General features: G+C 70.3%; 98 protein-coding genes, 3 tRNA genes and 2 pseudogenes (1 of these 103 running past the window's edge). 64 read left to right on the top strand and 39 right to left on the bottom strand.

Translation table 11 applies throughout. The annotated features are described in order from the left end of the window. Positions 1 to 68: 68 nt before the first annotated feature. On the bottom strand, positions 69 to 734 hold the full coding sequence (locus tag AOM01_RS12875) for a potassium channel family protein (protein ID WP_062294233.1): 666 nt from the start codon (positions 732 to 734) through the stop codon (positions 69 to 71). Next, positions 727 to 2,097, bottom strand: a complete 1,371-nt coding sequence (locus AOM01_RS12870; RefSeq protein WP_062294231.1) for a TrkH family potassium uptake protein — start codon at positions 2,095 to 2,097, stop codon at positions 727 to 729. The genes AOM01_RS12875 and AOM01_RS12870 overlap by 8 nt, the downstream gene beginning before the upstream one ends. Before the next feature lie 175 nt (positions 2,098 to 2,272). On the opposite strand from AOM01_RS12870, the gene AOM01_RS12865 reads away from it, so the two are divergent. From AOM01_RS12865 to AOM01_RS12845, 6 genes are all read left to right on the top strand, one after another. Then, positions 2,273 to 2,506 (top strand): helix-turn-helix domain-containing protein, encoded by a 234-nt coding sequence (locus AOM01_RS12865; RefSeq protein ID WP_062294229.1) that lies wholly within the window; start codon positions 2,273 to 2,275, stop codon positions 2,504 to 2,506. Between the two features lie 87 nt (positions 2,507 to 2,593). After that, a complete protein-coding gene (locus AOM01_RS14270) occupies positions 2,594 to 2,692 on the top strand; it encodes a 30S ribosomal protein bS22 (RefSeq protein ID WP_074789180.1) in 99 nt (32 codons plus the stop codon). A 476-nt stretch (positions 2,693 to 3,168) separates the two neighbouring features. Next, a complete protein-coding gene (locus AOM01_RS14505; protein ID WP_156155983.1) occupies positions 3,169 to 3,552 on the top strand; it encodes a hypothetical protein in 384 nt (127 codons plus the stop codon). Positions 3,553 to 3,596: 44 nt separating this feature from the next. After that, positions 3,597 to 4,670, top strand: coding sequence for a winged helix DNA-binding protein (locus AOM01_RS12855; RefSeq protein ID WP_156155982.1), 1,074 nt, complete (start codon positions 3,597 to 3,599; stop codon positions 4,668 to 4,670). 589 nt (positions 4,671 to 5,259) lie between these two features. Further along, complete coding sequence (locus AOM01_RS12850; protein ID WP_156155981.1) at positions 5,260 to 5,805, top strand: hypothetical protein; 546 nt, start codon at positions 5,260 to 5,262, stop codon at positions 5,803 to 5,805. Next, positions 5,760 to 6,224: a CPCC family cysteine-rich protein gene (locus tag AOM01_RS12845; protein ID WP_369401592.1), complete on the top strand. Its 465-nt coding sequence runs from the start codon at positions 5,760 to 5,762 to the stop codon at positions 6,222 to 6,224. The genes AOM01_RS12850 and AOM01_RS12845 overlap by 46 nt, the downstream gene beginning before the upstream one ends. 667 nt (positions 6,225 to 6,891) lie before the next feature. Here AOM01_RS12845 and AOM01_RS12835 read toward each other — a convergent pair. The 4 genes from AOM01_RS12835 to AOM01_RS12820 form a co-directional block, all read right to left on the bottom strand. Continuing rightward, positions 6,892 to 7,086, bottom strand: a complete 195-nt coding sequence (locus AOM01_RS12835) for a hypothetical protein (RefSeq protein ID WP_062294218.1) — start codon at positions 7,084 to 7,086, stop codon at positions 6,892 to 6,894. Continuing rightward, positions 7,083 to 8,045 (bottom strand): hypothetical protein, encoded by a 963-nt coding sequence (locus AOM01_RS12830; RefSeq protein ID WP_062294217.1) that lies wholly within the window; start codon positions 8,043 to 8,045, stop codon positions 7,083 to 7,085. Before AOM01_RS12830 ends, AOM01_RS12835 begins: the two co-directional genes overlap by 4 nt. Before the next feature lie 266 nt (positions 8,046 to 8,311). Beyond that, a complete protein-coding gene (locus tag AOM01_RS14830) occupies positions 8,312 to 8,503 on the bottom strand; it encodes a helix-turn-helix transcriptional regulator (protein ID WP_062294215.1) in 192 nt (63 codons plus the stop codon). Between the two features lie 580 nt (positions 8,504 to 9,083). Beyond that, the gene (locus AOM01_RS12820) at positions 9,084 to 9,680 is read right to left on the bottom strand and encodes a recombinase family protein (protein ID WP_062294213.1); all 597 of its coding nucleotides are present in this window, start codon (positions 9,678 to 9,680) and stop codon (positions 9,084 to 9,086) included. A gap of 349 nt (positions 9,681 to 10,029) precedes the next feature. On the opposite strand from AOM01_RS12820, the gene AOM01_RS12815 reads away from it, so the two are divergent. The 4 genes from AOM01_RS12815 to AOM01_RS12805 are packed head-to-tail and all read left to right on the top strand — an operon-like array spanning position 10,030 to position 18,351. After that, a complete protein-coding gene (locus AOM01_RS12815; RefSeq protein ID WP_156155980.1) occupies positions 10,030 to 16,812 on the top strand; it encodes an RHS repeat-associated core domain-containing protein in 6,783 nt (2,260 codons plus the stop codon). After that, a complete protein-coding gene (locus AOM01_RS14500) occupies positions 16,809 to 17,312 on the top strand; it encodes a hypothetical protein (RefSeq protein WP_156155979.1) in 504 nt (167 codons plus the stop codon). The genes AOM01_RS12815 and AOM01_RS14500 overlap by 4 nt, the downstream gene beginning before the upstream one ends. Next, on the top strand, positions 17,309 to 18,010 hold the full coding sequence (locus AOM01_RS12810) for a hypothetical protein (protein WP_156155978.1): 702 nt from the start codon (positions 17,309 to 17,311) through the stop codon (positions 18,008 to 18,010). The genes AOM01_RS14500 and AOM01_RS12810 overlap by 4 nt, the downstream gene beginning before the upstream one ends. Further along, positions 18,007 to 18,351: a DUF7674 family protein gene (locus AOM01_RS12805; RefSeq protein WP_062294208.1), complete on the top strand. Its 345-nt coding sequence runs from the start codon at positions 18,007 to 18,009 to the stop codon at positions 18,349 to 18,351. The genes AOM01_RS12810 and AOM01_RS12805 overlap by 4 nt, the downstream gene beginning before the upstream one ends. A gap of 13 nt (positions 18,352 to 18,364) precedes the next feature. Here the strand turns inward: AOM01_RS12805 and AOM01_RS12800 are convergent. Then, positions 18,365 to 18,961 (bottom strand): annotated as a pseudogene (locus AOM01_RS12800) (integrase core domain-containing protein); the annotation flags it as partial. Positions 18,962 to 19,022: 61 nt separating this feature from the next. Here AOM01_RS12800 and istA point away from each other — a divergent pair. Further along, positions 19,023 to 20,270: an IS21 family transposase gene (gene istA, locus AOM01_RS12795; protein ID WP_156155977.1), complete on the top strand. Its 1,248-nt coding sequence runs from the start codon at positions 19,023 to 19,025 to the stop codon at positions 20,268 to 20,270. After that, on the top strand, positions 20,270 to 21,055 hold the full coding sequence (gene istB, locus AOM01_RS12790; RefSeq protein WP_062294202.1) for an IS21-like element helper ATPase IstB: 786 nt from the start codon (positions 20,270 to 20,272) through the stop codon (positions 21,053 to 21,055). The genes istA and istB overlap by 1 nt, the downstream gene beginning before the upstream one ends. A gap of 41 nt (positions 21,056 to 21,096) precedes the next feature. Here istB and AOM01_RS12785 read toward each other — a convergent pair whose 3' ends face one another. The 6 genes from AOM01_RS12785 to AOM01_RS12760 all read right to left on the bottom strand — a co-directional run bounded on the left by AOM01_RS12785 (position 21,097) and on the right by AOM01_RS12760 (position 26,303). Further along, entirely contained in the window at positions 21,097 to 21,507 is a 411-nt protein-coding gene (locus AOM01_RS12785; protein ID WP_062294200.1) for a leucine zipper domain-containing protein, read from the bottom strand. 340 nt (positions 21,508 to 21,847) lie between these two features. Next, positions 21,848 to 22,078, bottom strand: a complete 231-nt coding sequence (locus tag AOM01_RS12780) for an integrase core domain-containing protein (RefSeq protein ID WP_082110246.1) — start codon at positions 22,076 to 22,078, stop codon at positions 21,848 to 21,850. 609 nt (positions 22,079 to 22,687) lie between these two features. Continuing rightward, on the bottom strand, positions 22,688 to 23,044 hold the full coding sequence (locus AOM01_RS12775) for a hypothetical protein (RefSeq protein WP_062294196.1): 357 nt from the start codon (positions 23,042 to 23,044) through the stop codon (positions 22,688 to 22,690). Between the two features lie 18 nt (positions 23,045 to 23,062). Continuing rightward, the gene (locus AOM01_RS14645) at positions 23,063 to 23,293 is read right to left on the bottom strand and encodes a helix-turn-helix domain-containing protein (RefSeq protein WP_062294194.1); all 231 of its coding nucleotides are present in this window, start codon (positions 23,291 to 23,293) and stop codon (positions 23,063 to 23,065) included. A gap of 298 nt (positions 23,294 to 23,591) precedes the next feature. Next, positions 23,592 to 24,944, bottom strand: a complete 1,353-nt coding sequence (locus tag AOM01_RS12765; protein ID WP_062294193.1) for a tyrosine-type recombinase/integrase — start codon at positions 24,942 to 24,944, stop codon at positions 23,592 to 23,594. 501 nt (positions 24,945 to 25,445) lie between these two features. Next, entirely contained in the window at positions 25,446 to 26,303 is an 858-nt protein-coding gene (locus tag AOM01_RS12760; RefSeq protein WP_082110244.1) for an HAD family hydrolase, read from the bottom strand. Between the two features lie 56 nt (positions 26,304 to 26,359). On the opposite strand from AOM01_RS12760, the gene AOM01_RS12755 reads away from it, so the two are divergent. Genes AOM01_RS12755 through AOM01_RS12725 form a run of 7 tightly spaced genes read left to right on the top strand, consistent with a single transcriptional unit; the run spans position 26,360 to position 32,285 of the window. Next, positions 26,360 to 26,596, top strand: a complete 237-nt coding sequence (locus tag AOM01_RS12755) for a glutaredoxin family protein (RefSeq protein ID WP_062294191.1) — start codon at positions 26,360 to 26,362, stop codon at positions 26,594 to 26,596. Positions 26,597 to 26,615: 19 nt separating this feature from the next. Continuing rightward, the gene (locus tag AOM01_RS12750) at positions 26,616 to 27,233 is read left to right on the top strand and encodes a histidine phosphatase family protein (protein ID WP_062294188.1); all 618 of its coding nucleotides are present in this window, start codon (positions 26,616 to 26,618) and stop codon (positions 27,231 to 27,233) included. Further along, positions 27,230 to 27,805, top strand: a complete 576-nt coding sequence (locus tag AOM01_RS12745) for a TlpA family protein disulfide reductase (RefSeq protein WP_062294186.1) — start codon at positions 27,230 to 27,232, stop codon at positions 27,803 to 27,805. Before AOM01_RS12750 ends, AOM01_RS12745 begins: the two co-directional genes overlap by 4 nt. Next, positions 27,805 to 28,566 carry a cytochrome c biogenesis CcdA family protein gene (locus AOM01_RS12740; RefSeq protein WP_062294266.1) on the top strand — a complete coding sequence of 254 codons (762 nt, stop codon included), beginning with the start codon at positions 27,805 to 27,807 and terminating at the stop codon, positions 28,564 to 28,566. Before AOM01_RS12745 ends, AOM01_RS12740 begins: the two co-directional genes overlap by 1 nt. Next, positions 28,566 to 30,176: a cytochrome c biogenesis protein ResB gene (gene resB, locus AOM01_RS12735; RefSeq protein WP_062294184.1), complete on the top strand. Its 1,611-nt coding sequence runs from the start codon at positions 28,566 to 28,568 to the stop codon at positions 30,174 to 30,176. The genes AOM01_RS12740 and resB overlap by 1 nt, the downstream gene beginning before the upstream one ends. Next, entirely contained in the window at positions 30,173 to 31,147 is a 975-nt protein-coding gene (ccsB, locus tag AOM01_RS12730; protein ID WP_062294182.1) for a c-type cytochrome biogenesis protein CcsB, read from the top strand. The genes resB and ccsB overlap by 4 nt, the downstream gene beginning before the upstream one ends. A 1-nt stretch (position 31,148) precedes the next feature. Further along, entirely contained in the window at positions 31,149 to 32,285 is a 1,137-nt protein-coding gene (locus AOM01_RS12725; protein WP_062294180.1) for a glycosyltransferase family 4 protein, read from the top strand. Positions 32,286 to 32,386: 101 nt separating this feature from the next. Here AOM01_RS12725 and AOM01_RS12720 read toward each other — a convergent pair whose 3' ends face one another. Then, positions 32,387 to 33,379 carry a LacI family DNA-binding transcriptional regulator gene (locus tag AOM01_RS12720; protein ID WP_062294178.1) on the bottom strand — a complete coding sequence of 331 codons (993 nt, stop codon included), beginning with the start codon at positions 33,377 to 33,379 and terminating at the stop codon, positions 32,387 to 32,389. A 149-nt stretch (positions 33,380 to 33,528) separates the two neighbouring features. Here AOM01_RS12720 and AOM01_RS12715 point away from each other — a divergent pair, with 149 nt between their 5' ends. From AOM01_RS12715 to AOM01_RS12700, 4 genes are read left to right on the top strand one after another with little or no spacing between them, the layout of a single operon-like run. Further along, positions 33,529 to 34,878, top strand: a complete 1,350-nt coding sequence (locus tag AOM01_RS12715) for an ABC transporter substrate-binding protein (RefSeq protein ID WP_062294177.1) — start codon at positions 33,529 to 33,531, stop codon at positions 34,876 to 34,878. 38 nt (positions 34,879 to 34,916) lie between these two features. Further along, complete coding sequence (locus tag AOM01_RS12710) at positions 34,917 to 35,963, top strand: carbohydrate ABC transporter permease (protein ID WP_062294175.1); 1,047 nt, start codon at positions 34,917 to 34,919, stop codon at positions 35,961 to 35,963. A 5-nt stretch (positions 35,964 to 35,968) separates the two neighbouring features. Further along, on the top strand, positions 35,969 to 36,850 hold the full coding sequence (locus AOM01_RS12705; protein WP_174441896.1) for a carbohydrate ABC transporter permease: 882 nt from the start codon (positions 35,969 to 35,971) through the stop codon (positions 36,848 to 36,850). Next, positions 36,847 to 39,135, top strand: coding sequence for a beta-xylosidase/alpha-l-arabinosidase (locus tag AOM01_RS12700; RefSeq protein WP_062294172.1), 2,289 nt, complete (start codon positions 36,847 to 36,849; stop codon positions 39,133 to 39,135). Before AOM01_RS12705 ends, AOM01_RS12700 begins: the two co-directional genes overlap by 4 nt. Positions 39,136 to 39,259: 124 nt before the next feature. Here AOM01_RS12700 and AOM01_RS12695 read toward each other — a convergent pair whose 3' ends face one another. After that, positions 39,260 to 39,553, bottom strand: a complete 294-nt coding sequence (locus tag AOM01_RS12695; protein WP_062294169.1) for a PLD nuclease N-terminal domain-containing protein — start codon at positions 39,551 to 39,553, stop codon at positions 39,260 to 39,262. Positions 39,554 to 39,584: 31 nt separating this feature from the next. Here AOM01_RS12695 and AOM01_RS12690 point away from each other — a divergent pair, with 31 nt between their 5' ends. Then, positions 39,585 to 39,863: a DUF4229 domain-containing protein gene (locus AOM01_RS12690; protein ID WP_062294167.1), complete on the top strand. Its 279-nt coding sequence runs from the start codon at positions 39,585 to 39,587 to the stop codon at positions 39,861 to 39,863. A 1-nt stretch (position 39,864) separates the two neighbouring features. Here AOM01_RS12690 and AOM01_RS12685 read toward each other — a convergent pair whose 3' ends face one another. Together AOM01_RS12685 and AOM01_RS14640 are read right to left on the bottom strand one after the other, a co-directional pair. Continuing rightward, entirely contained in the window at positions 39,865 to 40,734 is an 870-nt protein-coding gene (locus AOM01_RS12685; protein WP_062294165.1) for a 1,4-dihydroxy-2-naphthoate polyprenyltransferase, read from the bottom strand. Further along, positions 40,731 to 41,741, bottom strand: coding sequence for an AMP-binding protein (locus AOM01_RS14640; RefSeq protein WP_062294163.1), 1,011 nt, complete (start codon positions 41,739 to 41,741; stop codon positions 40,731 to 40,733). The genes AOM01_RS12685 and AOM01_RS14640 overlap by 4 nt, the downstream gene beginning before the upstream one ends. A 36-nt stretch (positions 41,742 to 41,777) precedes the next feature. Here AOM01_RS14640 and AOM01_RS12675 point away from each other — a divergent pair, with 36 nt between their 5' ends. After that, a complete protein-coding gene (locus AOM01_RS12675) occupies positions 41,778 to 42,866 on the top strand; it encodes a DUF3048 domain-containing protein (protein WP_062294162.1) in 1,089 nt (362 codons plus the stop codon). A gap of 15 nt (positions 42,867 to 42,881) precedes the next feature. Here the strand turns inward: AOM01_RS12675 and AOM01_RS14475 are convergent, their stop codons facing one another. Further along, positions 42,882 to 44,771, bottom strand: a complete 1,890-nt coding sequence (locus tag AOM01_RS14475) for a zinc metalloprotease (RefSeq protein WP_062294159.1) — start codon at positions 44,769 to 44,771, stop codon at positions 42,882 to 42,884. 94 nt (positions 44,772 to 44,865) lie between these two features. On the opposite strand from AOM01_RS14475, the gene AOM01_RS12665 reads away from it, so the two are divergent. Both AOM01_RS12665 and AOM01_RS14795 read left to right on the top strand, forming a co-directional pair. Further along, entirely contained in the window at positions 44,866 to 45,579 is a 714-nt protein-coding gene (locus tag AOM01_RS12665) for an SIR2 family NAD-dependent protein deacylase (RefSeq protein WP_228374305.1), read from the top strand. Positions 45,580 to 45,606: 27 nt separating this feature from the next. Then, on the top strand, positions 45,607 to 45,729 hold the full coding sequence (locus AOM01_RS14795; protein WP_267127730.1) for a hypothetical protein: 123 nt from the start codon (positions 45,607 to 45,609) through the stop codon (positions 45,727 to 45,729). Between the two features lie 12 nt (positions 45,730 to 45,741). Here AOM01_RS14795 and AOM01_RS12660 read toward each other — a convergent pair whose 3' ends face one another. After that, a complete protein-coding gene (locus tag AOM01_RS12660) occupies positions 45,742 to 46,671 on the bottom strand; it encodes a 1,4-dihydroxy-2-naphthoyl-CoA synthase (protein WP_062294261.1) in 930 nt (309 codons plus the stop codon). Between the two features lie 161 nt (positions 46,672 to 46,832). On the opposite strand from AOM01_RS12660, the gene AOM01_RS12655 reads away from it, so the two are divergent. Both AOM01_RS12655 and menD read left to right on the top strand, forming a co-directional pair. Next, positions 46,833 to 47,720 (top strand): o-succinylbenzoate synthase, encoded by an 888-nt coding sequence (locus tag AOM01_RS12655; RefSeq protein ID WP_062294157.1) that lies wholly within the window; start codon positions 46,833 to 46,835, stop codon positions 47,718 to 47,720. Beyond that, positions 47,717 to 49,369: a 2-succinyl-5-enolpyruvyl-6-hydroxy-3-cyclohexene-1-carboxylic-acid synthase gene (gene menD / locus AOM01_RS12650; protein ID WP_082110242.1), complete on the top strand. Its 1,653-nt coding sequence runs from the start codon at positions 47,717 to 47,719 to the stop codon at positions 49,367 to 49,369. The genes AOM01_RS12655 and menD overlap by 4 nt, the downstream gene beginning before the upstream one ends. 128 nt (positions 49,370 to 49,497) lie before the next feature. On the opposite strand, the gene AOM01_RS12645 is transcribed toward menD, so the two are convergent. The 3 genes from AOM01_RS12645 to AOM01_RS12635 all read right to left on the bottom strand — a co-directional run bounded on the left by AOM01_RS12645 (position 49,498) and on the right by AOM01_RS12635 (position 52,797). Beyond that, positions 49,498 to 50,163, bottom strand: a complete 666-nt coding sequence (locus tag AOM01_RS12645; protein WP_156155972.1) for a class I SAM-dependent methyltransferase — start codon at positions 50,161 to 50,163, stop codon at positions 49,498 to 49,500. A gap of 32 nt (positions 50,164 to 50,195) precedes the next feature. Further along, a complete protein-coding gene (locus tag AOM01_RS12640) occupies positions 50,196 to 51,461 on the bottom strand; it encodes an isochorismate synthase (protein WP_062294156.1) in 1,266 nt (421 codons plus the stop codon). A gap of 61 nt (positions 51,462 to 51,522) precedes the next feature. Beyond that, positions 51,523 to 52,797, bottom strand: coding sequence for a D-arabinono-1,4-lactone oxidase (locus tag AOM01_RS12635; protein ID WP_062294154.1), 1,275 nt, complete (start codon positions 52,795 to 52,797; stop codon positions 51,523 to 51,525). Positions 52,798 to 53,043: 246 nt separating this feature from the next. On the opposite strand from AOM01_RS12635, the gene AOM01_RS12630 reads away from it, so the two are divergent. The 16 genes and pseudogenes from AOM01_RS12630 to AOM01_RS12555 all read left to right on the top strand — a co-directional run bounded on the left by AOM01_RS12630 (position 53,044) and on the right by AOM01_RS12555 (position 70,808). Further along, on the top strand, positions 53,044 to 54,339 hold the full coding sequence (locus tag AOM01_RS12630; RefSeq protein WP_062294152.1) for a geranylgeranyl reductase family protein: 1,296 nt from the start codon (positions 53,044 to 53,046) through the stop codon (positions 54,337 to 54,339). Between the two features lie 40 nt (positions 54,340 to 54,379). Then, positions 54,380 to 54,739 (top strand): NADH-quinone oxidoreductase subunit A, encoded by a 360-nt coding sequence (locus AOM01_RS12625; RefSeq protein WP_082110240.1) that lies wholly within the window; start codon positions 54,380 to 54,382, stop codon positions 54,737 to 54,739. A gap of 3 nt (positions 54,740 to 54,742) precedes the next feature. Beyond that, positions 54,743 to 55,294 carry an NADH-quinone oxidoreductase subunit B gene (locus AOM01_RS12620; protein ID WP_062294151.1) on the top strand — a complete coding sequence of 184 codons (552 nt, stop codon included), beginning with the start codon at positions 54,743 to 54,745 and terminating at the stop codon, positions 55,292 to 55,294. Continuing rightward, positions 55,291 to 56,007, top strand: a complete 717-nt coding sequence (locus AOM01_RS12615) for an NADH-quinone oxidoreductase subunit C (RefSeq protein WP_082110239.1) — start codon at positions 55,291 to 55,293, stop codon at positions 56,005 to 56,007. The genes AOM01_RS12620 and AOM01_RS12615 overlap by 4 nt, the downstream gene beginning before the upstream one ends. Next, the gene (locus AOM01_RS12610; protein ID WP_062294149.1) at positions 56,004 to 57,347 is read left to right on the top strand and encodes an NADH-quinone oxidoreductase subunit D; all 1,344 of its coding nucleotides are present in this window, start codon (positions 56,004 to 56,006) and stop codon (positions 57,345 to 57,347) included. The genes AOM01_RS12615 and AOM01_RS12610 overlap by 4 nt, the downstream gene beginning before the upstream one ends. Next, positions 57,344 to 57,985 (top strand): annotated as a pseudogene (nuoE, locus tag AOM01_RS12605) (NADH-quinone oxidoreductase subunit NuoE); the annotation flags it as partial. The gene AOM01_RS12610 and the pseudogene nuoE, both read left to right, overlap by 4 nt. Before the next feature lie 11 nt (positions 57,986 to 57,996). After that, a complete protein-coding gene (gene nuoF / locus AOM01_RS12600) occupies positions 57,997 to 59,325 on the top strand; it encodes an NADH-quinone oxidoreductase subunit NuoF (protein WP_062294146.1) in 1,329 nt (442 codons plus the stop codon). Next, positions 59,322 to 61,805 carry an NADH-quinone oxidoreductase subunit G gene (locus AOM01_RS12595; RefSeq protein WP_062294144.1) on the top strand — a complete coding sequence of 828 codons (2,484 nt, stop codon included), beginning with the start codon at positions 59,322 to 59,324 and terminating at the stop codon, positions 61,803 to 61,805. Before nuoF ends, AOM01_RS12595 begins: the two co-directional genes overlap by 4 nt. After that, complete coding sequence (gene nuoH / locus AOM01_RS12590; RefSeq protein WP_062294142.1) at positions 61,805 to 63,139, top strand: NADH-quinone oxidoreductase subunit NuoH; 1,335 nt, start codon at positions 61,805 to 61,807, stop codon at positions 63,137 to 63,139. Before AOM01_RS12595 ends, nuoH begins: the two co-directional genes overlap by 1 nt. An 86-nt stretch (positions 63,140 to 63,225) precedes the next feature. Then, positions 63,226 to 63,813, top strand: a complete 588-nt coding sequence (gene nuoI / locus AOM01_RS12585) for an NADH-quinone oxidoreductase subunit NuoI (protein WP_228374307.1) — start codon at positions 63,226 to 63,228, stop codon at positions 63,811 to 63,813. Next, positions 63,813 to 64,550: an NADH-quinone oxidoreductase subunit J gene (locus AOM01_RS12580; RefSeq protein ID WP_062294138.1), complete on the top strand. Its 738-nt coding sequence runs from the start codon at positions 63,813 to 63,815 to the stop codon at positions 64,548 to 64,550. The genes nuoI and AOM01_RS12580 overlap by 1 nt, the downstream gene beginning before the upstream one ends. Then, positions 64,550 to 64,849: an NADH-quinone oxidoreductase subunit NuoK gene (nuoK, locus tag AOM01_RS12575; RefSeq protein ID WP_062294135.1), complete on the top strand. Its 300-nt coding sequence runs from the start codon at positions 64,550 to 64,552 to the stop codon at positions 64,847 to 64,849. Before AOM01_RS12580 ends, nuoK begins: the two co-directional genes overlap by 1 nt. Before the next feature lie 2 nt (positions 64,850 to 64,851). Then, the gene (gene nuoL / locus AOM01_RS12570) at positions 64,852 to 66,732 is read left to right on the top strand and encodes an NADH-quinone oxidoreductase subunit L (protein ID WP_062294132.1); all 1,881 of its coding nucleotides are present in this window, start codon (positions 64,852 to 64,854) and stop codon (positions 66,730 to 66,732) included. A gap of 3 nt (positions 66,733 to 66,735) precedes the next feature. Next, the gene (locus AOM01_RS12565) at positions 66,736 to 68,229 is read left to right on the top strand and encodes an NADH-quinone oxidoreductase subunit M (protein ID WP_062294128.1); all 1,494 of its coding nucleotides are present in this window, start codon (positions 66,736 to 66,738) and stop codon (positions 68,227 to 68,229) included. Beyond that, positions 68,226 to 69,806: an NADH-quinone oxidoreductase subunit NuoN gene (nuoN, locus tag AOM01_RS12560; RefSeq protein WP_062294127.1), complete on the top strand. Its 1,581-nt coding sequence runs from the start codon at positions 68,226 to 68,228 to the stop codon at positions 69,804 to 69,806. The genes AOM01_RS12565 and nuoN overlap by 4 nt, the downstream gene beginning before the upstream one ends. 3 nt (positions 69,807 to 69,809) lie before the next feature. Further along, a complete protein-coding gene (locus tag AOM01_RS12555) occupies positions 69,810 to 70,808 on the top strand; it encodes a polyprenyl synthetase family protein (RefSeq protein WP_062294124.1) in 999 nt (332 codons plus the stop codon). A gap of 172 nt (positions 70,809 to 70,980) precedes the next feature. Here AOM01_RS12555 and rarD read toward each other — a convergent pair whose 3' ends face one another. The 6 genes from rarD to AOM01_RS12525 all read right to left on the bottom strand — a co-directional run bounded on the left by rarD (position 70,981) and on the right by AOM01_RS12525 (position 79,579). Further along, complete coding sequence (gene rarD / locus AOM01_RS12550; protein ID WP_062294255.1) at positions 70,981 to 71,931, bottom strand: EamA family transporter RarD; 951 nt, start codon at positions 71,929 to 71,931, stop codon at positions 70,981 to 70,983. Positions 71,932 to 72,008: 77 nt separating this feature from the next. Next, positions 72,009 to 73,979 (bottom strand): glycosyl hydrolase, encoded by a 1,971-nt coding sequence (locus AOM01_RS12545; protein ID WP_156155971.1) that lies wholly within the window; start codon positions 73,977 to 73,979, stop codon positions 72,009 to 72,011. Further along, positions 73,976 to 74,701: an HlyD family secretion protein gene (locus AOM01_RS12540; RefSeq protein ID WP_062294117.1), complete on the bottom strand. Its 726-nt coding sequence runs from the start codon at positions 74,699 to 74,701 to the stop codon at positions 73,976 to 73,978. Before AOM01_RS12540 ends, AOM01_RS12545 begins: the two co-directional genes overlap by 4 nt. After that, complete coding sequence (locus AOM01_RS12535) at positions 74,698 to 76,863, bottom strand: glycosyltransferase family 2 protein (RefSeq protein ID WP_228374304.1); 2,166 nt, start codon at positions 76,861 to 76,863, stop codon at positions 74,698 to 74,700. The genes AOM01_RS12540 and AOM01_RS12535 overlap by 4 nt, the downstream gene beginning before the upstream one ends. A 203-nt stretch (positions 76,864 to 77,066) precedes the next feature. Next, the gene (locus AOM01_RS12530; RefSeq protein ID WP_082110238.1) at positions 77,067 to 77,795 is read right to left on the bottom strand and encodes a phosphoadenylyl-sulfate reductase; all 729 of its coding nucleotides are present in this window, start codon (positions 77,793 to 77,795) and stop codon (positions 77,067 to 77,069) included. Beyond that, a complete protein-coding gene (locus AOM01_RS12525; RefSeq protein ID WP_304524053.1) occupies positions 77,792 to 79,579 on the bottom strand; it encodes a nitrite/sulfite reductase in 1,788 nt (595 codons plus the stop codon). Before AOM01_RS12525 ends, AOM01_RS12530 begins: the two co-directional genes overlap by 4 nt. A 395-nt stretch (positions 79,580 to 79,974) precedes the next feature. Between AOM01_RS12525 and AOM01_RS12520 the strand changes: the two genes are divergently transcribed. Both AOM01_RS12520 and htpX read left to right on the top strand, forming a co-directional pair. Next, the gene (locus AOM01_RS12520; RefSeq protein WP_062294114.1) at positions 79,975 to 81,369 is read left to right on the top strand and encodes an FAD-dependent oxidoreductase; all 1,395 of its coding nucleotides are present in this window, start codon (positions 79,975 to 79,977) and stop codon (positions 81,367 to 81,369) included. Between the two features lie 370 nt (positions 81,370 to 81,739). Then, complete coding sequence (htpX, locus tag AOM01_RS12515) at positions 81,740 to 82,615, top strand: zinc metalloprotease HtpX (RefSeq protein WP_062294111.1); 876 nt, start codon at positions 81,740 to 81,742, stop codon at positions 82,613 to 82,615. A gap of 15 nt (positions 82,616 to 82,630) precedes the next feature. Here the strand turns inward: htpX and AOM01_RS12510 are convergent, their stop codons facing one another. Further along, positions 82,631 to 83,275: a dihydrofolate reductase family protein gene (locus AOM01_RS12510; protein ID WP_062294108.1), complete on the bottom strand. Its 645-nt coding sequence runs from the start codon at positions 83,273 to 83,275 to the stop codon at positions 82,631 to 82,633. Positions 83,276 to 83,380: 105 nt separating this feature from the next. On the opposite strand from AOM01_RS12510, the gene AOM01_RS12505 reads away from it, so the two are divergent. After that, positions 83,381 to 83,740, top strand: coding sequence for a nuclear transport factor 2 family protein (locus AOM01_RS12505; RefSeq protein ID WP_169746563.1), 360 nt, complete (start codon positions 83,381 to 83,383; stop codon positions 83,738 to 83,740). Between the two features lie 23 nt (positions 83,741 to 83,763). On the opposite strand, the gene AOM01_RS12500 is transcribed toward AOM01_RS12505, so the two are convergent. After that, positions 83,764 to 84,255, bottom strand: a complete 492-nt coding sequence (locus tag AOM01_RS12500) for a YajQ family cyclic di-GMP-binding protein (protein WP_062294102.1) — start codon at positions 84,253 to 84,255, stop codon at positions 83,764 to 83,766. 123 nt (positions 84,256 to 84,378) lie between these two features. Between AOM01_RS12500 and AOM01_RS12495 the strand changes: the two genes are divergently transcribed. Next, positions 84,379 to 84,460 (top strand) — tRNA-Tyr (locus AOM01_RS12495). An 80-nt stretch (positions 84,461 to 84,540) separates the two neighbouring features. Here the strand turns inward: AOM01_RS12495 and AOM01_RS12490 are convergent. From AOM01_RS12490 to AOM01_RS12475, 5 genes are all read right to left on the bottom strand, one after another. Then, entirely contained in the window at positions 84,541 to 85,419 is an 879-nt protein-coding gene (locus tag AOM01_RS12490) for a hyaluronate lyase N-terminal domain-containing protein (protein ID WP_062294100.1), read from the bottom strand. A gap of 30 nt (positions 85,420 to 85,449) precedes the next feature. Next, positions 85,450 to 85,581, bottom strand: a complete 132-nt coding sequence (locus AOM01_RS14790; RefSeq protein ID WP_267127729.1) for a hypothetical protein — start codon at positions 85,579 to 85,581, stop codon at positions 85,450 to 85,452. Further along, positions 85,578 to 85,934: a hypothetical protein gene (locus AOM01_RS12485; RefSeq protein ID WP_156155970.1), complete on the bottom strand. Its 357-nt coding sequence runs from the start codon at positions 85,932 to 85,934 to the stop codon at positions 85,578 to 85,580. Before AOM01_RS12485 ends, AOM01_RS14790 begins: the two co-directional genes overlap by 4 nt. A gap of 102 nt (positions 85,935 to 86,036) precedes the next feature. Then, entirely contained in the window at positions 86,037 to 87,500 is a 1,464-nt protein-coding gene (locus tag AOM01_RS12480) for a sugar porter family MFS transporter (RefSeq protein WP_062294094.1), read from the bottom strand. A gap of 161 nt (positions 87,501 to 87,661) precedes the next feature. Then, positions 87,662 to 89,077: an NAD(P)/FAD-dependent oxidoreductase gene (locus AOM01_RS12475; RefSeq protein ID WP_228374302.1), complete on the bottom strand. Its 1,416-nt coding sequence runs from the start codon at positions 89,075 to 89,077 to the stop codon at positions 87,662 to 87,664. Between the two features lie 203 nt (positions 89,078 to 89,280). On the opposite strand from AOM01_RS12475, the gene AOM01_RS12470 reads away from it, so the two are divergent. Genes AOM01_RS12470 through AOM01_RS12455 form a run of 4 tightly spaced genes read left to right on the top strand, consistent with a single transcriptional unit; the run spans position 89,281 to position 93,265 of the window. Further along, a complete protein-coding gene (locus AOM01_RS12470) occupies positions 89,281 to 90,453 on the top strand; it encodes a polyamine ABC transporter substrate-binding protein (protein ID WP_228374301.1) in 1,173 nt (390 codons plus the stop codon). Then, positions 90,437 to 91,591 (top strand): ABC transporter ATP-binding protein, encoded by a 1,155-nt coding sequence (locus AOM01_RS12465; protein WP_062294091.1) that lies wholly within the window; start codon positions 90,437 to 90,439, stop codon positions 91,589 to 91,591. The genes AOM01_RS12470 and AOM01_RS12465 overlap by 17 nt, the downstream gene beginning before the upstream one ends. Before the next feature lies 1 nt (position 91,592). Further along, positions 91,593 to 92,447 (top strand): ABC transporter permease, encoded by an 855-nt coding sequence (locus tag AOM01_RS12460; RefSeq protein WP_062294089.1) that lies wholly within the window; start codon positions 91,593 to 91,595, stop codon positions 92,445 to 92,447. Further along, positions 92,447 to 93,265, top strand: coding sequence for an ABC transporter permease (locus AOM01_RS12455; RefSeq protein ID WP_062294087.1), 819 nt, complete (start codon positions 92,447 to 92,449; stop codon positions 93,263 to 93,265). Before AOM01_RS12460 ends, AOM01_RS12455 begins: the two co-directional genes overlap by 1 nt. A 213-nt stretch (positions 93,266 to 93,478) precedes the next feature. Here AOM01_RS12455 and AOM01_RS12450 read toward each other — a convergent pair whose 3' ends face one another. Together AOM01_RS12450 and AOM01_RS12445 are read right to left on the bottom strand one after the other, a co-directional pair. Next, complete coding sequence (locus tag AOM01_RS12450; RefSeq protein ID WP_062294085.1) at positions 93,479 to 94,861, bottom strand: aspartate aminotransferase family protein; 1,383 nt, start codon at positions 94,859 to 94,861, stop codon at positions 93,479 to 93,481. A gap of 58 nt (positions 94,862 to 94,919) precedes the next feature. After that, entirely contained in the window at positions 94,920 to 96,191 is a 1,272-nt protein-coding gene (locus AOM01_RS12445; RefSeq protein WP_062294082.1) for a winged helix-turn-helix domain-containing protein, read from the bottom strand. A 94-nt stretch (positions 96,192 to 96,285) separates the two neighbouring features. Here AOM01_RS12445 and AOM01_RS12440 point away from each other — a divergent pair. From AOM01_RS12440 to rpmG, 3 genes are all read left to right on the top strand, one after another. Beyond that, a tRNA-Thr gene (locus AOM01_RS12440) sits at positions 96,286 to 96,361 on the top strand. 45 nt (positions 96,362 to 96,406) lie between these two features. Next, positions 96,407 to 96,480, top strand: a tRNA-Met gene (locus tag AOM01_RS12435). A 69-nt stretch (positions 96,481 to 96,549) separates the two neighbouring features. Continuing rightward, positions 96,550 to 96,714, top strand: coding sequence for a 50S ribosomal protein L33 (rpmG, locus tag AOM01_RS12430; RefSeq protein WP_042213233.1), 165 nt, complete (start codon positions 96,550 to 96,552; stop codon positions 96,712 to 96,714). Between the two features lie 82 nt (positions 96,715 to 96,796). Here the strand turns inward: rpmG and AOM01_RS12425 are convergent, their stop codons facing one another. Next, positions 96,797 to 97,363, bottom strand: coding sequence for a TetR/AcrR family transcriptional regulator (locus tag AOM01_RS12425; RefSeq protein WP_062294246.1), 567 nt, complete (start codon positions 97,361 to 97,363; stop codon positions 96,797 to 96,799). Between the two features lie 145 nt (positions 97,364 to 97,508). On the opposite strand from AOM01_RS12425, the gene AOM01_RS12420 reads away from it, so the two are divergent. The 6 genes from AOM01_RS12420 (at position 97,509) to AOM01_RS12395 (ending at position 103,110) form a co-directional block, all read left to right on the top strand. Then, on the top strand, positions 97,509 to 98,372 hold the full coding sequence (locus tag AOM01_RS12420) for an alpha/beta hydrolase (RefSeq protein ID WP_062294079.1): 864 nt from the start codon (positions 97,509 to 97,511) through the stop codon (positions 98,370 to 98,372). Between the two features lie 107 nt (positions 98,373 to 98,479). After that, a complete protein-coding gene (locus tag AOM01_RS12415; RefSeq protein WP_062294076.1) occupies positions 98,480 to 99,451 on the top strand; it encodes an endonuclease/exonuclease/phosphatase family protein in 972 nt (323 codons plus the stop codon). 41 nt (positions 99,452 to 99,492) lie between these two features. Next, on the top strand, positions 99,493 to 100,524 hold the full coding sequence (locus AOM01_RS12410; RefSeq protein ID WP_062294073.1) for an endonuclease/exonuclease/phosphatase family protein: 1,032 nt from the start codon (positions 99,493 to 99,495) through the stop codon (positions 100,522 to 100,524). Positions 100,525 to 100,591: 67 nt separating this feature from the next. Then, a complete protein-coding gene (locus tag AOM01_RS12405; RefSeq protein ID WP_062294069.1) occupies positions 100,592 to 101,038 on the top strand; it encodes an FAS1-like dehydratase domain-containing protein in 447 nt (148 codons plus the stop codon). Next, on the top strand, positions 101,038 to 101,469 hold the full coding sequence (locus tag AOM01_RS12400; RefSeq protein WP_062294064.1) for a MaoC/PaaZ C-terminal domain-containing protein: 432 nt from the start codon (positions 101,038 to 101,040) through the stop codon (positions 101,467 to 101,469). Before AOM01_RS12405 ends, AOM01_RS12400 begins: the two co-directional genes overlap by 1 nt. 177 nt (positions 101,470 to 101,646) lie before the next feature. After that, positions 101,647 to 103,110 carry an NCS2 family permease gene (locus AOM01_RS12395; RefSeq protein ID WP_062294062.1) on the top strand — a complete coding sequence of 488 codons (1,464 nt, stop codon included), beginning with the start codon at positions 101,647 to 101,649 and terminating at the stop codon, positions 103,108 to 103,110. Positions 103,111 to 103,337: 227 nt separating this feature from the next. On the opposite strand, the gene AOM01_RS12390 is transcribed toward AOM01_RS12395, so the two are convergent. Beyond that, complete coding sequence (locus AOM01_RS12390; protein WP_228374300.1) at positions 103,338 to 104,402, bottom strand: LacI family DNA-binding transcriptional regulator; 1,065 nt, start codon at positions 104,400 to 104,402, stop codon at positions 103,338 to 103,340. A gap of 93 nt (positions 104,403 to 104,495) precedes the next feature. Between AOM01_RS12390 and AOM01_RS12385 the strand changes: the two genes are divergently transcribed. Both AOM01_RS12385 and AOM01_RS12380 read left to right on the top strand, forming a co-directional pair. Beyond that, the gene (locus AOM01_RS12385; protein WP_062294054.1) at positions 104,496 to 105,851 is read left to right on the top strand and encodes an MFS transporter; all 1,356 of its coding nucleotides are present in this window, start codon (positions 104,496 to 104,498) and stop codon (positions 105,849 to 105,851) included. 122 nt (positions 105,852 to 105,973) lie between these two features. Next, positions 105,974 to 106,132, top strand: partial view of an MFS transporter gene (locus AOM01_RS12380; protein WP_062294051.1) — the 5' end (the start) only. 1,047 nt of this gene lie beyond the right edge of the window; 159 of the gene's 1,206 nt are visible here — the first part of the coding sequence; it begins with the start codon at positions 105,974 to 105,976; the stop codon falls past the right edge of the window.

Below are 106,132 nucleotides of genomic sequence, written 5' to 3'. Positions count from 1 at the left end.
GGGCATCGTCCCCTCGCACGCGGCGTGTCGCCGCGGGGACCGTGCGCAGCGAATCGCGCGCGCGGGGGCTACGGGCGCTGGGAGAAGCGCTCGAGCAGCTCGCCCTCGCCGGCGACCACCAGCAGGTCCTCGGGGCCCACCACGGTGTCGGGGCTGGCGTACTCGAACTCCTCGCCCGCGCGCTTGACGCCGATGACGTGGACGCCGTAGTTCGCCTGGAGGTTGAGCTTGTCGAGGGTGAAGTGGTGCGTCTCCTTGGGGGCGCGCATCTTCACGACGGTGAAGCCGTCCTCGACCTCGATGTAGTCGAGCATGTTGCCGCCGACGGAGTGGGCGATGCGGGCGCCGGCCTCGGCCTCGGGCAGGACCACGTGGTGCGCGCCGATGCGCTCGAGGATGCGCTTGTGCTCGGTGGAGGTGGCCTTCGCCCAGATCTCGGGCACGCCCACGTCGACCAGGTTGCCCGTGATGAGCACGGACGCCTCGAGCGAGGTGCCGACGCCCACGACGGCGGCGGCGAAGTCCGCGGCGCCGATCTGCTCGAGCGCGCGCGGGTCCGCGCCGTCGGCTTCGACGCACGGGATGCGCTTGGACCAGCGCTCGACCACGGCGGGGTCGCGCTCGACGCCCAGCACCTCGACATCCATGTTGTCGAGCGTGTCCGCGATCGCGGAGCCGAACCGGCCGAGCCCGAACACCAGGACGCCGGCGCGGGACGAGTCGTTGCTAGCCAATGATCGGCCTTTCTGACGGGTACCGGATGACCCGGCGCTGACGGTTGAGCATGAGGGCGGAGGCCAGCGTGAGCGAGCCCACGCGGCCCAGGTACATGGTGATGATCAACGTCATCTTCGCATCGGTGTCGATGTCGCCCGTGATGCCGGTCGACAGGCCGCACGTGGCATACGCGGACACCACCTCGTACAGCGAGCGGTCGAGCGGGATGTCGGTCTGCCACATGAAGATGCCGGTCGCGACGATCACCACGAACAGGCCCATGAGGGTGATCGAGACCGCGACGCGCAGGACCTCGGTGCCGATGCGCTTGCCGAAGGCCTCCATGTCGCGACGGCCGCGGGCCTCCGCCCACGCCGCGAGGACCAGCACGGCGATGGTGGTGACGCGGATGCCGCCCGCCGTGGACCCCGAGCCTCCGCCGATGAACATGAGGACGTCCTCGAGCAGCCAGGTCTGCTCGCGAGCGAGCCCCACATCGAAGGACGCGAAGCCGCCCGATCTCTGGTTGATCGACTGGAAGAACACGTTGCCGATGGTCGACCCGGCGGAGTGGTCGCCGAGCGTGAGCGGGTTGGTCCACTCGAACACCGCGAGGAAGGACGCGGAGATGAACGCGAGCACCGCGATGGTGACGAGCGTGAGCTTGGTGTGCAGCGTCCACCGGGACGGGCGGCGCTCGCGTAGGAGGTTGAGGTAGACCGGGTAGCCGAGCGCGCCGATGAACACTCCGAGCCCGATGGGCACCAGCATCCACAGGTCCTTCGCATACGGGTAGAGGCCCACGGGGTCGGGGCTGAAGCCGGCGTTGTTGAACGCCGAGACGCCGTAGAACAGCGAGTACCCGACCGACTTGGCCCAGCCGTAGTCGAGGGTGAGGAAGCGCGGGATGAGGATCGCCGCGATGGTGAGCTCGACCGTGGTCGACACGATCACCACCGTCCGCAGCAGCGAGCCGAGGTCGCCCAGCCCCGAGGCCCGCGACTCGCCCGCGGCGAGGATGCGCTGCGTGAGGCCCAGGCGCCGCGACACCGCGAGGCCTGCGAGCGACGCGAGCGTCATGATCCCGAGGCCGCCGACCTTGATCGCGAGGCCGATGATCGCGAGTCCCCACGGCGACCAGTAGGTGCCCGTGTCGACGGTGCTGAGGCCGGTGACGCAGACCGCGGAGGTGGCGATGAACAGCGCGTCGATGAACGGCGCCGACTTGCCGTCCGCGGTCGCGAACGGAAGCTTGAGCAGCCCCGTGAACAGCAGGATCGTGAGGGCGAACGCGCCGAGGGTGAGGCGTGCCGGCGACTCGAGCGCGACGCGGTCGAACCACTCGCCGACAACGTCGCGAGCCGTGCGCAGGCTGGCCATCGATCTCCTCACCGCCGGGGCGTGTCCGCCCTGCTTGATGCCCCGCGCGCGAGCCTATCCCCCACCACCATCTTCGGCAGGTTCCCCACACTTCACAATGGTCACTTCTGCCCCTACAGTTGAGAGAGCATCCGGCCGATGAATGCGCAGGACGCTTCGAGAGGGACGAGACAACATGGCCGAATCGCCACGCACCACCTTTCTCACGGTCGCCGAGGTGGCAGAGATGGTGAGGGTGTCGCGCATGACGGTGTACCGCTGGGTGCACTCGGGCGAGCTGCCCGCCGTGCGCTTCGGGCGGTCGTTCCGCGTCCCCCAGCAGGCGGTCGAGCAGTTCATGGAGCAGGCCGCTCTTGCGGGCGGGTACATCCTCGAAGATGACGACAAGGGCACCGGCACGGTAGGCTAGGTCCTTGTCTGTCGCGTCCAGCGCGGCCTGGACGCTGGCGTGCTACGGCACGCCTCGCACTTAGTGTCAAAGAACGAGGTAGGTTCCGTGGGTTCCATCATCAAGAAGCGCCGCAAGCGTATGTCGAAGAAGAAGCACCGCAAGCTGCTTCGCAAGACGCGCCACCAGCGCCGCAACAAGAAGTAATACCAGGGGTTTTGCTTCTGACCTGAAAGCGCGGCGAACGGCTCATGCAATTCGCGTGCGATTCAGGACAGTCTCAACCTAGCCCCGACGGCTCGCTGAGGCGAGTGCGGACACGCCCCCTCTCCCGCTCCGGTGGGATCGAGGGGGCGTTTTCGTGCGTCAGCGGTGCCTGAGATGCGCGCCGCTCGTCGAAGCCCGGGCCGGTCGCCGCTCGGGGTGCCTCTGGATGTTGGGCGTTCTGGGCCGTGTGGATACCTTCACGGCGGGCAACGTGCCCTTCGGGCCCGTGTGTGGCCCGGCAACCGCTGGAGGTGTCCTTGATGTTGTGGTCGATCGGGTCGAGGTCCACGGACGACGTGGTCGCAACTGGGGGCGCGAGGTCCTCACTCGCGACCGGTGCAGCAGCGCGGCGAGAGCAACCTCGCACGGGCGCGGGCGGCCTGACTGCAGGGGCACTCCTGTCGAGCCGCGCTCATGTGACCTACGCGGAGGCCACAGGCGGCAGTGCCCGCGTTGAGGCGCTTCTTGGTGTCCTTGCCGGCCGACAGAATCATCCATCGCGCTTTGAGGTCAACGTGCTGGGGAGTCACGTGGTGGCGTTCGTCGAGGGTGGGCGGCGGGCTCTTGTTGGCTCGCAGCGTCAGCCCGACGAGCGTCGTCGGACACGCGAGACAATGGTCTTTGCTGTCGAGGAGGTGCTCGCGGGCCGCTTGACTATCGTGGCCGCAGCCGAGGACCTCCAGCTTCACACCAACTCGGTGACACGTTTGAAGAACCAGTACATCCTTGGGGGCCGGCTCGCTCTCGAGCGCGCGCTCGGTGTCCCGGGTACGTCGTCCCCGTCGGGTGAGACCCCGTGAGAACGGCGGTGAGGCCGCTGGCGTCGCCGCTGTTGCCTTCAGAGGTGGCAGTCACATTGTCGGATCCGACCTGGGCCGCGATGAGCGAGGCGTCACGGTCGATTGGCTATCTCGACGGCGTCCACAGGGGCCTTTTCAGTGATGCGGGCACGTGGGCCATCGCGACGCACGAGGCGGTCGCCTCCGCGACGATTGGGTTCGGCGAAGTGAATGTCCGCAAGTTCCGCGATGCGTTCGTTCGGCGCGAGTACGCGTTGGACATGGACGACGCGGCGACGGCCGCCGCTGGCGGTCTCCAGGCGCTAGTCGGACTGACGCCGCAACACGTCGCCCGCTGGGACGACAACGAGTGGGCGGTTGTCGGCAGCGTGGTGAGAGGCCAGAGGTCGGTGTTCCGGCAGACGGGTTCCCCGATCCGGTCGACGGCGTTCGTTCCGGAGATCGTTCGCGCACTCAAGGACCGTCGTGTGCCGCCAATGGTGCAGGCCGCGATCGCGACCATGGTCGTGGCAGCCAGCGCGCCAGAAGACCCCTGCACGGGAATCCTCGCGCGCCACCTCGGCCTGGCGGTGCTCGCCCGGGCTGGGGGCTGCGTTGACCTCCGCTTTCCGCCGGTGTCGATGGGTCTTCTCGCGGCGCCAGGCTCGTGGGACACGATCGCGCACGCGCTTGTCGGCCCCGGCTCGGCCGACGCGGCGCGCCTCGACGCCGCGATGAACGCGTACTTCAAGGCCATCGCGCACGCCACCCACGCCGCGGGCTACTACGTCGAGTCCGCGGCGCGTGTCGTGTCGAGGGAGGGCGGTTCGGCGCGCACCCGAAAGAACGAGCTGACTCGAACTCAGGAACGCGTGCTTGATCTCATTGTCGGCCTGCCGGCCTTGTCGATGCGGCAACTTGTCGCGCTCACCGGTCTGACGCCGAGAACCCTGACAAGAATCGTTGAGGTGCTGGCTGCGCGCGACGCGATCGTCGTGCGCGAGAAGCCCGATCCGGAATGGACCGTGGTGCGGGCACGCAAACCGTTCGGGATCTTCGTCGATAGCGTCAAGTTCTACCCCGTGAGCGTGGGTGCGCCGTGGCCGGAACGCGAGGACTGGCGGGAGGTGTCGACCTAGCGTCCCGCATGTTCTGGCAGTGCTCTGGCGTGCGCTGGTATGCGCGCACGGCCCCGCGCGCTCGCGAGCTGCGAAATGGCGGCCAGTCCCACAGACCGCCGTGCCGCACCGCCCCGAGCCTGCGCGCGAGACGCTTCGCGACTCGGGAACGCGTCGACGCGTGCGAGATGAAGGACCGCGATGCGGTCGAGTTCAGGTTCAATGTGTAGTTCCGGTTCAGCATCTGGGTGCCGAAGCCAGTTCGTCCGGTCGGTCTCCTCGCCGCTGTGCGGCCGCTATGTGTTGGCCTGCGCGAGCCTGTGAACGTGGCGGCTGAGGGAGCCGACGCACGTCATGTGGCAGCTGGCTCACCGCGTGGGAGTTCCATCGCGCGAGGCGGCCTTGGGCGTCGCCGATCCGTCGCGACGCTGTGTGTCGATAGCGCGTGGTGAACGAACAGGTGACGGTCGGAGTTTAGGCTGCGAGTTGCACGGCGGATCTCGTGGTGGTCTCGAACTCGACGGGGGTCAACCCTCCGAGTCGCTCTTGGGGCCGCCGCTGATAGTAGGTCCGTCTGATCCCAGTCACGAAAGACGAGTTGAGTAGGACGATGAGCCAAGCAGTTTCTTATCGCACGGCGCACGTGGGCCTGGAGTTGCGGCGCGCGTCTTGGGGTTTGGTGCTGTTCGGTGCGTTCTGGGTTGGCTCCGCCGTCGTGGCCTGGGTTATCGCGGACTCGTCGAACGGCGGCGATGGGCTGCGGTCGAAGGCCGTGGCCGCGATCGTAATCTTCGGCATTTTGGGGCTCATGTTCCTCGCGATGGCGACCGTGCGCGTGCTTCAAGCCGCGCTCCGCATACCGGTGCTGCGGTTCCGGGAGACTGGCGGCGAGGTCACGATCGCGGCACCAGCCGGCCCGTACCTGTGGAGCACTTGCACGGTGCCTGTTGGCGGGACGCTGACGGTGGCAGACGACCCTCGGTTCGCTCACCGCCGATCGGCGAGTCTGCGTATCGCGCCGGCGCATGGTGGGCGAGGATCAGTCACGGTGGCCGTGCACCGCGAGATGCTCGACTCGGTACTGGACGATCTGACAGCGGCGACAGGCCGATGGTCCGTCACGATCACCCGTTCGAATGCGAGCACGGTGCGATGAAGTGGCCATGGACGCGCGTCGGCGCAGTCCCGCGCACACATGATTTCCCGTGTCCGTGTTGCGGGCACCGAGTCCTGGACGAGCCGGGACTGTACGAGCTGTGCCCTGTGTGCTTCTGGGAGGACGACCCTGACCAGCTGCGCTGGCCGTGGAGTTCCGACGGTGCCAATGGCGTGTCGCTTCTTCACGCGCAGCGATCGTATGTGGAGTGGGGTGCGGTGCACCCGGACTACACGGACAAGGTGCGAGCGGCGCGCCCTTCGGAGCCACTCGATCCCGGCTGGCGACCGATCGACGACCGCATCGACAACTTCGAGACCGCGATCGATCGCACCGCCGCATGGCCCGACGATCTCGCTGAGCTCTACTGGTGGCGGGACACATTCTGGCGGCACTCGCCCCACCTAGGTGGCGGCTGATCCCCACCGGATGTCCCGTGCGCAGTCGCGCGCATCCGCTACGCGACTCCCGCAACTTGGTGACGGCAACTCCCAGTCGCCTGAGGATGGCATCTACTCACTCCGCGAACGCCCTCGGCGATCGACCGTAGCGTCCGGTGAGTGCGCCGTCTCCGCTTGGATGCCATGTCCCGTAGGGTCGGGCACCAAGGCAGAACCCACGCCCGAGACCATCCCTGAGGATGCCTAGATTCATGAGTCAGTCAACTGCGATCATCTCGCTTGTCGCGACCGTGCTGATGTTCGCCGGGTGGTGCTGGGCGGCCATCCTCTTTGCGCGTCGGTGGAACGACTCTCGCTATTGGGCGGGTTACCGGGAGCGGCTTGTCAAGGGCTATGGCGAGAGTGCGGGCGGGCGGATGTCACGCTCGTACCCGCAGGGGGTATTCACGCTCGCGCCCGTGGTGCTGTGCGCGGCAGGCGCGAGTTCCCCGTTGGTTCTTGGCTACGCTCGCGGTGTTACCGATCCCGACATGCCCGATGCTGCTGGCGCGGTGGTCCTTCTATGTCTCGGCCTCATCGCATTGAACCTTGTCCTGTTTTCCGCGCCTTGTCTCTTCGGGAGGCCGCGGGTCCTCGTGCCTCCGGCGCTACGTGACTAGGTGACGCGCCCACGAGTGCGGCTCGGTCACTGGATGGTGAGGTAGGACCCCTCACGGATCGTGAGCCGGTGCTCGATGCAGAAGTCGCGCACGTCGCTCCAGTCGACCGTGTGGTGCGCGAGCGCGATGAGTGCGGCGCGGAGGTCGTCGCGGTCGCCGAGGTCGTGGGTGAAGTTCGTGAACTCGAATGGCGCAGCGGTATCGCGTGTGGTACCGGTCATGCGACCTCGTCTTTGGCTGTGCCTGCCGGCGACTCGCGTACGGCCACAGCGTCTTCGTGGAGGCGTGTCATCAATCTGCGGGGCAGGTGCACGGTTTGGAAGGTGGCGGACTCCATGACCTCGACCCATTCGCGCAACGGTGCGAGTGCGTCCGTGTCGTCGTGGAACGTGGCGTCGTCGAGCATCTGCCATGGCGACCTGTTCTTGCCGCGTTCGAGGCGGCACGTGTAGTAGTCGAGGTTGGGCGCCTTGCGGCCCAGCTCGATCTCTTGGATGCCTTTCGTCAGGTACCTTGCGACACGTTTGAAGTCACCTTCAGTGCGGCCGATGCGGGTGTAGGTCTGCACACCGGGCTCCGCTGCGCAGCCGGCCTTGTCGGCAAGGTCGGCCCATACGGCAGTCTCGACCTGCTTGAGTTTGTCGGCCTCCGTGCCGGTGATGCCTCGGTTGAGGATGTAGAGCAGGTGCAGGTGCACGTGCCATCCGTGCTCGCCGTGGATCGGGTGCACGACCTTGACGAGTCCAATTTTGCCGGCGGCGGCACGCGCCGTGCGGGACCGTTTGCTGGCGCCGAGCTTCGTGTTGAGGTCTCTAAGGATCCCCCACCGCTCAGAGAGGGTCAGTCCAAGCGGGAAGGCGAGGGACAGCGACACCATCACCGAGTCGCCGCCGAGGGTGTCGTTGTCGGCCAGCAGCATCTGGATGGCGTCGCGCTGTTTGCGCAGCCACCGTGGGCTGCAGGTCGGGCAGGTGTACCTGCGCTCGCACATCCACAGGCCTCGAAAGGTCAGCCGGCCGTGTTCGAAGACCAGCCGAACCGAGTTGTGTCCTCGCTTCAGGCTGACTCCACACACGCGGGCTCCGGCGACTCGCAGCGTCGCAAGCAGGCGCGCCATCGGCAGTTTCCGGCTGAGCTGGTGGAGGTGCCTGGCGAGAGCACTGTTGTCGTCGCCGGTCACTGTGCCACCCCAGGACGTCGGCGAGGGCAGGGGGCAGAAAGTGTTCGGCTAGACATAACGAGCCAGGAACGGGTGCGCGGGCGCATCCGCGCGCGCGATGGCCCCGTGTGCGAGGGCGCGCGACAGTGTCAACGGTGCAAGCATGGAAAGTTCCGATCAAGTGGAGGGTGCACGCCATCGCCGACGCACGAGGCACGCACGTCGTGGGCGTGGAGAGTCAAGGCGTCGTGGCGCGACGCACCGGCAGGCGCCGGCAGCGGGTGTATTCAGGCGGTAGGGTCTGGCTCGGACTGCTCGTCCAGCCAAGAATCGACATCGCTACGTCTGAACAAGAGCCGCTTACGATCTGCGCGGATGCTTCGAGGGCCACGCCCGGACGAACGCATGGCGTAGATCGTGGACGGCGTCGTACGCAGCAGCTCCGCGAGTTCGTGGACGGTCAACAGCTCAGGTGTCATCGGGACTCCTCAGGTCAGGCGGGACGCCCCCGTGGCGACCCGCTCACACTTCCAATCGCCCGCAACGTCGCGGATGTGAGGAGAACTGCGAGGAATCTGCCCGGATCTCTCCAGATCGCCTAGGAACCAGGGGTTTTGCTCCCGAAGTCGTCGGGGCTGTCGGCCGCGGCGTGGATCTTGGGCTGTGGGCAAGCCGCGCGCGCAACAGACCCACCGTCTTGCCACCTGCGTCGCTTCCGCGTCGCGTCGCCCGGAACCATGGGCTGTCGAGTACGCCAGCGGGTGCGGGGTCGGCCGACAGCGAGCTGTGGGCCGACGCACGAGCACAGAATGTGAGCACCCATATGGGGAGGGCGCACTCCGCTCGCGGCCCTAGTTTTGATGCAAAACACGCTCAGATCGCGCCGATCCGTGCGCCATCGAGCCGACTGATCTCTCACAACACTCGAGGCCGACCGCAAGGCGCGTCCGGGGGGTGCCAGTCGCACTCGGGACAGCTCATCACGCGGCCACCATTGGGACCAGCGCTCCGCGGCCAAGTGACGGTGCTTGCAGCGAGCACGATTGCGCGGTGCCCTGGTCAGAGCGCCGCGTAGCGGCCTACGCCGTTCAACGCGTTATACAGCGTCTGCCTGCTGACGCCGAGATCGAGCGCGACGCGAGCGACCGGCACACCGCGCGACTCGATTGCCACCCGGGCCGCCTCGATCTGTTCGGCGCTCAACTTCGGGTTCCTGGCGTAGACCCCGCGCGCCTTCGCCAGCGCGATCCCCTCGGCCTGGCGCTCTCGGATCGTCGCGCGCTCCAACTCGGCGACCGCGCCGAGAATCGTCAGCATAAAGGTGCCGTGAGCCGAGGTTGTGCTGAGGCTCGGGTGATCGGTGAACTCGACCTGCACCCCCTTAGCTGCCAGTGCCTCGATCAGCCCGAGCAGATCGGTCGTTGACCGCGCCAGCCGGTCGGCGCTTTTCACGCGAACGACGTCTCCCTCGCGCACGTACGCGAGCATCGCCTGCAATTGCGCGCGCTCGGTGCTCTTGCCGCTCGCGCGGTCGATGAAGACCTTGTTGACCGCGCCCACCGCTGCGAGCTGACGCGCCTCATTCTGATCCGCGGAGCTGACGCGCAGGTATGCGACAACAACCTGTCCGCTCTGTCCATTGGTCTCTAGAGCCATGGACAGAAGTGTCCATGTGGGGTCTGACAGGCCCCGATTGACGCGCGAGCGCGATGTCGCTCGCGGCGTCCAGCTAGGTACACCCCGGGATACAACCCCGCCAAGGTCCGCGGCGACGGGCGTCGGCGCTACAGGGGTTCCACTTCCGTACGCGCGACTTCCTCGGGTCCCCGTCGGACGGTCGCCCCCTCAAGTGTCGCGTCGGGCACGGCGACCCATGCATGCTGTGGAATCTCTCACATTGGCCGCATGGATTTGACGCTCAGTGCAACCCGTCGCTTGCCTGGTGTTTTGGCCGTCGCTACGTTGTGCGCATCGGTCCTGGTGGCCACCTGATGGGGGAGTTGTAGTGCGCGTTCGTTTTGCTGCGGTGCCTGGGGTGTTGGCGGTTCTGGTGGGGTTGGCGGTGCCGACAGCAGGGTCGTCGGCAGCGGCGGCGGCCCCGGAGGCCTCGATCGATATCCTGACCACTGCCGCGGCGACTGCCGCAGCGGACATTGAGGATGTGCCTCAGGGGCCCCCGTTGGGGGCTCCTGAGGTTGTTGATGCGGAGGCGTCGGCGTCGTCGGAGGCGGAGTCGTGGGTGGATCCTGTCGCACCTTCCGAACTGCTCGAGGTTGCGCCCGCGCCCAAGGGTGAGGCACCGCTGCCGGACGAGGTGTTCGACCTCCAGGCGGCTTCGCCGGACGTGCTTGACGATGCGATCAGTGCCGACGCGGTGGCCGAGCTGGACGCCCTTGGCGTGCTGGGTCGTGAGGGCGACGATGTCCCTGTGGCGGAGGTGGGCGACGAGGTGCGGTTGCGCAGTGTCGACGTGGACGGGATGATTCCTGGCGCGTCGGTGGCGTTCACGCTGCGCCACGCGGACGCGATCGCAGACGCGTCGTGGGCGGAGCTGGTGGTCGATCCTGACGCGTTCGCGGGGGCGTACGGGTCCGACTATGCCGACCGGCTCGAACTGTGGGCCTTCCCGTCGTGTGCCCTTGATACGCCTGAGAACCCTGAGTGTTTGAACGGGACGCGCCTGCCTGACGACGTCGAGACCGACTCGGGTGCGCTGGTGGTCGAGGTGCCGATCGACCCCATGGAAGGAGTATCCGGGCCTGCGCTCGCCTACGGGGTCGGCGGAACGCCGCATCTGGGCACCTCGCAGGATCTCCTGGCAACGCTCGCTCCGTCCCGCGGGTTTGTCCAGGCCACCTCATCGGGAGCGACGGTCCTGGCGGCCGTCGCTGGCTCGTCGAGCGACGTGGGCACCTTCACCGCGACGGACCTGCCTGCTGCAGGCACGTGGGGCACCAGCGAAGGGACAGGCGCGTTCACATACTCCATCCCGTTGGAGCTGCCGCCGGCGAGTATCGGGAGCACGCCTGGATTGGCGTTGAACTATTCCAGCGCCGCCGTCGACGGGCGAAGCCTGGCCAGCAACGGTCAGGCGCCCGCCGTGGGAGAGGGCTGGGACTTCTCCACCGGCTACATCGAACGGCTGTACAAGTCGTGCGCCGATGACAACTACACCGCTCGTGCGGGTGATCTGTGCTGGTACTCCCCCGAAAGCGCCGACGCTGAGGGTGCCGCCTACGTCATGAACTTCGGTGGTGCCAGCTACCCGCTGGTGTGGGACGGCGACAACCGGTACCGCACCGCAGACGACACGGGCTGGCGCATCACGCACCACACGGGCGGTAAGGCCACCAACGATGACAACAACAACGAGTACTTCAAGCTTGCCCTGCCCGACGGTTCACGCTACTTCTTCGGTCTGGGCGAACTTGATGACGGCACGGTGACGAACTCGGTGGCGACCGTGCCGGTGTTCGGTGACGACTCCGGCGAGCCCCGCTGCGGCGGAACCGCCGCGTCGAACTATTGCATCCAGGGCTACCGGTGGATGATGGACGAGGCCATCGACCGCAACGAGAACGCGGTGACGTACCGCTACGCGCTCGAGACCAACAAGTACGCCGTCGGCGGGGATGCGTCGACGTCGGTGTCGTACACGTCCGCGGTGTATCTCAGCGAGATCCGTTACGGGCAGCGCTCGTTCGACCTGACCAACTATGAGGTCAAGGTGCTCGTCGATACCCGCTACCGGTGTGTCGAGCGTTCGGGAACGTCGTTCAACAACTTCGATGACAACGCCTCATGCCCGTCCAGGACTGTCGCCAACGCCGGCTCGTTCCCGGACGTCCCCCTTGACCTCAAGTGCACGTCCACGTGCGCGTCCTCGCAGGACTCACCCACGTTCTTCACCGCGCAACGCTATGACGGTGTGCTGGTCAAGGTGAAGAAGACTGGTGGTGGATGGATGTCGGCGTACCGTCACCAGTTCGGGTTCGCCTTCCCCGCCACCGATGACGGTTCGGCACGGTCGCTGTGGTTGGACACCGTCCAGACCCGCTACTACACCGACGGTGACACGACCGACTATTCGCATGGGTACGCGTACGACTTCGATGGCGCCCAGCTGAAGAACCGCGTGGACACCACCTCGACCAGCCGAGCGCTGGACAAGCGGCGCATCACGAAGATCTACACGCCGCTGGGCGCACGCATCGACGTCGACTATGCGAACGCCTACGACCCACAGGATTCCCGCCACTGCCCGATGGGTGGATCGTCCAGCAGCAGCTTCATCGCCTGGTATCCCGACGTCGATGGAGCCTGGGATCAGAACACGTGGGACTGCTACCCGGTCTACTTCGACCCTGACGGTGACGGTGGTTCCCCGCCGGGTTTTGGCGTCTTCCACAGGTATGTCGTCGAGTCCGTCGAGCAGGTCGACCTCGTGGGCGGTGCACCGACCCAGACCGTCAACTACCGGTATATAGGCAACCCGGCATGGGCCTATCAAGACTCGCCGCTGACTGCGCGCGGCAGCGGCACGCAGACGTGGAACGACTACCGCGGCTACACCAGGGTGATCGCCACGCGCGGCTCGGGCGCGGACGAGGTCGAGACCGCGACCCAGTACTTCCGGGGCATGAACGGCGACTGGAACGTCGGCGGCACCACGAAGGACGTGAAGATCGGCAACTTGGTCACCGGCAACGACGTCACCGACGCGCCCGCCAAGCGTGGCCGTGTTCTGTCCGTACAGGTGCGCAGGGCCGACGGCAAGATCATGTCGACCTCGACGACGGCATACAGCACCGACACGACGGCCGACGGCCCCGGTGTCCACGATGCCGTCGCCGTCATGGTCGACCGTGTCGATACCGCCGAACGCGTTTTGGATGCGAACCTCGATGTCACGTCGGACTGGCGCAGTACGCGGGTGTCGACGACATACGACGGCGCGTACCGGCCGATCGAGGTCAAGACCGACTGGGGCGTCGTGGGCTCGGGCGACGTGGTGTGCACCGAGACGTCGTATGCGACCACGGTCGGCAACGACGACAGTTTCACCTCACTGTCCAATGACGGCGCCTGGGGTCAGACCTACTATCAGTGGTTCGTCGAAGAGGTCATCACCCATGACGGGAACTGCAGCGACGGCGTGACGACTGCCCGCACGCTCAACTGGTTCGACGGCGCTGAAACGAAGATCGGGCAACACCCGATCGACGGCAACGTGACCACGCAACACACCTTCACCGACGACACCCACAAGTCGTCCACCACGACGACGTATGACGCGCCCGGGCGTGTGCGCACCCAGGTCTCCGCCAGCCAGTACGACGCGACGAACCCCGCGAAGACCAAGTACGACTACTCGGACCTCGGTGAGTCGCCGCGCACGGTGACGACGACATCGACGTCACCGACCTCGCCCACGTTCACGGCCGAATCCACCTACGAGGTCGTATTCGGCCAGCCCATCCGTGTCGAGAACGAGCAAGGCCAAGCCACGTTCTACCGCTACAACGAACGAGGCCAGCTCGCCGACGGATGGGCGCCACGCCAGTCGCTCAACGCGGACGACTTGGACACCAGCCGGGCACGCACCGTGCACTACAACTACTCGCCCGCCGCCTCGGTGGGCGCCTCCAACGTGGAGCCGGCCTGGGTCGAGGAAGTCGTCGCTCCGGACAACAACACGATGAGCCCCCAGCAGCGCACCCTGACCTATTTCAACGGTGCCGGTCAGCCCATCGAGGTCCACACCCCCACCAAGAACGGTGACACCGGCCGGCTGGTGAGCGTGACCCGCTACGACGAGATCGGTCGCGTCGCCGAGCAGTCCGAGCCCTACGCAGGAAAGATCGCCTACTCCAGGACCGGGTCGCCGGCGAATCCCAACTCGCTGGCCGACGCCCCGGCGCCGTACTCGATCACGACCTACGACTGGGCAGGGCGTGCCATCCAGGTGGCACGCAAGGACGGCGGCACCTACCTGTCGGGCACCACGTCCGTGTACCGCGGGGATCGCACCACGACGATCGCGCTGGGACGAGGACGCGTCGTGTCGTCCGCATCGACCACTCGCTTCGACGAGCGCGGCCGCACCGACCTGGTGCGCCAGCACCAGGGATGGGACACGACCACCGGCGCTTCCACCGGATCCGACATCGTCACCACGTACGCGTACTCGGTCAACAATGCGACCGGCGCGTCCAAGGTGACCATCACCGACGCCGCCGGAGCAGCGACCGTGACCACCACCGACGTCGCCGGCCGCACCATCACCCTCAAGGACCCCAACGCGGGCACGAGCACCTACACCTACGACGACGACGGCAACATCCTCGAGGTGACATCGCCCGCCGGTGAGATCTCCATGAGCTACGACACGTGGGATCGGATGCTCACGCGTGTGGCGAAAACCACGGGCGCCTCGACACCCGACGCCACCACCACCTGGCACTACGACACCTCGACCACAGGCGCGAACCCGCTCGCGGGCATGCTGTTCGAAACCACCCACACCACCACCGCCGGCACCGTCACCTCACGCGTCGACACCGTCGACGATTTCGGAGCCGTCACCGACACCACACAAGAGCTCCCCGCCGACACTGCGCTCGGCGAGCTTGCCGGCGTCAGCTACTCGACGTCGACCACGTACGACCAGTGGGGACGAGTCAAGACCGCTAGCTTGCCCGCCATTGGCGGCTTGGCCGCCGAGACCGTCACCACCACCTACGACGCGTGGAGCCGCCCCGCAACCCTCACCTCAGGTGCCACCGACTTCGTCACGGGCAAGACCTATCTGCCCGACGGCAAAACGGCCACCCGTACCTACGGCAACGGCGCCTCCAGCCTGTTCACCTACGACACCGCAGGACGCGTGGACAGGATCGCGGCACTGCTCAGCGACGACACCACCCTGCAGTCCAACTTCTACAACTACGCCGACACCGGCACCCTCGAATCCATGTGGAACGGCGTGGCACGCCTGCGTCAGTGCTACGAGTACGACGGCTACGTGCGCCTGACCCAGTCATGGACCCAGAAGGGCGACTGCGACACGACCGCCGCCACCACAGAAGCCAGCTGGAACGTCGGCGCGACCGCATACTCCAACACCTGGTCCTACAGCGCCACCGGCCGGATCACCGCCGCCACCACCTCCACCGGAGACGGCACCACCGCAACCACCGACGCCCGAACCTACACGTACGCCAGCAACGCGCATCCGGCAGCCGTCACCGCCACCACCGGCACCAGCAGCAACACGTACACGTACGACGACGCGGGCCGCATGATCACACGCACCGACCCCACCGGCAGCGGCACCGACACCCTCGCATGGGATCCGCTGTCCAACCTCACCTCAGCCGGCGACGAGACCTACCTCTACGACGGCACGGGACAACGCATCGCCCGCATCGTCGGTGATGCTGCAACGGTATGGATCGGATCAGACGAGATCACCGACCCCGACACCACCACCACAGGCACCCTGACCGCCACCCGCACCTACACATCCGGTGGAGCCACCGTCGCCGTACGCCACGCCGGCGACGTCAACCACGACAACATCGACGACACCGGCATCCAGCTCATCTTCAGCGACCTGCAAGGCTCCGCCGAAGTCTCCCTCGACGTCACCCTCGAGGGCGGCGTCATCCAGGAAGCCACCACGACCACGGTCGCGAACCAGCAGGCCTACAGCCCCTACGGCACCACCCGCGGCAGCAGTAACCTCACCCAAAGCCGCGGCTGGCTCGGACAAATCGAAGACACCACCAGCCCTGATGGCACCACCGGCACAGGGCTGACCTACCTCAACGCCCGCTACTACGACGCGGAACTCGGACGATTCATCTCACCCGACCCGATCCTCATCCCCGGCGACCCCCGCACCCTCGACCCCTACATGTACGCCGGCAACAACCCCATCACGTACGTCGACTCCACGGGCCTCGCGATGATGTGCGCCGACGCGGGCACCACTTGTGGCGCTCCAACGGTTCAAGGTTCCACACCCTCGAACTCTGCGTCGAAGTCCGGCGCAACGGCGGTTGATGTCGCATCGTACGCATGGGACGCTGCGGTGGACTACGTATCTGGGTCGCTTTCAACCACTCGAGAGACTCTCACGGGTGTGTTTTACATGTCCGCGGTCGGGCCGGCCGTAGATCCGGCCGGCACCGCGCGGTACTACTACGGCGAATGGATGTCCTTCACGGCCGACCGCGACGAATTCGGGTATGCGATTGCGATCGACCGTCGTCTAAACCCGGTCCATCAACTCCTTGAGGCTGGCGACAGCTACGTGAACGCAGTCTCTCGAGCGGATTCTTACGAGGCCGGGCGGTCAGGACAACAAACTGTCCTCTCATTCGCAAGCCTCCTTGCTGTCGTTGGTCCCGGAGCCAAGGGAATGAGTCCTCGAGGTGTTGCCGCAAACAGCGGTATCGGCTTCGCTGAGGGCCTCGGTAAGACCGCACTGACCCCAGGCCGCCTTCAGCATGGGACCAAAAACCTGACCAAGGCGGGTGTCTTGCCGGCATGGTCGGGAAAGAACAGCCCCGGCGTCATTGAGCGGGCATTCGTGCCGATCCTCGAGCGGCCCGCCGCCACCTTCGATCACACCCTCGGTGGAACGCGCGTACGTGGATTCCTCGGCGACATCGATGGCAATCAGGTTGCGCTGTTCGTCTACAAGGAGGGCCCATTCCAAGGTCAGCTCGCATCGTCGTTCGTCCCGTCGGGGAACCAGCTCAAGATGTGGGGCGTGCCGTGACCACGCCGTTCGCTCGAGACGCGCTAACGATCTTCGTCGCAGGTGACGAGAAGCCAGGGCTCATCGCCTATGGGTTGACCGCACCTAGTGAATGGCGAGACGTCAGCTTCCCCGCTGACGCATGGTTGGCCCATCCAGAGGCGGAGGCCTTTGACCTTCACGGTGACCATTGGCGCGTCCATGGGTGGGAAGTGCCGATCGTCATCTGGCCTACCGGATTCGAATTTCAAGCCGCCGTCAATCGCACACTTGACGCGCTAATTCGCGGTGGCTGTCGAGTAGCTTGGATAGGCGCTGAGGGAGTTCCCTTCTGCGACCCGCCCGGACTCTTTGACCCTGAATGCATGGCTGGCGGCGTGCTCGCCTGGATGACTGACGATGGCCGCTTTGATTGCCCGCTTGACCCCGACCGTGCGCTCGCACCCATAAGCGACGACGAGCTTCTGAGACTGCGGGCGCATTCGCACGGCCTGGCGGACGACTCGGGCGGTGACACGTGATGGCGCTGCTCCGAGTTGTCGCGATGTGTCTCACCTCCCTGCTGCTCTCCTTGGCGGTGCCGACAGGTGTATCAGTGGCCGCGTCGCCAGTTGCTCACGGCCTGGTCTACACCTACGACGGCACCCACATGTCTTCGGTGACAGCCGATGCTGCCGCAGAGCGAGGCCCGCCCGCGTCGCTGGCACGCAACTTCACCTACGACGCCGTCGTCCGTTGGTCGCACGGCGCTGAGGTGCGCCTAGACGAATCGGCACACGTTCCGACCACCATCTATGGCTACCCGGGCGCGGTCGCGCAGGGCAGCAAGCCCATGACTACGACGGGTCGCCCAGTCGAGGACGGTGGTGGGGATCGTTCCGAGTTTCAGCGGACGGGTGTTGCCGCAAAGACCGTTGATGACATCCTTCCCACACCACAGGTAGGAAGCACCAAGCTCCAGAACCTCGTCAACAACCTCTACAAGGGCACAACGAATCCGAACCGAGTCGGGAACGGCACGACGATGGATGCGATCCGAAACGAGATCGCCACGGGTGTCCCGACTGGTGGCCGCATGCACACGATCAAGGGTCAAGAGACTGTCCAGGGGCTGAACAACTGGCTGCGACGCAACCCTGATGCGGCCTACTACGACCGGCTCGTCGCGCAGAGTCTCGCTGATGAACTCTCCCTCGTCCTTCGAGGCAGCATGCCATGAGCGCCAGCACCGAAGCCACGATCAACAGGCTCATCGCTGACTACATAGAGCTCGCGCCACTAGTCGATGAGTCGCTGGAGGACAACGAGGGCGAACTACTGCCCCACCTCGTCCTTGCTGACGTGGTGCGCTGGCTGGCTGAGCATGTTGAGTCGGAGCGCGACATATGCCGCTCGATTCTCGACTGGCTGGAGCGTGAGTACGAGAGTGGTCCGGAAGACGTGCGGGGGCTCATCGCCGTCAGCGGGGTTGAGATGATTCCCGACCCGAACCAGCCGGGATCCTTGCTGCGCGAGTGGCTCGGCCCTGCATTGCGGAGGGTTGATCCGTGGCTCGCCTAGTTGTACCCGGCCATCAGGTTGGTCGCAGTCGGCTGATGGGTGGGAGTCCTGCGAGGGCTTGATGCCGGCGTCGGGTGTTGTAGTGCTCGTTCCAGGGTGCCAGAGCCTCGGTGCGTTCGTCGTTCGAGGTGTATGCCTGCCGGTAGGCCCACTCGGTCGCGAGCGTGCGGTTGTAGCGTTCGGCCTTGCCGTTCTGCCACGGGCAGTGTGGTCGGATGAACTTCTGGACGATGCCGTGGGTGGCGCACACCTCGCGCAGCGACCATCGGTAGGCCCACGCGTTGTCCGTCATCAGCCGTTCGATCCGGTCGATGCCGTGCGCGGCGAAGTAGTCGATGGCGCGCTCGAAGAACGCCGCACAGGTCGTGCCCTTCTCGTCGGCCAGGACCTCGGAGTAGGCAAGCCTGGAGTGGTCGTCGACGACGGAGTGGATGTAGTCATAGCCGACCTTGGCGTGCTTGTCGGTCCTGGACTGATGGTTCGTGACCGTTTCGCCGCGTCCACGCCAGCCGCCGCCGTCGGGGATGCGGCCGAGCTTCTTGACGTCCATGTGGACCAGCTCGCCTGGACGATCCCGCTCGTATCTCACCGCCGTGGCCTTCTGTCGACGCCGTGTGAATACTGACCCCGTGGCGACGGGTGAATGTTGACCCCTCCGACACTCTTGGAGGGTGATTTCAGTGGAGGACTGGGCGGAGATCCGCCGTTTGCATAGGGCCGAGGGGATGGCGATCAAGGCGATCGCTCGACAGCTCGGGGTGGCGCGGAACACGGTGAGGTCGGCGTTGGCGTCGGACGGTCCGCCGGTGTATCGACGGCCGTCGAAGGGGTCTCTGGTCGACGCCGTCGAGCCCGAGATCCGCAAGCTGCTGCGCGTGGATGCGCGGATGCCCGCGACAGTCATCGCGGAGCGCATCGGCTGGGAGCACTCGATGACGATCCTGAAGGACCGGGTCCGGCTGATCCGGCCCGAGTACGCCGGCGTGGATCCTGCGGACCGGATCGTCCACCAGGCGGGTGAGGCCGCACAGATGGACCTGTGGTTCCCGGCCCCGAGGATCCCGGTGGGCTTCGGGCAGGCCGCGATGCTGCCGGTGCTGGTGATGACGTTGACGTTCTCGCGGTACCTAAGCGCGGTGATGCTGCCCTCCCGTCAGGGCGGCGACCTGGTCGCGGGGATGTGGCAGCTGATCAGCCAGGTCGGCGCGGTGTCGAAGACGCTGGTGTGGGACCGTGAGGCCGCGATCGGTGGCAAGGGCAAGGTCACCGCGCTGGCCGCCGCGTTCGCCGGCACCTTGGCGACCAGGGTGGTGCTCGCCCCGCCACGCGATCCGAAGTTCAAGGGCATGACGGAACGCAACAACCAGTACTTCGAGACATCGTTCCTGCCAGGACGGCAGTTCTCATCGCCGACGGACTTCAACATGCAGATGGCGGACTGGCTGCCGCGCGCCAACGCGCGCACGATCCGGTCGCTGGGCGGGCGACCCGTCGATGTGCTGGGTGAGGATCTGGCCGCGATGACGGTGCTGCCACCGCATCCACCAGCGACGGGCTTGACCACCCGGGTGCGGCTCAGCCGGGACTACTACGTGCGGATCGACCGCAACGACTACTCCGTCGACCCGCGCTTCATCGGCCGGCTGGTCGACGTCACCGCGACCTTGTCCCGGGTGGTCGTGGTGTGCGACGGCACGGTCGTGGCCGACCATGCCCGCGCGTGGGCGTCCGCGGCCGTGATCACCGACCCTGCACACGTCGAGATCGCCAAGGGGCTGCGCCGGCAGTTCTCGGACGCGAAGCGCGAGCGTGAACGCGCCGCCGCCGCGGCTGGCCAGCGGCCGACGATGGTGCGTGACATCGCCGACTACGACACGTTGTTCGGCATCGGCTTCGACACCGGGAAGGACGCCGCCTGATGGGGGCCACCACCGACACTGCGGCGACGCTGGACTACCTGGCACGCGCATTGAAGACGCCCACGATCGCACGCGTGTGGGACCAGCTGGCGTCCCTGGCACGGGAGGAGGGCTGGTCGCATGAGGAGTACCTCGCAGCGGTCCTGCAACGTCAGGTCGCGGACCGGGAAGCCAACGGCACTGCGCTGAGGGTCGCGGGCGCGCACTTCCCTGCGGTGAAGACACTGGAGGACTTCAACGTCGACCACCAGCCCGCGCTTCGCCGTGACGTGCTCGCCCACTTGGCGACCACGACGTGGATCCCGAAGGCCGAGAACGTGATCCTGCTGGGCCCGCCCGGGGTCGGCAAGACCCACCTGGCCATCGCGTTGGGCATCAAGGCCTGTCACGCGGGCTATCCGGTCGCGTTCGACACCGCCACCGGCTGGGCGGCACGACTCCAGGGCGCGCACCAGGCCGGACGGCTCGAGCACGAACTACGAAGGCTCAAGCGCTACCGACTGCTGATCGTCGACGAGGTCGGCTACCTGCCCTTCGACGCCGACACCGCGAACCTGTTCTTCCAGCTCATCGCGGCCCGCTACGAGCAAGGCTCGATCCTGATCACGTCGAACATGCCCTTTGGCCGGTGGGGCGAGATCTTCGCCGATGACATCGTCGCGGCCGCGATGATCGACCGCCTGGTCCACCACGCCGAGGTACTCCAACTGGCCGGCGACTCCTACCGGACAAGGGCCCGACGCGAGCTGCTACAGACCCCGCCCACCAGCGGCGGCAACCAATAACAACAACCCCGAGGGGTCAACTTTCAAACGACGAAAAGGGGTCAGAATTCGAGCGCCGTTGACACCTTCGACGCACGGATGACCTCGCCCGTCATCGGGTCGAGCGCGGAGATGTGTGGCACGTGGTGGCGGGCCAGGATGCGCGACACCGTACGGGGAGCAAGACCCAAGTCCGCTGCGACACCATCGCGGCCCTGGCGGGTGGTGCGCCGGTGCTCGAGGACCGCGGCTTCGACATCACTACTGGTCCGGGTGCGGCAGTGGTGTGGCCTGCTGCTGCGATCGACCAGGCCGTCATCGCCTTCGGCTTCGAACCGTGCGATCCACGTGTGGACGCATTTGCGGGATACGCCCATCGCGGCGGCGATGTGGGCTTGAGCCCAGCCCTGGCGGTGGCGTTGGACGATCAGACGCCGGCCGTGCACGGTCAGACGGGCATTAGCGTGGGACACGAGAACCTCCGGGTTGTGCAGACGTCAGACATCTCCACTAAGCCCGGAGGTTCTCCTCTTCACAACCCGAGCGGTGCTACCAACGTGCTGGCCCGGTACACCTAGTTGCGCTGCTGCTGGCCGTCATCGGCGCCTGGCTGGGCGCGCTCGACCACGCATCACCGACGGTCTCCGTCGCCGGTTCGCTTGTCGTCTCCTACACCTACGACAATCACTCACGCGCGGTAGCGGTCGCTAGCGACACGGAGGAGCGCGGACCGCCGCCCGGGGACTACATCGCCACCATGCACAACGCTGTCGGGAGCCTGACCCGGTCTCGTGGACACGGGTGGTGTGTTGATCATGCCGCGATGGCGGCACGGGTGTGAAGGGCTTCGTACTCGACGGGGCTGAGGTGGCCGAGCGAGGTGTGGCGGTGGCGAGGGTTGTAGATGCCCTCGATCCATTCGAACATCGCGGATGCGAGCTCGGTGCGGGAGTTCCAGTCGTGGCGGTTGAGCAGTTCGCGCGGCATGGTCGACCAGAACGACTCGATCGGGGCGTTGTCTACGCTCGAGACCACTCGCCCCATCGATCCCAGGTGCCCTGCCTGGCGTCGCCGGTGGCCGTAGACCCTACTCGAACCGCCACGCGCTGTACGCGGGTGTCTCCGCGTGTGCTGGCACAACCTGGGCTCCCCAAACTGACGGTGCTTGGGTCTCCGCGCTGCGTCGCATGGCGTGGCAGTCGTGCCGGACGCCGGTGTCCCCGCGCGTGCACGAAGATGCCCGGCTGGCGTCCTGGACGATGCATCGGCCGCGTGGAGGCTCGGGTGCCATCCACACCTCCATCCACACGAGCTCGCGAACAACCAGAGACAACAACGGCCAAACGTGGAGAGCTAAGCGCGGCCGAGTCCAACGACCGCGGACAACCACAGACGACCAAAGTGGATCAAAACTAGCCAAATACCAGGTAAAATGATCTCCTAAGGCGGGTTTCGATCGTTCGAGTTTGTCGAACTGGACTCGTCGTTTTCGGCCCGTTCCGCCTGGTGGTGCAGGGGCTCTTGGGGTGCCGCTGCGACGTGCCGGTTGAGGTTCGCTACTGGTAGGGCCCGATGTCGAGGCGGCATCGGCTCCGACATCGGAAGCCGACACCTCCGGCGTTGTCGCATGCGGTCAACGCCCGTTCGACGGGCCTACTCGTGGCCGCGGAGCCGCTGGTCGGATTTCCGGCGCAGCTCTGCGCGGCATTGGAGCAAGTAGGCATACGCACTGATCGCCGAAGTGCCCCATTCGCCGTCGATCGACACTAGGCGGGCGAGCGGGGAGACGACGCCAAGTTCGCCAGCGGGCTCGACGATCGTGCCGGCGTACGGATCGTTGGGTGCGGAGCGGAGCACAAAGGCCTTCGCGCCGTACTCGCGCCGGATGATGGTCGCAGCGGTACGGCCCGTGAACTCTCCGTGAGAGGTGCGGATGGAGGTCAAGGAAGTTCCATTCGAGATTGTCAATGAGGATGGGTCGATCAGCGCGGAGACGCCGATCTCGTTCACGCCTGGCTCGATAGACCGCTATGCAGCGGCTCGAATCGGCACCAGTTGCGCGTCGACGTCCTCGAGCTTGAACCTCAGGCCGCGGACATTCTTGATTCTGTAGGCCTGGAGGTCCCCATCGCGGACCATGTCGTAGATCTTGCGCTTGCTCAGTCTCAGACGGCACTTCACGTCTTCGATCGTGAGCGTCGGAGCCAGGTGGGTGTCGGCGAGATCGCGGCGAGCGGGGAGCGGGGAGATGTTGTCCATGGCCGCTACTTTGCACCAAATCGTACTGGAAGTCTCGCCGAAAGTGTGGTAGTGTACTCCATTCTTCGCTACGGGCGTAACCCTGCAGCCCGGCATGTCCCGTTTTGCGGTAGTTTGCGGCTCCTCGGGGTCTGGCTTGAGACTCCGGGTCGGCTGTTCGAGATCGTTTCGCGGCACTCGCGGGGCGTGCATGTGCGGGCGGCACCCGGTGCCTGTGAGCGTTTCCGTGCGTTGCGATAGCCCCCGACGGTGCCGCGTTCGTGGGGGCTCCCGGCAGTAGGACGCTGTGTGCTGTGTGCTACGCGGCCGCGCCGTCCTCGTCGAGTGCGCGGCGCGACATCTCAGCGGCGATGTCCCGCTGGCGCGCCATTGTTGAGTGCTGGTAGATGAGCGCGGTGCGGGGCGTCCGGTGGCCGAGCCGGTGCATGACCTCGGCGAGCGTCGCGCCGGACTGCGACGCGAGCGACGCCCCCGTGTGGCGCAGGTTGTGGAACGGGATGTCAGGTGCGCCCGCACGCTTGAGAGCGGCTTTCCACGCGTGGAAGAAGGTGGTCGAGGAAAGGTGCTTCGCTCTCTGGGCCTGGAAGACCAGCGCGTCGGACTCTGGCTTGACGAAGAGCTCGACGTGGTCATGGAGCAGCGGAAGGATGTGTGGCGGGATTGTGACTTCTCGGAAGCTGGCGGCCTTGGGATCGCCGGGATCGGTCCAGTGGCCCTTCGTGCCCGCCTTCTTGTTTGCACGCTTGAAGCGGGCCGCGACGTTGACTCTCAGCACGCCGTGCTCGAGGTCCAGATCGGACCGGCGCAAGGCCTGGAGTTCGGCCGTGCGCAGAGCGCAGTAGCACCCGAGCGCGATTAGGGCGATCCACTCGGGCCTTCCGATGCCATGGGCGACGAGCGCCGGCTGCGTCGCGCGGTACCGTGCGGCCCGCGCCTCCTTCTCGCTGCCGCCTGCGGCGCGGGCAGCCGCGACTGCCGCGCGGGTGTCAGCGCGCACACGCGCCACATCGCATGCGGACCCCATCGCCTCGGCGACGTCGGCGAGCTGCTCGATCGTGAGAATCAGGCCGGGCTTATCTGCCTTCGACTGGATGACGTTCTCGAGCGTGCACGGATTCCGCTTGATCAGACCGCGCTTCACGGCCTTGTTCAGCATCGCGCGAAGCACTGAGTATGCCTGCTCTCTCGGCCGTCGGCTCACGGACTTCCTCGCCCACTCGTGCCAGGCCTCGACGTCGACATAGCCGAGCGACTTCAGTGTCCTCGCGCCGAGCATGGGGTAGACGTGCTTGTCGAGCAGGGTGCTGTAGAGGTCGATGGTGGACTCCTCGCGCCCGTCAGCCGCGAGCCAATCGTCGCCGAACTCGCGAAGCGTGAGCTGTGTCGCGACCTTGCGCTGGTCAGGGGCGGTCCATTTGCCCTTCTCGATCAGCTTCCTCTCGCTCTTGAGCCACTGCTGAGCTGATGATTCCCACTGGAAGGTGTGCGGAGCCTTGTGGCGACGGAGATCAGGGCCCGTGTACTCGGCGCGGAAGTTCCCCGACGGGAGCGTCCTGATCGAGCCCCACTTGCGGCGGCCCTCCTTGTAATTTCTCTTCGCGTTCGCGGGCTTGGCCTGCTTGGGTCCGTTCTTGATCTTCGTCTTCGCCATTGATCCTGCCCTCGACTGGGCGGCCTGGTCGGCCGCGATGTGGCCACCGTGGCATCCGTGGGCGAGCGGTCGCGGGAGATCGTGGGTGTGAGTCGGGCCGTGCGATCTGCGTGCGTTCCGAGGTGCACGTTGATGCACTCCTGTGCATCGACGTGCCACGATCACGGTTTGGTAAAGCGCCTGGTGGTGGGTGTTTCGCCTGGCAGTTCCGATGTGGGTTGAGTGGCGGTCAGAAGCACCGCAAGCTGCTTCGCAAGACGCGCCACCAGCGCCGCAACAAGAAGTAAGCGCCTCGCGCTTCGCACGCCCGTTCCACCTCGCGGTGGGGCGGGCGTTTCGCGTTTTCCGGGGGCCTCCCGAGTCACCCCGCCCGACCGCGCTCCACACGCCTACCTCGTTGTGAACGCTCGCCTGATGCAACTCGCGGCGCATCGCCCGACTGGCACGGGTACAGTTGCAGATTCCGTGTGGAGGCGGGCGATCGCGCGGGACGATGCGCGGCTACAGGTCGCGGGCGGCCTCGGCGTGCGCGTCTGTCCCGGGGGAGCGGCGGCCGCGGCGCAGCAGGCCGCGGCACGCGCCCTTGACGCCGCGGCTGACCTGGATGGTCACCCAGGCCGCGCCGGTCACGGAGGACTTCACGATTCCGCGGCGGCCGCTCTTGCGGCGCTTGCGGAACTCTCGCGACGGCCAGCCACGCTGGTTCGCGAGGCGGCGCATCTTCGGGTCGGGGTTGATGGTGCACGGGTGGCCCACCGCCGCGAGCATCGATGCGTCGTTGACCGAGTCGCCGTACGCGAAGCTCGCCTCCAGGTCCAGCCCGCGCTCCGCGGCGAGCGCCCGCACCGCCGTCGCCTTGGCGGGGCCGTGGAGGAAGTCGCTCTCGAGCCGGCCCGTGTAGTGGCCGCCCTCGTGCTCGGCGACGGTCCCGAGCGCCCCGGTCGCGCCGATGCGCCGCGCGATGAGGCGCCCGATCTCGATGGGCGAGGCCGTCACGAACCACACCTCGTGACCCAGCGCGAGATGCTCGTCGATGATCGCCTTGGTGCCGGGGTAGACGCGGCTGGCGAGCAGCTCGTCGTAGACCTCCTCGGCCACGGCGGTCATCTCCGCGACCGACCAGCCCTTGATGATCCCGAGGCCGTGCTCGCGGATCCGGTCCATCTGGTCCTTGGACTCCCCGAACAGCACGTACGTCGACTGCTCGTAGAACAGCGCGAGGATGTCCTTGAGGCTGAAGTAGTCGCGCTGCCAGAGGCCGCGCGCGATGTGGAACGAGCTCGCACCGCGGATCACCGTGTTGTCGACGTCGAAGAACGCGGCGACCCGGGTCTGCGCGCTCTCGTGGTCCGGGGTCACGCCTCAACTGTAGCGAGAGGCGCGGGGCGCGCTCGTGCGCTCCCTATCCTGGACTCATGCCCGCCCGCGTCACCCTGTACACCCGCGAGGGCTGCCACCTGTGCGTGGACGCCCGCAGCATCGTCCATCAGGTGTGCGCGGAGGCCGGCGAGGAGTGGGTCGAGGTCGACATCGACTCCGATCCCGGGCTGCGGGCCCGCTACACCGACGACATCCCGGTCGCCACCGTCGACGGGCAGACCGTGGGATTCTGGCGCATCGACCCCGAGCGACTGCGCAAAGCCCTCGCGTAGCCGGGTGACAATAGGTCGCATGTCCCGCGTGCACGTCCTCCGCCACGGCCATGTCCACAACCCCGACGGGGTGCTGTACGGCCGGCTGCCGGAGTTCCGCCTCTCCGAGGCGGGCGAGCGCATGGCGCAGGCCGTTGCTGACCACCTGGTCGCCACCGGTGCCCAGGTGGGACGCGTGGTCGCCTCGCCGCTGCTGCGTGCGCAGCAGACTGCGGCTCCCGTCGCCGCCGCCTTCGGGCTGGAGATCGCGACCGAGGACCGCATCATCGAGGCCGACAACGCGTTCGCCGGCGGCCCCACCCCGTCGCCCCGCAGCCTGCTCCACCCTCGCAACTGGTGGCTGCTGCGCAACCCGTTCCGGCCCTCCTGGGGAGAGTCGTACAAGGAGCAGTCCGCGCGCATGCGGGCCGCGATCATCGACGCGGCCGCAGCGAACCCCGGCTCGGAGACGGTCATGGTGAGCCACCAGCTGCCCATCTGGGTCGCGCGCTGCTCCGCCGAGGGCCGCTCGTATGTCCACGACCCCCGGTCGCGCGAGTGCGCCCTCGCCTCGCTCACGAGCTTCGACGTCGATGGCGAGGAGATCCGCTTCGCGGGCTACCAGGCGCCGGCCGCCCATATCGAGGTGCCCCGATGAGGCCTGCCGCGCGCATCGCGATCTTCGCGGCGGTGCTGGTCGCGATCGTGCTCACGCTCGTCGGGTGCGCGCCGGGCGACGCCGCGGAGTCCCCGGGGTACGTCTCGGGCGACGGCACGGTCACCGTGATGGACGATGGCCCCGCCGTCGCGCTCGCGGGCACGGACTTCGCCGGAGAGCCCGTCGACGTCGAGGACTATCGCGGCCAGGTGGTGCTGGTGAACGTCTGGTACGCATCCTGCCCGCCGTGCCGGGCGGAGGCGCCGGACCTCGCGGAGCTCGACGCGCGCGACGACGTCCAGGTCCTCGGCGTCAACGGTCGGGACGATGCGCCGACGGTCGAGGCCTTCGACCGCACCTTCGGCATCGAATACCCGTCCATCGACGACACAGACGGCGCCGCCACCGCGACCCTCCAGGGCCTGGTCGCGATGAACGCGGTCCCCACCACGCTCGTGATCGACCCCGACGGGAACCTGCACGCCCGCGTGATCGGCACCGCCGACCCGTCGACGCTGAAGTCCCTCATCGAGGAGGCCGCCGGGACCGCGGCCCCCGAGGGCGACGCGTGATGCCGCTGGCCGCGGACGTGTCCTTCGCGGGCGTGGCGCTCTCGGGGTCGATGCTGCTCGCGGTCCCCGTCGCGGTGCTCGCCGGCCTGGTGAGCTTCGCGTCCCCGTGCGTGGTGCCGCTCGTCCCCGGCTACCTCGGCTACGTGTCCGGCATGGCGGGCGCGGGCGGCACCGGCAAGGCGTCGAAGCCCAAGCTGGTGATCGGGGCGCTGCTGTTCGTGCTCGGCTTCTCGGCGGTGTTCGTGACGTTCGGCTTCCTCGCCTCGTCGCTCGGCGCCGCCCTCGCGCCGTACCTCACGCTCATCACGCGCCTGCTCGGGGTGGTGATCATCCTGCTCGGCTTCGCCTTCATGGGCGCGCTGCCGTTCCTCCAGACGGAGAAGCGCCTCCATGTCAGCCCCACCGCCGGACTCGCCGGCGCCCCCGTGCTCGGGGTGGCGTTCGGGCTCGGCTGGACGCCGTGCATCGGCCCCACGCTCGCGGCCGTGTACACGCTCGGGCTGTCCGAGGCGACCCAGGGTCGCGGCGTCGCGCTCGCGGTCGCGTACTGCGTGGGGCTGGGCCTGCCGTTCGTGCTGCTCGCGGTCCTGTTCGAGCGATCGGGCAAGGTCCTCGGCTGGCTGCGCCGCCACCGCCTCGCGCTCATGCGGGTCGGCGGCGCGATGCTGATCGTGCTCGGCGTGCTGCTGGTGACGGGCCTGTGGGACAGCCTGACCGCGCAGCTGCAGGGCTGGATCGACTCCTTCTGGGTGGCCGTCTGATGGCGCGCGTCAAGCTCGACAACTACGTGGTGCCGGCCGCACCGCGGCTCGGGTTCCGGGGCTGGCTGCGGTGGATCTGGCGGCAGGTCACGTCGATGCGCGTCGCGCTCATCCTGCTCCTCCTCCTCGCGCTCGCGTCGATCCCCGGCTCGGTGCTGCCGCAGTGGCCGCAGGACGCCGCCGCGACGCGCCAGTTCGTCGCCGACAACCCCTTCTGGGGTCCCATGCTCGACGCGACGGGCTTTCTCGACGTGTTCGGCTCAGCCTGGTTCACCGCGATCTACCTGCTGCTCTTCGCGTCACTGATCGGCTGCATCGCCCCGCGCGCGCTCCACCACTGGCGCGAGCTGCGCCGCCCCATCGCGGCCACGCCTCGCTCGCTCGCCCGCTACGAGGGCGCGGGGCCGGAGACCGCCGACGTGACGGTGGACGATGCTCTGGCGAGGGCCCGCGCCGCGCTTCGCCCCCGCACGGGCCGGGCGGGCGCGCTCACCGGGTACCGCGTGCGGATCGACCGGCGCAAGGACGGGTCGGTCGCGCTCGCGGCGGAGACGGGCCACGTGCGCGAGCTGGGCAACCTGGTTTTCCACGCCTCCCTGGTCGCCGTGCTGATCGCGGTCGCGTACGGGACGCTGTTCACGTACCGCGGGCAGGCGATCGTGGTGGAGGGCCGCTCCTTCACCAACGCCGTCGCCGCGTACGACACCTTCTCCTCGGGCTCGCTCTTCGACCCCGCGGACCTCGACCCGTTCACGCTGCGCCTCGACTCGCTCGACGCAGAGTTCTCCGACACCGGCCGGCCGCTGCACTTCCAGGCGAACGTGACGTTCACCGAGCCCGGTCGGGACGCGGCCGCGGAGGAGATCTCGGTCAACCACCCGCTCGAGTCGGGCGACGCGAAGATCTACCTGCAGGGCAACGGCTACGCGCCCGTCATCACCGTGCGCGACGCCGCCGGCGAGGTCGCCTTCTCCGGTCCGGTGGTGTTCCTCGCGCAGGACGCTGCGTACACGTCGACCGGCGTGATCAAGGCTCCCGACGTCACGACCGGCGAGCAGCTGGGCTTCAAGGCGACGCTGTACCCGACGTTCCTCGAGGGGCCGTTCGCCGTGGCGTCGATCCACCCCGACCCCGCCAACCCGGTGATCGAGATGCTCGCGTACACCGGTGACCTGGGCCTCGACGAGGGGGTCCCGCAGAACGTCTATCGGCTCGACGAGTCGCGGCTCAGCCCCGTGCAGGACGAGGACGGCCAGCCCGTGACCCTGCGCCTCGCGCTCGGGGAGACCGTCGAGCTGCCCGACGGGCTCGGCACCGTGAGCTTCGACTCGCTCCCGCGTTACGGCGCGTTCGACCTGCGCGCCGACCCGTCCCTACCGTGGCTGCTCACCGCGGCGGTGCTCACCCTCGCCGGCCTCGCCACCTCGCTGTTCGCGTCGCGGCGCAAGGTCTGGCTGGTCGCGACGTCGGAGGACGGAACTACAGTGGTCACCGGAGCCGCGTACGCCCCCGCGCACGACACGGGGGTCGGCGCGGCCCTCGAACGCGCGATGGCCGCGGCCGTGGGCCGCGCGCCCGCCCCGGGCGCGGAGGAGAGGGAAGACGCATGAACAACCTGAGCGACCTGAGCGTGATGGCGCTCGGCGGCGCCACGGTGCTGTACGCGATCGCCATGGTCGCGCACGCGATCCGGTTGGCGCGCGTCGCCGACGACAAGGCGGCGGCCCGCTCCGCCGCCCGCGAGGCCGTCGCGGTCGGGGCCCCGGCCCCCGCCCACGGGCTGCCGGTCGCCGAGGCGCCCGTCGCATCGTCCCCGGGAGGCCGTGCGGCCAAGGCGGCCGGCATCGCCAAGGCGACCACCTTCATGGGCGCGGTGCTCCACGGCGTGGGCCTGCTCGCGCGCGGGCTCGACGCGGGCCACGTGCCGTGGTCGAACATGTACGAGTACACGATCTCTGGCTCGTTCTTCGCGGTGGTCGCGTACCTGGTCCTGCAGCGCAAGCGCGACGTCGCGTTCCTGGGCGCCGGCGTCACGGGCCTCGCGACGGTGTCGCTCGGCCTCGCTCTCACGGTGCTCTACAAGGACGTCGACACGCTGCCGCCGGCGTTGCAGAGCTACTGGCTGGTCATCCACGTGTCGATCGCGACCATCGTGACGGGCATCTTCGCGGTGTCCTTCATCGCGACCGTGCTCCAACTGATGCGCGACTCGCGCGACCGCGACGTGCGCTGGGGTGGGACGCGCTTCCGTTGGCTCGAGGCCGTCCCCACCGCCGCGAACCTCGAGGCGCTCTCCTTCCGGCTCAACGCCGTCGGGTTCGTGTTGTGGACGTTCACCGTGATGGCCGGCGCGATCTGGGCCGAGCACGCGTGGGGCCGCTACTGGGGCTGGGATCCCAAGGAGGTCTGGTCGTTCGTCATCTGGGTGCTGTACGCGGCGTACCTGCACGCGCGCACCACGCAGGGCTGGGCCGGGCGCCGCAGCGCGTGGTTGGCGATCGCCGGCTTCACCGCGCTCATCATGAACTTCACCGTGGTCAACCTGTTCTTCCAGGGCCTGCACACCTACGCGGGGTCATGAGTTGAAGGTCGCGCTGGTGCTGGACGACTCGATCGACCGGCCCGACGGGGTGCAGCAGTACGTCCTCACGCTCGCGGGGTACCTGACGCGGGCGGGCCACGAGGTCCACGTGCTGTGCTCCTCGGCGTCGCCGCGCGACGACGTGACGGTGCATTCGGTTGCGCGGAACGTGGGCGTGCAGTTCAACGGCAACGGGCTGCGGATCCCGCTGGCGACGTCGCGGCGGGCTCTGCGGGGGCTCCTGGAGCGCGAGCGCTACGACGTCATCCACGTGCAGATCCCGCACTCGCCGCTGTTCGCGGCGCGCGTCGTGGACGAGGCGCGCAGGCTGCAGGCGCGGTCCGTGAGGATCGTGGGCACCTTCCACATCCTTCCCGACGGCAAGGTGTCCTCCGCGGGCACGCACATGCTCGGGCGGTGGCTGCGGGGGAACCTGCGGAGGTTCGACGCCTTCATGGCGGTGTCCGAGCCGGCGCGCGAGTTCGCGGCGTCCGCGTTCGGGATCTCTGCCGTGGTGGTGCCGTGCCCGGTGGACGTGCGCGGGTTCTCGGCGGCGGCTGCCGCTGCGGCCCCCGTGCCCGGCGACGGCGGGCGTCTGGTGGTCGCGTTCCTAGGCCGGCTGGTCGAGCGCAAGGGCGTCCTCGAGCTGATCCGCGCGCTCGACGCGCTCCCGGACGAGGTGCGGGAGCGGCTCGAGGTGCGGATCGGCGGTCGCGGGCCGCTGTGGGGCGATCTCGAGGCGGCGGTCGAGGTGAGCGGGCTGTCGCATGTGTCGCTCGCGGGCTTCGTCGCGGAGGAGGACAAGGCCGCGTTCTACGCGGACGCCGACATCGCGGTGTTCCCGGCGACGGGCGGCGAGAGCTTCGGGATCGTGCTGGTCGAGGCGATGGCCTCGCTGGCCGGTCGCGGCGACGGCGTGGTGCTCGCGGGCGCGAACCCGGGGTACCTGTCCGTGATCGGGGCGCGACCCGACGTGAGCGTGGACGCGCGCGACGCCGACGTGTTCGCGCAGGCGCTGCTGCGGCTCATCGAGGATCCGGCGCTGCGGGCGGAGATCCACGCCGAGCAGGCCGAGCACGTCCAGCAGTTCGATGTCGAGGTGGTGGGCGCGAAGGTGCTCGAGGTCTACGGCGTCTAGGGCGCGACGTCGCTCAGTTCCCCGCAGCGCGCGACGATCTGTCGATTGCGTCGCTGAGTTCCCCATAGCGCGCCTGGGCGTGGGCGGTGCGGGCCGGATGGTCAGCGCGGCGGGGCCGTCGAGGCGCGCACCACCAGCTCGGTGTCCATGCGGACGTGCTGCTCGCACTGCTCGCCGCGCACCAGCAGGAGCAGCATCTCCATCGCCTCCGCGCCCATGGCCTGGAGAGGTTGGCGGACGGTGGTGAGGGGCACGTCCGCCCCGGCGGCCTCGGGGATGTCGTCGAAGCCGACCACCGACAGCTCGTGCGGGACGGAGATCCCCAGGTCCGCCGCGACGTCCATGACGGCGAGCGCCGTGGTGTCGTTGGCCGCGAAGATCGCGGTCGGGGGCTGGGGGACGCTCAGCATCGACTCGGCGGCCGCGGCGGCGAGCTCGGGCTCGTAGCTGGTCTCCACCACCAGGTCCTCGTCGACCTCGACGCCCGCGGCCGCCATCGCGTCGCGGAAGCCGTCCTCGCGGCGGCGCCCCGAGTCGAGGTCGCGGCGGCCTCCCAGGAAGCCGATGCGGCGGTGCCCCAGCGCGATCAGGTGGTCCGTCGCGGCGCGCGCGCCGCCGTAGTTGTCGGAGTCGACGGTCGGGAGCGACGACGGCCCGTAGTGCGGGTCGATCGCGACCACCGGCACGCCGGTCGCGGTGTTGAGCACCGTGGGGGTGACCAGGATCGCGCCGTCGATGAGTGTGCCTCCCAGCCGCGCGAGGGAGCGGCGCTCCCAGCCGTGGCCGTGGCCGCCGGAGTGCGCGAGGAGCTCGTAGCCGCTGCCCTCGGCCCCCGCCCAGGCGCCCTTCATCAGCTCGGCGGAGAACGGCTCGAAGCCGCCCACCAGGATGCCGAGGACGTTGGTGCGCTGCCCGCGCAGCGCGGCCGCGGAGAGGTTGCCGGCGTAGCCGAGCTCGTCGATCACCTCCTGGACGCGGGCGATGGTGTCCTTCGACACCCCGTACCGGCCGTTCACCACCTTGGACACCGTCGCGACCGAGACCCCCGCGCGGCGGGCGACGTCGGCGAGCTTGACGCGGGCGACCGGTTCCATGCCCGCATGCTACCTGGCAGGCGGGGCGGCGGACGCGCCAGGACCACCCGTTGCGAAAACGTTATCGATAACGTTTGACCAACGGTGCGGAGGGGTGCCACACTCGCCACTGTTCGGCCTGAGTCAACGACGACTGAAAAGGGGAGATCATGGCGAACATGCGACGAGCCGCTGCAGGGGCAGCGGTCGCGGCATCCATGGCGCTGCTGGCAGCGTGCAGCTCGAGCGATCCGGAGGGCGGCGACAGCACCGCCGGCGCGACCTCCGGCGGATCGGGCGACGCGCCCGTCACCCTCACGTGGTGGCACAACGGCGTCGCCGGCGACACCGGCGAGAACTCGCTGGGCGACTACTGGGACAAGGTGGCGGCCGACTACACGGCCGAGCACCCCAACGTCACCATCGAGATCGAGCAGATCCAGAACGAGGACCTCCAGCGCACGCGCATCCCCACCGCGCTGCAGTCGGGCGACGCTCCCGACCTGTTCCAGCAGTGGGGCGGCGGCGAGATGGCCGCGCAGGCCGAGGCGGGCTACCTCATGGACCTGTCCGACACCCTGTCCGCGGACATCGAGCGCCTGGGCGGCGGCGTGGCCCCGTGGCAGGTCGACGGCACCACCTACGGCCTGCCGTTCCAGTTCGCCGTCGAGGGCATCTGGTACCGGCCCTCACTGTTCGAGAAGGCCGGCATCACCTCCGAGCCGACCACCATGGCCGAGCTCGAGGACGCGGTCCAGAAGCTCAAGGACGCGGACATCGTGCCCATCGCGGTGGGCGCCTCCGACGGCTGGCCCGCCGCGCACTGGTGGTACAACTTCGCGCTGCGCTCCTGCGCGCAGGACGTGGTCGCGAACGCCGGCACCAGCCTCGACTTCACGGACCCGTGCTGGCTCGACGCCGGCACCCAGCTCGAGGACTTCATCGGCACCGAGCCCTTCCAGCCGCAGTTCACGTCGACGGTCGCGCAGACCGGTGCGACGTCCTCCGCGGGCATGGTCGCGAACGGCAACGCCGCGATGGAGCTCATGGGCCAGTGGAACTACTTCGTCTACGAGGGCTTCACGGACGGCTCGGACGAGGCGATCGCGGCCCTGCACGAGGACCTCGACTGGTTCCCGATGCCCGCCACCGAGGGCGGTGCGGGCGATCCGTCGGCCGCCATGGGTGGCGGTGACGGCTTCTCCTGCTACGTGGACGCCCCGGTCGAGTGCGCGGACTTCCTCGCGTACATCGTCAGCGACGACGTCCAGCGCGGCTACGCCGAGGCCGTCGGCGGCCTCCCCGTGGCGCCTGCCGCCTCGGACGCCATCACCGACCCGGTCCTGCAGAAGATCGCGCAGACCACGTCGAGCGCCGCGTACGTCCAGCTCTGGATGGACACCCTGCTCGGCCCGAACGTCGGCGGCGCCATGAACGACGGCATCGTCAACATCTTCAACGGCACGGGCGACGCCCAGGGCGTTGTCGACGCGATGATCGCCGCCGCGGCCACCGCCTGACCGATCGCTCCCGAGACCCAAGAAAGCGAGGCTCCCTGGTGACCGCACTGGAGGCCTCGGGTCGGAGCGCGAGCCCCGCCGTCGACAGCTCGTCGGCGGCGGGGTCGCGCCCCGTGACCCCCGCATCCGAGCACACCCGTCGCGCGACGGCCCGCAAGTGGGCGGAGATCGCCCTGTTCGTGGGTCCGGCGATGGTGCTGTTCCTCACCTTCGTCGTCTACCCGGTCGTGTCCGCGGCCCGGTTCAGCCTGTACAAGTGGAACGGCGTCTCGCAGTTCTCCGACGCCGAGTTCATCGGCTTCGAGAACTACGCGCGCGCGCTGTTCGGCGGCACCGACCCCGCCACGCAGCAGGCCTTCACCACCGCGTACTCCCAGCCGTTCTGGGAGGCGCTCAGCCACAACGTCGCGATCATCTTCCTGTCGATGGCGGTGCAGCTGCCCATCGCGCTGATCGTCGCGCTCACGCTCAACCGCAGGTTCCGCGGCCGCGCCTTCACGCGCGTGGTGATCTTCGCGCCGTACGTGCTGAGCGAGGTCATCGCCGGCACCATGTGGCTCATCATCTTCGACCCCAACGGCATCGCCACGGACCTCATGCGCGCCGTCGGCCTCGACATGCCCGCGGGCGGCTGGTTCGAGGACCAGACCTGGGGCTTCTGGACCGTCTTCTTCATCATCACGTGGAAGTACGTGGGCCTCGCGATCATCCTGTTCCTCGCCGGCCTGTCCGGCGTGAGCGAGGACCTGCAGGAGGCCGCCGCGATCGACGGTGCCAGCTGGTGGCAGATCCAGTGGCGCATCAACATCCCGCTGATCGGCCCCACCATCCGCATCTGGGCGTTCCTGTCGATCATCGGCTCGATCCAGCTGTTCGACATGGTGTGGGTCCTCAACCGCGGCGGCACCGCCGGCCAGTACTCGACCATCGCGAGCTACATGATGGAGATCGGGTTCTTCCGGTCCGACTGGGGCTACGGCTCCGCGATCGCCGTGATCATGTTCTTCCTGTCGTTCGTCATCGCGCTCGCCTACATGGCCACCATCCTGCGCCGCGACAACGCGCACCCCCGAAAGGCCCGGTGACCACGATGTCCGTCGACACGTCGACCCGCGCGACCACCGCATCGTCCCCCCGCCGTCGCCAGGGGCTGCTGCCCGAGGGCTCCACGTACGTGGCCGTGGGCATCGCGCTCGTGGGCGTCGGGCTCACGCTCGGCCCGATCCTCTACCTGATCCTCGGCGGCTTCCGCACCCAGGGAGACCTCGCGGCCAACCCGACCGGGCTGCCGGACCCGTGGATGTGGCAGAACTACTGGGACATCCTTGCGAAGCCGCTGTTCTGGCGGCAGCTGCTCAACTCGACGCTGGTCGCCGTCGCGACCACCGCGGGCGTGGTGCTGTTCGGCACCATGGCGGCGTACCCGCTCGCGCGGTACTCGTTCAAGGGCCGCGAGCTCGTGTTCGTCATCTTCACCACGGGCCTGATGTTCCCGCTGACGGTCGCCGTGCTGCCGCTGTACCTGCTGCTGCGCGACCTCGGCATCAGCGGGCTCTGGGGGCTGGTGATCCCGCAGATCGCGTTCGGCCTGCCCGTGACCATCATCATCCTGCGGCCGTTCCTCGCCGCATTGCCCAAGGAGCTCGAGGAGGCGTCCTTCATGGACGGCATCACCCGCATCGGGTTCTTCTGGCGCATGCTGCTGCCCCTCGCACGCCCCGCGATGGTGACGGTGGGAGTGCTCGCGTTCATCGGATCGTGGAACGCGTACCTGCTGCCGCTGCTGCTGCTCACCGGCGATCCGTCCGGCATGACCCTGCCGCTGGGCGTCACCACGTTCCAGGGCCAGCACTCGGCCGCGACCACCATGATCATGGCCTACACGTCGCTCGCGATGCTGCCCGCGCTCGCGTTCTTCCTGCTCATGGAGCGTCGCATCGTCGACGGCCTCACCGGGGCGGTGAAGGGATGACGGCCGTCGACGCACCCGTGTCGGGCCGGGTCGCCGCGCTCGTCGCGGACATGACGCTCGAGGAGAAGCTCGCGCAGATCACCGGCTTCTGGGAGGACGAGAAGGGCGACGTGGTCGCGCCCCTCCAGGGCGAGGTGTCCGTCACCGGCGGCCTGGACGATGCGACGGCTCACGGCATCGGCCACTTCACCCGCATCTACGGCACCACCCCGGTCGATGCCGATGCGCGGGCCAGGGTCCTCTGGGAGCGCCAGCGGGCGCTGGTCACCGGCACCCGGCTGGGCATCCCCGCGATCGTGCACGAGGAGATCCTCACCGGCCTGTCCGCGTGGAAGGCCGCCACCTACCCCGGCCCCCTCACCTGGGGTGCGGCGTTCGACCCGGAGCTGGTCGCCCGGATGGGCGCCCTGATCGGCCGCGATTGCCGGGCGCTCGGGATCCATCAGGGCCTCGCGCCCGTGCTCGACGTGGTGCGCGATCCCCGCTGGGGGCGCGTCGAGGAGTGCATCGGCGAGGACCCGTACCTGGTCGGCGAGATCGGCACGGCGTACGTCGAGGGCGTGCAGTCCCAGGGCGTCGACGCGACGCTCAAGCACTTCGTCGGCTACTCCGCGTCGCAGTCCGGGCGCAACTTCGGGCCCGTCGCGATGGGTCCGCGCGAGCTGCGCGACGTCATGATGGTGCCGTTCGAGATGGCCGTCACCGACGGGGGCGTCCGCTCGGTCATGCACGCGTACACCGAGATCGACGGCGTGCCCACGGCCGCCGACGGCTCGCTCCTCACCGGCGTCCTGCGGGACGAGTGGGGCTTCGACGGCGTGGTGGTCGCCGACTACTTCGGCGTCGCGTTCCTCCACCTGCTCCACGGCATCGCGGGCGACCTGGGCGAGGCCGCGGGGCTGGCGCTCGCGGCCGGCGTCGACGTCGAGCTGCCCACCGGCGACGCGTACCTCGCGCCGCTCGCGGCCGCCGTCCGGTCCGGTGCGGTGCCCGAGGAGCTGGTGGACCGCGCCGCGGGCCGGATCCTCGCGCAGAAGGAGCGGCTGGGCCTGCTCGACGCGACCTTCGACGGCCCCGCGCCGTCCGGCGTCGAGCTCGACGGGCCCGAGCACCGCGAGGTCGCACGGCTCCTCGCGGAGCGCGGCATCGTGCTGCTCGCCAACGACGGCACCCTGCCGCTCGAGGCCGACCCGGCCCGCGCATCATCCCCCGCGGGCGCCCCCCGCATCGCGGTGATCGGCCCGAACGCGGACCGTTACCAGGCGATGTTCGGCTGCTACTCGTTCGCCAACCACGTCCTCGACAAGCGCCCGGGCACCGCGCTCGGACTCGACGTGCCCACCGTGCTCGACGCGATCCGCGACGAGCTGGGGCCGGTGCTGGCCGCGCACGGCTGCGACGTCCAGGGCGACTCGCGCGAGGGCTTCGCGGAGGCCGTGTCCGCCGCGAGCGCCGCCGATGTCGCGGTCCTGGTGGTCGGCGACCAGGCGGGACTGTTCGGACGCGGCACCTCGGGCGAGGGCTGCGACACCGACTCGCTCGAGCTGCCCGGCGTGCAGCGCGCCCTGGTCGAGGAGGTGCTCGCCACCGGCACCCCGGTGGTGCTGGTGCTGGTGACGGGGCGCCCCTACGCGATCGGGTGGGCGCTCGAGCGCTGCGCCGCGGTGGTGCAGGCGTTCTTCCCCGGCGAGGAGGGCGGCCGCGCGATCGCCGGCGTCCTGTCCGGGCGCGTCAACCCGTCCGGCCGTCTGCCCGTCTCGATCCCGCGCGACACGGGCGCGCAGCCGCATACCTACCTCCACCCGCGCCTGGGCGAGGACTCGGACGTCACGAACCTGTCCTCGGCGACGCCTCGGACGTTCGGCGAGGGTCTCTCCTACACGACGTTCGGGTACTCGGGGTTCTCGGCGACGGGAGCCGCGTGCGACGGGACGATGCGGGTGTCGGTTCGCGTGGAGAACACGGGTTCGCGCATGGGCGACGAGGTGGTGCAGGTCTACGCACGGGTGCGACGAGGGTCCGTGACCCGGCCGGTCGCTCAGTTGGTCGGCTTCGCGCGCGTGCCCCTCGCGGCCGGCGAGTCGCGCGAGGTGGTGCTCGACATCCCCGCGGCGCGGCTCGCGTTCTCGGGGCGCGACCTGGTGCGCGCCGTCGAGCCGGGCGAGGTCGAGCTGTGGGTCGGCACGCCCCGGGTCCGGGAGGCGGAGGCGGTGGTGACGCTCACCGGGGACCGGACCCCGGTGGGACGCGAGAGCGCGAGGCGGGTGCGCGTCGAGGTCACGTGAAACGCGGCGGACGCCGGGTCGCGCCGCGTGCCGCCGGACCACCGACTCAACGGTCCTGCATACGGGTCGGCGCGACCCGTATGCAGGACTGCCTCGAGGGTGATCCTGCATGCAGGACCGAGGGTTAGCGCCCCTCGCCGCTCTGCCTCTTGCGCCGCGCCTGATCGCGCAGCCACGCGAGGTACTCGGGGTCGTCGTCGGGGGCGACGGGCTGCGAGCGGCGCTCGGGGCCGATGTCCGGGCGCAGCCGGCTGAGCAGGATCCAGCCGATCGCTCCCACATAGGGCAGCAGCACGATGATCGCCGCCCACATCCACTTGGAGACGCCGTACGGGGCCTTCTCGGGGCGCTGCAACGCGTCCGAGAGCGCGTACGTGGTGAGGCCCAGGTAGATCAGGAGGGGGAGGATGCGGCCCATCGATCAAGCGTACGCCGGGTACCGTTGACGCATGAGCGTTCTTGCCTACTGGGGTACCCGTACGGGCATCTTCGCCACCATCGTGTTCGGCCTCTGGCTGGTGGGCTGGTGGGACGTCATCGCGATCATCGCCGCGTTCGTGCTCGCGTGGCTGGTGTCCTACCTGATGCTGCCCGGCCTGCGCGTGCGCGCGGCCCGCCAGATGGACGGCTGGATCTCCCGCGGCGAGAGGGGCCTGCGCGAGGCGGACGCCGAGGAGGACGCGGAGATCGGCGCGGACTCCGACCACGACGCCGACGCGAAGAGCTGATCTACAGCGCGAGCCCGACCGCCAGCAGCAGCCCGTACGCGAGCCCCACGCCGCTGATCCCCTGGAACATCACGCCGAAGTTCCTGCCCGACGCGCCCATCCGCATCCCGAACGCGATGATCACGGACGGCAGCGCGACCACCGTGGAGATCAGCACCCACGGGTGCGCGAACGCGACCACCACGGACAGCACCACGGGCAGCGTCACGGACGCGGCGAACAGCTGGCGCGCGCGCAGCTCGCCCACCTTCACCGCCAGCGTCCGCTTGCCCGCGAGCGCGTCGGTCTCGAGGTCGCGGATGTTGTTGACCAGCAGCAGGGCGACCGCGTAGAGCCCCACGCCCACGGACGCCACCACCGCCCACCACGTGACATGACCCGCCTGGGTCAGCATGGTGCCGAGCACCGCGACCGGCCCGAAGAAGATGAAGACGCTGACCTCGCCCCAGCCCGCGTATCCGTACGGCCGGGAGGACCCGGTGTAGGTCCATGCCGCGACGATCGCCACCGCGCCGACTGCCAGCAGCCACCACATGCTCACGTACACCACGAGCGCGAGCCCCAGCAGGGCGCCTGCCAGGAACGCCAGGTACGCCGCACGCTTGACCGAGGAGGGCAGCGCCTTGCCCGACGCGACCAGGCGCTCGGGCCCGATCCGGTCGATGTCGGTGCCGCGGATCCCGTCCGAGTAGTCGTTCGCGTAGTTCGACCCGATCTGCAGCGCGAGCGCCACGCCGAGCGCGAGCAGCGCCGGGACCAGCCGGAAGCCGTCCTCCGCGATGGCGGCCGCGGAGCCCACGATCACGGGCACGGCGCCGGTCCAGAGCGTCCGCGGGCGGGCGCCCGCGATCCAGTCGGCGGTGGTGGTCATCGGTCCTCCTCGCTCGCCAGCGCACGCGTGGCCGGCCGGTCAATCTTCCCACCCGCGGTGCGGGGCACCGGCGCATGGACGATGCGCTTGGGACGCTCGTACGGGGCGAGGCCTTCCAGCGCGGCGGCGACCGCCGCATCGTCCACCCGCCCCTCGACCACCGCGACCACGGCCTCGCCCCACTCCGCGTCGGGGATGCCCACCACCGCGACCGCGGTCGCGCCGGCACGTTCGAGCGCGAGCTCGATGCGCTGCGGGTGGACCTTCACCCCGCCCGTGTTGATGACGTGGTCCGCGCGGCCGAGCACGGCGAGGCGGCCGTCCGCGCGCCGCTCGCCCACGTCGGACGTGCGGAACCAGCGGACGCCGTCGATCTCGATGAAGGCGGACCCGTCGCCGTCGGCGTACCCGGCGGCGAGCGTGGGACCGGACAGCAGGATCCGGCCGTCGCCGTCGATCCGGACGCCCACGCCGTCGAGCGGGACGCCGTCGTACACGCAGCCGCCCGACGTCTCGCTCATGCCGTACGTGCGCACCAGGTTCGCGGGCGCGCCGCGCTCGGGCAGCGCCGCGCCGCCCACCAGCACGGCGTCATAGGTGGCGAGGGCATCGCGTCCCTCCGCGTCCGCGAGCAGGCGGCGCACCTGGGTGGGGACCAGCGACACGTGCCGGCGGCCCGGGGGCAGGGCGGCGGTGGCGTCCGCGAAGGCCGATGCGGTGAACGGGCCCGCGGGCAGCGTCGCCAGGGGCGTGCCGGCCAGTCGGGCACGTGCCACCACCATCGCGCCGCCGATCCGCGTCGCGGGGATCGCGAGCAGCCAGGCGGCCTCGCCGCCGAGCCGCGCCGCGGTCAGCTCCGCGCTCGCGCGGATCGCGGAGGCGGGCACCAGGACCTCCCGGGGCGCGCCCGTGGACCCGGACGTCGCGGCGGCGACGCCGTCCGCCCGCCCGGCCAGCGCATCGTCCACCGCGGCGAACGGATCGTCGGCGAGGCGCGCGTAGGTCACGCGGAACAGCCTATTGCCGCGCCTACACTCGTCGGCATGAAGACCACCCGCCTCGTCGGCGCGCTCGCGGCGGCGGCCGCCATGGTGACCCTCGCGGCGTGCTCGCCGTCCTCGCAGAGCGGGCCCACCTCGACCGTGTCGATCGACTCGTCGCCCGCGGTCTCCGCGGTCGCGCTGCCGCCCGCGCCCGAGGACCCGCGCCCCGAGGTCGCGTGGCCCCTGACCGGCCTGGATGCGTCGAAGGCGTCCGCGTCCGCGCTGTCGCGACCGGCGCTGTCGATCAAGATCGAGAACACGGCCGAGGCGCGCCCGCAGGAGAACCTCGACCAGGCCGACGTGGTGTTCGAGGAGTACGTCGAGTACGGGATCTCGCGGCTCATCGCGGTGTTCCAGTCGAAGTACCCCGACTCGGTGGGCCCCATCCGCTCGATGCGACCCATGGACCGCAACATCATGGGGTCCCTCGCGGGTCCGCTGGTGTTCTCCGGCGCCCAGGGCCGCTTCATCGCGGACACCGTCAACTCGGGCCAGGTGGTGGTGACCCAGGACCTGGGCGACTACGGGTTCTACCGCACCAGCGACAAGCCCGCGCCGCACAACCTCCACGGCTACCCGGAGGACTTCGCCGCGCAGTCCGAGGGCGCGAAGGCGCCGGAGCAGCAGTGGGAGATCGCCTACCCGGCCTCGGAGGCGACGGCGAAGCAGGACGGTAAGAAGGCCTCGACCATCGACATCACCATGTCCTCGATGGCTCACCCTCAGTGGCGGTGGGACGCGTCCTCGAAGACGTGGAAGCGTTACGAGGCGGGGGCGCCGCACGTCACCACGGACGGCACGCAGCTCTCCGCCACCAACGTGGTGATGCTGTGGGTGACGGTGCAGTACACGTCGGGATCGTCGACGTCGTCGGTGCCGGAGACGCTGGTGGCGGGACGCTCGGGCGAGGGCTACGTCGCGACGGCGAGCTCGTACCTCCCGATCAAGTGGAGCAAGAAGGGCCAGTACGACCCGTTCGTGCTCACGACCAAGAGCGGCGACCCGGTCGAGCTGGCCGCGGGCAAGACCTGGTTCGAGCTGGTGCCCAACGAGGGCGTCTACAACGCGACGTCGATCAACATCTCGTAGGGAGCGAGGTCGGCGTCAGCGGGCGTAGAGGCCGGTCCCGGCCCTCTTCTGCGCGAGGAGCGCGTTGCCGTAGTACTTGATCGCGATCCGTCCTTCGGGAAGCCTCCACGTGCTGAAACGCGCCTTGTAGACCGAGCCGGACCTCACCAGCGTCACCTTGGCGGAGACGGCCTTGCCGCCCACGTAGGCCTGCACCTGGCCGGTCTCGCGTGCGACGTCGCTGGCGACGGTGGCGACGAGGGTCGCGCGGGAGCCCTTCGTGACGGCGGACTTCCGCACGGCGGTGACCTTGGGGGTCGCCTTGGTGACGGTGGCCTTCACCGTGGTCTCCGACGGGTGCGACGCGAGGGAGCCCGCGTAGCTGGCGGTGAGCGTCCGGGTGCCGGGCTTCCAGTTGGTCGGCAGGGTGAACGTGGCCTTGCCCGCGAAGTCGAGCTTCCTGGTCCAGCTCTGCGACCTGTAGGCCAGGGTGACCTTCCCCGTCGAGCGGTACTTGCCGGCGACCGCCACCGTCACCTTGCCGCCGCTGCCGTACGGGGCCTTGGACGCGGTCGCCGTGGTCGCCGACCACTTCCGCGGGCCCGCGGTGATCGCGACGGTCGCCGCGTCGGCGGTCACCGCGGTGACGTCGAGCGTGAAGCGCCCCATGGGGTCCACGAAGGTGTCGCCCGCGCCGAACGAGGTCTGCAGGGCGCCGGAGCCGTCGTCCTCGCCGATGACGTACTGGTCGATGTAGCCCGGCTCGATCGCGGTGATCACGACGCCGGGGGCGTAGTGCGCGGTGTAGCCGCGGGCCGGTGCGAGCCGGGCGTTCGTCGCCGAGAAGAACGCCTCGGAGTCCTCGGCGGTGCCGTCGCGATAGTCGATGAAGTACCGCAGGCCCTGGTCGTCGCGGAAGGTGACGGCGGTGGTGCCTTCCTCCGCCGCGGCAGCACCGATGGTCGCCACCTGGGGTTCCGGGTCGCCCGCGGTCAGCGTGAGCGTCTGCGTCTGCGTGTCCGCACCCGGGAGGTCGAGGAGGTGGCGGTAGCCGGCGTCGAGGTTCGCCGGCGTGAAGCCGTCGAACGCGAACGCCATCGGGCTGTACGCGCCGTAGTACTCGGCGAGGCCGTAGTTGCTCGACGAGTAGCCGTCGCCCCAGAGGAGATTGCTGTGGCCGAGGCCGAGGTGGTGGCCGATCTCGTGCGCGGTCACGGCGAGGCCGCGTTCCGCGATGTGGATGTAGCCGCCCGTCGCCATCGACCCCACGTTGGCCACGCCCGCGTAGGGGAAGTCGCAATCCTCGGGCGTGTACACGATCAGGTGGTCGCGTCCCCTCGCGAAGCTGGCGGTCGGGAACAGCGCCGCGGCCTGGGTCCACAGCACGTCGAGCGCCCTGTCGCACGACCCCTTCAGGGTGAGCGTGTCCGACCCCGCGACGGCGAAGGTCGGGATAGCGCCACGGCTCTCGCGCATCCAGTAGGCGAGCGCCGCCTCCGTGTCGGCGATGGCGTCGGTGAGGGAGACGTCGTCGTCGGAGAGGGGGTCGTTCACCGTGACGACGTAAGCCGCGTGGTTCGCGACCTTCACGGTCGCCTCGAGGGGCTCGATCACCGTAGCGGCGAGCACCTGGGTGCCGTCGACGGTCTCCTCGACCGTGGCGCGCACGCCTGCGCCGGACGCGATGTCCTCGAGCGCGTCGCCCTCGACCTCGGTGACCACGCCCTCGGCGTCCACCAGGACGTGCCCCGTGGTGCTCTGACCCTCGGTCTCGATGATCACCTCGAGCAGATCGCCGCTCACCGTCGCGCGGCCGTCGGCCGCGAAGCTGCCGGCGGAGGCGCTGGCCACCGCGGAGGCGGTCAGCGCGAGCGCGAGCGAGGCGGACAGGAGCGTGCGGGCGGCGGGCCTGGCGGTGCGGGTCACGCGCCGAGGTTATCGGCTTCCCGACCAGGGGAGATGCGGCGTGTGGCGCATCCCTCACCAGGCGTCGCGCGTGCGCGTGCGCCACCATGGAACGGTGATCACCGTCCTCACGGGCGCCGGGCTCTCGACCAGCGCGGGCATCCCCGACTTCCGCGGCCCCGACGGCGTGTGGACGCGGAACCCCGACAAGGCGCGCCTGCTCGAGATCGACGTGTTCACCGGTGACCGCGACGCGCGCATCGAGGGGTGGCGCGACTGGGCCACGCACCCGGCCTGGGGTGCACGCCCGTCTCCCGCGCATCGTGCCCTCACGAGGCTGGTCGAGGCGGGCGCCTGCCGGACCGTGCTCACCCAGAACATCGACGGCCTGCACCAGGCCGCCGGCACGCCGGACGATGCCGTGGTCGAGATGCACGGCGCCCTCGCCTCGACCTCGTGCCTGGGCTGCGGCTTCGCGCTGCCGACGCGCGAGGTGGTGGCTGCGCTCGACGTCGACCCGGATCCGCGGTGCCCGTACTGCGGCGGGATCCTCAAGCCCGACGTCGTGTACTTCGGGGAGGCCCTGCGCGAGGAGGACCTGGACCGCGCTTCGCGCGCGGCCCGCACGTGCGACCTGTTCGTCGCGATCGGCACCACGCTGCAGGTGTACCCGGTGGCGATGTTCGCGGGCTCGGCGCTCGCGGCGGGCGCGTCGCTGGTGATCGTCAACGCCTCGCCCACGGCGTACGACGCGGACGCGTCGCTCGTGGTGCGGGAGCCCATCGAGGAGGCGGTGCCGGCGCTCGTGGAGGAGTGGCTGGGCACGTAGGCGCGGCGCCATGTAGTGATCGAATTCATGGACGACGAGGACGCGCTGGTGGAGCAGTTCACGGAAGCGATGGTCGAATGGGCGGGGTCGGACGATGCCGAAGCGTGGGAGGGCGTCGTGGCCGACGGGCTGGGACCCACAGCCGGGTGACCAGGATGGTCGTCAGTACGCGTACGGGAACCGCGTCCAGTCGGGCTCGCGGCGCTCGAGGAACGCGTCGCGCCCCTCCTGCGCCTCGTCCGTCATGTAGGCCATGCGGGTCGCCTCGCCGGCGAACACCTGCTGGCCGGCGAGGCCGTCGTCGGCGAGGTTGAACGCGAACTTCAGCATGCGGATCGCCTGCGGCGACTTGGTCGCGATGACCTTCGCGTATTCGAGCGCCGTCGACTCCAGGTCCCCGTGCGGCACCGCCTCGTTGACGGCCCCCCAGGCCGCGGCATCGTCCGCCGAGTACTCCCGGGCGAGGAAGAAGATCTCCCGCGCCCGCTTGTCGCCCACCTGGCGTGCCAGCAGCGCGCTGCCGTAGCCGGCGTCGAAGCTGCCGACGTTGGCGTCGGTCTGCTTGAAGCGCGCGTGCTCGCGGCTGGCGATGGAGAGGTCCGCGACCACGTGCAGCGAGTGCCCGCCGCCGGCCGCCCACCCGTTGACCGCCGCGATGGTGACCTTGGGGGAGTTCCGCATGAGCCGCTGCACTTCGAGGATGTGGAGGCGGCCGCCGTACGCGGGCGCGTCCTGCGCGGTGCCCTCGTAGAGGTAGCCGTCCTTGCCGCGGATGCGCTGGTCGCCGCCCGAGCAGAACGCGTGCACGCCGTCCGCGGCGGGGCCGTTGCCGGTGAGGATGATCGCCGCGACGTCGACCGTCTGCCGCGCGTGGTCGAGCGCCCGGTACAGCTGGTCCACCGTCTGCGGCCGGAACGCGTTGCGCACCTCGGGCCGGTTGAACGCGATGCGCACGGCGGGCAGGTCACGCTCGCCGTCGTCGGTCCGCGACACCCACCGGTGGTACGTGATGTCCGCGTCGGGGAAGCCCTCGATCGCGCGCCACTGGGTCGGATCCATGAGGTCGGAGACCTGCGCCGGGATGTCGCTCATGGTCTCCGAGCGTAGTGCGGCGGGCGGTTGGCGCACGTCGGCAGGATCAGCGCGCGCCAGGTCCTGCATACGGGTCGACTCGACCCGCATGCAGGATTGTTGAAGCGGCGATCCTGCATGCGGGGCGGTACGGGAGCCCGGAGCGACCCTAGGCTGAGCCCATGGAGTTCCGCCCCTTCCGCGTCGCGCTGTCGACGCGCTTCCGCGGCGTCACCGAGCGCCACGGCGTCCTCATCCGCGGCGTCGGACCCGACGGCGAGGACGCCTGGGGCGAGTACTCCCCGTTCGACGACTACACGCCTGAGCGTGCCTCGCGCTGGTGGGAGGCCGCGATGGAGGCCGCGCGCGGGCAGTGGCCCGCCCCGGTGCGCGACACGGTGCCCGTCAACAGCATCGTCCCGGAGCTGCCCTCGGGCCGCGCGGCCCAGCTCGCCACGGCGGGCGGCTGCACCACCGCCAAGGTGAAGGTCGCCGGCACGGTGTCGCTGAGGGACGATGCGCGGCGTGTCGAGGCCGTGGCCGTCGCCTTGGGCCCGGAGGGCCGGGTGCGGGTGGACGCGAACGGCGCGTGGGACGTGGACACCGCGGTGAAGGCCCTCAAGGAGCTCGATGCCGCGGCCCGCGCAGGCGGCGGGCCCGGGCTCGAGTACGTCGAGCAGCCGTGCCGCACGGTCGCCGAGCTGGCGGAGGTGCGCCGCCGCACCGACGTCCTGGTGGCCGCCGACGAGTCGGTGCGCCTGCCCGGCGACGCGGACGACGTGATGCGCGCCGCCGCCGCCGACATCCTGGTGCTCAAGGTCGCCCCGATGGGCGGCGTGCGCAGATGCCTCGACGTGGTGGACCGCTACAGCGTGCCCATCGTGGTGTCGAGCGCGATGGAGTCCTCCGTGGGTCTCGCGGCCGGCGTGGCGCTCGCGCGCGCCGTCCCGGAGCTCCCCTACGCCTGCGGACTGGGCACGGGCGAGCTGCTCGCGGAGGACACGGTGCGCGACACGATCGTCCCGCGCGACGGCGTCATCGGAGACTTCACGCTGGACGTGATCGCGTGAGCGAGCACCCGTCCGCCGCGTTCGCGCGGGCCCTGGTGGCCGCGCTCGTCGAACGCGGCGTCGAGGACTACGTGCTCAGCCCCGGGTCCCGGTCGGGCCCGCTCGCCCATGCGCTCGCGGAGGCGGGCGCCCCCAACCCGCCGCTCGGCGCCCCCAAGGTCGACCTGCACGTCCGCATCGACGAGCGCTCCGCGGGCTTCCTCGCCCTCGGCATCGCCCGGGGTCGCGCCGCGACCGGCGATCCGCGCCCGGTCGCGATCGTCACCACCTCCGGCACCGCCGTGGGCAACCTCATGCCGGCCGTGATGGAGGCGCACCACTCGGGCGTCCCGCTGCTGCTGCTCACCGCCGACCGGCCCGCGGAGCTGCGTGGCGTGGGCTCCAACCAGACCACCGACCAGGTGGGGCTGTTCGGCGCGTTCGTGCGCTGGCAGGCGGACGTCCCGGCGGCCGCGCTGGGGGAGCACCCCGACCGTGCGACCGCGCTCGCGGACCGGGCCGTCGCGGCCGCGCTGGGCGACCGTGCGCGCGAGGACATGGCCGCCGCACCCGGACCGGTGCACGTGAATGTCGCCTTCCGGGAGCCGCTCGGCGCCGACGGCGGCGTGTGGGCCGACCCGCCGCGCCTGCCCACGCCCACCGGCGGCATCCCGATCGTGGTCCCCGGCGACGAGCCGGCTCCGCTTCCTCCCGTCGCGCGCGGCGTCGTGATCGCGGGCGACGGCGCCGGCGACGTCGCCCGTGAGGTCGCCGAGGCCCACGGCTGGCCGCTGCTCGCCGAACCCACGTCGCTCGCCCGTTCCGGCTCGCACTGCATCCCCGACTACGTGCGGCTGCTCGAGTCGCCGCAGGGCGAGGACCTCGCCGCGCGCGTGCACCAGGTGCTGGTGATCGGCCGTCCCACGCTGACCCGTCCGGTGCAGGCGCTCATCCGGCGCGCACCCGCGCTCATCGTGGCCCGCTTCGGGGCGCGCTGGCGCGAGGCGCCGCACCACGCGCAGGCGGTCCTGCGCGACGTGCCCGCGACGTGGCTGTGGTCCGCCGCGCCGGACGATGCCGATCCCGCCTGGCTCGCCGAGTGGCGGTCCGGCGGTGGCCGGGTCCACGCCCCCGAGGGCTGGGGCCCACGGGTGGTCGCGGCGGCGTTCGCGGACTCGCTCACGCCCGAGACCTGGGGGTTCGTCGGATCGTCGGGTCCGGTGCGCTCGCTCGACCGGCTCATGCCGGCGGCCCCCGCGGGACGGGCTCCCATGCTCCTCGCCAACCGCGGCCTCGCGGGCATCGACGGGACCCTCTCCACCGCCGCGGGCGTCGCGTTCGGCTCCCGGCGCATCGTCCACGCGCTCATGGGGGACGTGACGTTCCTGCACGAGGCCGGCGGGCTGCTCATCGGGCCCCGCGAGGAGCGGCCACGGCTGCGGATCGTGGTGGTCAACGACGGCGGCGGCACCATCTTCTCGGGGCTGGAGCACTCGGCGGCACCGCCGGAGAACCTCGAGCGGGTCTTCACCACGCCGCACGGGGCGGAGCTGGCCGCGATCTGCGCGGGCTACCGCGTGCCGCACACGCCTGTGCGGAGCCGCACGGAGCTCGCGGCCGCGCTCGCGGCGCCCGTCACGGGCCTCGAGGTGATCGAGGCGCTGGTCTAGAGGCGTCCGTCGGACCAGTCTCCACACCGAATCTGCCACTGCACCCGCGCTGGTCGGGCGATTCGGCGCGAGTTGCAGCGATGGATCGATTCATCCCGGATGGTGTGTGGAGGCCGGCCCGCAGTCGATCAGCCGTGGCGCCGCGCGATCAGCACCGAGTCGCGCCACAGCCGCTCGGGCCCGCCCTCGGGGCGGGTGGTGCGCTCGCGCAGCGTCGCCGAGACCTCCCAGTCCTCGCGTGGGAGCACGTCCGCGACGTCCTCCGCCGCGAAGGCCGCATCCCGCAGGTCCGGATGCTCCGCCGCGTGCGGGTCCGTGGGGTGGTGCCCCACCACCAGCAGCATCCCGCCGGGCGCGACGGCGGGCGCGAGCGTCTCCACCAGCCACCGGCCGCCCTGCTGCGGGTGGGTGTACTGCGAGGTCACCAGGTTCCACGGCTCGTGCGACGCGAGCACGTCCGCGAGCTCCGCGTCGGTGAACTCGATGTGCGCCGCCACGCCGGACGCCTCGGCCTGCGCACGCCCCCGCGCGAGCGCCGTCACCGACAGGTCCACCGCGGTCACCAGCCACCCGAGGTTCGCGAGCCACACCGCGTCGGCGCCCTCGCCGCACCCCACGTCGAGCGCGCGACCCGGCTGCAGCGTCGCGGTCTCGTCGACCAGCTGCGCGTTCGGATGACCCGACCACACCGCATGCCTGGTCCGGTACCGCTCCTCCCACGCCTCGCGCCCGAAGTCGCGCATGGGCGCCGCGGCGCCCGACTCCTCGTGGGTGTGCTGGTGTGCCGCGTGCATGGCGCCTCCCCGGGGCTCGCCTCAGATGACTCTCATTCTGCGCGCATGCCCAGCGCGCGTCGCATCGGCTCGAGCTTCGCCTCCGACTCCGCCCACTCGGACGCGGGTTCGGACGCGGCCACGATCCCGCAGCCGGCGAACAGCCGCAGCTCCCGGGGGTCCTCGCGCGACAGCTCCGCGGAGCGCAGCCCGATGCACCACTCGCCGTCGCCGCCCGCATCGATCCACCCCACCGGTCCGGCATAGCGGCCGCGGTCCATCCCCTCGAGCTCGTCGATCACGCGTGCCGCCCCCAGCGTCGGGGTGCCGCACACCGCGGCGCTGGGATGCAGCTCGCTCACCAGCTCGAGCGCCGCCACGTTGTGCGACAGCACGCCGGTGACGTCCGTCGCAAGGTGCATGACGTTCGGAAGGTGCAGCACGAACGGCTCGTCGGGCACGTTCACCGACCCGCAGTGCGCGGCGAGCGCCTGCGTCACGGACCGCACCGCGTACTCGTGCTCCTCGCGGTCCTTCGAGGATCGCGCGAGGGCGCCCGCGCGCGCGAGATCGCGCATGTCGTCGCCCGTCATGCGGATGGTGCCGGCCAGCACACGCGAGGTCACCAACCCGTGGTCGACGCGCGCCAGCAGCTCGGGCGTGGCGCCCACCAGGCCGTCGACATGGAACGCCCAGCAGGTCGGGTAGTCGGCCGCGAGACGCGACAGCAGCACCCGCACGTCCACCGGGCGCTCGGCGCGTGCGGCCACGGCCCGCGCGAGCACCACCTTCTCCAGCTCGCCGCCGCGGATGCGCGCCACGGCCGCGTCGACCGCGCCGGCCCACGCGGCCTCGTCGCCGGCGGACACCGTCACCTCGCCCGGTTCGTCCGCGGGCGCCCCGGGGGCGAGCGCCTCCTCCAGGGTGACCGGCGCATCGTCCTCACGCGAGACGGTGGTGAACCAGGCGCGCCCGTCGCGCCTCCCCAGCACGAACCTCGGCACCACCAGCGAGCCGCCCGCCGCGGACGAGTCCGCGAACGCGAAGGAGCCGAACGCGACCAGGCCGGTGCCGCGCACCCGGACGTCGTCGTGGACCACGGCGTGGCGGCACAGCAGCCGCCACCAGTGCTGCGCGGCGTCGATGCGGTCCGCGCCCGTGGTGTCGAGGCGCGCGGCCTCGCCCCACGCGACCATGCCCTCGCCGCGACGCACCCACGAGATCCCCGCCTCCGGCAGCGCCGCGATGAGGTCGCCCGGGTCCGGGATGTCGACGGTGCGGACGGTGAGGGGTCCCGGGGAGGCGCTATGGACGGTCACGCCTCCACAGTAGGGCCGTTCTCCGGGGGGACGATGCGCGGGCCGGGCGGCCGCCCCCGCGTCACCTGGCGTCGCGCACGCCGGCGCGCACCAGGTAGTCGTTGACGAACCGCCCATCGGGGTCGAGCGACTCGAACAGCTCCCGCGCGTCGGCGATCCGCGGGTGCACGCGGGCGATGTCCGCGGCGGTGAACGCGTGCCACTTGCCCCAGTGGGGCCGCGCGTCGAACGGCGCGAGCGCGCGCTCGATCTCGGGCAGCACCGCCCGCACCGCGTCCGGCTCGAGCGCCCAGGTGAAGTGGATCGCAAGGGTGTCGCGGCCGTAGGCGCCCGAGAGCCACAGGTCGTCCGCCGCGACCGCGCGCAACTCGGAGACCAGCAGCAGCGGGGTGATGAGGTCGCCGAGCGCGCGCACCGCGGCGAGCGCCTCGCCCGCGACCTCCATGGGCACGAAGTACTCGGTCTGGATCTCCGCCCCGTTCGACGGGGTGTGGGTCAGCCGGAAGTGGGGGAGACGATCGATCCACGGCCCGGGCTCACCGCCCTGCGGCGTGAGCGCGTCGGGGTCGCCGTCCACGAGGCGCGCGTCGGATGCCGGGCTGCGGACCGCGCCGTGCCACTCCTCGGGCGGGGTCTTGTCGAGACCCACGCCGCTCTTGCGCCAGATCTGCTGCACGGTGGGCTCGGTCCACGTGGTGAAGATCGACACCGAGTACGCGTCCGCGAGGATCGCGGGCGTCTCGGACAACAGGTGCTCCCACGGCATGCCCGTGTAGACGTCCTGCCGGATGTCGTACGTGGGCTGGATGCCCAGCGTCACCTCCGTGATGATCCCGTACGCGCCCAGCCCGACCGCGAGCCCCTCGAAGCCGGGCTGACCCGCGCGCGCCGTGTGCTGCTTGCCGTCCGCGCCGACGTACTCGATCCGCGACAGGGCGGTCGACTGGCAGCCGTTGCGCGCCCCCGATCCGTGCGTGCCTGTCGCGGTCGCGCCCGCCACGGAGATGTGGGGGAGCGACCCCGTGTTGTGCAGCGCCCATCCGCGCTGCTGCAGCCAGCGTCCCAGCACGCCGTAGCGCATGCCTGCGGGCGCGTTCACCGTGGGGGTGGAGGGGCTGGTGAGGTCGATCAGCGGCGCGCCCTCGATGCCCGTCACGCTGACGAGCGTGCCGTCGGTGTCCGCGATGTCGTTGAAGCTGTGCCGCGTGCCCAGCGCCTTCACGCGGCCCGGTGCCTGGCGAACCGCCCGCCGCACGTCGTCGACGGTGGTCGCCTCCACCAGCCGTTCCGCCCGGAAGCTGTAGGTCCCCGCCCAGGTGACGCCCGCGTCGCTCATACCGTCACCGTACCCACCAGGGGGGACGATGCGGTGGTCACGCGCGCATCGTGCCCCCGCCGTGACCTTCGCGACGTGTGCCGTCGACCACGTTCCACACGCTTCGCCGCATGAATCGTTCTATCGCTGCATCTGTTTCCGCAAACGTCGACCAGGCCGTCTGCAGTTGCAGCATCCGTGTGGAGCGCGGTCGGCAGGCGAGTTCGTCCGTGCGGAGCACCCCGCGCGTGCACCTACCCTTGTCGGGTGCGTACTGAGGCCGATGTCATCGTGATCGGGGCGGGGCCCGGAGGGGCCGCCGCCGCCCGCTACCTCGCCGTCGAGGGCTTCGACGTGATCGCCCTCGAGAAGTCGAGGTTCCCGCGGGAGAAGGTGTGCGGCGACGGCCTCACGCCCCGCGCGGTGCGCGAGATCGACCTCATCGGGCTGCCCACGCCGCGCGAGGAGGGGTGGATCCCCAACCACGGCCTGCGCATGGTCGGAGGCGGGCACCGCCTCGAGTTCCCGTGGCACGACCTGGAGAGCTTCCCGAACTACGGGCTGTCCCTGCCGCGCGCCGCGTTCGACAAGCGCCTCGCGGACCACGCACGGGCCGGCGGCGCGGACGTCCGCGAGGGCTGGCACGTCGAGTCCGTGCTCCGCGACGAGCGCCAGGCCGGGCACGCTGGCGGTGGCAGGGTGGTCGGCGTGGTCGCCCGCGAGACCGACGAGCGCGGCCGCAAGGTGGGCGACCCCGTCGAGTTCCGCGCCCCCCTGGTCATCGCCGCCGACGGCGTGAGCGCCCGCCTCGCGCTCGGCATGGGGATCGAGCGCAAGGACAACCGGCCGCTCGGCGTCGCCGTCCGCACGTACTTCACCACCCCCCGCCACGACGAGGAGTGGATGGAGGGCCACCTGGAGATCTGGGACGGCGAGCGCGGCGCGTCGAACCTCCTGCCGGGCTACGGCTGGATCTTCCCGCTGGGCGACGGCACCGCCAACGTGGGTCTCGGCACGCTGAGCGCGAAGGGCACGCCGCCCAAGCTCGACCACCGCGCACTGCTGCGCGACTGGCTCGACCACTCGGCCGAGGACTGGGAGCTGGGAGAGCAGGTGGGCGACATCAAGGGCGCCGCCATCCCGATGGCGTTCAACCGGCAGCCCCACTACGTGCCTGGCATGATGCTCGTCGGCGACTCGGGCGGCATGGTCAACCCGTTCAACGGCGAGGGCATCGCGTACGCCATGCAGGCGGCGCGCCGCGCGACCGAGGCAGCCGTGGCATCGCGTGACGCAACCGGCGCGCGGGACCGCGAGGCGGCCCTCGCGGCGTACGCGCGGATGATGAAGGACGACCTGGGCGGGTACTACTCCCTCGGGCGCATCTTCGCCTCGCTGGTCGAGCATCCGACCGTGATGAAGGTGTGCACCCGTTACGGTCTTCCTAGTCCTTTGGTCATGGAATTCACGTCTAGACTGCTGGCAGATGTGTACGAGCCTCGTGGCGGGAACTGGGCTGACAAGCTGCTCGCCGCCCTGACGAGGGTCGCCCCCGCGGCCTGAGGGCGTCCGCGACCTCGATGAAGACGGAAGGAAACTCCCGGTGAATCCGTACGTGCCGATCATCGTGATGATGGTGATCGCGGGGCTGCTCGCAGGCGCCGGCCTGTTCGTCAGCTCCATCCTGGGACCCAAGCGCGCGAACGCCGCCAAGCTCGACCAGTACGAGTCCGGCCTGCAGCCCACCCCGGGCGCCGCCGGCGGCGGACGCGTCCCGATCAAGTACTACCTGGTCGCGATGACCTTCATCATCTTCGACATCGAGGTCGTGTTCCTCTACCCCTGGGCGATCGCGCACGATGCGCTCGGCTGGTTCGGGCTGATCGCGATCATGACCTTCCTCGCCCTCATCACGATCCCCTTCGTGTACGAGTGGCGCCGCGGCGGATTCGAGTGGGACTGACTTATGGGTATTGAAGAGAGCGCACCTCCGTTCATGCTGGGCATGGTCGAGGACTTCGTCGGCTTCATGCGGGCGGGATCCCTCTGGCCGGCCACCTTCGGCCTCGCCTGCTGCGCGATCGAGATGATGGCGACGGGCACCCCGCGCTTCGACATCTCGCGCATGGGCTCCGAGGTCTTCCGCGGCTCGCCGCGCCAGGCCGACATGATGATCGTCGCGGGCCGCGTGTCCAACAAGATGGCGCCCATCGTCCGCCAGGTCTACGACCAGATGGCCGAGCCCAAGTGGGTCCTCTCGATGGGCGTGTGCGCCTCGTCGGGCGGCATGTTCAACAACTACGCGATCGTCCAGGGGGTCGACCACGTGGTCCCCGTGGACATCTACCTGCCGGGCTGCCCGCCGCGCCCCGAGATGCTGCTCAACGCGCTCCTCGAGCTGCAGAAGCAGGTCCGCGAGACCCCCATGGGCCGCAACCGCCGCGAGATCGCCGCCGCCGCCGAGGCCGCCGCGCTCTCCGCGACCCCCACCTCCGACATGAAGGGTCTGCTGCGTTGAGCGAGTCCCAGGACCTCACCGGCACCGGCGACGCCCAGGGCGGCCTCCAGCCCGGCGAGCGCGAGACCATCACGCTGATCAACGTCCGCGAGGGCATGTTCGGCGCACAGGGCGACACCTCCGGCTACGACCTCCTGGTCGAGCCCGTGGAGATGCCCGGCGCCACCGAGCGCCCCTACGGCGAGTGGTTCGACGGCGTCGTGGACGTCCTCGAGGAGCTGCTCGGCGCGGACGCGGACGCGGCCATCGAGCACGTGGTGGTCGACCGCGGCGAGCTCACGCTGTACGTCGCGCGCGAGCACCTGCCCGCCGTCGCCCAGCACCTCCGCGACGACCAGGACCTCCGCTTCGAGATGTGCCTCGGCGTGTCCGGCGTCCACTACCCGGCGGACCAGGGCCGCGAGCTCCACGCCGTCTACCCGATGCAGTCCCTCACGCACAACCGCCGCCTCCGCGTCGAGGTCGCCGTGTCGGAGCAGGACCCGCACATCCCCTCCCTCACCGGCATCTACCCGATGAACAACTGGCACGAGCGCGAGACCTGGGACTTCTTCGGCATCGTGTTCGACGGCCACCCGTCGCTCGCCCGCATCGAGATGCCCGACGACTGGGTAGGCCACCCGCAGCGCAAGGACTACCCGCTCGGCGGCATCCCTGTGGAGTACAAGGGCGCGGAGATCCCCTCGCCCGACAACCGGAGGCAGTACCGATGACCCAGACTGCACCCCACGCGACCGGCGCGTTCGTCGAGGACCCCGACGCCCCCGAGTACAGCGCCTACGGCGGCGACTGGTCCGACATCGCGGACGAGGCCGCCCGCCTCGCGCAGCAGCGCATCGTGGTCAACATGGGCCCCCAGCACCCGTCCACCCACGGCGTGCTGCGCGTCATGCTCGAGCTCGAGGGCGAGGTGGTGACCGAGACCCGCGCCGGCATCGGCTACCTCCACACCGGCATCGAGAAGAACATGGAGTACCGCACCTGGACCCAGGGCGTGACCTTCTGCACCCGCATGGACTATGTCGCGTCCATGTCGCAGGAGGCCGTGTACTGCATGGGCATCGAGAAGCTGCTCGGAATCACGGACGACGTCCCCGAGCGCGCGAACATCCTGCGTGTGCTCATGCTCGAGCTCACCCGCATCGGCTCGCACCTCGTCGCCATCGGCACCGGCGGCAACGAGATGGGCGCGACCACGGTCATGACCACCGCGTTCATCGCGCGCGAGGACACGTTCCGCGTCATCGAGAACATCTCCGGCCTGCGCACCAACAACGCGTACATCCGCCCGGGCGGCGTCGCCCAGGACGCTCCCGAGGACGCCGTCGCGCTCATCCGCAAGGTGATCCCGCAGATCAAGCAGAAGCTCGACGAGCTCGCGGACCTCCAGCTCGAGAACCCGATCTTCAAGGGTCGCCTCAAGGGCGTCGCGAACCTCGACCTCGCGGGCTGCATGGCGCTGGGCATCACCGGCCCGATCCTGCGGTCCGCCGGCCTGCCGTACGACGTCCGCAAGGCGGACCCGTACTTCGGCTACGAGACCTACGACTTCCAGGTCCCCACCTCGACCGACGCCGACGCGTACTCGCGCGTGGTGCTGCGCCTCGAGGAGTGCTACGAGTCGCTCAAGATCGTCGCGCAGTGCGCCGACCGCCTCGAGCAGACCGAGGGCCAGCCCGTCATGGTCGCGGACAAGAAGATCGCGTGGCCCGCGCAGCTGTCCGTCGGCTCCGACGGCCAGGGCAACTCGCTCGACCACATCCGCCACATCATGGGCGAGTCGATGGAGTCGCTCATCCACCACTTCAAGCTCGTGACCGAGGGCTTCAAGGTCCCCGCGGGCCAGGTGTACTCGGCGATCGAGGGCCCCAAGGGCCTGCTCGGCGTCCACCTGGTGTCCGACGGCGGCACCAAGCCCTGGCGCGCGCACTTCCGTGACCCCGGATTCAACAACCTGCAGGCGCTGGGCATCCTCACCGAGGGTGGCCAGGTCGCCGATGTCGTGGTGGCGATCGCCACGATCGACATGGTGCTGGGAGGCGTCGACCGATGACCTATGACGAGACCACCCTCGTATCCCTGACCGAGGACGCGGCCGCGATCATCGCCCGCTACCCCGTCAAGCGCTCCGCGCTGCTGCCGATGCTGCACCTGGTGCAGTCCGTCGACGGCTTCGTGAGCCCCGACGGCATCCAGTTCTGCGCCGAGCAGCTCGAGCTGACCGCCGCCGAGGTGTCCGCCGTCGCGACGTTCTACACGCAGTACAAGCGCCGTCCCAACGGCGAGTACCAGGTGGGCGTCTGCACCAACACGCTGTGCGCCGTCATGGGCGGCGACCGCATCTGGGACGAGCTGTCCGAGCACGTGGGCGTGGGTCACGACGAGACCACCGAGGACGGGAAGATCACCCTCGAGCGTCTCGAGTGCAACGCCGCGTGCGACTACGCGCCCGTGATGATGGTCAACTGGGAGTTCTTCGACAACCAGACCCCCGAATCCGCCAAGCAGGTGGTCGACGACCTCCGCGCGGGCAAGGACGTCGCCCCGAGCCGCGGACCGGCGAAGGTGTGCTCGTTCACGCAGGTCTCGCGCGTGCTCGCGGGCTTCGAGGACGGCCGCGCGGACGAGGACCAGGGCGCCGGCACGGCGACCCTCGCGGGTCTCGAGGCCGCGAAGGGCCAGGGCTGGACGGAGGGCGCCAAGTGACCGCCACGCTGACCCCCGTGCTGAGCGCCACCTGGGGCTCGGACAAGTCGTGGAGCCTCGACACCTACACCGAGGCAGGCGGCTACGCGCCGCTCAAGAAGGCGCTCGGCATGGCACCAGGCGACCTGATCCAGGCCGTCAAGGACTCGGGCCTGCGCGGCCGCGGCGGCGCGGGCTTCCCCACCGGCATGAAGTGGGGCTTCCTGCCCCCGGACGACGGCGGGCCCCGCTACCTGGTGGTCAACGCCGACGAGTCCGAGCCCGGCACCTGCAAGGACATCCCCACGATGATGTCTGCGCCGCACCAGCTCATCGAGGGCGTCGCGATCACCTCCTTCGCGATCGGCTGCAACCACGCGTTCATCTACCTGCGCGGCGAGGTGGTCCACGTGTACCGCCGCCTGCTGCAGGCCGTGCGCGAGGCCTACGAGGCCGGCCACCTGGGCAAGAACATCCACGGCTCCGGCTTCGACCTCGACGTCACCGTGCACGCCGGCGCCGGCGCGTACATCTGCGGCGAGGAGACCGCGCTGCTCGACTCGCTCGAGGGACGCCGCGGCCAGCCGCGCCTCAAGCCCCCGTTCCCCGCGGTCGCCGGCCTCTACGCCCGCCCCACCGTGGTCAACAATGTCGAGTCGGTGGCCTCCGTGCCCGCGATCGTCGACAAGGGCGTGGAGTGGTTCACGGCCATGGGCACCGAGCGTTCGAAGGGCATGGGCCTGTTCTCGCTGTCGGGCCACGTCACCCGCCCCGGGCAGTACGAGGCGCCGCTCGGCATCACGCTGCGCGAGCTCCTCGAGCTCGCCGGCGGCATCCGCGAGGGCCACGAGCTCAAGTTCTGGACGCCCGGCGGCTCGTCGACCCCGATCTTCACGCAGGAGCACCTCGACACCCCGCTCGACTACGAGTCGGTGGGCGCCGCGGGATCCATGCTCGGTACGCGCGCGCTGCAGCTGTTCGACGAGACCACCTGCGTGGTGCGCGCCGTGACCCGATGGACCGAGTTCTACAAGCACGAGTCCTGCGGCAAGTGCACCCCCTGCCGCGAGGGCACCTACTGGCTGACCCAGATCCTCAAGCGCATCGAGGGCGGCCGCGGCACGCAGGCCGACATCCAGCAGCTGCTCGACACGTGCGACTCGATCGCCGGACGCTCGTTCTGCGCGCTCGGCGACGGCGCGACGTCGTCGATCATCAGCTCCGTCACGCTCTTCCGCGAGGAGTACGAGGCCCACGTCGAGCAGGGCGGCTGCCCGTTCGATCACGCGGCATCCGCGCTCTTCGACTACTCCGACACGCCCGCCACCGAGGAGGCGCACGCATGACCGCGACCGCGGACAAGCCGGCAGCGGCGGTGGTCGACACCGTCACCCTGACCATCGACGGCACCGAGGTCTCCGTGCCCAAGGGCACGCTCATCATCCGTGCCGCCGAGCAGGTGGGCATCGAGATCCCGCGCTTCTGCGACCACCCGGCCCTCAAGCCGGCCGGCGCATGCCGCCAGTGCCTGGTCGACGTCGCGTCGCCTGGCCCCGACGGCAACCTGCGTGCGTTCCCCAAGCCGCAGGCCTCGTGCACCATGACGGTCACCGAGGGCATGGTGGTGAACACGCAGCACACCTCCGAGGAAGCCGACCGCGCCCAGAAGGGTGTGATGGAGCTGCTGCTCATCAACCACCCCCTCGACTGCCCGGTGTGCGACAAGGGTGGCGAGTGCCCCCTGCAGAACCAGGCGATGAGCCACGGCCGGCCCGAGTCCCGCTTCGTGGACGTCAAGCGCGTCTTCGAGAAGCCGCTCGCGCTGAGCTCCGAGATCCTGCTCGACCGCGAGCGCTGCGTCCTGTGCCAGCGCTGCACCCGCTTCTCCAAGGAGATCGCGGGCGACGCGTTCATCGACCTGCAGAACCGCGGCGCGCAGCAGCAGATCGGCACGTTCGACGAGGACGTGCTCGACTTCGACGGCTACCGCCCCGTGGGCGCCGCCACGGTCGACGAGGCCGGCAAGGCCTTCTCCTCGTACTACTCCGGCAACACGGTCCAGATCTGCCCCGTGGGCGCCCTGACCTCCGCCGCGTACCGCTTCCGCTCGCGCCCGTTCGACCTCGTGTCCTCGCCGAGCATCTCCGAGCACGACTCGTCGGGCTCCGCCATCCGCATCGACCACCGTCGCGGCAAGATCCTCCGCCGCCTCGCGGACAACGACCCGGTGGTGAACGAGGACTGGATCTCCGACAAGGACCGCTTCGCGTTCGCGTGGCAGAACCTGTCCGACCGCCTCACCCGCCCCCTGGTCCGCAAGGACGGCGACCTGGTCGAGGTGTCGTGGCCCGAGGCGCTCGCCGCCGCGGCGGCCGGCATCAAGGCCGCCACCTCCGGTGAGGGCGACGATGCCCGGGGCGCCGCGGTCCTGACCGGCGGCCGGGTGACGCTCGAGGACGCGTACGCGTTCCAGAAGTTCGCGCGCGTGGTGCTCGGCACCAACGACGTCGACTCGCGTGCCCGCACCGGCAGCGACGAGGAGCAGGCGTTCCTCGGCTCGCAGGTCGCCGGCACCGGCCTGGGCGTCACCTTCGGCGAGCTCGAGAAGGCCCCCGCCGTCCTGCTGGTCGGCTTCGAGGCCGAGGACGAGGGCGGCGTGGTCTTCCTGCGCCTGCGCAAGTCGCTCGGCCGTCAGCAGATCGCCACGGTCGCGCCGTTCCTCACGCGCGGCGCCGAGAAGCTCGGCGCGACGCTCGTGCCGGCGGCCCCCGGCCGCGAGGCCGCGGCGCTGGCCGACCTTCCCGCGGACGTCCGCGAAGCCCTGGCCCAGCCCGGCGCTGTGGTCGTGCTCGGCGAGCGTGCCGCGGAGGCCCCCGGTGCGTTCGTCGCGGCCCTCGAGGTCGCATCGTCCACCGGTGCCCGCCTGGCGTGGATCCCGCGCCGCGCCGGCGAGCGCGGCGCCGTCGAAGCCGGCGCGCTGCCCGGGCTGCTGCCCGGCGGCCGCACCGCGGCCCTCAAGGCTCCCCGTGACGCCGTCGCCAAGGCCTGGGGCGTCGACTCGCTCCCCGCCGCGAAGGGTCGCGACACCGCCGGCATCCTCGCGGCGGCCGCCGAGGGCGCCATCGGCGCGCTCGTGGTCGGCGGCGTGAGCGCCTCCGACCTCACCGGCGACGTCGCCGCCGCGCTCGAGGGCGCCGGCTTCGTGGTGTCGCTCGAGGTGCGCCGTTCCGAGATCGCCGATGCCGCCGACGTGGTCCTGCCCGTCGCGCCGCCGTCGGAGAAGTCCGGCACGTTCGTCAACTGGGAGGGCCGCCTGCGTTCGTTCGCGACGGCGATCCGCACGGATGCGATGTCCGACCACCGCGTGCTCGACCTGCTCGCCCGCGAGTGGGGCGTCGAGCTCGGCACCGGCACCGTCGAGGCCGTCAACGCGGAGATCGCGGCCCTGGGCGCCGCGACCGACGCGGAGCGTCCCGCCGCCCCCAAGGCCAAGGCCGCCCGCAACCCGCGCGCCAAGAAGGGCACCGCGGTCCTCGCGACCTGGCACCAGCTGGTCGACGAGGGCGCGCTGCAGGACGGCGAGCCCTACCTCGCCGGCACCGGCCGCGTCGCCGTCGCCCGCATGTCCGCCGCGACCGCGGCCGCGCTCGGAGACGCCGTGAGCGTCGAGGTCTCCACGGAGGCCGGCGCGATCGAGCTGCCGCTCGTCGTCACCGACATGGTCGACGGCGTGGTGTGGGTGCCCGTGAAGTCCCCCGGCTCCTGGGTGGCGCGCGACCTGCGCGCGTCCGCCGGCGCCGTCGTCTCGGTGAAGGGAGCGGCGTGATGCACGTCCTCGCGTCCACGTCGGACGTCCCCGTCGCGGAGGCCCTGGCCGCCGACCCGCTGTGGCTGGTGATCGTCAAGGCCGTCCTCGTCGTCGTGTTCCTGCTGACGTCCGTGCTGTTCGCGGTGTGGTTCGAGCGCCGCGTGATCGGCCGCCTCCAGGAGCGTCCCGGCCCGAACCGCCTGGGTCCGTTCGGCCTGCTGCAGTCCGTCGCCGACGCGATGAAGCTGCTGTTCAAGGAGGACATCACCGTCCGCCGCTCGGAGAAGGCGCTGTACATCGCGGCGCCCATGATCTCGGTGTTCTGCGCGCTGCTGATCTTCTCCGTGATCCCCTTCGGGCCCGTCACGCACATCCCCGGCACGGACATGTCGACGCCGCTGCAGCTCACCGACTTCTCGGTCGCGGTGCTGTTCATCCTCGCGTGCGCCGCGCTCGGCGTGTACGGCATCGTGCTGGGCGGCTGGGCCTCCGGCTCGACGTACCCGCTCATGGGAGCCATCCGTTCGACCGCGCAGGTGATCTCCTACGAGCTCGCCATGGGCCTGTCGCTGGTGACCGTGTTCATGCTGTCGGGCACCATGAGCACCTCCGGGATCGTGGAGGCGCAGACCGACCGCTGGTGGATCTGGCCGCTGTTCCCGGCGTTCATCCTCTACGTCATCTCCATGGTCGGCGAGACCAACCGCCTGCCCTTCGACCTCCCCGAGGCCGAGGGTGAGCTGGTCGCCGGCTTCATGACCGAGTACTCGTCCATGAAGTTCGCGTGGTTCTTCCTCGCGGAGTACATGAACATGATCAACGTCTCCGCCGTCGCGTCGACGCTGTTCCTGGGCGGCTGGCGTGCGCCGTGGCCCGCGTCCTGGGCCGGTGCCGACTTCCTCAACAGCGGCATCTTCCCGCCCATCTGGCTGATCCTGAAGATCTGGCTGCTGATGTTCGTGTTCGTGTGGATCCGCGGCTCGGTGCTGCGCTTCCGCTACGACCAGTTCATGAAGTTCGGCTGGAAGATCCTCATCCCGGTGGGTCTGGGCTGGCTGGTGTTCTTCGCCGTCGGTCGCGCCACGTTCGACCACTTCGGTCGCGACCTCAACGTCTTCGACGCCGTCGCCGGAGTCATCGCGATCCTGCTGGTGGTCGCGGTGTGGAGCTTCATCTCCGACGCCGCGGCGAAGGACGAGGAGCCGCGCGAGGACGTCGAGCCCGAGGTGCTCGACGCGTTCGCCGGCGGCTACCCCGTGCCGCCGCTGCCGCACCAGGTGCTGCCCCCCTCCCCGCGCTCGGGCCGTACGGTCGAGGCGCATGTCGGTTCACGAGAGGAGGACTCCGAGTGAGCGGGTCCGACGAGGTCTGGAAGGTCAATCGCGAGCGCGATGCGCAGCGCGAGACCTTCGAGTCGAACCTCCCCAAGAAGGGACCGATCGGCGAGGCGCTCGCGCCCGTCGCCGGATTCGGCGTGTCCCTGCGCAACTTCTTCCGCCCCACCGTGACCGAGCAGTACCCCAAGGTCAAGGTGCCCACCATGCCGCGCTACCACGGCCGTCACCAGCTCAACCGTCACCCCGACGGACTTGAGAAGTGCATCGGCTGTGAGCTGTGCGCGTGGGCGTGCCCCGCGGACGCGATCTACGTCGAGGCGGACTCCAACACGCCCGACCACCAGGTCAGCCCCGGCGAGCGGTACGGCCGCGTCTACCAGATCAACTACCTGCGCTGCATCTTCTGCGGGCTGTGCATCGAGGCGTGCCCCACGCGCGCCCTCACGATGACGAACGAGTACGAGCTCGCGGGCCCCACCCGCGAGGGCCTGATCTACGAGAAGCAGGACCTGCTCGCGCCCCTGGGCAAGAACATGCTTGCGGCGCCGCACCCGATGGTGCCCGGCACCACCGACGGCTCGTACTACCGCGGCGAGGTCACCGAGCCCGTCGAGTCGCAGGTCGAGTGGGTGCGCGAGCACCGTCCCGAGGACCCGACGCTTCCCGAGAACAAGGAGGCAGCGGTCTGATGGTCAACGCCGCCATGTTCTGGATCATCGCCGCGATCACCGTGATCCCGGCGTTCTCTCTGCTGTTCGCCCGCAAGGCCGTCCACGTCGCGATGTCCGTGGTCCTCGTGATGGTGGGCCTCGCGGCCGCGTACGTCACGCTCGGCGCCCCGTTCCTCGGGATGGTGCAGATCGTCGTCTACACGGGCGCGGTCATGATGCTCTTCCTGTTCGTCCTCATGCTGGTCGGCGTCGACCAGCGCGAGGAGCTCAAGGAGACCATCAAGGGCCAGCGCTGGATCGGTCTCTTCACCGCGGCCGGCCTCGGCGCGTTCCTCGTGTCGATCGTGGTGCGGACCGTGCTGCCCGTCGCGCCCACGGGCGTGCAGGGCGAGCCCGACGTCATCGCGATCATGCTGTTCGAGAAGTACGTCCTCGTGATCGAGGTGCTCGGCTTCCTGCTCATCACCGCGGCCGTGGGTGCCCTGGTGCTCACGCACACGCCCCGCCTCAAGCCGCGCCGCACCCAGCTCGAGGTCCAGCGTGACCGCGTGCGCGTGGGCGCGGACCCGGTGAACAAGCCCATGCCGGGCGTCTACGCGCGCCACAACGCGCTCGATGTCCCCGCGCTCGACCCCGAGGGCCGACCCATCGAGCACTCGGTGTCCCGCGTGCTCAAGATCCGCAACCAGACGGTCGAGGGCGAGCAGTGGCGAGCCCAGCTCGAGGACCCGTCGCGCAAGGAGGGCGACCGCTGATGGACCCCATCAACTTCGTCATCCTCGCGAGCATCCTGTTCGCGATCGGCTCCGCGGCCGTGCTGCTGCGCCGCAACGCGATCATCGCGTTCATGGGCGTCGAGCTCATGCTCAACGCCGCGAACCTCGCGCTCGTCGCCTTCTCCCGCATCCACGGTGAGATCGACGGTCAGATCATGGCCTTCTTCGTCCTGGTGGTCGCGGCCGCCGAGGTCGTCGTGGGCCTCGCGATCATCATCGCCGTCTTCCGTGCGCGCCAGACCATCTCGCTCGACGAACCCGCTGAGCTGAAGGGCTGACCATGCTTGATCTCACCTGGCTTCTCATCGCCGTGCCCTTGGCGAGCAGCTTCGTGCTGCTCCTCGCGGGCAAGCGCGCCAACCCGTGGGGCCACTGGCTCGGCGTGGCCGCGTCGGGCACCGCGTTCGTGGTCGGCCTCCTCGCGTTCATCCAGATGCTCGGCCTCGACGAGCACGACCGCTCGCACGCGGTCCACCTGTTCTCCTGGATCCCTGGCGGCGAGCTCAACCTCGACGCCGGCCTCCTGGTCGACCCGCTGTCGATGACGTTCGTGCTGCTCGTGACCTTCGTGGGCACGCTCATCCACCTCTACTCGGTGGCGTACATGGAGCACGACCCGGACCGCCGCCGGTTCTTCGCGTACCTCAACCTGTTCGTGGCCGCGATGCTGCTGCTGGTGCTCGCGGACTCGTACCTCCTGCTGTTCGTCGGCTGGGAGGGCGTGGGCCTCGCCTCGTACCTGCTGATCGGCTTCTGGAACCACAAGCCCGAGTACGCGACTGCGGCCAACAAGGCGTTCGTGGTCAACCGCATCGGCGACATCGGCCTGATCCTCGCGATGGGCCTCATGTTCGCCTACCTGGGCGGGCTCGACTTCCAGACCGTGTTCGCGGCCGCACCCGAGGCCACCACCGCGCAGCTCACCGCGATCGGCCTCATGCTGCTCGTCGCCGCGTGCGGAAAGTCCGCGCAGTTCCCGCTGCAGTCCTGGCTGGGCGACGCGATGGCCGGACCGACGCCGGTGTCCGCGCTCATCCACGCCGCCACCATGGTCACCGCCGGCGTCTACCTCATCGTGCGCTCCGCACCCGTGTTCGAGGGCGCCCCCGCCGCGCAGACCACGGTCGCCGCGATCGGCGCGTTCACGCTGATCCTGGGCGCCGTCATCGGCATGGCGAAGGACGACATCAAGAAGGCGCTCGCCGCCTCGACGATGTCGCAGATCGGATACATGATGCTGGCCGCGGGCCTGGGGCCCATCGGCTACGCGTTCGCGATCTTCCACCTCGTCACGCACGGCTTCTTCAAGGCAGGCATGTTCCTCGGCGCCGGTTCCGTCATGCACGGCATGTCGGACCAGGTCGACATGCGCCGCTTCGGTGCGCTGCGCACCGCGATGGTCACCACCTGGGTCACGTTCGGCCTGGGCTGGCTCGCGATCCTGGGCGTCCCGCCGTTCTCCGGCTTCTGGTCGAAGGACAAGATCATCGAGGCCGCGTTCGTGGGCGAGGGCGCGCAGCCCTGGATCCTCGGCGGTGCCGCGCTGATCGGCGCGGGCCTCACGGCGTTCTACATGTCGCGGCTCTTCTTCATGACGTTCCACGGCAAGGCGCGCTGGACCGACGGTCAGCACCCGCACGAGTCGCCCGCGCTCATGACGGTGCCGATGATCATCCTCGCGGTCGGCTCCGCCTTCCTGGGCCTCTTCCTCGCGATGGGCGACCGCTTCAGCACCTGGCTGGAGCCGGTCACCGGCCACGCCGAGCACCACGAGCCCGTCCTGCCGGTGCCGGTCATCATGGTCGCGACGCTGCTGCTGGTCGCCGTCGGTGCGTGGATCGCGTGGCGCAAGTACGGTGCCGCGGACGTGCCGGAGACCGCCCCCGCGGCCTCGCTGGCCACCATCGCCGCGCGCAACGACATGTTCCAGGACTCGGTCAACCGGGGCGTGTTCGAGCGTCCCGGCACCCACCTCACCCGCACGCTCGTGTACGCCGACGCCGCGATCGTCGACGGCGCGGTGGACAAGACCGCCCACGGCTTCGCCCGTACCGGCGAGTCCGTGCGCAAGACGCAGAACGGCCAGGTGCGCTCGTACGCGCTGACCATGCTGGTGGGCCTTGTCATCGTCATCCTCGTCGTGGTGCAGGGGGGTCTCTAAACCATGTTCCCGATCCTTTCCGTCATGGTGGCGCTGCCCGCGCTCGGCGCCGTCCTGCTCTGGGCGCTGCCCGGCGGGGCGCGCGTTCGAGTGCGGGAGATCGCGCTCGCCATCACCGGAATCGAGCTGGTGCTCGCCGTCGTGCTGTTCCTTCAGTTCGACACCGGCGCCGCCGGCACCATCCAGTTCTCCGAGGTCTACTCGTGGATCCCGCAGATCGGCACCAGCTGGGCGCTCGGCGTCAACGGCATCGGCCTGCTGATGATCGTGCTGTCCGCGCTGCTGACCCCGCTGGCGATCCTCGCCGGCTGGTGGGAGGACAAGGACCCCGCCCGCCGCACGCACTACCTCGCGCTGATCCTGCTGAGCGAGGCGTTCATGATCGGCATCTTCGCCGCCCGTGACGTCTTCCTCTTCTACGTCCTGTTCGAGGCGATGCTCATCCCGCTGTACTTCCTCATCGGCTCGTTCGGCGGCGGCCAGCGCCGCTACGCCGCGGTGAAGTTCCTGCTGTACTCGCTCGCGGGCGGCCTGATCATGCTGGTCGGCGTGGTGGCCCTCTACTTCCAGGGCCCGGGCGGCGAGCAGGCGTTCCTCACGGACAACCTCACCCACCTGCCGATGTCGACCACCGCCGAGCGGCTGATCTTCCTCGCGTTCTTCCTCGCGTTCGCGATCAAGGCGCCCATGGTGCCGGTGCACACGTGGCTGCCGACGGTCGCGGAGACGGCCCGCCCGGGCACCACCGCGCTGCTGGTCGCCGTGCTCGACAAGATCGGCACCTTCGGCATGCTGACGCTCTGCGTCGCGCTGTTCCCCGAGGCCGCGCAGTGGGCGGCCCCGGTGATCATCGTGTTCGCGGTCATCTCGGTGATCTACGGTGCGCTCCTCGCGATCGGCCAGAAGGACATGCTGCGTCTGGTGGCGTTCACCTCGGTGAGCCACTTCGGCATCATGGTGCTGGGCATCTTCGCGTTCACCCAGACCTCCGTCGAGGGCGCCGCGTTCTACATGTTCAACCACGGCCTGTCGACCGGCGCGCTGTTCTTCGTGGTCGGCTTCCTCATCCACCGCTACGGCACCGCGGACGTGACGGCGTACGGCGGTCTCCAGCGCATCGTCCCCGTCTTCGCGGGCACGTTCCTGGTGATCGGCCTCAGCGCGCTCGCGCTGCCTGGTCTGTCGCCGTTCGTCTCCGAGATCATGGTGCTCATCGGCGCGTTCTCCGTGGCGAAGGTCGCGGTCATCGTCTCCGCGGTGGGCGTGGTGCTCGCGGCGCTGTACGTGCTGCTCACCTACCAGAAGGTCTTCACGGGTCCCGCCCCCGAGGGTCGCAAGAAGGTCCGCGAGCTCACGCGTCGCGAGCGCGTGGTGCTGTGGCCGCTTGTCGCGCTCATGCTGGTGCTCGGCTTCCTGCCCGGCATCGCGATCGACACGCTGCGTGAGCCCTCGGCCGACATCGTGGCCACCGTTTCCACCGAGGAGGCAGGTCAGTGAGCTTCACGACCCCCGAGATCGCCTGGGCGCCGCTCGCGCCCGTCATCATCGTGCTCGGCGCCGCCGCGGTCGCGATCCTGCTCGAGTCCTTCCTCCGGTCCCCGGAGACGCGCCGCAAGGTGCAGCTCGGCGTCTCCCTGGTCGCGCTGATCGCCGCGGCCGGTACGGCCATCGCCCAATGGGCGGCGCTCGAGGGCGCGGGCACGGTGGTGCTCGACGGCATGCTCACGGTCGACCGCCAGTCGCTGGCGTGGCAGGTCCTCATCGCCGTGTTCGGCACGCTCGGCGCGCTCCTGTTCGCGGCGCGCACCCGCGCGGGCGAGGAGGCGTTCACGCCGCTCGGCTCGGTCGCACCCGGCTCCACGGAGGAGACCCTCGCGCGCCGCAAGGGCCTGCAGGTGACCGAGGTGTTCCCGCTCGCGCTGTTCGCGGTGGGCGGCATGATGCTCTTCACCTCGGTGACGGACCTCATCTTCCTGTTCGTCGCGCTCGAGGTGTTCTCGCTGCCGCTGTACATCCTGGTCGCGCTCGCGCGCCGCCGTCGTTTCCTCTCTCACGAGGGCGCCCTGAAGTACTTCCTGCTCGGCGCCTTCTCCTCCGCGATCCTGCTGTTCGGCGCCGCCTTCCTGTACGGCGCCACCGGCTCGACCTCGTACGCGGGCATCGCGGCGGGCGTCGCCTCGGTCACGGGCGTGGACGCGCTCGTGCTCGCAGGCGCCGTCATGGTCGTGGTGGGTCTGCTGTTCAAGATCGGCGCCGTCCCGTTCCACTCGTGGACGCCCGACGCCTACCAGGGTGCCCCGACGCCGGTCACGGCGTTCATGGCGGCCGCGACCAAGGCCGCCGCCACCGCGGCGCTGCTGCGCGTCGCCTACGAGGCCTTCCACGGCCTCGAGTGGGAGCTGTCCTGGCTGTTCTGGGCCGTCGCGATCGCCTCGATGGTGCTGGGCACCGTGGTCGCGCTCGTCCAGACCGAGCTCAAGCGCATGCTGGCGTACTCGTCGGTCGCGCACGCGGGATTCATCCTGGTCGCGTTCGCGGGCTTCCCCGACGGCGCGCTGTCCGCGCTGCCGTTCTACCTCGCGTCCTACGGCGTCGCGACGCTCGGCGCGTTCGCGGTCATCACGCAGGTCCGGGAGAAGGCCGAGGACGGCACCGTGCTGGGCGAGGCCACCCGCCTCGGCCAGTGGGCCGGCCTGGGCAAGCGTTCCCCGTGGCTCGCGGGCGCGATGGCGCTGTTCCTGCTGTCGTTCGCCGGCATCCCGCTCACCGCGGGCTTCGTGGGCAAGTTCGTGGCGTTCGCCGCCGCGATCTCCGAGGGCGGCTGGCCGCTCGTGCTCATCGCCGTCATCGCCTCTGCCGCTGCCGCGTTCTTCTACGTCCGCCTCATCGTGCTGATGTTCCTCACGGACGTGCCGGACGGCCAGGAGGACGCGATCGAGATCGACCACAGCCCGCTCGCGCGCGTGGTCGTGATCGTCGCGGTCGCGGCGGTGCTGCTGCTCGGCATCGTCCCCGGCCCGGTGCTCGCGGCGTTCGAGAACGCCGGCGTGCTGCTCCTGGGAGCGGCGGGCTAGCCGATGGCATCGCTGTCGATCGGGAACACCGAGCTCGAGGCGGAGCTCCAGCCTCGCTTCGAGCTCGTGGAGGAGAGGCTCCGGGACGCCGTCGCGCAGTCGGACAAGCTCGCCGACGCGACGTCCCGCCACCTGGTGAACGCCGGCGGCAAGCGCCTGCGCCCGCTGCTCGCGCTGCTGTGCGCGCAGCTGGGCGACGGCGCGAGGCCCGAGGTGCTCGACGCCGCCGTGGTGGTCGAGCTCACCCACCTGGCGACGCTCTATCACGACGACGTCATGGACTCCGCGCCCACCCGCCGCGGCGCGCCCGCCGCGCACGAGGTGTGGGGCAACTCCGTCGCGATCCTCACCGGCGACCTGCTGTTCGCGCGCGCCTCGACCGTGGTCGCGGGTCTGGGCCCGCAGGCGGTGCGGATCCAGGCCGAGACGTTCGAGCGCCTGTGCCTGGGGCAGCTCCACGAGACCGTGGGCCCCGCCGAGGACGACGACCCGATCGCCTTCTACCTCCAGGTCCTCGCCGACAAGACCGCGTCGCTCATCGCGACGTCCGCGCGCCTGGGCGCGATGTTCGGCGGTTGCCCGCCCAGCATCGTCCAACAGGTCACCGCGTACGGCGAGGCCGCCGGCGTCGCCTTCCAGCTCGCCGACGACGTCATCGACATCCGCTCCGATGCCGCCACCACCGGCAAGACCCCCGGCACGGACCTCCGCGAGGGCGTCCCGACCATGCCGGTGCTGCTGCTGCGCCGCCGCATCGCGGCGGGGGAGGGCACGGCGGACGACGTGACGCTGCTCGCCGACATCGACGGCGACCTGACGGACGATGCAGCGCTCGCCTCCGTGGTCGAGCGTCTGGCCGCGCACGTGGTGGTCGACGAGACCGCCACTCTTGCACGCGCGTGGGCGCAGCAGGCGAAGGACGCGGTCGCGGCGCTGCCCGAGGGCGACGTGCGCGACTCCTTGATGGCCTTCGCGGACGCCCTCGTGGCCCGCGCGGCCTGACCGCGACCCACCCCCGCGCCCCCGGCACCATCCGCGCTCGCCGCCGGGCTCCACACGGATTCTGCAACTGCACCCTCCCTGGTCGGGAGATGCGACGCGAGTGGCAGCGCGAGAGCGCTCCCGACCGGGCACGCGTGTGGAGCGCGGTCGAGTGCGAGCGGCAGCGCCGCCCCTAGACCGGCTCGGTGACCTCGCCGGACACGGCCGCCTGCGAATCACGCACCTTCGACCGCGCCCGCCACGAGTCCACCGTGATGAGCACCAGCGCCACCCACACGAGTGCGAAGCCCGCCCACCGGGCCGGCGGCATGGGCTCGTGGAAGTGCCAGACCGCCAGCGCGAACGTCATGGTCGGCGCGATGTACTGCAGCAGCCCCGAGATGTTGAGCGGCAGCCTCCGTGCACCCGCCGCGAAGATCAGCAGCGCGCCCGCGGTCCAGGTCCCGGTGGTGAGCATGAGGGCGTCGTGCCACCCGCCCAGCCCCTCGGCGCCGCGCGCGAACAGAGTGGCCTCCCCGGACGCCCACACGAGCCCCAGCACGCCGATCGCGACCGGCAGCTGCACCGCAGTCTCGACGGTCAGCCCGGTGAGCGCGTCGACCTTGTGCCCCACGTCCTTCTTGATGAACGAGTAGACCGCGAACGACACCGCGAGCACCAGCGAGATCCACGGCAGGCCGCCCATCTCGACGGCCAGCACCACGACGGCGAGCGCCGCGACCCCGATCGCGACCAGCTGGAGCCGCCGCAGCCGCTCACCCAGCAGCACCACGCCAAGCGCGACGGTCAGCAGGGGGTTGATGTAATAGCCGAGCGAGGTCTGCGCGACGCGGTCGGTGACGACTGCGTAGACCATGACGCCCCAGTTCACCGCGATCACGAGCGACGCGAGCGCCAGGCGCGCGAGCACCCGGCGGTCCTTCACCACGGAGACGATGCGCGCCCACCCGCGCACGAACGGCACGATCGCGAGGCACACCGCCAGCGAGGAGATCGATCGCCACGCGACTATCTCGAGCGCACCGGCCGGCTCGAGCGCCGCCATGAACAGGGGGAACAGCCCCCAGATGAAGTACGCGGTGGCGCCGTACGCGAGGCCGCGGCGGTCGAGGGTGGGGGTCACCACCCGATTCTCCCAGAGGCTGGCCCCCGCTCAGCAGGGCCAGTGCTCCGCGGGTGGCACCTGGAACGGCCCCCTTCTCAGTCTGCCGCCGCGATCCATGCGAGCATCCACGCGCGCGAGTCGCCGTCGTCGATCGCGGTGTCGGGCAGGGCGATCGCCGCCCTCCACGCCGCCGCCCGTTCCTCGTCGCCGGCGAGGGCGCGATACATGAGCAGATAGTCGGCGAACTGGCCGGGCGTCGCAGCACCCCACGCCTCCGCGGCCGTCGCGACGATCCGCTCGTCGGGCACGGTGTCGAGGTACGCCATCGCGGCCGGCTGGCCGGGGATCAGCTGGATCCCGAGCATCGCCGAGGGCTCCGCGCTGAACCAGGTCGCGTAGTCGCGCTTCGCGCCCCACTGGATCGCCACGATCCCGTGGGGATACTCGGGGAAGGGCGCGAGGTCCGGAGCGAGCCACAGTCGCGTCGCGGCCTCCGCCTCCGCGGACAGCATCCATCGCGCGGAGGCGCCTAGCGCATCGTCCCCCCGCAGGTCCGCCCACAGCGCGACCGCGTTCCAGGCGAGCACGGCCTCCGAGCTCGACTCCTGGTTGTTGCCGTCCGCGAACGGGCTGAGCCCCGACGCCCACGAGTGCCCCTCCACCGGGTCGAACACCCGACGCACGGGGAACGCGTCCGAGGTCCCCGGTGCCGCGATGTCCTCGGCGACCAGGTCCATGACGGGCCCGATGCGCTCCGCGAGGTCAGGATCGCGCGCTCCGGCGATGGCCGCCGCGTAGAGGAGGTAGCCGTAGTGGAAGTGGTGGTCGTTGAACTGCTCCGAGCCGAACGCAGGCGCGAGACCCACCACGCCTCGCAGCGTCGCGTCGTACGTGAAGCAGCGCTCGGCGCGCTCGTCGCATCCGGAGGCCTGTCCCCACAGGTCGAGCTGCTCCTCGAGGGTCCCCGCGACCTGCTCTGCGTAGGCGTCCTCCCCCAGAGCGTCCGCGAGCTGCAGCAGGTTCGCGAGCCGGTAGAGCGCCTTGGCGCCGAAGTACGTGTCCGCGGGCAGCTCGGGCTCGGCGCCGGCGTCCGCGGCGAGCGCCGCCGTGATCGCGTCGCGCTCGGGGTCCGTGATGCCGGACAGGTCCAGCGCGGCGGCCGGATCGGTGCGAGGCACGTCCCAGGAGACGGACGATGCGGCGCACACCTCGTACTGTCCGGCGATGGTCGCGTACGAGCCGAGCCCGCAGTCGAGCCCGCCCGCGCGCGCGGCGGGCACCGCGACGACAGTCGGCTCCGGCGCATAGCTCACCGTGGTGGTGGCGACCTCGCCGAGCGCATAGGAGGCGTCCGCGCCGCGCGCGATCGGGCCCAGCGCCGCGGCGAAGGCGGTCGCGGACCCGCCGTCCGGCACCGCGAAGATCTGCGCCGCGCCACCGGGGTCGATGTCGAGCGTCGTGCCGTCGACGCTCGCGCGGTCCAGCGCGATCCCGTAGGTGGTCGTTCCCACGGTCGCGGTCGCCACCGCGTCGCCCGCGAGTGCGAACGGCACCGACAGTGTCGCCGTGCCGCCGCCGTCGGAGGAGACCGCGACCACCGGGACTCCCTGCGCCAGCGTCACCTGGGCGGGCCCGGTGGCGAGCGTCACGGCGACCGGGGTGGCCTCGACCACCTCGCCCGCGCCCGAGGCGCCGTCGAAGGTCACCGTGACGTCCGCGACCGCGGGCGCGAGGATCGCGTTCTCCTGCGGATCCGGGCGCGTCAGGCCCATCGTGAAACCGCCGTCGACCGTCTGGAACGAGAGCGGCTTGGGGAACACGGGCAGGCCTGGGTCGCCGAAGGCCAGCGCCGAGTACCAGCGGTTGGTCGGGGGCACCACGCCCTCCGCCACGCGCGTCGGGACGGTCTGCGCGCTCGCGGTCGGCAGGATGGCGGGATCGGGTCCGTCGACGCGGGTCGCCGGACCCGCGGTCGTAGCGACGCTCACCGGGTCATCCGGCGCACCGGTGCAACCCGCGATCGCGAGCACGCCCGCGGTCAGCGCCGCCATCACGGCTCGCCTCACAGGCCCACCTTGCGGGCGAGGTCGCCGAGCGCATCGGTCACCCCCGCCAGAGGTCCATCGTCGCGCAGGTGCAGCGTCGCCTCCACAGGCGTCCCCGACTTCATCAGCGCACCCTCCGGGTTGTCGACCAGGTCGTCCGAGTCGATCCGCACGGTCACCACCGCTGCGCCCTCGACCGTCTCGACGGACAGGTCGGTCACCGAGCCCGCGAGCACGGAGTCGTCCGGCAGTCGTAGCTCGACCATCGCGTCGTCCCCGATGCGTCCGAAGTCGCGGGGCGACAGCACGAACTCGGCCTCGGTGTAGAGGCTGTCGCGCTCATCGATCGCCGCGATGACGGACCCGGTGCCTGCGAAGCTGCCCACATCCGCCGTGATGTCCTCGACCGCGCCGCCGATCGCGGCGCGGACCGTCACCGTGCCGTCCTTGCCGAGCGAACCGGGCACCGCCTCGAGCAGGCCTTGCCGGATGTCGCGGGCGAGGATCGGGCTGTCGATCGCGAAGAGCTTCGCACCCTTGGTGACGCGCTCGCCCTCCTCGACGAACCGCCGTACCACCAGGCCGCCGTAGTCCGTGCCGACGTCGTACCGCGCGGCCTTGATGCTCGCGGTCGAGCTCACCACCTCGGACTGGCGCCGGTTGAACAGGATGGTCGCCGCGGCGACCACCAGCAGCACCGCGATCACGCCCATGACCAGCTTGAGCCGGTTGCCCCACGTCATGACGCGAGCTCGCGGCGGGCACGGCGGCCGAGCATCACAGGCGCGTCAGAACGGACGATGCCGGAGGGGGCATCGGCGCGCGGCGCGGGCTCGCGCGCGACGGTACGGAGCGGCGTGGGCGGTGTGGGAGGCGAGGCGGGTGCGGTCGGTGCGGTGGCACGCAACGGCGTGGGCGGAGCGGGGACGCGTGGCGCGGGCACCGGCTCGTCCGCGGGAGCCGACGGTGCGCCGACCGCCACCAGCACGGGCGCGAGCACGCGCTGCCGCTCGGGCGCAGGGGTCGGTGCGGGTGCGGGTGCGGCGACCACCGGTGCACGGGTCACAGGCGCGGGTACCGCGACCGGGCGAGGGACGCGGACGGGGGTGGGCACGGCCACGGGTGCGGCGACGCGCTCCGGTAGCGGCTCGGGCGCGACGTCCGGCTCGAGCATCGGGGCGGTGACCGGCGTCCACGGGGTGGGGGCGGGCGCCACGGGTCGCGCCTGACGAGCGGCGATCGCCGCGGCGACCTCGACCGGACGCGCGATCACGACCGCAGGCATGGAGGGCTCCTCGGCGGCATCGACGCGGGCCGGCGCGAGGTTGCGTCCCTTGCGCAGCGCCCGCGCCTCGCGGCGAGCCGCCATGAGGAACGCGCCGAGGATCAGCGTGTTGGTGAGGTTCCATGCCGTCGCCAGGGTCACCACGCCGTTGTCCCAGTCCCTCCACACCGCCACCACCGACGTGAGCGCGAGGAAGAGGAAGAACAGCACCTGCGGCACGATGAAGTTGAACGGCGAGCCCGCCTTGGTGCTACCGGTCGAGGTCCAGCCCACGTCCCGCTGCGTCATCGCGTTGACGAGCGCCTTGAGGTAGATCGGGAAGGACACGGTGGCGAGCGTCAGCGTCTGCCAGCGGAACGTGCCGAGCGTGAACCACGCGAGCCCGATCTGCATGACGTAGAAGCCGGCGTAGAACACCAGCCACGTGGTCACCGAGATCGAGAGCGCCATGGGGCGCAGGTCGAAGTAGATCTCGAGCGGCGGCACCACCAGGAGGAGCAGCGGCGTGATGCCGGTGAGGTAGAACGTCGCCGTCACGAAGTACTGGATCCGCTGGTCCGCCGTGAGGGTCCGGCGCGGGCTCAGCGGGTTGTGCGTGAGGAGGATCTCGAACCCGCCGGTCGCCCAGCGCAGCTGCTGCTTCGCGTACGCCTCCACGGTGTCGGGGGCGTCGCCGATCGCGAGCACGGTCGGGATGAACACCGTCCGCCAGCCGCGCTCGTGCATGAGCAGCGACGTCCACACGTCCTCCGACTTCGAGTCCGTGTAGATGCCGCCGACGTCCTCGACCGCGGTGCGGCGGAACACCACGTTCGTGCCCACGCAGAACGCCGCGTTGAAGCGGTTCCGTCCCGGCTGCACGAACCGGTAGAACACCGTCTGCATGTAGCCGGCGCCCTTCGCGATCGTGGTGTGGAGGTTGCCGTACGTCTGCGGCGTCTGCACGAATGCGACCTGCGCGTCCGCGAAGAACGGCACCGTCTCGAGCAGGAAACGGGGGTCGGGCACGAAGTCCGCGTCGAAGACGGCGAAGAACTCGCCCTTGGCGAGCGTGAGCGCGTGGTTGATGTTGCCCGCCTTGGCGCCGCTGTTGCCGAGACGCCGGACGTAGCGCGCGCCCAGCTGGGCGGCGACCTCGCGTACGTCGTCGGAGTCGCCGTCGTCGAGCACCCACGTCCGGTGCCGCCCGTCCATCGCGAGGGCGCCGACGATGGTGCGGCGCACCACCTCCAGCGGCTCCCCGTACACGGTGATGAACACGTCGACGGTGATCCTCCTGCCGCCGAGCTGGAGGGGCCATTCCGTCGGGTCGCCGGTGATCGAGCGCCCGAACAGCGCGTCGCGCGCCTGGTGGAAGGCGAAGTCCCTCGGGTCGACCGTCCCGGCGAGGATGGTCCACATCGACAGCAGCGCGTGGAACACCAGTACCGATTCCGCCGAGATCACCAGCAGCCACGGGATCACGTCGCCGCGGTTCGCGGGGTTGAGGAGGAAGAACGAGTACCCGAGGATGCCGATGGTCGCGAGGATCACCAGCAGCGTCATGACGGGAGACGGCCCGGCCGTCCGTGCGGGCGCCGCGACGGGCGTGTGGAAGGGTGCGTCTGCGGGTGATCGCACGATCTGCTCCTGTCGTCACGCGCGCGTCAGCGCACGGGAGGGTGGGAGGGCGGATCGGCGTCATCGACGATGGCGCACCCGAGGTGGGGCGCCCTGCGGGGATGCTCCGCGCGTGCGAAGCACGCTCACTTTAGGCATAAAAGGGACGAAACGGTCAAGGTTCTGCGCACGAACCGTGCGCAGAACCTTGAGCGACCGCGAGGCTACGCGACGTGGATGCCGCACTCCGTCTTGTCCTGGCCCGCCCAGCGGCCCGCGCGGCGGTCCTCGCCGGGCGCGACCTTGCGGGTGCAGGGGAAGCAGCCGATGCTCGGGTAGCCCTGCGCGACCAGCGGATTGCGGGGCAGGCCGTTGCGGTCCTCGTAGGACTCCACCGAGGCGTCGTCCCACAGCGCAAGAGGGTTGATCTTGACCAGGCCGTGCTTCGCGTCCCACGACACCACGGGCAGCTCGGACCGGGTCACGGCGTCGACGCGCCGCGCACCGGTCACCCATGCGGAGTAGCCCTCGAGAGCGCGGCGGAGCGGATCCACCTTGCGCATCTGGCAGCACAGGCCGGGGTCGCGCGCGAACAGATCCTTGCCGTAGGTGGCGTCCTGCTCCGCCACGGTCTGCTCGGGCATGACGTTCACCACGGTGATGGGGAACGCGGCCGCGGCCGCGTCGCGCGTCTCCAGGGTCTCCTGGAAGTGGTAGCCGGTCTCGAGGAACAGGACGTCGACGCCCTCGCGCCGCGTGCCGAACATGTGGGGGAGGATGGTGTCCTGCATCGAGGCGGCGATCGCGATCGAGTCGCCGAAGGTGGCCACGGCCCAGTCCGCGATGTGCTCGGCGGACGCCGTGATCAGGCGCGCATTGACCTCGGCGCAGGTCTCGGCGTTCCATTCTGTGGGGTTGAGCAGCGTCAACGACGCGGCTCCCAGCACGTTCATCGGATCAGCTCCTCATCCACCCGGAACGCCCAGTCGGCGAACTGCTCGCCGGCCTCGCGCGTGTCGAGGTAGTTCTGTGTAACGCGCTCGACGTACTCGGGCATTCCGTGCTGGGTGACCTTGTGGGCGCGGATCTTGCGGCCGAAGTCGTTGTCCTCCCCGCGGCCCAGGCGTCCGCCCAGGTGGACCTGGAAGCCCGGGACCTGCTCGCCCGTCTCCTCGTCGAGCACCAGCTGGCCCTTGAAGCCGATGTCCGCGATCTGCACGCGGGCGCAGGAGTTGGGGCAGCCGTTGACGTGCACCGTGATGGGGTTGTCGAGCGTGGGGAACTTGTCGTCGAGGATCTTCACCACCTCGCGCGCGGTCGCCTTGGTCTCGACGATCGCGAGCTTGCAGTACTCGATGCCGGTGCACGCGATGACGTTGCGGTGGAACTCGCCCGGGTCGGACTCGAGCTCGAGGGCGCGCAGGCCGTTGACCACGTCGCTGACCTTGTCCTCGGGGATGTCGAGGATGAGGATCTTCTGCAGGGGGGTGAGGCGGATGCGGTCCGAGCCGGCGGCCTCCGCGATCGCGGCGATGGTCTGGAGCTTCTCGCCCGAGATGCGGCCCGCGACGGGGGCGACGCCCACGTACCAGTTGCCGTCCTTCTGCTCGTGGATGCCCACGTGGTCGCCGCGGTCGCCCGGCGTCGCGGTGCGCGGCGCGGGTCCCTTGGGGAGCTCGTAGCCCAGGTAGTCGTCCTGCAGGACCTGGAGGAACTTCTCCGCGCCCCAGGCCTTGACCACGAACTTGAGGCGGGCGCGGGTGCGCAGGCGGCGGTAGCCGTGGTCGCGGAAGATGCTGATGACGCCCTTCCACACCTCGTGCGCGATCTCCGGCTTCACGAAGACGCCCAGCCGCATGCCGAGCATCGGGTTGACGGACAGGCCGCCGCCCACCCAGAGGTCGTAGCCGATGCCCAGCTCGGGGTGCTCGACCGCGCAGAACGCGATGTCCTGCACCTCGTGGAGGATGTCGGGCACCGGCTGGCCGGTGAAGGCGGTCTTGAACTTGCGCGGCAGGTTCGAGAACTCGGGGGAGCCGATGTACAGCTCCTTGATCTGCTCGATCTGCGGCGTGGGGTCGATCAGCTCCTCCTTCGAGACGCCCGCGACGGGCGAGGCGAGGATGACGCGCGGCACGTCGCCGCAGGCCTCCTCGGAGCCGAGGCCCACCGCCTCGGTGCGGCGGAAGATCTCGGGCACGTCCTCGATGCGGATCCAGTGGAGCTGGACGTTCTGACGGTCGGACACGTCCGCGGTCTCGCGGCCGAACTCGCTCGAGATCTTTCCGATCTCGCGGGCCTGGGCCACGGACAGCTGCCCGCCGTCGGAGCGGACGCGGAGCATGAAGTACTCGTCGTCGAGCTGGTGCGGCTCGAGGATCGCGGTCTTGCCGCCGTCGATCCCCGGCCGGCGCTGCGTGTACAGGCCCCACCAGCGGAAGCGTCCCCGCAGGTCGGTGGGCGGGATCGACCAGAAGCCCCACTTGGAGTACATGCTCTCGATGCGCTGGCGCACCTCGAGCGGGTCGCCGGTCGACTTGAACTCCTCGTTGGGGTTCAGCGGAGTGCGGTCTCCAGACGCCCACTGGCCGTCCTTCGCCGCGGTGTCCTTGCGCGCCGCCGCCTCACGGGTGCGGATGAGGCGCGCCTCCTCGCGGTGGCGGCGACGCTCGTCGGCATCGGTCAGCGCCTGCGGGTTGGGGGTGGCCGAGCCGGAACTGTCGGTGGTGGTGCTCACCGCTCCTCCAGTGGTCTTGCGGGGAGCTGCGGCGTGGCGAGATCGCGCTCGTCAGGCCGAGCGCCCTGGATGGTTTGGGGACGATCCGTGGGCGACTAGGCCGACAGACACATGGCACAGCAGACGCAGCACACGAGGGTGCCGGTGGTCGCCGAGGTTGCCATGGGCGAGATGATGACACATCACCAGGGACCTTGGGAACCCCTCCGCGCCCGATTTGCCCGTATACCCGGGAGGGCATCTACCAGCGCACATGCCCCCAGGGGTGTGCGGTCGGAGGCTTGACGGGAGCCGGTAACGCCGTGTCTATACTCTGGAACCGTTCGCCCGGAGCGGGCGTGGCGAGCGCGCACCCCTCTTCGGATTCCCCGCCCAGAAACGCTGAGGAGACCGCCGTGACCACCGAGCGTCCGCTCCGTGTCGCCATCATCGGAGCCGGCCCCGCCGGCACGTACGCCGCCGACATCCTGACCAAGACCGACCTCAACGTGTCGATCGACATCATCGAGCGCCTCCCGGCGCCGTTCGGACTCGTCCGCTACGGCGTCGCGCCCGACCACCCGCGCATCAAGCAGATCATCGTCGCCCTCGCGAACGTGATCGGGAGGGGCGACATCCGCCTCCTCGCCAACGTCGACGTGGGCACCGACATCACCCTCGACGAGCTCCGTGAGCACTACGACGCGGTGATCTTCGCGACCGGCTCCTTCAAGGACGCCTCGCTTGACATCCCTGGTATCGACCTGGATGGATCGTACGGTGCCGCCGACTTCGTGTCGTGGTACGACGGCCACCCGGACGTGCCGCGGACGTGGCCGCTCGAGGCCAAGGAGGTTGCCGTCCTGGGCGTCGGAAACGTCGCCCTCGACGTCGCGCGCATCCTCGCGAAGCACGTCAAGGACCTCATGCCCACGGAGATCCCGTCGAACGTGGTCGAGTGCCTTGCGCAGTCGCCCGTGACCGACGTCCACGTGTTCGGCCGCCGCGGCCCGGCGCAGGTGAAGTTCTCGCCCCTGGAGCTCCGCGAGCTCGGTCACGTGCCGGACGTCGACATCGTCGTGTACCCGGAGACGGACTACGAGTTCGACGAGGCCTCGATGGAGATCGCGGAGAACAACAAGCAGCAGAAGCAGGTCGTCAAGACCCTCACCGAGTACGCGATGAAGGAGCCGGGCGACGCCTCGCGCCGCATCCACCTCCACTTCCTGCAAAGCCCCCACGAGGTCCTCGGCGAGGACGGCAAGGTCGTGGGCCTGCGCGTCGAGCGCACCGAGCTCCAGGGTGACGGCAACGTCAAGGGCACCGGCGAGTTCATCGACTACCCGGTCCAGGCGGTGTACCGCGCGGTGGGCTACTGGGGTACCGAGATCGACGGCATCCCGTTCAACGCGGAGAGGGGCACCATCCGCAACGAGGGCGGCCGCGTGGTCGACTCCTCGGGCGAGCACCTCCAGGGCTACTACGCCACCGGGTGGATCAAGCGCGGTCCGGTGGGCCTCATCGGCCACACCAAGTCCGACGCCTCCGAGACCATCGCCAACCTCGTCGAGGATGCCCCGACGCTGTACGCGGAGTCCAAGGCGACGCCGGCCGGGCTGAGCCCCGACAACATCCTTCGGCTGCTGAAGTCCCGCGGCGTCCCCGTGGTGCAGTGGGAGGACTGGGAGATCCTCGACTCGCACGAGCGTGCGATCGGCGAGCCCCACGGCCGCGAGCGCATCAAGGTGGTGCCGCGCGAGGACATGACGGAGATCGCGCTCAGCCGCATCACCGACAACGTCTCGCCGTGACGCGAGTCGGGGTATCCCGCTGACGCATACGCGTCGTGAGGCCGGGGAGACGGGTGCGCCCGTCTCCCCGGCCTCACGCGTCTCCCCTGGCAGAGGCCGCGACGGCAGCCTTCCGCGTGTCCGCGCATGGCGGCGGGACGATGCGCGGGAGACGGCCGCGGTCGGGCGCCTGGTGGGCGACGGCCTGGTTGCGACGGAGGGCGGGAGGGGCGCTCCGGTGGCCGGCGCATCGTCCCCGCTCGAGCGTCGCCCGAGGCCGTCGCGCCGGCTCGGCTGACACGGCGTGCCGGATCGGCATGGCACGATTCACCCTCGGGGGAACCGCGGCGCGCCTGCGCGCGTTCTCCGACCGGGACGATTCGGAGGACACGTGGGCAGGAAGTACTTCAACGGGCTGAAGACGACTGGTCTGTTCGTGCTGCTGTGGGCGGTGATGCTCACGTTGGGCGTCTTCATCGGCGGCGGCCAGTACCTGTGGCTGTTCGCGCTCCTGTCGGTGGCCGGCACCGCGTTCGGCTACTGGAACTCCGCGTCGCTCGCGATCCGCGCGATGCACGCGCGCCCGGTCACCGAGGTCGAGCAGCCGGCGATGTACCGGATCGTGCGCGACCTCAGCCGCGAGGCCAACCAGCCGATGCCGCGGCTGTACGTGTCGCCCACCGCGGCGCCGAACGCGTTCGCGACGGGTCGCAACCCGCAGAACGCCGCCGTGTGCTGCACCGAGGGCATCCTCGGGCTGCTGGACGAGCGCGAGCTGCGCGGCGTGCTCGGCCACGAGCTCATGCACGTCTACAACCGCGACATCCTCATCGGCTCGGTGGCGGCGGCCTTCGCGGGCATGATCACCGCGGTCGCGCAGATGCTGTTCTTCTTCGGCGGCGGCAACAGCAACCGCGAGAACCCGCTCGGCGCGATCGGCCTGCTCGCGATGCTGATCCTCGCGCCGCTGGCCGCGTCGCTCATCCGGATGGCGATCTCCCGCACCCGCGAGTACGACGCGGACGAGGACGGCGCGACCCTCACCGGCGACCCGCTCGCGCTCGCGTCCGCGCTGCGCAAGCTCGAGCAGGGCGTCAAGGCGCGCCCGCTCAAGGACTCCCCGCAGCTGGAGAACGTCTCGCACATGATGATCGCGAACCCGTTCCGCGGCGAGGGCCTCGCGAACCTGTTCGCCACCCACCCGCCGATGGACCAGCGCATCGCGCGTCTCGAGGACATGGCGCGATCGCGCGGTTACCTGCGCTGACGCGGGGGGTTTCGTTCAGCGCGGCAGCCGCGTGAACGTCAGGTGTGCGACGCCGCTGGGCGTGCTCGCCGTCTCGACGTCGAAGCGCTCCTCGAGGCCGTCGAGCCCCTCCCACGGGCTCGCCCCGCGACCGAGGACCACCGGCACCACCACGACGTGGAGCAGGTCCACCAGGTCCGCGGCGAGGAACTGGCGCACCGTGGTGGGTCCTCCGCCCAGGCGCACGTCGAGGCCCGGTGCGAGGGCGCGTGCTGCGACCAGCGCATCGTCCGGCGACGCGTCGAGGAAGTGGAACGTGGTCCCGCCCACCGCGAGCGGCTCCCGCGGGTGGTGCGTGAGCACCACCACCGGGGTGTGGAACGGAGGCTCCTCGCCCCACCAGCCCCGCCAGCCCGGGTCATCCTGCCAGCCCGGAGGTCCGAACTTGCCGGCCCCCATGATCTCGACGCCGATCCCGTCCCGCCAGCGCGCGGCGAACGCGTCGTCCGGGGTGGACGGCGCATCGTCCACCCCCATGTTCGCGGCGAACGTCGCGGTCGCCTTGAACCACTCCATCAGCCTCATGCCGGCGTGCCCGAAGGGCGCGGCGAGGCTCTGACCGGCACCGGTGGCGAAGCCGTCGAGCGAGACCGCGAGGTTGTGCACCCGGACCAGGGACATGCCTGAAGTGTGCCACCGGGCGCGCACCCGCGCGCGGGGGGATGATGGCGAGGAGGGGGCGCTCGTGCGGTCCGCCGGGGCTCCCGCCACGAGGAGGTGGTCGCGGTGCACGACGTCGAGAGGCTGGAGCGCGAGGCGTGGGAGGCCGCGTCGGGCGGCGATCCGCGGGAGTTCTACGGTCGGGTGCTCGCGCCAGGCGCCGTGATGGTGCTGCCCGAGGTGGGCGTGCTGGACCGCGAGGAGGCCGTCGAGTCGATGGCGACCACGCAGCCGTGGGACGTCCACTCGCTCGAGGACGTCCAGGTGATCGAGCCGTCCGGCGTGATGGCGGTGGTGGTCTACCGCGCCCGCGCGATCGTGTGGGACACCGAGCGAGTCTCCTACATCACGAGCGCGTACACGCGCATCGACGGGGACTGGCGGCTGCTGGTGCACCAACGCACGCCCGCCGCGCACCCGTCCTGAGACGGGGCGCGGCGGGCGGTGCGCTAGCGGAAGTTGACGAACTGCAGCGCGGCGTCCACGTCCGCGCCCTTGAGCAGCGCGATGGTCGCCTGGAGGTCGTCGCGGGACTTCGAGGTCACGCGGAGCTCGTCGCCCTGGATGAGCGCGCGCACCGACTTGGGGCCCTCGTCGCGGACCAGCTTGGTGAGCTTCTTCGCGACGTCCTGCGCGATCCCCTCCTTGACCTTCGCGACCAGGCGGTACTCCTTGCCCGACTGCACCGGCTCACCCCACTCGAGGGCCTTCATCTCGATCTGGCGCTTGGCGAGCTTCGAGATGAACACGTCGAGCACCGCCTTGACGCGCTCGGGGCTGTTCGCCTTCATGAGGATGTCCTCGCCCGAGAACTCGATCGACGCGTCGACGCCCTTGAAGTCGTAGCGCTGCGCGATCTCCTTGTGGGCCTGGTTGAGGGCGTTGTCGACCTCCTGGCGGTCCACCTTGGACACCACGTCGAAGCTGCTGTCGCCTGCCATTACTCCTCCTTCGGGGCGCCGCGCGGGCGGCGCTGTCGGGTCGCGTTGCGAGGCCCGGGACGCGATTCGCGTTCGGCCTTCAATCCTTGCTATCCTTCCATGCGCGCCGCAGTGCGGCGCACTGGCGGGTTGCCCGAGCGGCCAAAGGGAGCTGACTGTAAATCAGCCGTCAACGACTTCGGGGGTTCGAATCCCTCACCCGCCACGTCAGGCGAAGCGCCCCTCCTTCGGGAGGGGCGCTTCCGCGTTTCCGGGGGCGCGTCGCGACCGCTCCCGGCCGCGGTCTCAGACCGCGAGCTCGCGCTGGATGAGCGAGGACATGAACGCGTAGCCCGCGGCCGTCTGGTGGACGTTGTCGGTCGACAGCAGGTCGAGCGGGTCGCTCCCGGGGATCCCGGACGCCTCGTAGGCGCCCGAGAGGTCCAGGCACAGCCGCGATGCGGGCGCCCGTCCCGCGACCCGGCGCAATGCGTTGCCGTATGCGGACCATGCGTAGGTCGTCGAGGAGACGTCGAGGCGCTGGTACGCGTGCACCAGGATGTGCACCACGGGGGAGGGGAGCACCCCATCGAGGTAGTTCAGGCGGGATACCAGGTCGTTCTCGTACGTCGTGGGGTTGCGCTGCGCGCTGAAGTCGTTCGAACCCACCATGTGGAACATCACGGCCGGCCGGACGGCGGCGATGGTGTCGCACATCCCGTCCGTGAGGTAGTCGTTGGCGCGCGTGTTCACGATCCCGCAGTTGTAGGCGTGGACGCCCGCGGCCGTGCGCCGCGTGAAGTCCGCGGTCGTGGACACCTGGATCGCGGTCTCGCCGCCGGCGGTCGAGTACTGGGACCGGACCCGGGTCACGAAGCGGGCGACCCAGCCCGTGGCGGCAGAGTTGGCGGTGGTCGAGGACCCGGCGAACACCATCGCCACCGGCGCCGACTCCCACGTGGCCAGGCCTGCCCTCATGATGTCCGCCGCGCTGCGCTTCGCGACGTACGACGCGGTCATCGAGTCGTCGTTGATGAACGCGGGCAGCAGCACGAACCTGGTGCCGCCGTCCCCGATCCGGTACTTGCCGGTGTCCGTCTCGTAGCCCGGCTCGCCCGCCGCGAGCACAGGGTTCGCCGCCTGCCATTGCGCCCAGGTGCCGCGCCTCAGCTTGATCGTGGTCATGCGTGGGTCCCCCGTGCCCGCTCCGCCCCGCTAGGGGCAACCGCCGTCGATCTCGTCGCCCGACGCATCGTCCACCACCGCATCGGCGGGCGCGGGCACTCCCGCGACCGCGACGCCGCCGCCCACCACGAGCGCCGCGAGCACCAGCCGGCGCGCGATCACGGCGCGCCGCCGTCGATCACGGTCGGCGTGCCGCCGCTGGTGCCTCCGCCCTGGAGGCTGTCGAGCCATTCGTCGACGGTGCCGACGAAGCCGGCCTCGACGGCGACCTCGTACGCGGACTGGCCGGCGGCGCCGGTGGAGCCGCGCGGGCCGCGCTGATTGATGGTCTTCCGGCTGGTCCCGCTGGGGCACCTGCCCCGCGCGGTCGGCGTGACGATCTTGTTGTTCACGGCGTCGACGCAGGCGTAGACCGTCGTGGTCGTGGTGCCGGCGCTCGCGGCCAGCGCGCCACCGCCCACCAGGCCCACGGCCATCGCCGCCCCCAGTGCGACAACCCCCCAGGTTCTCCGCATGAGCGGAACATACCGCGCGAATTGCCTACCCCGCTAGAGGCCTTTTTCCCGGGGGACGATGCGCGAGCGGCCCGTGCGGTCGGGTGGCGGTCCGCGCGGGGGTCACACGGAGGAGGTGGCGTTCTCCACCGTGTGGGCGTTCGCGTCGTCCCGCATGTCCTCGAGCTCGACGCCGCGGGTCTCCGGAACCCGGGCGATCACGAAGAAGAACGACAGCAGCGCCATGGCCGCGTAGAACCCGTACGCCACCACCAGCGAGAGCTCCGCGAGGCCGGGGAACGTCACGGTGATGAGGAAGTTCGCGCCCCACTGCGCGGCCGCCGCGACCGCGAGCGCGGTGGCGCGCATGTGGTTGGGGAACATCTCGCCGAGCAGCACCCACACCACGGGTCCCCACGATGCCGCGAAGAACACCACGAACGCGTTGGCCGCGATCAGCGCGGCGGTGGCCCACCCGCCGTCGAGCGCGGTCTCGCCTGCGGCGTCGGTGGTCGCGTTCGCGAACGCGATCGCCATGGTGGCGAGCGACACGAACATGCCGGCGGAGCCGATCAGCAGCAGCAGGCGCCGCCCGATCCTGTCGACCAGCGAGATCGCGATGATGGTCGCGACGATGTTGGTGAGCGAGGTGATGGTGGACGTGGTGAACGCGTCCGACTCGTCGAATCCCACCGACTGCCACAGCGTGGTCGAGTAGTAGAAGATCACGTTGATGCCCACGAACTGCTGGAACATCGACAGCAGGATGCCGGTCCACACGATGGGGTGGAGCCCGCCCTTGGGGCCGCGCAGGTCGCGCATCGACCGGCGCTCGTCGGTGCCGAGCGAGGCGCGGATCTGGGTGATCTTGCGTGCGGGTTCCGTCTCGCCCGTGTACTCGGCGAGAATGTGCGAGGCCTCGTCGTCGCGGTGCTTGGAGACCAGGTAGCGAGGCGATTCGGGCAGCCTCATCGCGGCGACGCCATAGATGATCGCGGGGATCGCGGCCGCGAGGAACATCCACCGCCATGCCTCGAGCCCCGCCCAGAGCTCCTGGTCGGCCCCGCCGGCGGACGAGGCGAGCACCTCGTCGCTCAGCAGCGCGGCGAAGATGCCCAGGACGATCGCCATCTGCTGGAGCGAGCCCAGCCGACCGCGGAAGGCTGCGGGTGCGACCTCTGCGATGTACGCCGGGGCGATCACGGACGCCGCGCCGATCGCGAGTCCGCCGAGGATGCGCCATGCGATGAGGTCCCACACCCCGAACGCGAAGCCCGAGCCGAGCGCGGAGAGGAAGAACAGGATCGCGGAGATCACCATGACGCGGATGCGGCCGTAGCGGTTCGCGAGCCCGCCGGCGAACCACGCTCCCACCGCGCATCCGAGCAGCGCGGAGGCGACCGCGAAGCCGGTGAACGTGTCGCCGAGGTCGAACGCGCCCTGGATCGAGTCGACCGCGCCGTTGATGACGGACGAGTCGAACCCGAAGAGGAAGCCGCCCAGCGCGGCGCCGATGCTGATCGCGACGACGCGCCCGGTGAGGCGCGGCGTCGCGGGGGTGGTCTGCGAGGTCACGATGTGCTCCATTCGTGGGACGCGTACGTGCGCCCCTCCCAATCGGGTGCCGCGCCACGGCGCTGTGACGTCATACAGGTGAAACTATCCCGAACCGGGCGCGAGCGCGCCGGGAACCGGTCGAGCCGCGCGGCGTGTCGCGAGATGGGACGATGCGCGGGCCGGGCGACCGCTCAATGGCCGCCCGTGAGCGGCGCCATGAGGCGTCCCGTGAGGCTCTCGCGCCGGGTGAGGCGCTCCTCGCCGTCGGCGACGGACATCGCGCGCAGGCCTGCGTTCACTCCGAGCCAGCGCGCGGGCTCCGGCTCCCAGCGGGGAGAGCGGTGGCCCACCCACGGCAGCGTGGTCAGCTCGGTGGACTCCCCGAGGATGAGGTCTCTCAGGGTGCGTCCCGCGAGGTTCGTCGTCGTGACACCATCGCCCACGTAGCCGCCGGCCCAGCCGAGGCCGGTCTCCGGGTCGAGGCCGACGGAGGCGTGCCAGTCCCGCGCGATCCCGAGCGCGCCGCCCCATGCGTGGGTGATCGGGACGTCGCGCAACACGGGCAGGAGGTCGACCAGCGTGCGGTGCAGCTGGCGGTGGACGCGGTCCGCCGCACGCCGGTCGAGCCGCACGCCCGAGCCCAGCCGGTACGGGGCACCGCGTCCGCCGAACACGATGCGGTCGTCGGCGGTGCGCTGCCCGTAGATGATGAGGTGCCGGCCGTCCGTGAAGGTCTCGCGACGCGACAGCCCGATGCGGTCCCACAGCGCCGCGGGCAGCGGGGCGGTGGCGATGATCAGCGAGTGCACGGGCACCACGTCGCGCTCGTGCCCCGGCAGGCCGGCCGTGTACCCCTCCGTCGCGCGGACCACGTGCTGCGCGGTCAGCGTGCCCCGGTCCGTCTCGACCACGTGCGGGGCGATCCGGGTGGCGGGCGTGAGCTCGTGGACGCGGACCCCGCGCTCGCGGACCGCACGCACCAGCCCGCGCACCAGGCGACCCGGGTGCACCGCGGCGCAGTCGGGAGTGTAGGTCCCGCCCAGCACGCCCGCGGCGTTGATCCGCGCGCGCGCCTGCTCGGCATCGAGCAGGCGGAGGTCGTCCTCTCCGCGCCCCCACGAGCGCGCGTCCTCCACCTCGGCCCGCGCGCGGGACAGCTGCGTCGCCGTGCGCGCGAGCGTCACCGTGCCGCCCTTCGCCAGGCGGGCGTCGATGCCCGCGGCCGCCGCGGCGCGCACCACCTCGTCGACCGAGGCGCGCATCGCCGCGTGCTGGCGCAGCGCATCGGCCCTGCTGCTGTCCTCCGCGAGGGTGCCGAGCGAGCTGGGGAACAGCGCCGAGGCCCACCCGCCGTTGCGGCCCGACGCGCCGAAGCCGGCGATCTCGCTCTCGACGATCGCGATCCGCAGGTCGGGGCGCGCCTCGGCAAGGTAGTACGCGGTCCACAGCCCCGTGAAGCCGGCGCCGACGATCGCGACGTCGACCTCGCGGTCGCCCCCGAGGGGGTCCGCGGCGACCAGATCGTCGTCCGCGGTGTCGAGCCACAGCGACACGGACCGGTAGGCGCGGGCGCGGGAGACGGGGTCGCCCGGGGCGGGGGTCATCATGGGGCAAGTGTGGTGAGGACCACGCCCGAAACATCGTCGCAACATCCATGCTCGGACAAGTCGTTTCATGCGCGTAAATTCTTCGGCCAATCCGGCCGATAACGCCCGTCCACCTGCCGTTCACCTCTTGTTGAGCCCCGGGGGGCATGCCACTATCACCGTCATCGGGGCGCCGGACGGCGACCCGGACCGAGGAGGCGAATGTGGCGGACCCGTCTGTGCCCCGCGGTGGCGTGAGCCGCCGCAACATGCTCCTGGGCGGTGCGGTGGGCGCGGCGAGCCTCGCGACGCTGCCGCTCTTCTCGACACCGAGCCGCGAGCAGGACCCCTTGTCGTGCGTCGCGGCGGACGTGTCGGACACCGACCGCAAGCTGGTCATCTCGAACTGGCCCGAGTACATCGACGAGGACGGCAAGAAGTACAAGTCCACGCTGACGCGGTTCCAGAACCGTTACGACGTCGAGGTCAACTACGTCCCCGACGTCAACGACAACATCGAGTTCTTCTCGAAGGTCGTCAACCAGCTCGGCGCGTGCGAGCCGACGGGGCGCGACATGTTCGTGCTGACCGACTGGATGGCCGCCCGCATGATCCAGATGGGCTGGATCCAGAAGTTCGACAAGGCCAACGTGCCCAACCTCGACAAGAACCTCATCTCCTCGCTCCAGGGCGTGGGTTGGGATCCCAAGCGCGAGTACTCGGCGCCGTGGCAGACCGGCTTCTCCGGCATCGCCTACAACAAGTCCCTGGTCGGCGAGGTGCGCACCATGGACGAGCTGCTCACGCGGCCCGACCTCAAGGGTCGCGTCACCATGCTGACCGAGATGCGCGACACCATGGGCCTCCTGCTCCTGAGCGAGGGCGCGGACCCGGCGAACTTCACCGACGCGCAGTGGAACGCCGCGCTCGACAAGCTGAGCAAGGCACGCGCGGACGGACAGATCCGCGCGTTCACCGGCAACGAGTACATCAACGACCTCGCCAACGGGAACATCGCGGCGTGCGTCGCCTGGTCGGGCGACGTGGCCGCGGCCGGCGACGAGAACCTCGTGTTCCTGCCGCCGGACGAGGGGATGATGGTCTGGTCGGACAACATGATCATCCCCAACCTCGCGACGCATCAGCGCAACGCGGAGCGGTGGATCGACTTCTACTACGAGCCGAAGATGGCCGCGCTGCTCGCCGCCTACGTCTGGTACGTCTGCCCCGTCGAGGGCGCGCGCGAGGAGATGGAGAAGATCGACCCGTCGCTGGTCGACAACCCGCTCATCTTCCCCACCGAGGAGTTTCTGGCGTCGACCCACGGGTTCATGGCGCTTGAGGAGTATCAGATCCGCGAATACGAAGGAGCCTTCTCTGATGTCACAGGTGTCTAGCGGGACGGGGCGCGACCTGCGCCTCACCGGGCTCCACAAGACGTACCCGAACGGCTTCACCGCGGTTCACGACCTCGACCTGGTGGTCCCGCAGGGCTCGTTCTTCGCGCTCCTCGGTCCGTCCGGCTGCGGCAAGACCACCACGCTGCGCATGGTCGCCGGCCTCGAGACGCCCACCAAGGGCACCATCTCGATCGGTGACACGGACATCACCGAGACCAAGCCGTACAACCGGCCGGTCAACACGGTGTTCCAGAACTACGCGCTGTTCCCCCACCTGTCGATCGCGGAGAACGTCGAGTTCGGCCTCAAGCGTCGCAAGGTCTACGACTCCGGCAAGCAGGTCCAGGAGATCCTCGCGCTCACCGAGCTCGTGGAGCAGGGGCCCAAGCGCCCCGGCCAGCTCTCGGGTGGTCAGCAGCAGCGCGTCGCGCTGGCCCGAGCGATCGTCAACCGCCCCGAGGTGCTGCTGCTCGACGAGCCGCTCGGCGCGCTCGACCTCAAGCTGCGCCGCGCGATGCAGGTCGAGCTCAAGCGTATCCAGGAGGAGGTGGGCATCACCTTCGTCCACGTCACGCACGACCAGGAGGAGGCCATGTCGATGGCCGACACCGTCGCCGTGATGAACCAGGGCGTCATCGAGCAGATGGGCTCGCCGTACGACCTGTACACGAACCCCCACACGACCTTCGTCGCGAACTTCCTGGGGCGCTCGAACCTCATCCGCGCCACCGTCGTGGGCCGCGAGGGCACGGGCGACGATGCGGTGGTCAAGGCCGACATGCACGGCACCGTCGCGACGGTGAAGGCGAGCAAGGTCCACACCGACGCGAAGGACGTGCTGCTCGGCATCCGTCCCGAGAAGGTGCTGATCCAGCCCGAGGGCACCGCGATCGACGCCCCCGGCAGCTCCATCTCTGGCGGCGTGGTCGTGGACGCCAGCTACCTGGGCGTCTCCACGGACTACACGGTGCGCATGCCGTGGGGCCAGGAGATCATCTGCTTCGAGCAGAACACCGGGCGTCGCGGCGGCCTCATCCCGGTCGGCACCACGGTCGACGTGTCGTGGCGTCCCGAGTTCGCGTTCCTGCTCGACGCCTCCCAGGACGTCGACGCGGGCATCGTCGAGGAGGACTAGGGTGATCGCCACCGCTCGCAAGCGCACCGGCTATCTGCTGATCCTGCCGGCGGCCGTCTGGCTCGCGATCTTCTTCGTCGTCCCGTTCTACTCGCTGCTCGCGACGTCGCTGTACGACCCCGAGGGCTCGGTGCTCACGGGCTACGACGTGACGTGGCACCTCGCGAACTACTGGGACGCGCTGTCGGAGTACGGCACGGTCATGCTGAGGTCGCTCTGGTACGGCGCGATCGCGACCTTCTTCTGCCTGATCCTCGGCTATCTGCTGTCGTACGCGATCGCGTTCAAGGCGGGACGCTGGAAGACCGTCATGCTGGTGCTGGTCATCGCGCCGTTCTTCACCAGCTTCCTCATCCGCACGCTCGCGTGGAAGATGATCCTCGCGGACGACGGCTTCGTGGTGAACACGCTGCAGGCGCTGCACCTCATGGGTGACGACGGCCGCCTGCTCGCGACCCCGGTCGCGGTGGTCGCCGGCCTCACCTACAACTTCCTGCCGTTCATGATCCTGCCGCTCTACACGAGCCTCGAGAAGATGGACCCGAAGCTCAACGAGGCCGCGGCGGACCTGTACGCGAATCCGTTCACGCGGTTCTGGAAGGTCACGTGGCCGCTGTCGCTCCCGGGCGTCGTCGGCGGCACCCTGCTCACGTTCATCCCGGCGACCGGCGACTACATCAACGCGGAGCTGCTCGGCAGCCCGAATGAGCGCATGGTCGGCAACGTGATCCAGAGCCTCTTCACCACGCAGGGCAACTACGCGCTTGCGGGCGCGCTGTCCGTGTCGCTCATGGTGATCATCGTCGCCATGGTGCTGGTCTACGTCCGCAAGGCTGGAACGGAGGAGCTGCTCTGATGACGCGCATCGGCCGCTGGATCGGGAGCCACCTGGTCCTCACGGGCGGGCTCCTGGTCCTGCTCTACATGTACATCCCGAACATCATCGTCGCGATCATGTCGTTCAACGACTCGAGCGGGGCGCGCAACCTCTACAAGTTCCAGAAGTTCACGTGGGACAACTGGCTGCACCCCTGCGCTCCGAACAACCTGTGCAGCTCCGTGGTCACGAGCATCGAGATCGGCCTGCTCGCCACCATCGGTGCGACGGTGATCGGCACGTTCGCGGCGTTCGGTCTGGTGCGCCACCGCTTCGCCGGCCGCACCGCGATGAACCTGGTGCTGTTCCTCCCCATGGCGACGCCCGAGATCGTGATGGGCTCCTCGCTGCTCGCGCTCTTCGTCGCGGCGGGCCTCGGCGGGCAGCTGGGCTTCTGGACCATCCTCATCGCCCACATCATGTTCTGCATCTCGTTCGTCGTGGTGACCGTGAAGTCCCGGCTCGCGGGTCTCGACGGCAACCTCGAGCAGGCGGCGGCGGATCTGTACGCGAACGAATGGCAGACCTTCTGGAAGGTCACGTTCCCGCTGGTGTTCCCCGGCATCCTGTCCGCGGCGCTGCTGGCGTTCAGCCTGTCGTTCGACGACTTCATCATCACCAACCTGAACTCCGGCCAGACCGTGACGTTCCCCATGTACGTGTGGGGCGCGGCGCAGCGCGGCGTGCCGATGCAGGTCAACGTGATCGGCACGCTGATGTTCCTGGTCGCGCTCGCCGCGGTCATCATCGGCGAGGTCGGTGCGCGCCGACGCCGCAAGGCGCTCGCCGCGCGCTGACACGCGATCCGCCGACGCGAACGGGCCCCGATCCGCAAGGATCGGGGCCCGTTCTGCGTGTCACCCGCGCGAGCATGCCTCGCCGCGCCGCCGCAACGGTCCTGCAGGCAGGATCATCCGGTCAACTATCCGGCATGCAGGACGAGGCCGGCACGCATGCAGGACGATCCGTGGATCGGTCCTGCAAGCGAGCCGGCCTGTGCGGGAGGCGCGTCAGAGCAGCGCGTGCGCCCGCCCGATGACGTCGCGCAGGATGCGCTCCATCTCATCGAACTCGGTCTGACCGATGACCAGCGGGGGAGACAGCTGGATGACCGGGTCGCCGCGGTCGTCGGCGCGGCAGTACAGGCCGGCCGCGTAGAGCTCCTTGGACAGGAAGCCGTGCAGCACCCGCTCGCACTCCTCGGCGGTGAGCGACTCCTTGGTGGCCTTGTCCTTCACCAGCTCGATGCCGTAGAAGAAGCCGTCGCCGCGCACGTCGCCCACCATCGGCAGGTCGAGCAGCCTCTCGAGCGTCGCACGGAACGCGCCGGCGTTGTCGCGGACGTGGTCGAGCACGCCCTCGGACTCGAACAGCTCGAGGTTCTTGAGCGCCACCGCCGCGGCGACGGGGTGGCCGCCGAACGTGTAGCCGTGCGCGAACATCTCGCCCTTCTCGAGGAACGGCGCCATGAGCCGGTCGGAGGCGATCATCGCGCCCATGGGCGCGTAGCCCGACGTGAGGCCCTTCGCAGACGTGATGATGTCCGGCTCGTAACCGAACCGCGTCGCGCCGAACATCTCGCCCAGGCGACCGTACGCGCAGATGACCTCGTCGGACACCAGCAGCACGTCGTAGCGGTCGCAGATCTCGCGGACGCGTGGGAAGTAGCCCGGCGGCGGCGGGAAGCAGCCGCCCGCGTTCTGCACCGGCTCGAGGAACACCGCCGCGACGGAGTCCGCACCCTCGTTGAGGATCGCCACCTCGATCTGGTCCGCGGCCCACCGGCCGAACGCCTCCGCGTCGGAGCCGTCGTGCAGTCCGTGCGTGATCTCGTCCGCGCGGTACGTGTTGGTGTTCGGCACGCGGAACGTCGACGGCACGAGCGGCTCGAACTGCTGCTTGAGCCCGGGCAGGCCGGTGATCGACAGCGCGCCGTGCGGCGTGCCGTGGTACGCGACGTTGCGGCTGATGACCTTGTGCTTCATGGGCTTGCCCACGAGCTTGAAGTAGTTCTTCGCGAGCTTCCACGCGGTCTCGACGGACTCGCCGCCGCCGCTGGTGAAGAACACGCGGTTGAGGTCGCCGGGCGCGTACGAGGCGAGCCGCTCCGCGAGCTCGATCGCGGTGGGGTGGGCGTAGGACCACAGAGGGTGGAACGCGAGCTCGCGCGCCTGCGCGGCGGCGGCGTCGGCGAGCTCGGTGCGCCCGTGGCCCAGCTGGTTGACGAAGAGCCCCGCGAGCCCGTCGAGGTAGCGCCGGCCCTCGGCGTCGTAGATGTAGGCACCCTCGCCGCGCACGATGATGGGCACATCGGCGTTCTCGTATCGGGAGTGCTCGGTGAAGTGCATCCACAGGTGACGCTTCGCCGCCTGCTGGAGATGTGAATGGTCCATCCGTCCATGGTTCCGGCCCGGACGGGCCGCGCGCAACCGACGAACCGTCCGGCGCCTGTCAGCCCGCGGACACCGCGGCGGCGAGCGCGCCGGCGAGATCCCCCCGCGAGGCCACCTCGATCGCGTCGAGCCCGAGCCATCCCGCCATCACGCGCAGCTCGTCGGCGAGCGCCGGGGCGACCGTGGCATCGTCCCTCCGGCGCGCCCCCGGCGCCCGGCCGGGCTCGCGCCACGCCGCCTCCACGGACAGCACACCCTCCTTGCGTCGAGCCTTGAGATCGACGCGCGCCTCGAAGCGGTCGCCCAGCAGGAACAGCAGGCAGTAGTAGCCGAACTCGCGCTTGGCGGCCGGCGTGTAGATCTCGATGCGGTAGTCCACGCCGAACATCCGCAGCAGCCGCGGCCGGTACCAGCAGACGGGGTCGAACGGGCTGAGGAGGGACGATGCGGTGGCCCGGCCCGGGTCCGAGGCGGCGGCGGACAGCAGGGCCGGTTCCTTCCAGCCCTCGATGGACACCCAGGAGGCCAGGCCGCGCTCCACCGCCGACTCCGCCCAGGCGCCCGCGCCCGCCGCGGCGCCCTTGCGGTGAGCATCGTCCCTGGCCGAGCGGGGCAGACGGAAGTGGTCGGCGAGGTCCGCGGGCGTGCCCAGGCCGGTCGCGAGCAGCGCCCGGTCGAACAGCGCCTGATGAGCCGCGGCGGCCGGCAGCCCCCACGTGCGCGCCGAGGCGGGCGGCAGCCCCCACGCCCTCTCGGGAGAGTCGTAGGTACGCCGGAAGTGCGGCCCGCGCGAAGCGGCGACCTCGCCCGTGATGAACAGGTACTCGAGGGCGTCCTTGACGTGCGACGTGTCCCACCACGTGCCGCGGGCGCCCTCGCGGGGGGACAGATGCTCGAGATCGGTCGCGGTGACCGGGCCGTGGGCGACCACGGCCTCGCGCACCTGCGGGATCAGGCCCGGCCGCTCCCGCTCGAGACGGTCGCGGTGGTAGCCCTGCCACGAGGCGCGCTCGGTCATCCGATGGTGGAGCGCGGGCAGCAGGTCGACCGGCATCACCGAGGCCTCGTGGCCCCAGTGCTCGAACGCGTGCTCGCCCGACCACAGCCAGCGGTCGAGCCGGTCGCGGTCGTACGGCCCGAACCGCGAGTACACGGGGAGGTGATGCGCGCGCGCCAGCACGTTGACCGAGTCGAGCTGCAGGATGCCCTGACGTTCCAGGTACTCGCGGAAGCGCACGGGCCCGGGCCGGCCGGCGGGGCGGCGGCGCGCGAGGGACTGCGCGGCCAGGTGGATGCGGCGGGCCTCGGCGGCGCTGAGCGACGACGTCATGCGCGCCACTCTAGGGGCGCCAACCGACGCTCTGCCGGGCGGTTCGGGGCCGATTTTTGTTTTGAGGCCGAGTGCGTGTAACCTATTCCGGCTGGCCCCGATAGCTCAGTCGGCAGAGCGTTTCCATGGTAAGGAAAAGGTCCAGGGTTCGATTCCCTGTCGGGGCTCCACGTCCGTCGTCACGTACGATGGATCGCCGCCGCAAGGCGGCACGCGGCGGGGTAGCTCAGCTGGTTAGAGCGCACGACTCATAATCGTGAGGTCGCGGGTTCGAGCCCCGCCCTCGCTACGGAATCAGGCAGACCGCCTGGCTCATGCGCCTTCGCAAGGCGCGTCCCTACAAGGCTGGGAGAGAACCATGGCCAAGAACGACGTTCGTCCGAAGATCACGCTCGCGTGCACCGAGTGCAAGGACCGCAACTACATCACGCGCAAGAACCGCCGCAACAACCCTGACCGTGTGGAGCTCTCCAAGTTCTGCCGGAAGTGCGGCAAGCACACCGCGCACCGCGAGACGCGCTAAGCATCAGCTTCGACCGAAGGCCCGTCGCCCCTCCCGGGGGCGGCGGGCCTTCGTCGTTCGTGCCCTTGTTCCCGCCCGTGGGTCAGGCGAGGTCGACCCCGGCGACGGCGGAGGCCGAGTCGAGGAAGGCCTCGCGGATCGACGCGGCGCCGTCGAGATAGCCGCCCACCAGCGCGGCGTCGCGCAGCATGACCAGCGAGGCGGCCACCCGCTCGGGATCGGTCGCGCCCGCGCCCGCCGCGGCCTGCGTGAGAACGCCACGGAACCACGCGCGGTGCGTCGCGATGAGGCGGCGCACGGCGCTCGACTCGTCGGGATACTCCGCCGCCGCGTTGATGAAGGGGCAGCCGCGGGTGTGGCGCCGGGCGACGTCCTCTGCGATGCCGTGCACCGCGGCCCTCAGGGGGTCCGGGCTGCCGCCGGCGCCCGCCACCTGTGCGCGGATGGCGCGGTCCTCGCGCTCGAGGTACGCGACCACCAGCTCCTCCTTGCCGGCGAAGTGGCGGTACATGGTCGCGCGTGACATGCCGGCCTCGGACAGGATCCGGTCGACGCCCACCGAGTGGATCCCCTCGCGGTAGAAGAGCTCGGAGGCGGTCGCCGCGAGGCGCTCGCGCGCGTCCGGAGCGGGGGCTGCGGGGGTGGTCATCTCGGTCACCCTAACGGAACGCTCGTTCCTCTTGGATCATGCCCGGAAGAAACTTCTGAGGATTCGGGAATGAAATGCGCGAGAACGATCGTTCTCTCTCACGTCCGGGTCGAGAGATCCGGCGAGACCCGACAAGGAGACCATCATGACCACCACGCTCACCGCCCAGGAAGTCCGCCAGATCGACGCCGCCAACGCCTCGGGCCGCCCCACCGCCGTGCTCGTCCACGGGCTCTGGCTGCTCGCGAGCAGCTGGGACGCCTGGCAGGAGAGGCTCGAGGCCGCCGGCTATGCCGTCGTGGTCGCCCGCTGGCCCGAGGAGCCGGAGGACGTCGAGGACGCGCGCAACCGTCCCGGCGCCTTCGCCGGGGTCGGGGTTCAGGAGGTCACCGACCACGTGGCGCGCATCGCCCGCGAGCTGAACCGGCGTCCGCTCGTGATCGGCCACTCCTTCGGGGGGCTTCTCGCCCAGCGCGTCGCCGACCTGGGCCTTGCCGCCGCGACCGTCGCGATCGACCCCGCGCCGTTCAAGGGCGTGCTTCCGCTACCGGCATCCACCCTCAAGGCGGCGTTCCCGGTGCTCGGTAACCCCGCGAACCGCACCCGTACCGTCACGCTCACGTTCGACGAGTTCCGTTACGGCTTCGCCAACGCGGTGAGCGAGGTCGAGGCCCGCGCGCTCTACGCGCGGCACCACGTCGCCGCACCCGGGCGGCCGCTGTTCCAGGCCGCCACGGCGAACCTCACCGCGGGCAGGGCCACCCGGCTCGACACCCGGAACCCCGCGCGCGGACCCCTGCTGGTGATCTCCGGCGAGAAGGACACCATCGTTCCCCGCGCGGTCGCGCACGCGGCGTACCGCCTCCAGTCGCGCAACGAGTCCACCACCGAGTTCCTCGAGATCCCGGGGCGCGGCCACTCGCTCGTGATCGATGACGGCTGGCACGAGGTGGCCGACGCCGCGCTCGCCTTCGCCTCGACGCACCTCGAGGCACACGCGGCGCACTGAGCGCGACGCGACCGCACGGGCGTCGCCCCTGATCCTCGGGGGCGACGCCCGTCGCGTGTCGGCCCGCCTGCGTCCCGCCTCGCCTCCCGTGTGGGAGGCTCGCGCCCGTGGACGATGCGGGGGCCGGCCGGACGCGCCGGGCGACGTGGCGCGGGGTCGCCTGGGTGGGCGGCTGGCTCGCGCTCGCGGCGCTGGCCGTGCCGGTGGTGGTGCGGCTGACGGGCTTCGAGCGGGGCCCGCTGGCCTACGTGGTGCCGCTGGTGCCGTGGGTGGTGGTAGTCGCCGCGGTACCGCTGGTGCTCGCGGTGATCGCCCGTGCGTGGGTACTGGCGGGTGCGGCGGTGGCGGTGGCGGTGCTCTGCGCGGCATGGACCGCGCCGCTGTACACCTCCGCGGGCGCGTCGGGTGACGTGACCCTGACCGTCGCGACGGCGAACCTGCTCACCGGGCGCGGCGACGCCGAGGCGGTGGTCGCGATGGTGCGCGAGCATGACGTCGACGTCCTGTCGCTCCAGGAGCTCACTCCCGAGGCTGCCGACGCGCTGGTCGCGGCGGGCCTCGAGGAGGTACTGCCCCATGCGGCGGCGCTGCCCGACGCGATCTGGTCGGGGACAGGGCTGTGGTCGCGCTACCCCCTCACACGCTGGGAGGGGCTCGACGGATACACGTTCCGGCAGGTGCGCGCGGAGGTGGAGCTCCCGACCGGCCCGACCACCGTCCTCGCGATCCACCCGGCCGCGCCGCAGCTGCTCGTGCACCGCGCCTGGGCGGAGGAGACCCGGCGGCTCACCGACGTGCTCGACGGCGTCGACGGGCCGGTGATCGCCGCAGGCGACCTCAACCTGGTGCGGGACCACCGGGCGTTCCGCGACCTGGAGTCGCGCGGCTACGTCGACGCCGCCGACGAGGCGGGCGCGGGGATGGTGCCGACGTTCCCGCAGGACCGCACGCCTCCCACGGTGGTCGCGCTCGACCACGTGGTGACCCGCGACCTGCCGCTCGCGGCGGTTTCGGTCGAGTCGGTGGTGGTGCCGGGCTCCGACCATCGCGCGCTCGTCGTGGGGTACGCCGCACGCTGAGGCCCCTGTCCGATTCGTCCGGTCCATGGCAGACTCCCGTCATGGGGGAGCCGGGGGTCGACACGCGCGACGGCACCTCCGCGTCCGCGCTGTCCTCCCTGGCTCGAGGCCTCACCGCGATCGCGCGGGCGCTCGCCTTCCTCGCGCTCCTCGCGATCCCGGTGCCGGTGCTCGCCCGCCTGACGGGCGTCGAGTGGGGCCCGCTCGCCGTGCTCGTGTCGCTCATGCCATGGGTCACGCTGGCGACGGCGATCCCGGTGGTGCTGTCGCTGCTCGCGCGCGCCTGGGTGCTGCTCGCGTTCAGCCTCGCGGTCGCGGCGTTGTGCGGCTGGTGGATCGCCCCCCTCTACGTCGCCTCCGCGGCGGACGGCGACGTGGCGATGCGCGTCGCGACGTTCAGCCTCGCCAACGGTCAGGCCGACGCGGACGCCGTCGTGGAGCTCGCGCACGGCCGCGATCTCGACCTGCTCGTGCTCACCGAGCTGACCCCGCAGGCGCTCGAACGCCTCGACGAGGCCGGGTTGTCGGACGTGATGCCCTACAGCGCCGCCTACCCCGGCGACTGGAAGTTCGGCACCGGGCTGTGGTCCACGCACCCCATCGCCCAGGCGGAGTCCCTGCCCGGGTTCACCGCGCAGGCGATCCGCGTGGAGGTCGGCACGGGCGACGGGCATCTCACGGTCGTGGCGGCCCACCCGGAGTCGCCCGGCGTGCTCGACCACGCCGACTGGGACGCGGACCTGTCCGCCCTGGTGGACGTGCTCGCCGCCCAGGAAGGGCCCGTGATCGTGGCCGGCGACCTCAACTCCACGCGCGACCATGCGGGCTTCCGCGAGATCGAGGGCCTCGGCTACGCCGATGCCTCGGATGAGGCGGGCGCGGGCGTGAACGCGACCTACCCGAACGGGCCCATGGGATTCCACCACGGTCCGCCCATGTGGCTCAGCCAGCCTCTGGTCGGGATCGATCACGTGCTGGCGCGCGACACCGGCATGGTGGCCGCGGAGGTGGCGACGGTCGCGATGCCATGGTCCGACCACCGCGCCCTGGTCGCCACCTACAGGTGGCCGTGAGGCCCGCCCGGCCCGGGCATCGTCCCCACGCGCGCGGCGGCGCGCCCTTCCTGGATAGGGTGGCGGTGTGCCAGTGAACATCGACGCCGTCGGCCGCGCGTACGGCCCCCACGAGCCCTACGAGGTCACGCGGATCAAGATCCGCGAGTTCGCCGATGCGGTGGACGCCCGGTCCTTCGCGCACCGCAGCGAGGAGGCCGCCCGGGCGGAGGGGTACCCCGACGTGGTGGCTCCCACCACGTTCGCCGTGGTCATCGCCCAGCAGGCCGAGTTCCACGTGGTCGTCGACCCGGAGGTGGGCGTCGACTTCTCCCGCGTCGTGCACGCCGACGAGCGCTTCACCCACCACCGGCCCATCATCGCCGGGGACCTCATCTCCGCGACCGTGCACATCGACGACATCAAGCAGCGCGGAGGCATCTCCATGGTGACCACGCGCACCGAGCTGTCCGACGAGGACGGCACGCCGGTGTCCACCGTGACCAGCACCCTCGCGGTGCGCGAGGAGGTCTGATGAGCACCGAGAACGGACCCTCCTTCGACGGGCTCGAGCTGGGCGAGGTGGTCGCGGAGCGCCAGGTCGAGCTGTCCCGCGACAGCCTGGTGCGCTACGCGGGCGCCTCCGGAGACTTCAACCCGATCCACTACAACGAGGTGGTCGCGGAGTCCGTGGGCCTGCCCGGCGTCATCGCGCACGGCATGCTCACCATGGGCACCGCGGCGTCCGTGGTGGAGGAGTGGGCCGGCCCGGGCAACGTGGTCGACCTCCAGACCCGGTTCACGCGGCCCGTCCCGGTGCCCGCGATCGGCGAGGCCACGGTGAGCTTCACGGCCAAGGTGGGCGCGCTGGACGCCGAGGCCCGCACCGCGCGCATCGACATCACGGTCGAGAACGACGGGCAGAAGGTGCTCGGGAAGGCGCAGGCGGTCGTCTCCTGCGCATGAGCGGTGTCACCGGGTGACGCGACTGTCATCGGTCCCGTCCGCGACGGGGTAGGGTGACCGCGCGAGATCCGGTCGCGCGTCCCCGACGCATGCGGCTTTAGCGTCGCTCCCCCGGGATCGCACCATCCCCGGGAGAGCGTCGATGACGTGCGCTCTCCCCTGCGTCAGAGAGGGCACATGAGCGCCACCACCGAGGAGCGGACCGGGATCGCCGGCCGCCTCGACTCGTACTTCGAGATCACCCAGCGTGGCTCGACGATCGGCCGCGAGATCCGCGGCGGTCTCACCACGTTCTTCACCATGGCGTACATCGTCGTGCTGAACCCGATCATCATCGGCACCGTCCCGGACAGCACCGGCCACTACCTTGGCGGCGGCACCGAGCCGAACACCGCGCTCGTGGCGGCCGCCACGGCGCTCATCGCCGGCGTCCTCACCATCCTCATGGGCGTGTGGGCGCGGTTCCCGCTCGCGCTCGCGACGGGCCTGGGCCTGAACGCGTTCGTCGCGTACGGCATCGCGACCCGCGAGGGCATGACGTGGCAGCAGGCCATGGGCTTCGTGGTCATCGAGGGCGTCATCATCACCATCCTCGTGATGACCGGCTTCCGGAAGGCCGTGTTCGCGGCCGTGCCGGCGTTCCTCAAGACCGCGATCGCCGTCGGCATCGGCCTGTTCCTCGCCTTCATCGGCCTGTTCGACGCGGGCATGGTCCGCATCCCCGCGTCGGGTGCGACGCCCACCGAGTTCGGCATCGGCGGGTACATCGGCTCGTGGCCCATGGTCGTCTTCGTGGTCGGCCTGTTCACCGCGATCATCCTCATGGTGAAGAAGGTGCGCGGCGCGCTGCTCATCTCGATCGTGGTCGCGACCGCGGTCGCATTCGTCATCCAGTCCGTGCTGACCCTGGGCGCGGACCCGGCCGTCGCGAACGACTGGGCCCTCGTGATCCCGCAGGCGCCGGCCGCGGTCGCGTCGCTGCCTGACTTCTCGCTCATCGGCCAGGTGGACCTCTTCGGTGGCTTCACCTCGCTGCCGTTCCTCACCGCCGCGCTGATCGTCTTCTCGCTGCTCATGGCCGACTTCTTCGACACCATGGGCACCATGACCGCCGTGGGCGCCGAGGCCGGTCTCAACGACGCCGAGGGCAACCCGCCGCGCTCGCAGCAGATCCTGATGGTCGACTCGCTCGGCGCGGTCGGCGGCGGCCTCGGCTCCGTCTCGTCCAACACGACGTACATCGAGTCCGCGGCGGGTGTCGGCGACGGCGCCCGCACGGGCCTCGCGTCGGTCGTGACCGGCATCGCGTTCCTGCTGTCGACGTTCCTCACGCCGCTGTACGACATGGTGCCGTTCGAGGCCGCCACCCCCGTTCTGGTGGTCGTCGGCTTCCTCATGGTCTCCCAGGTGACGGGCATCGACTGGAAGGACTACCGGATCGCGATCCCCGCGTTCCTCACGTTCATCCTCATGCCGTTCGGCTACTCGATCTCCGTGGGCATCGGCGCGGGCTTCATCTCGTTCGTGGTGCTGCAGGTCGCGACCGGCGCCGCCAAGAAGGTGCACCCGCTCATGTGGGGCACCGCGGCCGCCTTCGTCGTGTACTTCGCGATGGGACCGATCATGAACGTGCTCGGCTGACCCGCGCATCGTCGACCGCGGCCCCGGCCCTCCCCGTGAGGGCCGGGGCCGCGGCGCGTCCGGGCCGTGTCCGGGCAACGTGAGGGTAGGCGTTCGCGCCCTGCATGCAGGATCGCCGGTTCAACAATCCTGCATGCGAGGCGCGGCGACCCGTATGCAGGACCGAATCCGCCACGCGCCTGCATGCACGACGGGGAGCCCGGGGCGCGTCGCCTGGGCGCGCGGCCTCAGCGCGGCGCGGGCGCCGTGGTGGATCCGATGCGCAGCTCGAGCGGCATGATCACCGGAGCCGGCGACTCGCCCCGCAGCAGCGCCGCCACCTCTGCGGCGAGCGCGTGACCCTTGGCCTCCGCGTCCTGCACCTGCGTCGTGAGCTCGTGCGGCGCGATCCAAGGCAGCTCGATGCCGTCGAAGCCGGTCACGGACAGCTGCTGCGGCACCTGGATGTCGAGCTCGCGCGCCGCGATGATCGCGCCTCCGGCGAGCAGGTCCGACTGGCACACCAGGGCGGTGGGCCGCGGCTCCGACGCCAGCGCGAGGTGCGCGGCCGCGATGCCCTCCGCGACGATCGACGCACGCGCCTCGACCACCACGCACGGCTCGACGCCCGCCTCGGCGAACGCCTCGAGCCGGCGGTGGACCGGGGTCCACGCGGTCTTCGCGAGCGCCTCGTCCAACGGGACCACGCGCGTCTCGCCGTCGAGCCCCGCGGGCAGCGTGATGGTCCCGATCCGCGTGTGCCCGAGCGACACGAGGTGGCGGATCAGCTCCGCCGTCGCGCCGCGGTCGTCGATCTCGAGCACGCCGGCGCCGGCGGGGGCCTCGCCCTCCATCACCACCATGGGCAGCCCGCGCCTGCGGAGGATGTCGATGGCCGGCTCGCCGTCGTGGTCGCGCACGCGCAGCAGCACGGCGGCGTCCATCGCGGCGGTCTCGAGCAGGCTGCGCTCGCCCGGCTCGCCCGTGGGGGTGGGGATGAGCAGCACGCCCAGGCCCATCTGCCCCAGGTCTCCGACCAGGCCGTCCATGATGCGCAGCATCAGCGGGTCGCGGAAGGACAGCTGGAGCCGTTCGTGGATGACCACGCCGACCACCCCGGTGCGCCCCGAACGCAGCGCCCGCGCGTGAGGCGCCGGGCCCGCGTAGCCGAGCTCCTCGGCGGCCTTCTCGACCTTCGCACGGGTCTCCGCGGACAGCGGTCCGGCGCCCGAGTAGGTGAGGGATACAGTGGACAGCGACACGCCCGCCCTCGCGGCGACGTCGGCCATCGTCGGTCGGCGTGTGCGCGTCACGCGGCTCTCCCTCGGCTCGGTCAGCACCCAGGTTAGCGCCGCCCGCCCGACCATCCGCGCCACGGCCGCGCCGCGCATCGTCCCGAGGGAGCCATGACCCACCGCCCTGCCCGCATCGCGGCCGCCCGCCGCGGCGTGCTCGCCCTGTTCTGGATCATGGGCGTCTTCATGGCGACCCAGGTGTCGCGCTACCCGACCATCACGACGCTGCTCGACGTGAGCACCGGCGAGCTCGCGCGGCTGCTGCTCTTCGGCGCGCTCGGTGCGCTGTGCGCCCTGCTGGTGACCGGGTGGATGGTCGCGCGCTTCGGGACGCGTGCGCTGCTGTGGTGGTCGTCCTTCGGGTTCCTCGGCGCGATCCTGCTGCTCGGCGCCGCGACGGCGTGGGGCTCGCAGGCGTGGTTCGCGGTCGCGTCGTTCGCGGTCTCCGTGGGATTCGCGTTCACCAACGTCAGCATGAACGCGGAGGCAGCGGCCGTGGAGCGGGCGATGGGGCGCGCGGTCCTGCCGCAGTTCCACGCCGCGTTCTCGGTGGGCATGGCGATGGGGCTCGCGCTCGGCGCGTGGATCTCGCACCTCGGCATCGCGCCCGTGTGGCACTTCGCGGGGGTCGGGGTCGCGCTCACCGCGCTGCGTCTCGCGGTCCTGCCGGCCGCCGTCATGGACGGCAGGCCGCGCCCCGACGATGCGCGGCCGGGCCTGGGCGGCCCGTTCGCCGCCGCACGGGACGAGTACCGCGACCGGCGCGTGGTGCTCATCGGCGTGATCGTGTTCTGCGCGTCGACCATCGAGGGAGCGGCGGCGCAGTGGGCGTCGCTCGCGGTCGTCGAGGGGTTCGACCAGCCCGAGGCGATCGGTGACCTCCTCTACTGGGTCTTCGTGGTCGCGATGGTGACGCTGCGCTGGAGCGGGGCCGCGGTCATCGGCCGCCTGGGCCGCGTGGTGACGCTGCGGGTGTCCGCCACGCTGGTGATCGCGGGGGTGACCATGTTCGCGTTCGCGCCGGGGCTGTGGCTGGTGCCGGTGGGCATGGTGCTGTGGGGGTTGGGTGCGGCGCTCGGCGTGCCCATCGGCTTCTCCGCGGCGTCCGACGAGCCCGACCGTGCCGCCGCCCGGGTCGCGGCCGTGTCCTCGTTCTCCACCATCGCGGGCCTGGTGATGCCGCAGGTGATCGGCCACCTCGGCGACCTCGTGGAGCTGCGCAGGGCGCTGCTCGTCACGGTGCCCGCCGCGCTCGTCTCGTTCCTGCTCGCCCGTGCGGTGCGGGCTGCCGGCCCGCTGTTCCGGTCGCAGCGCGCGCTCGCGCGGCGGGAGCGCGCGGCCGCGATCTCGATCGACGCCGAGGCCGACCGCGACGCCGCGGCCGCCGTCATCGCCGACGGCATCGAGCCGGTGCAGGCGCTGCCCGAGGAGGGGGTGCAGGCCGTGGTCGAGCGCCGTTCCCCCTGACACCGCCGGGACCTCCTGCTAGCGTCGAACGGGTCCGGATCGCTGGGGGACGGTGCGGAGGGGGAGGCATGGCGCCAGCGCGGATCGACGCGCGGCGTGTCCGCGCGTCCAGGATCAGCCTGATGGTGTTCTTCGCCGGCATGGGCCTGATGCTCGGCACCTACGTCTCGCGGGTCCCGAGCGTCCGCGACGCCCTCGGCGTCACACCTGCGGGGCTCGCCGCGCTGTTCATCGTGGGATCCCTGGGCGGACTCATGGCGTTCTCGCTGCTGGGCGGGCTG

It is taken from the genome of Demequina phytophila (assembly GCF_000971135.1).
Lineage (GTDB): Bacteria > Actinomycetota > Actinomycetes > Actinomycetales > Demequinaceae > Demequina > Demequina phytophila.
This window is presented reverse-complemented; position numbering and strand designations above follow the sequence as displayed.

Excerpts from the sequence above, each read along its gene's own strand:
- AOM01_RS12870 (WP_062294231.1), bottom strand. The coding sequence starts at position 2,097 with ATGGCCAGCCTGCGCACGGCTCGCGACGTTGTCGGCGAGTGGTTCGAC.
- AOM01_RS12865 (WP_062294229.1), top strand. The coding sequence starts at position 2,273 with ATGGCCGAATCGCCACGCACCACCTTTCTCACGGTCGCCGAGGTGGCA.
- AOM01_RS12850 (WP_156155981.1), top strand. The coding sequence starts at position 5,260 with ATGAGCCAAGCAGTTTCTTATCGCACGGCGCACGTGGGCCTGGAGTTG.
- AOM01_RS12845 (WP_369401592.1), top strand. The coding sequence starts at position 5,760 with ATGGTCCGTCACGATCACCCGTTCGAATGCGAGCACGGTGCGATGAAG.
- AOM01_RS12835 (WP_062294218.1), bottom strand. The coding sequence starts at position 7,086 with ATGACCGGTACCACACGCGATACCGCTGCGCCATTCGAGTTCACGAAC.
- AOM01_RS14830 (WP_062294215.1), bottom strand. The coding sequence starts at position 8,503 with ATGACACCTGAGCTGTTGACCGTCCACGAACTCGCGGAGCTGCTGCGT.
- AOM01_RS12820 (WP_062294213.1), bottom strand. The coding sequence starts at position 9,680 with ATGGCTCTAGAGACCAATGGACAGAGCGGACAGGTTGTTGTCGCATAC.
- AOM01_RS12805 (WP_062294208.1), top strand. The coding sequence starts at position 18,007 with ATGAGCGCCAGCACCGAAGCCACGATCAACAGGCTCATCGCTGACTAC.
- istB (WP_062294202.1), top strand. The coding sequence starts at position 20,270 with ATGGGGGCCACCACCGACACTGCGGCGACGCTGGACTACCTGGCACGC.
- AOM01_RS12780 (WP_082110246.1), bottom strand. The coding sequence starts at position 22,078 with ATGGGGCGAGTGGTCTCGAGCGTAGACAACGCCCCGATCGAGTCGTTC.
- AOM01_RS14645 (WP_062294194.1), bottom strand. The coding sequence starts at position 23,293 with ATGGACAACATCTCCCCGCTCCCCGCTCGCCGCGATCTCGCCGACACC.
- AOM01_RS12765 (WP_062294193.1), bottom strand. The coding sequence starts at position 24,944 with ATGGCGAAGACGAAGATCAAGAACGGACCCAAGCAGGCCAAGCCCGCG.
- AOM01_RS12755 (WP_062294191.1), top strand. The coding sequence starts at position 26,360 with ATGCCCGCCCGCGTCACCCTGTACACCCGCGAGGGCTGCCACCTGTGC.
- AOM01_RS12750 (WP_062294188.1), top strand. The coding sequence starts at position 26,616 with ATGTCCCGCGTGCACGTCCTCCGCCACGGCCATGTCCACAACCCCGAC.
- AOM01_RS12745 (WP_062294186.1), top strand. The coding sequence starts at position 27,230 with ATGAGGCCTGCCGCGCGCATCGCGATCTTCGCGGCGGTGCTGGTCGCG.
- AOM01_RS12740 (WP_062294266.1), top strand. The coding sequence starts at position 27,805 with ATGCCGCTGGCCGCGGACGTGTCCTTCGCGGGCGTGGCGCTCTCGGGG.
- resB (WP_062294184.1), top strand. The coding sequence starts at position 28,566 with ATGGCGCGCGTCAAGCTCGACAACTACGTGGTGCCGGCCGCACCGCGG.
- ccsB (WP_062294182.1), top strand. The coding sequence starts at position 30,173 with ATGAACAACCTGAGCGACCTGAGCGTGATGGCGCTCGGCGGCGCCACG.
- AOM01_RS12720 (WP_062294178.1), bottom strand. The coding sequence starts at position 33,379 with ATGGAACCGGTCGCCCGCGTCAAGCTCGCCGACGTCGCCCGCCGCGCG.
- AOM01_RS12715 (WP_062294177.1), top strand. The coding sequence starts at position 33,529 with ATGGCGAACATGCGACGAGCCGCTGCAGGGGCAGCGGTCGCGGCATCC.
- AOM01_RS12705 (WP_174441896.1), top strand. The coding sequence starts at position 35,969 with ATGTCCGTCGACACGTCGACCCGCGCGACCACCGCATCGTCCCCCCGC.
- AOM01_RS12700 (WP_062294172.1), top strand. The coding sequence starts at position 36,847 with ATGACGGCCGTCGACGCACCCGTGTCGGGCCGGGTCGCCGCGCTCGTC.
- AOM01_RS12695 (WP_062294169.1), bottom strand. The coding sequence starts at position 39,553 with ATGGGCCGCATCCTCCCCCTCCTGATCTACCTGGGCCTCACCACGTAC.
- AOM01_RS12690 (WP_062294167.1), top strand. The coding sequence starts at position 39,585 with ATGAGCGTTCTTGCCTACTGGGGTACCCGTACGGGCATCTTCGCCACC.
- AOM01_RS12685 (WP_062294165.1), bottom strand. The coding sequence starts at position 40,734 with ATGACCACCACCGCCGACTGGATCGCGGGCGCCCGCCCGCGGACGCTC.
- AOM01_RS12675 (WP_062294162.1), top strand. The coding sequence starts at position 41,778 with ATGAAGACCACCCGCCTCGTCGGCGCGCTCGCGGCGGCGGCCGCCATG.
- AOM01_RS14795 (WP_267127730.1), top strand. The coding sequence starts at position 45,607 with ATGGACGACGAGGACGCGCTGGTGGAGCAGTTCACGGAAGCGATGGTC.
- AOM01_RS12660 (WP_062294261.1), bottom strand. The coding sequence starts at position 46,671 with ATGAGCGACATCCCGGCGCAGGTCTCCGACCTCATGGATCCGACCCAG.
- AOM01_RS12655 (WP_062294157.1), top strand. The coding sequence starts at position 46,833 with ATGGAGTTCCGCCCCTTCCGCGTCGCGCTGTCGACGCGCTTCCGCGGC.
- AOM01_RS12645 (WP_156155972.1), bottom strand. The coding sequence starts at position 50,163 with ATGCACGCGGCACACCAGCACACCCACGAGGAGTCGGGCGCCGCGGCG.
- AOM01_RS12635 (WP_062294154.1), bottom strand. The coding sequence starts at position 52,797 with ATGAGCGACGCGGGCGTCACCTGGGCGGGGACCTACAGCTTCCGGGCG.
- AOM01_RS12620 (WP_062294151.1), top strand. The coding sequence starts at position 54,743 with ATGGGTATTGAAGAGAGCGCACCTCCGTTCATGCTGGGCATGGTCGAG.
- AOM01_RS12610 (WP_062294149.1), top strand. The coding sequence starts at position 56,004 with ATGACCCAGACTGCACCCCACGCGACCGGCGCGTTCGTCGAGGACCCC.
- AOM01_RS12595 (WP_062294144.1), top strand. The coding sequence starts at position 59,322 with ATGACCGCGACCGCGGACAAGCCGGCAGCGGCGGTGGTCGACACCGTC.
- nuoH (WP_062294142.1), top strand. The coding sequence starts at position 61,805 with ATGCACGTCCTCGCGTCCACGTCGGACGTCCCCGTCGCGGAGGCCCTG.
- AOM01_RS12580 (WP_062294138.1), top strand. The coding sequence starts at position 63,813 with ATGGTCAACGCCGCCATGTTCTGGATCATCGCCGCGATCACCGTGATC.
- nuoK (WP_062294135.1), top strand. The coding sequence starts at position 64,550 with ATGGACCCCATCAACTTCGTCATCCTCGCGAGCATCCTGTTCGCGATC.
- nuoL (WP_062294132.1), top strand. The coding sequence starts at position 64,852 with ATGCTTGATCTCACCTGGCTTCTCATCGCCGTGCCCTTGGCGAGCAGC.
- AOM01_RS12565 (WP_062294128.1), top strand. The coding sequence starts at position 66,736 with ATGTTCCCGATCCTTTCCGTCATGGTGGCGCTGCCCGCGCTCGGCGCC.
- AOM01_RS12555 (WP_062294124.1), top strand. The coding sequence starts at position 69,810 with ATGGCATCGCTGTCGATCGGGAACACCGAGCTCGAGGCGGAGCTCCAG.
- AOM01_RS12540 (WP_062294117.1), bottom strand. The coding sequence starts at position 74,701 with ATGACGTGGGGCAACCGGCTCAAGCTGGTCATGGGCGTGATCGCGGTG.
- AOM01_RS12530 (WP_082110238.1), bottom strand. The coding sequence starts at position 77,795 with ATGAACGTGCTGGGAGCCGCGTCGTTGACGCTGCTCAACCCCACAGAA.
- AOM01_RS12510 (WP_062294108.1), bottom strand. The coding sequence starts at position 83,275 with ATGTCCCTGGTCCGGGTGCACAACCTCGCGGTCTCGCTCGACGGCTTC.
- AOM01_RS12500 (WP_062294102.1), bottom strand. The coding sequence starts at position 84,255 with ATGGCAGGCGACAGCAGCTTCGACGTGGTGTCCAAGGTGGACCGCCAG.
- AOM01_RS12490 (WP_062294100.1), bottom strand. The coding sequence starts at position 85,419 with ATGACCACGATCAAGCTGAGGCGCGGCACCTGGGCGCAATGGCAGGCG.
- AOM01_RS12485 (WP_156155970.1), bottom strand. The coding sequence starts at position 85,934 with ATGCGGAGAACCTGGGGGGTTGTCGCACTGGGGGCGGCGATGGCCGTG.
- AOM01_RS12480 (WP_062294094.1), bottom strand. The coding sequence starts at position 87,500 with ATGGAGCACATCGTGACCTCGCAGACCACCCCCGCGACGCCGCGCCTC.
- AOM01_RS12475 (WP_228374302.1), bottom strand. The coding sequence starts at position 89,077 with ATGATGACCCCCGCCCCGGGCGACCCCGTCTCCCGCGCCCGCGCCTAC.
- AOM01_RS12465 (WP_062294091.1), top strand. The coding sequence starts at position 90,437 with ATGTCACAGGTGTCTAGCGGGACGGGGCGCGACCTGCGCCTCACCGGG.
- AOM01_RS12455 (WP_062294087.1), top strand. The coding sequence starts at position 92,447 with ATGACGCGCATCGGCCGCTGGATCGGGAGCCACCTGGTCCTCACGGGC.
- AOM01_RS12450 (WP_062294085.1), bottom strand. The coding sequence starts at position 94,861 with ATGGACCATTCACATCTCCAGCAGGCGGCGAAGCGTCACCTGTGGATG.
- AOM01_RS12445 (WP_062294082.1), bottom strand. The coding sequence starts at position 96,191 with ATGACGTCGTCGCTCAGCGCCGCCGAGGCCCGCCGCATCCACCTGGCC.
- rpmG (WP_042213233.1), top strand. The coding sequence starts at position 96,550 with ATGGCCAAGAACGACGTTCGTCCGAAGATCACGCTCGCGTGCACCGAG.
- AOM01_RS12425 (WP_062294246.1), bottom strand. The coding sequence starts at position 97,363 with ATGACCACCCCCGCAGCCCCCGCTCCGGACGCGCGCGAGCGCCTCGCG.
- AOM01_RS12420 (WP_062294079.1), top strand. The coding sequence starts at position 97,509 with ATGACCACCACGCTCACCGCCCAGGAAGTCCGCCAGATCGACGCCGCC.
- AOM01_RS12410 (WP_062294073.1), top strand. The coding sequence starts at position 99,493 with ATGGGGGAGCCGGGGGTCGACACGCGCGACGGCACCTCCGCGTCCGCG.
- AOM01_RS12400 (WP_062294064.1), top strand. The coding sequence starts at position 101,038 with ATGAGCACCGAGAACGGACCCTCCTTCGACGGGCTCGAGCTGGGCGAG.
- AOM01_RS12395 (WP_062294062.1), top strand. The coding sequence starts at position 101,647 with ATGAGCGCCACCACCGAGGAGCGGACCGGGATCGCCGGCCGCCTCGAC.
- AOM01_RS12385 (WP_062294054.1), top strand. The coding sequence starts at position 104,496 with ATGACCCACCGCCCTGCCCGCATCGCGGCCGCCCGCCGCGGCGTGCTC.